Origin of the sequence: Pseudomonas sp. GM24, from assembly GCF_000282235.1 — a bacterium.
In the GTDB taxonomy this organism is placed as follows: Bacteria; Pseudomonadota; Gammaproteobacteria; order Pseudomonadales; family Pseudomonadaceae; genus Aquipseudomonas.
In genome coordinates this window covers 1-89,313 of sequence record NZ_AKJR01000014.1, presented here as the reverse complement: position 1 = coordinate 89,313, position 89,313 = coordinate 1, and the positions used below count along the sequence as shown (strand labels likewise).

The 89,313-nt window shown below is 58.9% G+C and carries 78 protein-coding genes and 1 tRNA gene; 38 read left to right on the top strand and 41 right to left on the bottom strand.

Translation table 11 applies throughout. The annotated features are described in order from the left end of the window. The first annotated feature begins 87 nt into the window (after nt 1–87). The 9 genes from bioF to PMI23_RS01665 all read left to right on the top strand — a co-directional run bounded on the left by bioF (nt 88) and on the right by PMI23_RS01665 (nt 11,297). Nucleotides 88–1,266, top strand: a complete 1,179-nt coding sequence (gene bioF, locus PMI23_RS01705) for an 8-amino-7-oxononanoate synthase (protein WP_007910033.1) — start codon at nt 88–90, stop codon at nt 1,264–1,266. Then, nucleotides 1,259–1,990, top strand: coding sequence for an alpha/beta fold hydrolase (locus PMI23_RS01700; protein WP_007910035.1), 732 nt, complete (start codon nt 1,259–1,261; stop codon nt 1,988–1,990). Before bioF ends, PMI23_RS01700 begins: the two co-directional genes overlap by 8 nt. Then, nucleotides 1,983–2,792 (top strand): malonyl-ACP O-methyltransferase BioC, encoded by an 810-nt coding sequence (gene bioC, locus PMI23_RS01695; RefSeq protein ID WP_007910042.1) that lies wholly within the window; start codon nt 1,983–1,985, stop codon nt 2,790–2,792. The genes PMI23_RS01700 and bioC overlap by 8 nt, the downstream gene beginning before the upstream one ends. Further along, nucleotides 2,789–3,469 (top strand): dethiobiotin synthase, encoded by a 681-nt coding sequence (gene bioD, locus PMI23_RS01690; RefSeq protein WP_007910044.1) that lies wholly within the window; start codon nt 2,789–2,791, stop codon nt 3,467–3,469. Before bioC ends, bioD begins: the two co-directional genes overlap by 4 nt. A 107-nt stretch (nt 3,470–3,576) precedes the next feature. Next, nucleotides 3,577–3,873 carry a hypothetical protein gene (locus tag PMI23_RS01685; protein WP_007910046.1) on the top strand — a complete coding sequence of 99 codons (297 nt, stop codon included), beginning with the start codon at nt 3,577–3,579 and terminating at the stop codon, nt 3,871–3,873. A 275-nt stretch (nt 3,874–4,148) separates the two neighbouring features. Continuing rightward, on the top strand, nt 4,149–5,954 hold the full coding sequence (locus PMI23_RS01680; RefSeq protein WP_007910048.1) for a phenylacyl-CoA dehydrogenase: 1,806 nt from the start codon (nt 4,149–4,151) through the stop codon (nt 5,952–5,954). A 191-nt stretch (nt 5,955–6,145) separates the two neighbouring features. Next, nucleotides 6,146–7,435 carry a GGDEF domain-containing protein gene (locus tag PMI23_RS01675; protein WP_007910051.1) on the top strand — a complete coding sequence of 430 codons (1,290 nt, stop codon included), beginning with the start codon at nt 6,146–6,148 and terminating at the stop codon, nt 7,433–7,435. A 90-nt stretch (nt 7,436–7,525) separates the two neighbouring features. Then, entirely contained in the window at nt 7,526–9,322 is a 1,797-nt protein-coding gene (locus PMI23_RS01670; RefSeq protein ID WP_007910053.1) for an acyl-CoA dehydrogenase C-terminal domain-containing protein, read from the top strand. A gap of 196 nt (nt 9,323–9,518) precedes the next feature. Next, on the top strand, nt 9,519–11,297 hold the full coding sequence (locus PMI23_RS01665; RefSeq protein ID WP_007910055.1) for an acyl-CoA dehydrogenase C-terminal domain-containing protein: 1,779 nt from the start codon (nt 9,519–9,521) through the stop codon (nt 11,295–11,297). Nucleotides 11,298–11,524: 227 nt separating this feature from the next. Here PMI23_RS01665 and PMI23_RS01660 read toward each other — a convergent pair whose 3' ends face one another. Next, a complete protein-coding gene (locus tag PMI23_RS01660) occupies nt 11,525–12,439 on the bottom strand; it encodes a LysR family transcriptional regulator (RefSeq protein WP_007910057.1) in 915 nt (304 codons plus the stop codon). 169 nt (nt 12,440–12,608) lie between these two features. Between PMI23_RS01660 and PMI23_RS01655 the strand changes: the two genes are divergently transcribed. The 4 genes from PMI23_RS01655 (at nt 12,609) to PMI23_RS29125 (ending at nt 15,083) form a co-directional block, all read left to right on the top strand. Further along, nucleotides 12,609–13,892, top strand: coding sequence for an aspartate aminotransferase family protein (locus PMI23_RS01655; RefSeq protein WP_007910059.1), 1,284 nt, complete (start codon nt 12,609–12,611; stop codon nt 13,890–13,892). A gap of 253 nt (nt 13,893–14,145) precedes the next feature. Next, nucleotides 14,146–14,502 carry a type II toxin-antitoxin system RelE/ParE family toxin gene (locus tag PMI23_RS01650; RefSeq protein ID WP_007910060.1) on the top strand — a complete coding sequence of 119 codons (357 nt, stop codon included), beginning with the start codon at nt 14,146–14,148 and terminating at the stop codon, nt 14,500–14,502. Continuing rightward, complete coding sequence (locus tag PMI23_RS01645; RefSeq protein WP_007910062.1) at nt 14,495–14,815, top strand: helix-turn-helix domain-containing protein; 321 nt, start codon at nt 14,495–14,497, stop codon at nt 14,813–14,815. Before PMI23_RS01650 ends, PMI23_RS01645 begins: the two co-directional genes overlap by 8 nt. Before the next feature lie 109 nt (nt 14,816–14,924). After that, nucleotides 14,925–15,083 (top strand): YqaE/Pmp3 family membrane protein, encoded by a 159-nt coding sequence (locus tag PMI23_RS29125; RefSeq protein ID WP_003228885.1) that lies wholly within the window; start codon nt 14,925–14,927, stop codon nt 15,081–15,083. Nucleotides 15,084–15,194: 111 nt separating this feature from the next. Here the strand turns inward: PMI23_RS29125 and PMI23_RS01635 are convergent, their stop codons facing one another. The 17 genes from PMI23_RS01635 to rpsU form a co-directional block, all read right to left on the bottom strand. Then, nucleotides 15,195–17,006 (bottom strand): S9 family peptidase, encoded by a 1,812-nt coding sequence (locus tag PMI23_RS01635; protein WP_007910065.1) that lies wholly within the window; start codon nt 17,004–17,006, stop codon nt 15,195–15,197. Next, nucleotides 16,972–18,132 carry a pyrroloquinoline quinone biosynthesis protein PqqE gene (pqqE, locus tag PMI23_RS01630; protein WP_007910066.1) on the bottom strand — a complete coding sequence of 387 codons (1,161 nt, stop codon included), beginning with the start codon at nt 18,130–18,132 and terminating at the stop codon, nt 16,972–16,974. The genes PMI23_RS01635 and pqqE overlap by 35 nt, the downstream gene beginning before the upstream one ends. Beyond that, nucleotides 18,104–18,379, bottom strand: coding sequence for a pyrroloquinoline quinone biosynthesis peptide chaperone PqqD (pqqD, locus tag PMI23_RS01625; RefSeq protein WP_007910068.1), 276 nt, complete (start codon nt 18,377–18,379; stop codon nt 18,104–18,106). Before pqqD ends, pqqE begins: the two co-directional genes overlap by 29 nt. Then, nucleotides 18,376–19,128, bottom strand: coding sequence for a pyrroloquinoline-quinone synthase PqqC (gene pqqC / locus PMI23_RS01620; RefSeq protein ID WP_007949605.1), 753 nt, complete (start codon nt 19,126–19,128; stop codon nt 18,376–18,378). Before pqqC ends, pqqD begins: the two co-directional genes overlap by 4 nt. A gap of 134 nt (nt 19,129–19,262) precedes the next feature. After that, the gene (gene pqqB, locus PMI23_RS01615) at nt 19,263–20,174 is read right to left on the bottom strand and encodes a pyrroloquinoline quinone biosynthesis protein PqqB (protein ID WP_007910076.1); all 912 of its coding nucleotides are present in this window, start codon (nt 20,172–20,174) and stop codon (nt 19,263–19,265) included. Nucleotides 20,175–20,255: 81 nt separating this feature from the next. Further along, nucleotides 20,256–20,330 carry a pyrroloquinoline quinone precursor peptide PqqA gene (gene pqqA, locus PMI23_RS29120; protein WP_003422658.1) on the bottom strand — a complete coding sequence of 25 codons (75 nt, stop codon included), beginning with the start codon at nt 20,328–20,330 and terminating at the stop codon, nt 20,256–20,258. Between the two features lie 156 nt (nt 20,331–20,486). Then, entirely contained in the window at nt 20,487–22,898 is a 2,412-nt protein-coding gene (pqqF, locus tag PMI23_RS01610; RefSeq protein ID WP_007910079.1) for a pyrroloquinoline quinone biosynthesis protein PqqF, read from the bottom strand. A 38-nt stretch (nt 22,899–22,936) separates the two neighbouring features. Beyond that, nucleotides 22,937–23,731: a carbon-nitrogen hydrolase family protein gene (locus PMI23_RS01605; protein WP_007910081.1), complete on the bottom strand. Its 795-nt coding sequence runs from the start codon at nt 23,729–23,731 to the stop codon at nt 22,937–22,939. A gap of 12 nt (nt 23,732–23,743) precedes the next feature. Then, a complete protein-coding gene (locus tag PMI23_RS01600; RefSeq protein WP_007910083.1) occupies nt 23,744–25,426 on the bottom strand; it encodes a flavin monoamine oxidase family protein in 1,683 nt (560 codons plus the stop codon). A gap of 223 nt (nt 25,427–25,649) precedes the next feature. Then, a complete protein-coding gene (locus PMI23_RS01595) occupies nt 25,650–26,111 on the bottom strand; it encodes an Lrp/AsnC family transcriptional regulator (protein ID WP_007910086.1) in 462 nt (153 codons plus the stop codon). A gap of 145 nt (nt 26,112–26,256) precedes the next feature. Beyond that, on the bottom strand, nt 26,257–27,351 hold the full coding sequence (gene ptaA, locus PMI23_RS01590) for a pyoverdine biosynthesis transaminase PtaA (RefSeq protein WP_007910087.1): 1,095 nt from the start codon (nt 27,349–27,351) through the stop codon (nt 26,257–26,259). A 176-nt stretch (nt 27,352–27,527) separates the two neighbouring features. Further along, nucleotides 27,528–28,871, bottom strand: coding sequence for an acyltransferase family protein (locus tag PMI23_RS01585; RefSeq protein ID WP_238539503.1), 1,344 nt, complete (start codon nt 28,869–28,871; stop codon nt 27,528–27,530). Then, a tRNA-Ile gene (locus PMI23_RS01580) sits at nt 28,860–28,936 on the bottom strand. Before PMI23_RS01580 ends, PMI23_RS01585 begins: the two co-directional genes overlap by 12 nt. 15 nt (nt 28,937–28,951) lie before the next feature. Continuing rightward, nucleotides 28,952–32,698, bottom strand: a complete 3,747-nt coding sequence (locus PMI23_RS01575) for a bifunctional diguanylate cyclase/phosphodiesterase (RefSeq protein WP_007910089.1) — start codon at nt 32,696–32,698, stop codon at nt 28,952–28,954. A 126-nt stretch (nt 32,699–32,824) separates the two neighbouring features. After that, nucleotides 32,825–34,669, bottom strand: a complete 1,845-nt coding sequence (gene rpoD, locus PMI23_RS01570) for an RNA polymerase sigma factor RpoD (protein ID WP_007949604.1) — start codon at nt 34,667–34,669, stop codon at nt 32,825–32,827. A 67-nt stretch (nt 34,670–34,736) separates the two neighbouring features. Then, entirely contained in the window at nt 34,737–36,701 is a 1,965-nt protein-coding gene (gene dnaG, locus PMI23_RS01565; RefSeq protein ID WP_007910094.1) for a DNA primase, read from the bottom strand. Nucleotides 36,702–37,186: 485 nt separating this feature from the next. Next, complete coding sequence (gene rpsU, locus PMI23_RS01560) at nt 37,187–37,402, bottom strand: 30S ribosomal protein S21 (protein ID WP_002551877.1); 216 nt, start codon at nt 37,400–37,402, stop codon at nt 37,187–37,189. Between the two features lie 199 nt (nt 37,403–37,601). On the opposite strand from rpsU, the gene tsaD reads away from it, so the two are divergent. Beyond that, nucleotides 37,602–38,627, top strand: coding sequence for a tRNA (adenosine(37)-N6)-threonylcarbamoyltransferase complex transferase subunit TsaD (gene tsaD, locus PMI23_RS01555; protein ID WP_007910097.1), 1,026 nt, complete (start codon nt 37,602–37,604; stop codon nt 38,625–38,627). 23 nt (nt 38,628–38,650) lie between these two features. Here tsaD and plsY read toward each other — a convergent pair whose 3' ends face one another. Continuing rightward, nucleotides 38,651–39,220, bottom strand: coding sequence for a glycerol-3-phosphate 1-O-acyltransferase PlsY (gene plsY, locus PMI23_RS01550; protein WP_007910103.1), 570 nt, complete (start codon nt 39,218–39,220; stop codon nt 38,651–38,653). A gap of 74 nt (nt 39,221–39,294) precedes the next feature. Here plsY and folB point away from each other — a divergent pair, with 74 nt between their 5' ends. Then, nucleotides 39,295–39,651: a dihydroneopterin aldolase gene (gene folB / locus PMI23_RS01545; RefSeq protein ID WP_007910104.1), complete on the top strand. Its 357-nt coding sequence runs from the start codon at nt 39,295–39,297 to the stop codon at nt 39,649–39,651. After that, a complete protein-coding gene (folK, locus tag PMI23_RS01540) occupies nt 39,642–40,157 on the top strand; it encodes a 2-amino-4-hydroxy-6-hydroxymethyldihydropteridine diphosphokinase (protein ID WP_007910111.1) in 516 nt (171 codons plus the stop codon). The genes folB and folK overlap by 10 nt, the downstream gene beginning before the upstream one ends. Before the next feature lie 89 nt (nt 40,158–40,246). On the opposite strand, the gene PMI23_RS01535 is transcribed toward folK, so the two are convergent. The 11 genes from PMI23_RS01535 to PMI23_RS01485 form a co-directional block, all read right to left on the bottom strand. Continuing rightward, entirely contained in the window at nt 40,247–41,470 is a 1,224-nt protein-coding gene (locus PMI23_RS01535) for a multifunctional CCA addition/repair protein (protein ID WP_007910112.1), read from the bottom strand. A 63-nt stretch (nt 41,471–41,533) separates the two neighbouring features. Further along, on the bottom strand, nt 41,534–43,096 hold the full coding sequence (locus PMI23_RS01530; RefSeq protein ID WP_007910113.1) for a SpoVR family protein: 1,563 nt from the start codon (nt 43,094–43,096) through the stop codon (nt 41,534–41,536). After that, the gene (locus PMI23_RS01525; protein WP_007910114.1) at nt 43,093–44,364 is read right to left on the bottom strand and encodes a YeaH/YhbH family protein; all 1,272 of its coding nucleotides are present in this window, start codon (nt 44,362–44,364) and stop codon (nt 43,093–43,095) included. Before PMI23_RS01525 ends, PMI23_RS01530 begins: the two co-directional genes overlap by 4 nt. Nucleotides 44,365–44,485: 121 nt before the next feature. Further along, nucleotides 44,486–46,408, bottom strand: a complete 1,923-nt coding sequence (locus tag PMI23_RS01520; protein ID WP_007910115.1) for a PrkA family serine protein kinase — start codon at nt 46,406–46,408, stop codon at nt 44,486–44,488. A 297-nt stretch (nt 46,409–46,705) separates the two neighbouring features. Then, on the bottom strand, nt 46,706–47,035 hold the full coding sequence (glpE, locus tag PMI23_RS01515) for a thiosulfate sulfurtransferase GlpE (RefSeq protein ID WP_007910117.1): 330 nt from the start codon (nt 47,033–47,035) through the stop codon (nt 46,706–46,708). A gap of 33 nt (nt 47,036–47,068) precedes the next feature. After that, a complete protein-coding gene (locus tag PMI23_RS01510; RefSeq protein WP_007910125.1) occupies nt 47,069–47,950 on the bottom strand; it encodes a symmetrical bis(5'-nucleosyl)-tetraphosphatase in 882 nt (293 codons plus the stop codon). Further along, a complete protein-coding gene (gene apaG, locus PMI23_RS01505) occupies nt 47,950–48,330 on the bottom strand; it encodes a Co2+/Mg2+ efflux protein ApaG (RefSeq protein WP_007910127.1) in 381 nt (126 codons plus the stop codon). The genes PMI23_RS01510 and apaG overlap by 1 nt, the downstream gene beginning before the upstream one ends. A 113-nt stretch (nt 48,331–48,443) precedes the next feature. Next, nucleotides 48,444–49,262, bottom strand: a complete 819-nt coding sequence (gene rsmA / locus PMI23_RS01500) for a 16S rRNA (adenine(1518)-N(6)/adenine(1519)-N(6))-dimethyltransferase RsmA (RefSeq protein WP_007910128.1) — start codon at nt 49,260–49,262, stop codon at nt 48,444–48,446. Next, a complete protein-coding gene (gene pdxA, locus PMI23_RS01495) occupies nt 49,259–50,248 on the bottom strand; it encodes a 4-hydroxythreonine-4-phosphate dehydrogenase PdxA (protein ID WP_007910129.1) in 990 nt (329 codons plus the stop codon). The genes rsmA and pdxA overlap by 4 nt, the downstream gene beginning before the upstream one ends. Next, nucleotides 50,245–51,561, bottom strand: coding sequence for a peptidylprolyl isomerase SurA (gene surA, locus PMI23_RS01490; protein WP_045121567.1), 1,317 nt, complete (start codon nt 51,559–51,561; stop codon nt 50,245–50,247). The genes pdxA and surA overlap by 4 nt, the downstream gene beginning before the upstream one ends. Beyond that, complete coding sequence (locus tag PMI23_RS01485) at nt 51,542–54,337, bottom strand: LPS-assembly protein LptD (protein ID WP_007910133.1); 2,796 nt, start codon at nt 54,335–54,337, stop codon at nt 51,542–51,544. Before PMI23_RS01485 ends, surA begins: the two co-directional genes overlap by 20 nt. A 130-nt stretch (nt 54,338–54,467) precedes the next feature. Between PMI23_RS01485 and PMI23_RS01480 the strand changes: the two genes are divergently transcribed. From PMI23_RS01480 to PMI23_RS01470, 3 genes are read left to right on the top strand one after another with little or no spacing between them, the layout of a single operon-like run. After that, the gene (locus PMI23_RS01480) at nt 54,468–55,487 is read left to right on the top strand and encodes an aminoglycoside phosphotransferase family protein (RefSeq protein ID WP_007910135.1); all 1,020 of its coding nucleotides are present in this window, start codon (nt 54,468–54,470) and stop codon (nt 55,485–55,487) included. After that, the gene (murU, locus tag PMI23_RS01475) at nt 55,484–56,155 is read left to right on the top strand and encodes an N-acetylmuramate alpha-1-phosphate uridylyltransferase MurU (protein WP_007910138.1); all 672 of its coding nucleotides are present in this window, start codon (nt 55,484–55,486) and stop codon (nt 56,153–56,155) included. Before PMI23_RS01480 ends, murU begins: the two co-directional genes overlap by 4 nt. A gap of 1 nt (nt 56,156) precedes the next feature. After that, nucleotides 56,157–56,924, top strand: coding sequence for a TerB family tellurite resistance protein (locus PMI23_RS01470; protein WP_007910140.1), 768 nt, complete (start codon nt 56,157–56,159; stop codon nt 56,922–56,924). A gap of 122 nt (nt 56,925–57,046) precedes the next feature. Here the strand turns inward: PMI23_RS01470 and PMI23_RS01465 are convergent, their stop codons facing one another. Next, nucleotides 57,047–58,036: an alpha/beta hydrolase family protein gene (locus PMI23_RS01465; RefSeq protein WP_007910142.1), complete on the bottom strand. Its 990-nt coding sequence runs from the start codon at nt 58,034–58,036 to the stop codon at nt 57,047–57,049. A gap of 73 nt (nt 58,037–58,109) precedes the next feature. Between PMI23_RS01465 and PMI23_RS01460 the strand changes: the two genes are divergently transcribed. From PMI23_RS01460 to trpE, 10 genes are all read left to right on the top strand, one after another. After that, on the top strand, nt 58,110–60,506 hold the full coding sequence (locus tag PMI23_RS01460) for a PAS domain-containing sensor histidine kinase (RefSeq protein WP_007910147.1): 2,397 nt from the start codon (nt 58,110–58,112) through the stop codon (nt 60,504–60,506). An 84-nt stretch (nt 60,507–60,590) separates the two neighbouring features. Beyond that, nucleotides 60,591–61,220: a response regulator gene (locus PMI23_RS01455; RefSeq protein WP_007910149.1), complete on the top strand. Its 630-nt coding sequence runs from the start codon at nt 60,591–60,593 to the stop codon at nt 61,218–61,220. A gap of 348 nt (nt 61,221–61,568) precedes the next feature. Next, complete coding sequence (locus tag PMI23_RS01450) at nt 61,569–62,693, top strand: ABC transporter ATP-binding protein (RefSeq protein ID WP_007910151.1); 1,125 nt, start codon at nt 61,569–61,571, stop codon at nt 62,691–62,693. A 48-nt stretch (nt 62,694–62,741) separates the two neighbouring features. Beyond that, the gene (locus PMI23_RS01445; protein WP_007910153.1) at nt 62,742–63,785 is read left to right on the top strand and encodes an ABC transporter substrate-binding protein; all 1,044 of its coding nucleotides are present in this window, start codon (nt 62,742–62,744) and stop codon (nt 63,783–63,785) included. Nucleotides 63,786–63,985: 200 nt separating this feature from the next. Next, nucleotides 63,986–65,233, top strand: a complete 1,248-nt coding sequence (locus PMI23_RS01440; protein ID WP_007910155.1) for an ABC transporter permease — start codon at nt 63,986–63,988, stop codon at nt 65,231–65,233. A 12-nt stretch (nt 65,234–65,245) separates the two neighbouring features. Continuing rightward, nucleotides 65,246–66,070 carry an ABC transporter permease gene (locus tag PMI23_RS01435; protein WP_007910157.1) on the top strand — a complete coding sequence of 275 codons (825 nt, stop codon included), beginning with the start codon at nt 65,246–65,248 and terminating at the stop codon, nt 66,068–66,070. 289 nt (nt 66,071–66,359) lie between these two features. Then, a complete protein-coding gene (locus PMI23_RS01430) occupies nt 66,360–67,508 on the top strand; it encodes an iron-containing alcohol dehydrogenase (RefSeq protein WP_007918817.1) in 1,149 nt (382 codons plus the stop codon). 114 nt (nt 67,509–67,622) lie between these two features. Beyond that, the gene (gene rpe / locus PMI23_RS01425) at nt 67,623–68,297 is read left to right on the top strand and encodes a ribulose-phosphate 3-epimerase (RefSeq protein ID WP_007918813.1); all 675 of its coding nucleotides are present in this window, start codon (nt 67,623–67,625) and stop codon (nt 68,295–68,297) included. Continuing rightward, on the top strand, nt 68,294–69,112 hold the full coding sequence (locus PMI23_RS01420; protein WP_007918811.1) for a phosphoglycolate phosphatase: 819 nt from the start codon (nt 68,294–68,296) through the stop codon (nt 69,110–69,112). The genes rpe and PMI23_RS01420 overlap by 4 nt, the downstream gene beginning before the upstream one ends. A gap of 71 nt (nt 69,113–69,183) precedes the next feature. Continuing rightward, nucleotides 69,184–70,665, top strand: a complete 1,482-nt coding sequence (gene trpE / locus PMI23_RS01415) for an anthranilate synthase component I (protein ID WP_007918809.1) — start codon at nt 69,184–69,186, stop codon at nt 70,663–70,665. Between the two features lie 173 nt (nt 70,666–70,838). Here the strand turns inward: trpE and estP are convergent, their stop codons facing one another. After that, nucleotides 70,839–72,746: an esterase EstP gene (gene estP / locus PMI23_RS01410; protein WP_007918807.1), complete on the bottom strand. Its 1,908-nt coding sequence runs from the start codon at nt 72,744–72,746 to the stop codon at nt 70,839–70,841. A gap of 408 nt (nt 72,747–73,154) precedes the next feature. On the opposite strand from estP, the gene PMI23_RS01405 reads away from it, so the two are divergent. The 4 genes from PMI23_RS01405 to PMI23_RS01390 all read left to right on the top strand — a co-directional run bounded on the left by PMI23_RS01405 (nt 73,155) and on the right by PMI23_RS01390 (nt 76,477). Continuing rightward, nucleotides 73,155–73,748: an aminodeoxychorismate/anthranilate synthase component II gene (locus PMI23_RS01405; protein ID WP_007918806.1), complete on the top strand. Its 594-nt coding sequence runs from the start codon at nt 73,155–73,157 to the stop codon at nt 73,746–73,748. Between the two features lie 9 nt (nt 73,749–73,757). Next, nucleotides 73,758–74,807 (top strand): anthranilate phosphoribosyltransferase, encoded by a 1,050-nt coding sequence (gene trpD / locus PMI23_RS01400; protein WP_007918805.1) that lies wholly within the window; start codon nt 73,758–73,760, stop codon nt 74,805–74,807. Next, nucleotides 74,804–75,640 carry an indole-3-glycerol phosphate synthase TrpC gene (gene trpC / locus PMI23_RS01395; RefSeq protein ID WP_007918803.1) on the top strand — a complete coding sequence of 279 codons (837 nt, stop codon included), beginning with the start codon at nt 74,804–74,806 and terminating at the stop codon, nt 75,638–75,640. Before trpD ends, trpC begins: the two co-directional genes overlap by 4 nt. A gap of 135 nt (nt 75,641–75,775) precedes the next feature. Next, on the top strand, nt 75,776–76,477 hold the full coding sequence (locus PMI23_RS01390) for a lipoate--protein ligase family protein (RefSeq protein WP_007918880.1): 702 nt from the start codon (nt 75,776–75,778) through the stop codon (nt 76,475–76,477). 9 nt (nt 76,478–76,486) lie between these two features. Here PMI23_RS01390 and crp read toward each other — a convergent pair whose 3' ends face one another. Beyond that, the gene (gene crp, locus PMI23_RS01385) at nt 76,487–77,131 is read right to left on the bottom strand and encodes a cAMP-activated global transcriptional regulator CRP (protein WP_007918881.1); all 645 of its coding nucleotides are present in this window, start codon (nt 77,129–77,131) and stop codon (nt 76,487–76,489) included. A gap of 236 nt (nt 77,132–77,367) precedes the next feature. On the opposite strand from crp, the gene PMI23_RS01380 reads away from it, so the two are divergent. Both PMI23_RS01380 and speD read left to right on the top strand, forming a co-directional pair. Then, a complete protein-coding gene (locus PMI23_RS01380) occupies nt 77,368–77,790 on the top strand; it encodes an OsmC family protein (protein WP_007918882.1) in 423 nt (140 codons plus the stop codon). Between the two features lie 237 nt (nt 77,791–78,027). Beyond that, complete coding sequence (gene speD, locus PMI23_RS01375) at nt 78,028–78,822, top strand: adenosylmethionine decarboxylase (RefSeq protein ID WP_007918883.1); 795 nt, start codon at nt 78,028–78,030, stop codon at nt 78,820–78,822. Between the two features lie 110 nt (nt 78,823–78,932). On the opposite strand, the gene coq7 is transcribed toward speD, so the two are convergent. The 6 genes from coq7 to hemJ all read right to left on the bottom strand — a co-directional run bounded on the left by coq7 (nt 78,933) and on the right by hemJ (nt 83,510). After that, nucleotides 78,933–79,580, bottom strand: a complete 648-nt coding sequence (coq7, locus tag PMI23_RS01370) for a 2-polyprenyl-3-methyl-6-methoxy-1,4-benzoquinone monooxygenase (protein WP_007918889.1) — start codon at nt 79,578–79,580, stop codon at nt 78,933–78,935. A 200-nt stretch (nt 79,581–79,780) separates the two neighbouring features. Beyond that, nucleotides 79,781–80,119 (bottom strand): histidine triad nucleotide-binding protein, encoded by a 339-nt coding sequence (locus PMI23_RS01365; protein ID WP_003228789.1) that lies wholly within the window; start codon nt 80,117–80,119, stop codon nt 79,781–79,783. An 81-nt stretch (nt 80,120–80,200) separates the two neighbouring features. Next, on the bottom strand, nt 80,201–80,989 hold the full coding sequence (locus tag PMI23_RS01360) for an SDR family NAD(P)-dependent oxidoreductase (RefSeq protein WP_042704868.1): 789 nt from the start codon (nt 80,987–80,989) through the stop codon (nt 80,201–80,203). A gap of 61 nt (nt 80,990–81,050) precedes the next feature. Beyond that, nucleotides 81,051–82,001: a DUF805 domain-containing protein gene (locus tag PMI23_RS01355; protein ID WP_007918894.1), complete on the bottom strand. Its 951-nt coding sequence runs from the start codon at nt 81,999–82,001 to the stop codon at nt 81,051–81,053. Nucleotides 82,002–82,079: 78 nt separating this feature from the next. Beyond that, entirely contained in the window at nt 82,080–83,048 is a 969-nt protein-coding gene (locus PMI23_RS01350; protein WP_007918896.1) for an NAD(P)H-dependent flavin oxidoreductase, read from the bottom strand. 33 nt (nt 83,049–83,081) lie between these two features. Beyond that, nucleotides 83,082–83,510 carry a protoporphyrinogen oxidase HemJ gene (gene hemJ / locus PMI23_RS01345; RefSeq protein ID WP_007918898.1) on the bottom strand — a complete coding sequence of 143 codons (429 nt, stop codon included), beginning with the start codon at nt 83,508–83,510 and terminating at the stop codon, nt 83,082–83,084. A 133-nt stretch (nt 83,511–83,643) separates the two neighbouring features. Between hemJ and argC the strand changes: the two genes are divergently transcribed. Then, nucleotides 83,644–84,678, top strand: coding sequence for an N-acetyl-gamma-glutamyl-phosphate reductase (gene argC, locus PMI23_RS01340; RefSeq protein WP_007918900.1), 1,035 nt, complete (start codon nt 83,644–83,646; stop codon nt 84,676–84,678). Between the two features lie 168 nt (nt 84,679–84,846). Then, on the top strand, nt 84,847–85,197 hold the full coding sequence (gene erpA, locus PMI23_RS01335; RefSeq protein ID WP_007918905.1) for an iron-sulfur cluster insertion protein ErpA: 351 nt from the start codon (nt 84,847–84,849) through the stop codon (nt 85,195–85,197). 73 nt (nt 85,198–85,270) lie between these two features. Here erpA and PMI23_RS01330 read toward each other — a convergent pair whose 3' ends face one another. Together PMI23_RS01330 and PMI23_RS01325 are read right to left on the bottom strand one after the other, a co-directional pair. Next, a complete protein-coding gene (locus tag PMI23_RS01330) occupies nt 85,271–86,362 on the bottom strand; it encodes an anhydro-N-acetylmuramic acid kinase (RefSeq protein ID WP_007918907.1) in 1,092 nt (363 codons plus the stop codon). 3 nt (nt 86,363–86,365) lie between these two features. Then, complete coding sequence (locus PMI23_RS01325; protein WP_007918908.1) at nt 86,366–87,784, bottom strand: peptidoglycan DD-metalloendopeptidase family protein; 1,419 nt, start codon at nt 87,782–87,784, stop codon at nt 86,366–86,368. 212 nt (nt 87,785–87,996) lie between these two features. Between PMI23_RS01325 and tyrS the strand changes: the two genes are divergently transcribed. Beyond that, nucleotides 87,997–89,196, top strand: a complete 1,200-nt coding sequence (gene tyrS, locus PMI23_RS01320; RefSeq protein WP_007918909.1) for a tyrosine--tRNA ligase — start codon at nt 87,997–87,999, stop codon at nt 89,194–89,196. Nucleotides 89,197–89,313 lie beyond the last annotated feature (117 nt).

Sequence of the window (89,313 nt, the reverse complement as noted above, 5' to 3'; positions counted from 1 at the left end):
TTTTGATCTTGTCTTTTAAAAAACAACATCAAAAGATCGCAGCCTTCGGCAGCTCCTACACAGTCATTTTTCAGATGTGAGGCCTGCATGTCTTTCGATCTCGCCGCACGCCTTGCTGCCCGTCGTGCCGAAAACCTCTATCGCCAGCGTCCGCTGCTCGAGTCCCCGCAGGGGCCGCAAGTGGTGGTCGACGGCAAACCGCTGCTTGCCTTTTGCAACAACGACTACCTCGGTCTGGCCAATCACCCGCAAGTGATCGAAGCCTGGCGCGCCGGCGCTGAACGTTGGGGTGTCGGTGGTGGCGCCTCGCATCTGGTGATCGGCCACAGCGGGCCGCATCACGCACTGGAAGAAGCGTTGGCCGATCTCACCGGGCGTCCGCGTGCGCTGTTGTTCACCACCGGCTACATGGCCAATCTCGGCGCCGTCACGGCGCTGGTCGGGCAGGGCGATACGGTGCTGGAGGATCGGCTCAATCACGCCTCGTTACTGGATGCGGGTCTGTTGTCCGGCGCGCGTTTCAATCGCTATCTGCACAACGACGCGGTGAGCCTGGCCAAACGTCTGGAGAAAGCTACCGGCAATACGTTGGTCGTCACCGATGGCGTGTTCAGCATGGACGGCGACCTCGCTGATCTGCCGGCATTGGCCCGCGAAGCCAAGGCCAAAGGCGCGTGGCTGATGGTCGATGACGCTCATGGTTTCGGGCCGCTGGGTGCAAATGGCGGCGGGATTGTCGAGCATTTCGGTTTGAGTCAGGAGGACGTGCCGGTGCTGGTCGGCACCCTCGGTAAAGCGTTCGGCACCGCTGGCGCGTTCGTCGCGGGCAGCGAAGAGCTTATCGAAAGCCTGATCCAGTTCGCCCGTCCGTATATCTACACCACCAGTCAGCCACCGGCGCTGGCCTGCGCAACGCTGAAAAGTCTGGAGCTACTGCGCACTGAGCATTGGCGTCGAGAACATCTACAAACGCTGATCCGTCAGTTCCGCCATGGCGCCGAGCAGATTGGCCTGGAGTTGATGGACAGCTTCACGCCGATTCAGCCGATCATGATTGGCGATGCCGGGCGCGCCGTGCGGCTGTCGCAGATGTTGCGCGCGCGCGGCCTGATGGTCACGGCGATCCGCCCACCGACCGTGCCCGCCGGCAGCGCTCGCTTGCGCGTGACCCTGACCGCTGCCCACAGCGAGGCGCAGGTGCAGCTATTGTTAGAGGGACTGGCCGATTGCTTTGCCCAATTGTCGTCGGAGCCAAGCCATGCGTGATCGCCTGATTCTGCTGCCCGGCTGGGGCCTCGGTGTGTCGCCGATGGAGCCTCTGGCTGCGGCGTTGCAGGGGCTCGATGAACATCTGAAAGTCGACATCGAGCCGCTGCCGGAGCTGGATTCCAGCGATCTGCAAGACTGGCTCGAGGAACTCGATGAAAACATTCCTCAAGACGTCTGGCTCGGTGGCTGGTCGCTGGGCGGCATGCTTGCGTCCGAACTGGCGGCGCGCCGCGGCGAGCGTTGCTGCGGGTTGCTGACGCTAGCGAGTAATCCTTCTTTTGTTGCCCATGAACAATGGCCGAACGCGATGCCGGGCGAAACGTTCGATGCGTTTCTCGCCGGTTGCCAGGCCGATCCGCGGATGACCCTCAAACGGTTTTCGCTGCTCTGTGCTCAGGGGACGCAGGATCCGCGCGGCCTGTCGCGATTGATGTTGGGCGGCGCACCGCACACTGCGCCGACTGCATTGATGGCGGGACTGGAATTGCTCGCGCAGATGGACACACGCGAAGCCCTGCAAGCATTTCGCGGTCCGCAATTTCATCTGTTCGCGGGACAGGATGCCCTGGTCCCGGCGGAAGCGGCGGGGGCGTTGTTCGCCCTGTTGCCGGATATCGAAATAGGTCTGATCGAACAGGCCTGTCATGCGTTTCTTCTGGAAGACCCCCACGGACTGGCGGGCGCTATCCAGGCTTTTCTACACGAGTGCGGTGATGACTGATTTGTCTCTTGTGCTGCCTGGCGGCTTGCCTGACAAGCGTCAGGTCGCAGCCTCTTTTTCTCGCGCGGCGGCCAGTTACGACAGCGTCGCCGAGTTGCAACGTGATGTCGGTACACAATTGCTGCAGCGCTTGCCGGTGGATTTCGTACCAGCGCGCTGGCTGGATCTGGGCTGCGGCACGGGGTATTTCACCCGGGCGCTGGCCTCGCGTTTTGTTGAAGGCCATGGTCTGGCGCTGGATATCGCCGAAGGCATGCTTGAGCATGCGCGGCCACTGGGCGGTGCCGAGCATTTCATTGCTGGCGACGCGGAGCGGCTGCCGCTGCAGGAGTCGACCTGCGACCTGATTTTCTCCAGCCTCGCGGTGCAGTGGTGTGCGGATTTCGATGCAGTGCTCAGCGAAGCTTTTCGCGTGCTGAAACCGGGTGGGATTTTTGCGTTTGCTAGTCTTTGTGTAGGGACGCTGTTTGAGTTGCGCGACAGCTGGCGGCAAGTCGACGGGCTGGTGCACGTCAACCGCTTCCGCGAGTTCGCCCGTTATCAGCAATTGTGTGCGGCCAGTGGCTTGCGCACGCTGAGTCTGGAGAATCAACCACACGTGCTGCATTACCCGGATGTGCGCAGCCTGACCCATGAATTGAAAGCCTTGGGCGCGCACAATCTGAACCCGGGGCGGCCGGGCGGTTTGACCGGACGGGCGCGGATTCTCGGTTTGGTTGAAGCTTACGAGCAGTTCCGTGAGGCGTCGGGGTTGCCGGCGACTTATCAGGTGGTCTACGCCGTGTTGGAGAAACCCGTATGAGCGCAGCCTATTTCATCACCGGAACGGATACCGATGTCGGCAAGACCACCGTTGCCGCCGGGTTGCTGCATGCAGCTCGTTCGGCGGGCTTGAGTACGGCGGCGGGCAAACCGGTGGCGTCCGGGTGCGAAGTGACGCCCAAGGGGCTGCGCAATTCCGATGCGTTGGCGCTGTTGGCCGAATGTTCGCTGCCGCTGACTTATCAACAGGTCAATCCGGTAGCGTTCGAGCCGGCGATTGCTCCGCATCTGGCAGCGCGCGAGGCCGGTGTAGCGTTGACCGTGCAATCGTTGCTGGCGCCGATGCGTGAGATTCTGGCAATGAATGCCGATTTCACCTTGATCGAAGGCGCGGGCGGCTGGCGAGTGCCGCTGGCGGATCAGGATAATTTGTCGGATCTGGCGATTGCCTTGAAACTGCCGGTGATCCTGGTGGTAGGCGTGCGGCTGGGTTGCATCAGTCATGCCTTGCTGACGGCGGAAGCGATTGCCCGTGATGGGCTGCAGTTGGCCGGGTGGGTGGCGAATATCATCGATGCGAAGACTTCGCGGCTGGAAGAAAACCTCGCGACGTTGGCCGAGCGGATTCCGGCGCCGTGCCTGGGGCGCGTGCCGAAACTCAAGGCCTTGAGTGCAGAGGCGGTGGCCGATCATTTGCAACTGGATCTGCTCGACTAAGCTTTTCTCTATGGGCAGGCACTGTGCCATTAGTGTTTTTGACGGGTGTTTTTCTGACGCCTCTGCTTCAATGGCGCCATTGATCCTTCCCAAGGATGAGAACCGTTATGGAAATCTCCGGTAACACAGCTTTTTATGCAGGTCTGAGCTCGATTCAGAGCGGGCAGAACCGCGTCGATCAGGCGGCCAGCCAGATTGCCAATAATACGATTGAACGCTCGGTGACCAGCCAGTCGTCCGAAGTGCAGGTTGACCGTCTACGCGGTGTCGATCGTGCCCAGCAATCGGATCTGGCCAGCAATATGGTCGAGATGTCTCAGGGCAAGATCCAGGCGGAGCTGGGTGTGAAGGTCGCCAAAGCCTCCGACGAAGTGCTCGGTACGATCATCGACACCTTCGCCTGATTTTTCTGTCTTCTGCACGCTGAACGCCGCGACCTGTCGCGGCGTTTTTCATGGTAAGTCCTTCTCCCTCAACTAATCTTTTTTCAGCACCCGTGACTCGTGCGAGCTCATGGCGGTTTGCTGTGCCCTGCGTTTGAAAATTCTGATGACGAACGGCAAAAGATCGATGCTTGACAAGATTTCGGCGTAAACGTATGTTTCAAACAACTGTTTGACCGTCACAACAAATCAACACGGTCGTTCATTCCCGGTTACATCAGCAGAGGTTTATCGCTATGCCTGACTACAAGGCCCCCTTGCGTGATATTCGCTTCGTTCGTGACGAACTGCTCGGCTACGAAGCGCACTATCAGAGCCTTCCGGCTTGCGCAGACGCAACTCCGGACATGGTTGACGCCATTCTCGAAGAAGGCGCCAAGTTTTGTGAGCAGGTACTGGCACCGCTGAACCGCGTGGGCGACCTCGAAGGTTGCACCTGGAGCGAGTCCGGCGTGAAAACCCCGACTGGCTTCAAAGAGGCTTACAAGCAATTCGTCGAAGGCGGCTGGCCAAGCCTGGCTCACGACGTTGAGCACGGCGGCCAAGGCCTGCCGGAGTCGCTGGGTCTGGCCGTGAGCGAAATGGTTGGCGAAGCCAACTGGTCGTGGGGCATGTACCCAGGCCTGTCGCACGGCGCGATGAACACCATCTCCGAGCACGGCACTCCAGAGCAGCAAGAAGCCTATCTGACCAAACTGGTTTCCGGCGAATGGACCGGCACCATGTGCCTGACCGAACCGCACTGCGGCACCGACCTGGGCATGCTGCGCACCAAGGCCGAACCTCAGGCCGACGGCTCCTACAAAGTTTCCGGCACCAAGATCTTCATCTCGGCCGGTGAACACGATATGGCCGACAACATCGTCCATATCGTACTGGCCCGCCTGCCGGACGCACCGGCTGGCACCAAAGGCATCTCGTTGTTCATCGTTCCGAAATTCATGCCGAATGCTGATGGCACCGTCGGTGCACGCAACGCAGTGAGCTGCGGTTCGCTGGAACACAAGATGGGCATCCACGGCAACGCTACCTGCGTGATGAACTTCGACGGCGCCACCGGTTACCTGATCGGCCCGGCGAACAAAGGCCTGAACTGCATGTTCACCTTTATGAACACCGCACGACTGGGTACCGCGCTGCAAGGTCTGGCCCACGCCGAAATCGGTTTCCAGGGCGGTTTGAAATACGCTCGCGATCGTCTGCAAATGCGCTCCCTGACTGGCCCGAAAGCGCCGGACAAAGCTGCTGACCCGATCATCGTGCACCCGGATGTACGCCGCATGCTGTTGACCATGAAGGCGTTCGCCGAAGGCAACCGTGCGATGGTGTACTTCACCGCCAAACAGGTCGACATCGTCAAATACGGCGTCGATGAAGAAGAGAAAAAGAAAGCTGACGCACTGCTGGCCTTCATGACTCCGATCGCCAAAGCGTTCATGACCGAAGTCGGTTTCGAATCCGCCAACCACGGCGTACAAATCTACGGCGGCCACGGCTTCATCGCCGAGTGGGGCATGGAACAGAACGTTCGCGACAGCCGCATTTCGATGCTGTACGAAGGCACCACCGGTATCCAGGCACTCGACCTGCTGGGCCGTAAAGTGCTGATGACTCAAGGCGAAGCCCTGAAAGGCTTCACCAAGATCGTCCACAAGTTCTGCCAGAACAACGAAGGCAACGAAGCCGTTGCAGAATTCGTCGCACCGCTGGCCGCGATCAACAAGGAATGGGGCGAGCTGACCATGAAGGTCGGTATGGCCGCCATGAAAGATCGCGAAGAAGTCGGTGCGGCTTCCGTGGACTACCTGATGTACTCCGGTTATGCCTGCCTGGCTTACTTCTGGGCCGACATGGCGCGTCTGGCTGCTGAAAAGCTGGCCGAAGGCAGCGGCGACGCGGCGTTCTACACCGCCAAGCTGCAAACCGCGCGCTTCTACTTCCAGCGCATTCTGCCGCGTACCCGTACCCACGTGGCCACCATGCTGTCGGGCGCCAACAACCTGATGGACATGAAAGAAGAAGACTTCGCACTGGGCTACTAAGTCTTAGCGCGGTCTTTTGAAAACCGCTGCTCCTGTTAGGGGGCGGCGGTTTTTTGTTAGTGAATCGCTCAGATAGTCGGGCTTCCGGCCGTTAAAGAGACAGTGTGTGATCTGGGTCACATTGTGTGGGCTTGGCCGCACTTTGCAGGCACAATGCCATCTCTTTGATATGACGGGTCGGAGCTTTACCCTTGCCGCGTTCTTCCGCTGTACGTTTCAGCCATTTCCTACCTTCACTGCTGTTGTTACTTGCGGGGTTGGCGGCTGCGTACGTCAAAGACCTCAGCGTGTTCTTCACGTCGCTGTTCAACGTGTTGCCGACTTTGGTGCTGTTGCTGGGCGGCGCTTATTGCGCGGTTTACCGGCGTCAGCGCGAACTGTTTCTGATGCTCACGGTGTACATCGCCTACTTTTTGCTCGACACCCAGACCGACTACTACCGCGACAACGGCAAGGTCCGCGAAGACGCTGCGGTGGTCTTCCATCTCGTCTGTTTATTGCTGCCGTTGTTGTTTGGGCTGTTTGCGGCGTGGCAGGAGCGCACGCATCTGTTTCAGGACATGGTCGCGCGCTTCGCCGTTTTGCTGGCCTTCGGCAGCGTGGCGTTGGGACTTGAACAAAGTTATCCCCAGGCGCTGCTGATCTGGCTGTCGGAGATCCGTTGGCCGGCGCTGCACGGCGCGTGGATGAGTCTGATTCAGCTGTCCTATCCGGTGTTTATTTCGGCGTTCCTGCTACTGGCCTGGCAATACTGGCGCAATCCGCGTCCGCTGCATGCGGCGCAATTGGTTGGCCTGCTCGGCGTGTTCTGGATGCTGCCGAAAACCTTCATCCTGCCGTTCACCCTGAACATCATGTGCAGCCAAGTGATGTTGATGATCGCCGCAGCGGTTGCGCACGAGGCTTATCAAATGGCCTTCCGCGACGAACTCACCGGTCTGCCGGGCCGTCGCGCGCTCAACGAACGCATGCAACGCCTTGGTCGCAACTACGTATTGGCGATGAGTGACGTCGATCACTTCAAAAAATTCAACGACACCCACGGCCACGATGTCGGTGACCAGGTGCTGCGATTAGTCGCCAGCAAACTGTCGAAAATCAGCGGTGGCGGTAGGGCGTATCGCTATGGCGGTGAGGAATTCGCCTTGGTGTTTGCAGGCAAAACCCTTGAGGAGTGTATGCCGCACCTTGAGGTGATCCGCGAGTCGATTGCGTCCTACAACATTCAGCTGCGCAATCAGGAAAACCGCCCGCAGGATGATCAGCAAGGTCGTCAGCGCCGCGCCGGCTCGGGTGCCTCCAGTGTGTCGGTGACGGTTAGCATCGGCGTCGCTGAACGAGTGGAGCAACGCAACCCGGAACAAGTGCTCAAGTCTGCCGACGAGGCACTCTACGCCGCTAAAGGCGCGGGGCGTAATTGCGTGATGGCCTACGGACAAAACCGCCGTGGCGCGGTGCGCATGGACGCTGCCGCAGGTTGAGTGATGACGGCGCATTCAGCGTCTGCACAGTGATTGTGGGGTGTGGGGGCCGGCAGTAGGTTGGAGAAAACTGCTGACGGAGAAGCCACCATGCCTGAGTACAAAGCTCCCCTGCGCGACATGCGCTTTCTGATCGACCACGTCTTCGACTTTCACAGCAACTACGCCGCCCTCGGCGCCCACGACGCCAGCCCGGACATGATCAACGCGATCCTTGAAGAAGGCGCGAAGTTCTGCGAGAACGTTCTGGCGCCGCTCAATCGCAGCGGTGACGAAGAGGGCTGCCATTTCGACAACGGTGTGGTGACAACGCCTACAGGCTTCAAGCAAGCCTTCGCACAATATGTCGAGGGCGGCTGGCACGGTCTGGCGGCGGATCCGACTTATGGCGGGCAGGGCTTGCCGAGTTCGCTGGGGCTGGTGATCAGCGAAATGGTCGGCTCCAGCAATACCTCTTGGGGCATGTACCCGGGCTTGACCCACGGCGCGATGTCGGCGATCCACGCCCACGGCAGCGCTGAGCAAAAAGACACCTACCTGAGCAAACTCACCGCCGGCCAGTGGACCGGCACCATGTGCCTGACCGAAGCCCACTGCGGCACCGACCTGGGCATCATCAAGACCCGCGCCGTGCCTCAGGCTGACGGCAGTTATGCGGTCACCGGCAGCAAGATTTTCATCTCCGCCGGCGAGCACGACATGAGCGATAACATCATCCATCTGGTGTTGGCCAAGTTGCCGGATGCGCCGGCCGGGACCAAAGGGATTTCGCTGTTTATCGTGCCGAAATTCTTGCCGAATGCGGCGGGTGAGGCAGGCGAGCGCAACGGCGTGTCCTGCGGTTCGATCGAACACAAGATGGGCATCAAGGCCTCGGCCACTTGCGTGCTCAACTTCGACGGCGCCAAGGGTTACCTGATCGGCGAGCCGAACAAGGGCCTGAACTGCATGTTCACCATGATGAACCACGCACGGCTCGGCACCGGGATGCAGGGTTTGTGTTTGGGTGAAGCGAGTTTCCAGGGCGCCATCAAATACGCCAACGACCGCTTGCAGATGCGTTCACTGACGGGCGCCAAAGCCCCGGACAAAGCCGCCGACCCAATCATCGTCCACCCGGACGTGCGGCGCATGTTGTTGACCATGAAAGCCTTTAACGAAGGCAATCGGGCGCTGACCTACTTCACCGCGCAGTTGCTCGATGTCGCGCATCTGAGCACTGATGCCGAAGCACGGCAGGAGGCCGAGGATTTGTTGGCGTTCCTCACGCCGATCTGCAAAGCGTTCATGACCGACACCGGCCTGGAAGTGACCAACCACGGCATGCAGGTATTCGGTGGCCACGGCTTCATTCGTGAATGGGGCATGGAACAGTTGGTTCGCGACTGTCGGATCGCGCCGATCTACGAGGGCACCAACGGTATTCAGGCGCTGGACCTGCTCGGGCGCAAGGTGTTGGGCAGTCAGGGTAAGTTGCTGCGCGGTTTCACCAAAATCGTCCATAAGTTCTGCGCGGCCAACGCTGAGCACCCGCAGCTGGGCAGTTTCGTTGCGCAGCTCAATGAGCTGAACCAGCAGTGGGGCGACCTGACCATGAAGGTCGGCATGGCGGCCATGAAGAACGCGGATGAAGTGGGCGCGGCGTCGGTGGATTACCTGATGTACAGCGGTTACATCATTCTCGGTTATCTGTGGTTGCGCATGGCGTTGGTGGCGCAGGCGCAGCTGGAGTCGGGCGAGTGTGAGGCGGATTACCTGCGCGGGAAATTGGCGACGTGCGAGTTCTACTTCAAGCGTTTGTTGCCGCGTACGGCGGCGCATCGGGCGGCGATCGAGGCGGGGAGTGATTGCCTGATGAAACTGTCTGGGGAGTTGTTTGCACTTTAGAGAAGATAAAAAGATCGCAGCCTTCGGCAGTTCCTACAGGGAATCGGGCGTTGTCGAGGCTGCGATTTTTTGTGGTGACTAAAAATAACAAATCAGTCACCGGTTGACCCTATGTGTCGCAAAAGTTGTTGAGGTACACTCGGGCTCAGAAAACATCATTCCACGAATCACCTGTTTAGATCTTGCGAGGTTTGCCATGGCTGACTACAAAGCGCCGCTGCGCGATATGCGCTTCGTCCTCAATGAAGTGTTCGAAGTCGCCAAACTCTGGGCCGAACTGCCGGCGCTGGCTGAGACTGTCGACGCCGAAACCGTTGAAGCCATTCTCGAAGAGGCCGGCAAGGTCACCAGCAAAAGCATCGCGCCGCTGAGCCGTGCCGCTGACGAAGAAGGCTGTCACTGGGCTGACGGCGCCGTCACCACTCCAGCCGGTTTTCCACAGGCTTATCAGACTTACGCCGAGGGCGGCTGGGTTGGCGTCGGTGGCGATCCGCAATACGGCGGCATGGGCATGCCCAAAGCCGTATCGGCGCAGGTTGAAGAAATGGTCAACTCCGCCAGCCTGTCGTTCGGTCTGTACCCGATGCTGACCGCTGGCGCCTGCCTGTCGATCAACGCCCATGCCAGCGAAGAGCTGAAAGCCGCGTACCTGCCGAACATGTATGCCGGCGTCTGGGCCGGCTCCATGTGCCTGACCGAGCCGCACGCCGGCACCGACCTGGGGATTATTCGGACAAAAGCCGAGCCTCAGGCCGACGGTTCCTACAAAGTCAGCGGCACCAAAATCTTCATTACCGGTGGCGAACACGATCTCACCGAAAACATCATTCATCTGGTGTTGGCGAAACTGCCGGACGCCCCGGCGGGTCCGAAAGGCATTTCGCTGTTCCTGGTGCCGAAGTTCATGGTCAATGCCGACGGCAGTCTGGGCGCACGCAATCCGGCGAACTGCGGTTCGATCGAACACAAGATGGGCATTCAGGCGTCCGCGACCTGCGTGATGAACTTCGACGAAGCCGTGGGTTATCTGGTTGGCGAGCCGAACAAAGGCCTGGCCGCGATGTTCACCATGATGAACTACGAGCGCCTCGGCGTCGGCATCCAAGGCCTGGCCACCGGCGAGCGTTCGTATCAGAACGCCGTTGAATACGCCCGCGACCGTCTGCAAAGCCGTTCGCCGACCGGCGCGCAGAACAAAGACAAAGTCGCTGACCCGATCATCGTCCACCCGGATGTGCGGCGCATGCTGCTGACCATGAAAGCCTCGAACGAAGGCGGCCGTGCGTTCTCCACCTACGTGGCGATGCAACTCGACACCGCCAAGTTCAGCGAAGACGCCACCACCCGCAAGCGTGCAGAAGATCTGGTCGCGTTGCTGACGCCGGTAGCCAAGGCATTCCTCACCGACCTGGGTCTGGAAACCACCGTGCACGGCCAGCAGATTTTCGGCGGCCACGGCTACATCCGCGAATGGGGCCAGGAGCAACTGGTGCGCGACGTGCGTATCACTCAGATCTACGAAGGCACCAACGGCATTCAGGCGCTGGACCTGGTCGGTCGCAAGATCGTCGGCAGCGGCGGCGCGTTCTACAAGCTGTTCGCCGACGAGATCCGCCATTTCACCGCGACAGCCAGTGCCGATCTGGGCGAATTCACCAAACCGCTGAACGATGCCGTCGACACGCTCGACGAGCTGACCTCGTGGTTGCTGGATCGGGCAAAAAACAACCCGAACGAAATTGGCGCGGCTTCGGTCGAATATTTGCAAGCATTCGGATACACGGCGTATGCCTACATGTGGGCATTGATGGCCAAAGCTTCGCTGGGCAAAGAAGCGCAGGACGATTTCTATGCCAGCAAACTGGGCACTGCGCGCTTCTATTTCGCCCGCTTGCTCCCGCGGATTCACTCGTTGAGTGCGTCAGTAAAGGCCGGTAGCGAGTCGCTGTTCCTGCTGGATGCAGCGCAATTCTGATGCGATGACGTCATGTAAGCATTCTCTTACATGACGTGCTGCTGTTCTCCCATAGGCGAAGATTGGATCCACAGCTAATCTACATTTCATGGACGTCGCGCAGGAAGCGCAAAGCAACAACACGGACACGTAGGATTCTGCCAGGGTGGCGGAGTGAAATGGATGTCAGGGAAACAGTCTGCAAAGCCCCGCTTCGGCGGGGTTTTCTTTTGCCTGAAGAAAAGTGCTCAGACCAAAGGATCGAGCGGCGGCTTTACTTCTCGCTCCATCACTTCTTCCAGCAACGTCCGCAACAGCGCCAAAGAGGCCTGCTGGCGCTGCACATCGCGACACACCAGGCCAACCTTCAGCGGCACGCGCGGTTCGCTCAGCGGTTTCCACAACAGATCCTGATCGTCGTATTCCTTCTGCGAACGCCCCGGCAGCACTGTCGCCAGTTTGGTGTGTGGAAGGCTGTCGAGAATACCCACCATATTGTTCAACTCGGCTTGTACCTGCGGACGGCGCCCGAGGGCGGTCAGTTGCGCCTGCCATATCTGGCGGATCTGGAACTCTTCGCCCAGCAGCAACATCGGCAATTCGGCAGCCTGACGCATCGAGACTTTCTTGAATTCACGCAATGGATGATCCGCCGGGATGACCAGCGTCAGCTCATCTTCGTAAAGCATCACACCGTGCAGGCCCGGTTGGCGCGGCGGCAGGTAACTGATGCCGATGTCCAAAGAACCGTTGAGCAGCCGCCGTTCGATCTCAAGTCCGGTCAATTCATAGATCTGCACCACCAGATGTGGCTGTGCCTTGCGCACCCGCTCAAGCATTTGCGGGACCAGACTGGTGTGCACCGTTTGCAGCACGCCGATCGCCAGCGTGCGCAAGGCCTGGCCCTTGAAGTTGCCCAGCGCCTCGCGCGCCCGTTGCAAGCCATCGAGCAGCGGCAACGCATGGTTGTACAACGTGTGCGCGGCGAGGGTCGGCAGCAGGCGCTTGCTGCTGCGCTCGAACAAGGTGACGTCGAGGTTCTGTTCGAGCTGGCGGATCTGCTGCGACAGCGCCGGTTGCGAGATCGACAGGCGCTCGGCGGCGCGGCCAACATGACCTTCTTCGTAGACCGCGACGAAATAACGCAGTTGCTTGAAATCCATAAGTAATGCTTATCAAAAATGCTGGTAAATCGAAATGGCCCGAAGCCGTCAGTGCGCCTAGTCTAACCGCATTCACAAGGCTTACAGGGCCAGAAAGTGCGATGAATAGCGATCGCTTCGACAGTGTTTGCATAGGCAGTTCAAAAAACCTCGAACGAGGGTTTTTTCAATGAATCTGTTCAGTTTGCGGCGCCAGACGCCTAGTCTTGATGACCTCGCTTTCGAGGCCAACCCTTCAGACATCAGCGAAAGTCTCAGCGCCGAGCGCCTGATGCCTAGCGTCGAACGGCCGCAACAGGTGTTTGTCCGTGGTCAGGGGTCGTGGCTGTGGGGCAGTAACGACCGCGCGTATCTCGACTTTTCTCAGGCCGGCGGCGCCAACAGCCTCGGCCACAGCCCGTCGGCGCTGGTCAAAGCCATCAGCAGTCAGGCGCAGGCGCTGATCAATCCCGGCTTCAATCTGCACAATCGGGGCATGCTCAGCCTTGCCGAGCGTCTGTGCGCCGCTACCTCCAGCGATCAGGCCTACCTGCTCAACAGCGGCAGCGAAGCCTGTGAAGCGGCGATCAAACTCGCGCGCAAATGGGGGCAGCTGCATCGCGGCGGCGCCTCGCGGATCATTGTCGCGAAGCAGGGTTGTCACGGTCGCAGCCTGGCGACGATTTCCGCCTCGGACAGCTGCAACCTGCACAACCGTTTTGCGCCACTGCTGCCGGGTTTCGATCTGGTGCCGTTCAACGACTTGCCGGCCCTGCACGCTGCGGTCGATGCGCAAACCGTCGCAATCATGCTGGAACCGATTCAAAGCGATGCCGGCGTTATTCCGGCCACCGAACATTACCTCAAAGGTGTCGAACGACTTTGTCGTGAACTGGGCATTCTCTTGATCCTCGACGAAGTACAAACCGGTATCGGCCGCTGCGGCGCTCTGCTCGCGGAACAGTCCTACGGCGTGCGCGCCGATATCGTCGTGCTCGGCAAAGGACTTGGCGGCGGTGTGCCATTGGCGGCGCTGCTGGCGCGGGGCAAAGCGTGCTGTTTCGAGGCCGGCGAACTGGGCGGCACCCATCACGGCAATGCATTGATGACGGCGGCCGGTCTGGTAGTGCTCGACAGCGTGCACGACCGCAGTTTCCTCCAGCAGGTCAACGACAACGGCCAGTACCTGCGCGAAGGCCTGGTCCGATTGGCACACCGCTATTACCACGGCGAACTGCGCGGTCAAGGCCTCTTCTTCGGACTGACCCTGTCAGACGATTCCGCAGAGGCCGTGGTCCACGCCGCCCTGCACGAAGGCCTGCTGCTCAATGCGCCGCAAGCCAACTGCCTGCGTTTCACCCCGGCCCTCACCGTCAGCAAAACCAACATCGATGAAATGCTCCTGCGCCTAGGCCGCTCCTTCTCGCGAGTGCGCACCGCGCAACTGCAATGCCGCAAAGGGATTGCCGTCTGAGCTGAAGTTTCCCACCCGATTTCCAGAACCGTCTCGCGGTATAACGCACGCCCCACGCCTGATTCTTTTGGCGTGGGGCGTTTTTTTTGTGGCCGGGTTTTGCAGATGGCGTTTAGTGCTTGAGAGTTCGTTGTGCGAATGGTTTTTTAGAAAGTCCCTGCAGGGAATGCGGGGGCAGACCGATCGATATTTTCGAGACGGATGGCTTTGTAATCTATACCACTGGGTGGTATGTTTTTTGGAAGGGATACCGATGTCATTCAGGCTGTTCAAAACCAAGGGTTTTGCGATACGAGCCGGCAAGGCTTGGATCAGCGACGCGGAGCTCCGGGAAGCATTTTGCGAGATGCTTGAAGGTCAGGCTGACGATCTTGGTGGTGGCGTCTGGAAGAAGCGGTTGAGCGCCAACCGTCATCGTTCGATTGTTTTGGCTAAGGGCGGGCGTTACTGGATCTATCAAGTGCTGTTCGCCAAGAAAGATCAGAGCAACATCACAACATCCGAATTGAAGGATTTACGAAAGTTAGCCAAAACCTATGCTCAACTGACCGAGGAGCAGATCCGGGATTTGTTGGCAATGAAGGAGTTTGTGGAGATATTTCATGAGTAAGAAATTCAAAAGTGAAGTTTTTGAATCGATACACGAATCAGCCAGCGCTCTACTGGCTGTCGGAGCAATCAGCAAGGCAACAATGCGGGAGTTTGATGAGTCGTGTCTGGCAACGGTTCCTGAAGCGATCCCGGCGGAACAGATCAAGGCTCTGCGCGAACGCAATAACGTCAGCCAGCCGGTATTCGCTCGCTACTTGAACACTAGCGCGTCGACAGTCAAACAATGGGAGTCGGGAGACAAACACCCCAGTGGAATGGCGCTGAAGTTACTGAGCATCGTGCAGAAGCACGGACTGCAAATTCTTAGCTGAGCTATCAGTTTGATACCGACACTGTGATTAGCACTGAACCCTGACGAACGGCGCGGGTCGATTAGCTTGTATGGCTCAAATGAGCCAACCCCCATACAGGAGCTGCCCCATGGATTTCATTCGCATCATCATCGCTATTCTGTTGCCACCACTGGGCGTGTTTCTGCAGGTCGGATTTGGCGGGGCGTTCTGGTTGAACATTCTGCTGACGTTGTGCGGGTATATTCCGGGGATCGTGCATGCGGTTTACATCATCGCCAAGCGCTGAGTCAGCGGCATAAACCTGTAGGTGCTGCGGCACGCTGCGATCTTTTGATTTTAATTCGAGGATCAGGATCAAAAGATCGCAGCGTGCCGCAGCTCCTACAGGAAGAGGGTTTCAGTCTGTAAATCCCATTACCCGCCGATAGAACTTCCACTCCTGCTCCAGCGCATGCGCCTGATTGGCGGCGCGACGGAAGCCGTGGCGTTCGTCGGGGTAGTAATGCGCTTCGACCGGGACGCCGTTTTGCTCCAGCGCCGTGACCATGTCGCGGGTCTGTTGCGGGACAACGACGGCGTCCAGTTCACCTTGAAAGAAGATCACCGGTACGCGGATGTTGTTTGCGTGCAACAACGGCGTGCGGGCGGCGTAGCGTTCGGCGTCTTGCTCGGGATCGCCGATCAGCCAGTCCAGATAATCACCCTCGAATTTGTGCGTTGCCCGAGCCAATGCAACCGGGTCGCTAACGCCGTACAAACTCGCTCCGGCGCGGAAGACGTGTTTGAACGCCAGCGCACATAACGTGGTGTAGCCGCCTGCGCTGCCACCTCGAATGAATGCGCGTTCACCGTCGATCAAACCCTGTTCGGCGAGATAACTCACCGCCGCACAAGCATCCTCGACATCCACCTCGCCCCAGCTCAGATGCAGTGCCTGTCGATATTCCCGGCCATATCCACTGCTGCCGCGATAGTTGAGATCGGCGACGGCGAAGCCGCGTTGCGTCCAGTATTGAATGCGCGGGTCGAGCATCGGATAGCAGGCTGACGTCGGGCCACCGTGGATGAATACTACCAACGGCGGTTTCGTCTCACCGCTCATGGCAGGGTAGAAAAAACCGTGAGCCTCACCCGATCCACTCGGGTAACGCAGGGTTTGCGGGCGACTGATGCGTTCGGCAGGCAGGGGCGCTACGCCACCGGCCAACACCTTCACTTCGCGTGTGGTTCGATCAATGGCGATGACCGCAGAAGGACTGATCGGCGAGGCGGCGATGCAGTAGATAAATTGCGCATCCAAAGCCAAATGCCGGAAACGACTGTAGTCACCGGTGAAGTCGTCATCGCCTAATGTCAGACGGCCGAAACCGCCTTCACTCCAACTGGCTAAAACCGAATTTTCAACAGGCAACCAAGTGCAGCCGCCCAGTTGCCAAGGCGCCGGAGCGTGATCGGCTTGCGCAGCGGGTAATGGCGCCAAACCGTCGGAAGTCTCAGCCCATGGCTGCCAGAATCCACCACGATCGGTCAGGCAACAAAGGCGATTGTCGGCACCGAATCGAGGTTGTTGGATCGACTCTTCAAGCTCGACACCAGCGACACATTGCGGCGAACCAAATGCACCGTCAGTCAAACGCTCTGCCACCATCAACCGAGTCGACGTCCACGGCTGATGGGGCCGACTCCACTCGATCCAGGCCAAACGCTGGCCATCCACACTGAGGATTGGCGCCGCATAAAAATCCGCGCCTTCAGCCAATAAATGCCGCGTTCCGTCAGCCAGACCGATTGCTACCAGCCGATGCTGATCTTGCTGTTCTTCGACCGCCAGCACCTGGCCGGAAGCAAAATGCAGATCGCCATAACGGCACTCGCCCGACGTCAATGCTTCAGGCTCGCCATCGAGATTTTGGCGATACAACTGCTGATCCGCCTCAGCAACGAAAACCACCCCGTTCGGCGTCAGACAAAACGCACCACCGCCATATTCGTACACCCGACTGCGCACGCTGAAACCGTCTGGCGTAAGACAATTCGCCATGCCATCGCGCCAATGCCAGATCCGGCACGCGGCATCCTCCGGTCGATATTCATTCCAGAACAACCCGTTGGCGCCGAGCTGCAACTCGGCGAAGTCCATGCCGGCAGCGACGGCTTGCGAGGCGCTGAAAGGCTCAGCCCTTGGCGATGAGGCGCGAGTTTCGTTCATTGCGGAAGGCCAGTTGTTCGATGGTTTGGGTGGCGGTCTCGGCTTCTTCGCGGGCCTTGAGAATCACACCGTGATGTTCGGACTTGCTGCACACCGGGTCGGCATTGCTCGCATCGCCGGTGAGCATGAACGCCTGGCAGCGGCAGCCGCCGAAGTCTTTTTCTTTCTCGTCACAAGAGCGGCACGGCTCGGGCATCCAGTCGTAACCACGGAAGCGGTTGAAGCCGAACGAGTCGTACCAGATGTGTTGCATGCTGTGATCGCGCACATTGGGAAACTGCACCGGCAGCTGTCGGGCGCCGTGGCAGGGCAGGGCGGTGCCGTCCGGGGTGACCGTCAGAAAGATACTGCCCCAGCCGTTCATGCAGGCTTTCGGGCGTTCTTCGTAGTAATCCGGGGTGACGAAAATCAGTTTGCACGGATGCCCTTCGGCTTCCAGCTTGGCGCGGTATTCGTTGGTGATGCGTTCGGCGCGCACCAGTTGTTCCTTGGTCGGCAACAGGCCGACACGATTGAGCTGCGCCCAACCGTAAAACTGGCAGGTGGCGAGTTCGACAAAGTCGGCTTCGAGCGCTATGCACAGTTCGATGATGCGGTCGATCTTGTCGATGTTGTGCCGATGGGTGACGAAGTTCAGCACCATCGGATAGCCGTGGGCCTTCACTGCGCGGGCCATTTCCAGCTTCTGCGCGAAAGCCTTTTTCGAACCGGCGAGCAGGTTGTTCACTTGCTCGTCGCTGGCTTGGAAACTGATCTGGATATGATCGAGGCCGGCCTTCTTGAAGTCGCTGATTTTCTGCTCGGTCAGGCCGATGCCGGAGGTGATCAGGTTGGTGTAGAAACCCAACTGCCGCGCTTCATGAATCAGCTCGGCGAGATCCTGACGCACCAGCGGCTCGCCGCCGGAAAAACCCAGTTGCGCCGCGCCCATCTCCCGCGCCTCGCGGAACACCTTGATCCATTGTTCTGTGGTCAGTTCTTTGCCCTGCTCGGCGAAATCCAGCGGATTGGAGCAGTACGGGCATTGCAGCGGGCAGCGGTAGGTCAGCTCGGCGAGCAGCCACAGCGGCAGGCCGATTTCAGGCTTGGCCGGCAGATCAGGCAAGTTCGATCCAGTGCTGCGCACGGGCAACCTCCATGAATTGCTCGATGTCATCACCGAGCTCAGGCACGCCGGGGAACTGCTCGTCGAGTTTGGCGATGATCGCCGCGACATCGCGTTCACCGTCGATCAGCCCACCGATCAGCGCGGCGCTGTCGTTGAGTTTGATCATGCCTTCGGGGTAGAGCAGCACGTGACCTTTCTGCGCCGGTTCGTACTGGAAGCGGTAGCCGGGACGCCAGGTCGGGACTTTGCTGCGGTCGAAACTCATAAGGTGATTCCTTTATGCCAGACGCGTTGTTCGGTGACGCTGTGATACGGCGGGCGGTTCAGTTCGTAGGCCATGCTCATGGCATCGAGCATGCTCCAAAGAATGTCCAGTTTGAACTGGAGAATTTCCAGCATGCGCTCCTGGCCTTCACGCGTCTTGTAGTGCTCAAGCGTGATCGCCAGACCGTGCTCGACATCACGCCGTGCCTGACCGAGGCGGGTGCGGAAGTATTCGTAACCGGCCGGGTCGATCCACGGGTAATGCTGCGGCCAGCTGTCGAGGCGCGACTGGTGGATCTGCGGTGCAAACAGTTCGGTCAACGAGCTGCTGGCGGCTTCCTGCCAACTGGCGCGGCGGGCGAAGTTGACGTAGGCGTCGACGGCAAAGCGTACGCCGGGCAATACCAGTTCTTGGGAGCGCAGTTGATCCGGATCGAGACCTACCGCTTGACCGAGGCGCAGCCAGGCTTCGATACCGCCGTCTTCACCGGGAGCGCCGTCGTGGTCGAGCAGGCGCTGAATCCATTCGCGGCGGATTTCCCGATCGGGGCAGTTGGCGAGGATCGCCGCGTCCTTCAGGGGGATGTTCACCTGATAGTAGAAGCGGTTGGCGACCCAGCCCTGAATCTGTTCGCGAGTTGCTCGGCCTTGGTACATCGCCACGTGGTAGGGGTGGTGGATGTGGTAGTAGGCGCCTTTGGCGCGCAGGGCCGCTTCGAATTCGGTGGGGGACATTGGCGTGTCAGTCATGTCTGTTCTCCGGGAACAACCGTTGGATTCTGTGGTGTCTGTCAGGACGTCATCGCTGGCAAGCCAGCTCCCACAGGTTTTGTGTACACCACAGAACCTTGTGGGAGCTGGCTTGCCAGCGATGGGGCCATCCGCTACAGCACAATACTCATGCCGTCATACGCCACTTCAACATCACGCCGCGCCAACTCGGCACGCTCCGGCGAATCCTCATCGAGAATCGGATTGGTGTTGTTGATGTGGATAAGCACCTTGCGCTGCTCTGGCAGTTGTTCCAGCACTTCGAGCATGCCGCCAGGCCCGTTCTGTGCCAGGTGACCCATCTCGCGACCGGTGCGCGTGCCGACGCCACGGCGCTGCATTTCATCGTCGTCCCACATCGTGCCGTCGACCAACAGGCAATCACTGCCCGCCATGATCTCCAGTAACGGTGAGTCGACCTTGCCCAGCCCCGGCGCGTAGAACAGCTTGCCGCCGGTGTTCAGGTCTTCAACGATCAAACCGATGTTATCGCCCGGATGCGGATCGAAGCGGTGTGGCGAATACGGCGGCGCCGCGCTGCGCAACGGCAGCGGAGTGAAGCGCAGGCTCGGGCACGCGGCCACGGTGAAACTTTGGTCAAGTTCGATGCGGTTCCAGTCCAGTCCACCGTTCCAGTGGGTGAGCATCTTGAACAGCGGAAAACCGGTGCTCAGATCTTCATGAACCATGTCCGTGCACCAGACCTGATGCGGGCAGCCTTCGCGCAGGCTGAGCAGGCCGGTGGTGTGGTCGATCTGGCTGTCCATCAGGATGATCGCGCTGATGCCGGTGTCGCGCAGGGCCCGGCCCGGTTGCATCGGGGCGAAGCTTTGCAGTTGCGCGCGGATGTCCGGCGAGGCGTTGCACAACACCCAGTTCACGCCGTCGTCGGAAATCGCGATGGACGATTGGGTGCGGGCCTTGGCATTCAGGCTGCCGTCGCGAAAGCCTGCGCAATTGACGCAGTTGCAGTTCCACTGCGGAAAACCGCCGCCAGCGGCCGAACCCAGAATCTGGACGAACATGAACACTCCATCATTTCAACGCGGAAAATAAAACGCCTCGGCGAGCCGAGGCGTTGCACTGCAATTCTACGTAAGCAGAACTCAGCGGCTGGCGAAGTACATGGTGACTTCGAAGCCGATACGCAGGTCGGTGTAAGCCGGTTTTGTCCAGGACATGGTGTGTCTCCTCAGGGTGGGTGGGATAGCGCTGTCCATAGTTATAGTCCACGGCAGCGCAAAGATGTTCCAAATAGTTAGGCTGCTATGTTACTCAAAATTTCCGGGTAAATGCCCGTGAATCTTTGAGAAAGCTCCTTGCAGCCTTGGTAATGATCAATTTGCTGCTTGCCATGAGGTCTCGGGTGCCGGATCGCTGGCGAGGCAGAGCCAGCCGCCTTCGGCGTTGCTCAAGCGCTGCGCAGCGCTGAGCAATGTCTGGCGATCCAGTTGGCCGATGGCGGCGATCAATTGCTCAAGATAATCCGACGAGTGACCTGCAAGCCTGGCCTGCCAAAGCAGTTCGGCGGCGTCTTTGCTGGACAGGTTGGCGTCGTCGAATTGATCAGCGAGGCTCTGGCGTTGTTGCTCGAAGCTCGACTCATCATTCTTTTCGACCAGCATTGGCAGGCTTTCGAAGAACTGCCGAATGTGGCCGAGCAGTTCCACGGGTGGGGTGTTCGGGGATTGCACGCCGAACAGCATGGCCGTCTGGCCGTGAATCTGGCGCAGTGCGCTGAAAACTGCATAACCCAATTGCAATTCGACCCGCAGGCGCTGGTAGAAAGGTGTCTGGCACAACTGCGCCAACAGCCGCCACGCGGCTTCGTCGGCGAGGCTGCGGCTGGCAGTCGGGCAGAACAGCAGCAAGGCGTATTCGCTGGAGGCGGTATCGATATGTCGCCAGTGTTTTTGCGCGGTGATCGTCGTCGGCGCTGGCAACTGATTGTCCGCAATCCCGGGAATCCGGCTCAGGGCCAGGCCCATGGCAGATTGAGTCTGTTGATTCAGGCCCAGGGCGAGGCCGTCCCAGCGTGAAGTTGTCCACAGGTGTTGGGCGTCGCCGGTTTTGGCTGATTCCAGCGTCTGTTCCGGCAACGTTTTCAACAGTTGGCGGATGGGGTTCAACGGCGCTTGCGGCTCACCGCGCGGCGAATCGGCGTCAACTTGCGTCAGAGATTTCAGCGCATGTTCAAGGACGCTGGGCATTGGCTCTTGCAGCCCGGTGAGCTTCAGCAGCCATTGATTGCCAGAGGCGCTGAAAGACAGGTCGACGCCGGCTTCTCGGGCGTCTTGCTGCGTTTGCCGAAGACTACGCTGCAACCTCGATTGCAGATCAGCGCTGGCTGCAACTTCCACCTGCCAGCGCAGATAAACTGCGCCTTCATCCGTGTTGTCCGGCAACGCCTGACTGAACTGCATCGGCGAGCGTTCACGACGGCCGCGCGAACGATCCTGAGCGAACGTGCGCAGCCCTCGGTGGGCACTGGTCTGGCCGCGAATCAGCCCGGCGTTGGCCAAGGGTTCGCTGGCTCTCAGAAAAGGATTGGCAGCAGGCAGGCTCCAGTGATCGCTGAAGTTATCCACAGTGCCGATTTCGCTGAGAATCTGTGTAAGGGCTTTAACGCCGGAATCAGACAACCCGACTTCCAACGCTTCACTATCGAGCCGCGCCAGTTGCAGCGCGCCGCTGACTTGTTGCTGACGCTGAAGCAGCGCCGCGTATTCTTTTTGCAGTGGCGCCCAATCTTGTTGAGCAAAGAAACTCATCCAATCCAGCACCCGCTCGGCAATGGCGTTTAACGATTCGGACGCTGCGCTGAACTCCAGATGCAGCAACGCTTGGCTGGCAAAGTGATAGACCGGCGCAGCTTTTAATCCATCAGCCAGATTCTGCTGCTGCAAATGCGCCAGCAAGCCTCCGGGTTTGGCGCTGTTCAACCAATGGCAAAGGAATGCCAAAGCCTCGCCAGACGACTCAGGCAAGGCATCGAACGCAAACATCAGGTTGCCGCGTCGCTCAGCCACCTGTTGATAACTTTTTACCGCCAGCGGTATGGATGCCGCCTGCGCAACTTTATCCCCAGCTGGCAAATCCGCTGCAAATTGTTCAGCCAGTGCTTTCAGTTCCTCAAGACTCTGCGGTCCGACCAGACTCAGCGTCATCTGCCCAGTTCGATAAAACTGCTGGTGGAAGGCTTTCAACGCCTGTTGAAACGCAGATTGTTCGACTGGCAGGCTGTCGCGATTCCCCGCATGAAATCCGCGCAACGGATGATCTGCCGGTAAACCTTCGTACAAGGAAAACTGCTGCTGCGCCGCAGAATCCTGCGTCCATGCGACAAATTCTGCCTGCAACACTTCCCGTTCCCGCAACTGATCGTCCAGATTCATACGCGGCTGAGCGAGCATGTCTGACAGACGCTCCAGCCCGTCGCTGAATGAGCGCGTCGGCAATTCAAAGAAAAAGTCAGTAGTACGTTCGCGTGTGCTGGCATTCACTTGCCCACCGTGACGCTGTACGTAGGCCATCAGCCCATCGCCGGCAGGAAAACGCTCGGTGCCGAGAAACAGCAAGTGTTCAAGAAAGTGCGCCAGTCCCGGCCATGCCAGCGGCACATCATGGCTACCGACAGCCACGCGCAACGCAGCGGCACAGCGCTTCAGCCAGGGCACATGACGCAGGGTCACGCGCAAGCCGTTGGCCAGGGTTTCAGAGTGGAGGCGGGGGTGAGTCGGCGCAGGCATGGGCACTTCCAGAACAGTGAAGTGCCAATGCTAGCGGATTAGCGCTGGTTGAGCGCGTCGTAAAGTTCGGGGCGACGGTCGCTGAGGTAGCGATTGGCGGCGCGGGAGTCGAGCATCAACTGTCGATCGAGCTTGCCGATGATCAGCGCTTCGTCGAGTCCGGCCTGAGCGATGCGGCTGCCATCCGGTGCGGCGATGCTGCTTTGCCCGCAGTAATGGATGTCACCTTCGTGGCCGCAGTAGTTGGCGTAAGCCACGTAGCATTGGTTTTCGAAGGCGCGTGAACGCACGGTGACGTCAGCGACAAAATCAAACGGGATCATGTTCGCCGTCGGCACCAGAATCAATTCGGCGCCGGCGAGCGCCAGACGTCGGGTGTTTTCCGGAAACTCCAGGTCGTAACAAATCAGGAAACCGAGCTTCCAGCCGTTGAGTTCGACGATGGGAAAATCATCATTGCCGGGGCTGAACATCGAGCGATCCAGATCACCGAACAGATGCGTCTTGCGGTAATTGCACAGGCGCTCACCGCTCGAATCGATCAACTGCACCGCGTTGTAAATCTGCCCGTCGGCGGTGCGCTCCGGATAACCGTAAGCAATCGCCAGACCCGCAGCCTTGGCGATCCGGCCGATCTGCTGCGCCCATTCACCGTTGTAGACCTCGGCCAAGGTGCTGACCGCTTCGGCGCCGATGTTGTAGCCGGTCATGAACATCTCCGGCAGCACCAACAGGTCGGCACCCTTGGCCTCCATCGCCAGTTGATGCAGGCGTTGCAGGTTGGCGGCGGGCTCCAGTGGCAGCGGTGGACATTGGTAAAGGGCTACACGCATCAGGAATTCCTCTTACTCGGGCAGGGCGATAGGGCCGATGTCTTTGAACACATCACCCGGGCCCGGGTTCGCTTTATGTGTCGAACCGCCGAAATGCTTCATGATCCCCCACACCGCGTTGAGCGACGTCTGCACTGCGCCTTCGACCCATGCCGGCGTCCACGAAACATCGTCGCCAGCGATAAAAATCCCGCGCTGCTCGGCTGGCATTTCGTCCTGTATGAAGTGCGCGTACATGCGCTGGTTGTAGCGATAGTGGCCGGGCAGGGCGCCTTTGAACGCACCGAGGAAATGCGGGTCGGCTTCCCACGACACGGTGATCGGATCGCCGATGATCCGCGCAGCGATGTCGACTTTCGGGTAGATCTTTTTCAACGCATTCAACGCAAGCTCAACGCGTTTTTCCACCGGATGCGGCAGCATCTTCAGCGCGTCGCTCATCCACGAATAAGACAGGCAGATCACGCCCGGTTTGTCGTCGCCATTGTCGAACAGGTAAGTGCCACGGGTCAGGCGATCGGTGAGGGTCATGCTCATCAGGTCGCGGCCGGTTTCAGGGTCCTTGTCCTTCCAGAACGGCCGGTCGACCATCACGAAAGTCTTCGACGATTGCATGTAGCGGGTGCGGTCGAGGGCCATCCACATTTTCTGCGAGAACAGGCTTTCGTCGCATTCGATCTGGGTGGTCAACAGCCAGCTCTGACAAGTGGTCAGCACGGCGGCGTATTCGCGGGTGTCGCCATTATTGTCGGTGACCGCGAAACGACCATCCGCCGCGTGGGCAATTTTCTTCACGCCGGAGCGCGGCGCACCACGGTGCAGGGATTTCAGGCTGGTACCTTCAGGCCAATGCACGCAACGCTCCGGCACATGACGCCAGATGCCCTGCGGTACTTGTTCGACGCCGCCGACCACCAGATGCTGATGATCGTCGCAGTTGGTCATCACCACGCGGAAGATTTCCAGCATCGAGTTAGGAAAGTCCGAATCCCAGCCGCCGGTGCCGAATCCGACTTGGCCGAACACTTCGCGATGATGGAACGACAGTTTGGCGAAGGCTTCCGAGGTGGCGACGAAGTCATAAAACGTGCGGTCGTCCCACAGCGGCACCAAGGTATTCCACAGCTCTTTCAGGCGCGGCACATCGCGGTCGCGGATGGCTTGCTGGATATCGGCGAACTGCGAGCCGGCCTCCAGCGCATCCGCCCAGGCGTCAGCCACTTCCTGAAACAGTGCAGGAAGATCCGCCAGTTTTTGTGCGTAATGAGTTTTGCCTTCCAGGTCGATCACCGTGCTGCCGGAGGCAGGCGTCAGCGGGTTCGGGAAGGGTTTGGTCTCAAGGCCGAGCTTGTCGACATAGTGATAGAACGCGGTGGACGATACCGGGAAGCGCATGCCGCCCAGTTCAGCGACGATGCCGTCAGTGCCGTTGAAGGCCTGCGAACGCAGACGGCCACCGAGTTTTGATGCTTCGTAAACCACGGGTTTCAAGCCGAGCTTCATCAACTCGTAAGCGGCCACCAGGCCGGCGATGCCTGCGCCGACGATCGCCACTTCAGCGCCATGATGGTGTTCAGGAATAGTGCCGAGACCGGCCGGGTGTTCGATCCAGTCGTCAAACGCGAACGGAAAGTCCGGGCCGAAAATGGTGACTGGTTTCTTACCGTCTGCAGGATGGCGATTGTTCTTGTTCATGGCTGACCTTGCTGGCGACCCGACGCGGGATGCGCGTCTGAGTATAGGAAAAGATGCCAGCCATTCTAGGGAGCGTAGAACACGTTAATAAGACGCAAAGTGTCGTCGTTTTGCCAGATTAGCGATCAATATGACGAGCAGTGGCTACACACCGACCAAAATTTGCGAGAGAGCCTGCTCGCGAAGAAGCTCTGAAATCCACCCGAGAAGCCCGATCAAAATCTTAAACCGGCTGCCCCCGATCAATCTTGCTACTCAAAATGATCGAAGTCGTGGTCTTCTCCACCCCGTCCACGCTGCCAATCTGATCGAGTAACTGATCCAGTTGCTCCGGCGAGTCCGTACGCAACCACGCCACATAATCAAACTCGCCACTCACGGCACACAGTTGCTGCACCTGTGCCATCGCACTCAACCGGCGCAACACCTCTTTGCCTGAGCGCGGCTGCACCTTGATCCCGACATACGCCTGCAACCCGCCATCGACCACCCGCTGACCCAGGCGTACGCCATAGCCGGTGATCACTTTGGCTTTTTCCAGGCGCGCCAGACGCGACGTCACGGTGGTGCGCGCAATGCCCAATTGTCGGGCAAGCATGGCCACGCTCTCACGAGCATTGATCTGCAGGGCAGCGATCAACTGACGATCGATTTCATCAAGCACGGGCGGGCGGATGTCTGGCAAGGGGCGGCTCCATTGGCGCGGATCGGTGGTTGGCGCATGTTACAGGCTCAATTGCCGGGACGCTTGCAGGCGATGATTGGGTTTCATCCGCATGTCGACGCTATTGTCCTGCTGAAACCAGACCATTGATTCGAGCCCGTGTTTCTTACGCCAGTACCTTGGCAAATGCCTCCCGGAATCGGCGCATGTCATCGTCCGTGCCGACGCTCACTCGAACCCAAGTCGGCCATTCTTTCCATACGCGACCGACATGAACGTGGCGCTCGGCCAATGCCTTTACCACGGCAGCCGCAGGGCGTCTGACATCAATCATGAAGCAATTGGCCTGGGACGCTGTGCAACGAAAGCCTCGCGCACTCAGCCAGGCGATGGTTTCCTCTCGCAGACGCGTGTTGTTCTGTTTCCTTTGCGCCAGCAACGAAGCGTCCTCAAGGCTGGCGATTGCTCCCAGCAAAGACGAAGCGGCCGGGACGTTGTAGTTGCCGAACACTTCCAATTGTTCCAACAGCGCAGGGTTACCTACTGCGATGCCGAGCCTTGCACCCGCCATGCCGTAGATTTTCGAAAAGGTACGCAGCACCAGCAGGTCGGGGTGATCCTTGACCAGTGGGATGCAGGTGATGGCCTGCGAGAAATCGATGTAAGCCTCATCCACCAACAGAATCGAGCCTTTGGGTTTGTCCTTCAACGCGCGTTCAATATCGCTGCGGGCAGTGAGGGTGCCGGTCGGATTATTCGGATTGCAGATGTAGATCAACCCCGGCTGATGATCGGCAGCCAGCATGCGCGGCAGGTCGTGAGCATGCTCAGCGTTCAGCGGTACTTCGTGGACGGCGACATTTCTACCGCGCGCAGCCTGGACGGGATCTTCATAGGACGGTGCGGCAACCACCAGACTTCCCTGTTGCGTGAAGGCATGCACGGCGTGCTGCAGGGCCTGCTTGGAGCCGCTGTAGGTCTGCACGAAATCTTCGGGAATGCCTTGCTGGCGGGCAAACAGTGCATTGAGCCGGTACTGGATCTTGTAGGGATAACGTCCCGACAGGGCGATACCTTCCTGCATCGCTTGTCGAGCAGCCGTCGAGGGTCCCCAAGGGCTTTCGTTGAAGTTGATCAGCACCTCGTCAGAAGTTGCCGCTACAGAGGCTGTTTCAATTTGAGCCTGAGCCCAAGGATTGTGCGCCAGCAGTGGCAGCGTCGCGGCAAATCCAACGAATGAGCGTCGAGTGACATCAACCATGAGAACTCCCTTTTCGGATCATCAGATGCGCCACTGCTGTGTGGCCCCTTTAATGAAGTAACGAAATGGTTAATGGTTGATTTACCGTTGAGGCACTGTGAAAAGCGATGACACACTCAGTCCTGAAATAGATCTATGCAGTTTTCTGGATACAAGGCGTTTGCCATCTGCACTCTTCAGAGGGTGTTTGCGTTTTCTAGTGATCGTGGCAAAGGCCTTCTGGCTCGACGAGATACCTGCATTACGCGGCGCTCGACAAGTTGGTAACTGATGAATGAAACGAGAATGACCGCACTATAAGAAATGGTCCAGAAAAGTATGGCGCTCCACAGCCCACCGTTGGAGTAACCGAGCATGCTCCAAATGCGGCCGCAGACACTTAATGTGAGGATGTGCGACAGATACATTGAATAGGAAATGTCGCCGATAAATGCTAACAGGCGGGGAGCGTGTTTTTTGCTTATGACTTCTTGCAAGGCACAAGCCAATAACAATAGAGCGTAGCCACCGCCGACCAGGAATGCCCTTTTCAGTGATATCGCCTGAATAACATCAGCATTGCCCACTGTTTTATCGAAAAACGCGTAGAGCAGACTGCTCATCCCCACCGCTGCAAGTAACACGGGGGGTATCGTTTTCAGGCCGCGTTGCGCAAGCTTCAGATAAGCGACGCCCGACAGCGCGCCGAGTATGAATTCGATTGAAAATTCGTGGGTGATAATCCGCAGATAAGGAGCGCCCGTTGTGGTCATGAAAAAAGAAGCGAAGACAATTGCAAGCAACCACACGAGCAAGGCAGCCGAAACGTACTGTACTGGCAGCTTCAATATTAAGGCGAAGACCAGGTAAAACCATATTTCATGCGTGAGTGACCACGCAACCATCACCAGGGGAGCTGACTCTTCAGGTAGTAATAGAAAGGACGAAAGGATATTTGAATGGCCGCTCTGAGAGTTGTTTACCAGTTCTGGCCTGATGATGAAGACCAATAGGACTGCCAGAAAATAAACCCAGTAGGTCGGGTAGATTCGAAGAAAGCGGCCCTTGAGAAAGTTTAATGTCTCGCCGCGCAGCCCAAATTTTTTGCGAAAGGCGATGATCATTACGAAGCCACTGAGTGCGAAGAACAGGTCGACGCCTGTTTGTCCGAATACAAACAGCTCGGGAATGATCAACTCACTCTGTAGGTATTTTGTATTGATAAAAATAGAATGGAACGCAACAACCAGAAGAGCCGCCAGGCCTCTAGCAGCTTGTAGCGAGGTAAGTTTATGCACCTGATTTCGTCCTTCGAACTGGCTAGACATCCTGTGTTGGCAGTTTGAAAGTAACGCATCTTTGACGCAAGGGCGAAGCGCGGAAACTGCCATTTGCCATACGGCAATCGATTTCAAAAAATTGCAACGTTGCGGCGGGTGTTGAGTGAGGCGGATGCCGTTTTGCTTCGACACTTGGCCCGCTCTCGCGCCAGAAACGCGAAAGCCGCGCATTTGCGCGGCTTTCAGGTTTGGTGGGCCCACACGGACTTGAACCGTGGACCAAAGGATTATGAGTCCTCTGCTCTAACCAACTGAGCTATAGGCCCTCAGTAGGTCGCGGATTATAGCGACGGTTTCTCGGCTGTGCTATCCGAATAATCCGATACGGTTACACGAAGAAACGTTGCCGCGAATTCTTCCGGTGGTAGCGGCAGGCTGACGATGTAGCCCTGGATCTGTTCGCAGCCTTCGGCGGCGAGAAATTGTTGTTGTGCCTGGGTTTCCACGCCCTCGGCGATGACCGTGAATTGCATGCTCCGCCCGAGTGCGATGATGGCCCGGACAATCGCCGCATCGTGGGGGTCGTCGGGCAGTCCGCGAACGAATGACTGGTCGATCTTGAGGATGTCCAGCGGCAGGCGTTTGAGGTAACTGAGCGAAGAGTATCCGGTGCCAAAGTCATCGATCGCCAGTTGCACGCCGAGGTGTTTGAGCTGGTGCAACACCGCCAGCGCCTCTTCGGCCTGACTCATGATGAAATTCTCGGTAATTTCCAGTTGCAGTAAGTCTGGCTGGAGGCGGTTGTCCTTGAGCAGTTGTTCGATGCGTCCGAGCAGATTCGGCTGACGCAGCTGTGCGCCGGCGAGGTTCACCGACAGCGGGCCGAGGCTGTCGTAGATCTGATTCCATTCGAACATTTGCCGGCACGCGGTCTCGAGCACCCAATCACCGATCTGCAGGATCATGCCGTTTTCTTCGGCCAGCGGAATGAAGTGCTCTGGCGGTACGTCGCCGAAAGTCGGGTGACGCCAACGGATCAACGCTTCGGCACCGACCAGACGATGGTCATCGAGGCTTATTTTCGGTTGGTAGTAGAGGAACAGTTCGTCACGCTCAATGGCGCGGCGCAATTCGTGTTCCAGCGCTATGCGCTCGCTGGCCTGGGCCGTGAGGTCGCGGGTGTAGCTTTCGACACGATTGCGGCCCTTGGCCTTGGAGCGGTACATCGCCGCGTCGGCGTTTTTCACCAGTGTGGCGACGTCGTTGCCGTCCCGAGGATAGAGACTGGTGCCGATGCTGGCGCTGATGAAAAACTCATGCTCGCCCGCCTGGAACGGTGCACCGAAGCAGTTGAGCAGTTTGGTGGCGATGTTATCCGCGTCGCTGGCCTGTTGCAGGCCGGGTAACAGAATGATGAATTCGTCGCCGCCCAGGCGCGCCACGGTATCGATGTCGCGCAGTTGCTCTTTCAGGCGCACGGCGATGCCCTTGAGCAGCAGGTCGCCGACCGGATGGCCGAGGCTGTCGTTGATATGTTTGAAACGATCGAGATCGAGAAACAGCACGGCACCCTGTCCGCCGTTTTCCTGCTGACTGTTCAACGCCATCAACAAACGGTTTTCGAACAGCGTGCGGTTCGGCAGACCGGTAAGTGGGTCGTGGTGCGCCTGATAGTCGAGCTTGGCTTGTGCATGCTTGAGGCTGGAAATGTCGGCAAACACCGCGACAAAGTGAGTAATGAACTTGTCGCGATTGCGTACGGCACTGATGGTCAGCCAGCTCGGGTACAACTCGCCGTTCTTGCGCCGGTTGGAGATCTCGCCTTGCCAGTGTCCTTCGTCGGTCAATTGGTGCCACATTGCCGCGTAGAACGCGCTGTCGTGCAGGCCGGAGGCAAGCAGGCGTGGTGTATGCCCGAGCGCTTCGCTTTCGCTGTAGCCGGTGATTTCGGTGAAGGCGCGGTTGACTGCGCTGATGTGCTGTTGGGTGTCGGTGATCAGCACGCCCTCGGCGGTGCTTTCGAACACGGTGGCGGCCTGTTGCAGTTTTTCCTGCATCAGATGGCGCTCGGTGATGTCGCGGGCGATGGTCAGCATGCAGTCTTCTTCACCGATCGGCAGCGGACGGCTGGACACTTCGCAGAGGCGAATCTGCCCGTCACTGCGACGGATATGGCAGGTGAAGTCACGCACGAAGCCATCGCGATGCAACAGGTCGAGCATCTGTTTGCGCTCGTTGAGGTTCACCCAGATGCCCAAATCCAGCGCCGAGCGATCCACCGACATGGCGCTATTGAAACCGGTGATGCGGCTGAAACCTTCGTTGACCTCCAGCAGCAGGCCATCGCTCTGGCGTGACAACAACAAACCATCCGGCGAGGCATGGAAGGCTTTGGCGAACTTCTCTTCGGAGGTTTGCAGTTGCTGCTGGGTTTCCTTGAGCTGAGTGATATCACGCACGACGACGACCAGGGCTGGCGTTGTGTCCAGATCGAAGGGTTCGGCGGAAATCAGACCAGTGAACAGTTGGCCGTTGTTGCGGCGAAAAGGCATCTCCAGATTGCGAATACTGCCCGCCTGCAAACGTTGCAGCAGTCCCGGACCGACGCCGGGAATTCCCCAGATATTCAAGTCGGTGGCCGTTTGCCCAAGCACTTCCTCGGCTTTCAGCCCGATCTGTTCTTCAAATGCTTCATTGACCTCCAGCAGGCAGCCATCGGACAGCCGTGCAATGACCAGGATGTCCGGGCACTGCTGGAAGACCGAAGCGAATTTTTGCTCCGAGAGCCGCAGCGCCTCTTCTGTGCGCTTGATTTCGCTGATGTCGATCATCAAACCACGCATCACCGGCTCGTGACCATGTTCGATCAGACTGACGATGTCGCGTACCCACAAACAGCGGCCATCCGCGGTGATCACGCGATAATCGACGATGTGATCGCGACCCTCGCGCAGTGCTTCTTTGCAGTAACTCTGCGTACGGGTCAGATCGGCCGGGTGAATGATGTTGTGCCAGAAACCGGGGATCAGCCAGTGCGATTGTGGATAGCCGAGCAAGTCTTCGGCGTGGGGCGAGACATAGCTGTAGGTGAAGTCGCTCATCCGCGCTTCCCAGGCGATGGCCGACAGGCTCTCGACCAGGCCGCGGTAGTGATACTCGCTGCTGCGCAGTTCCTGTTCGAGGTCGATGCGTCGGGCGATTTCCGAGCTCAGGCGTCGGTTGATGCGGATCACCACGGCGAGGATCGTCACCAGCAGCAACAGCCCGGGCAAGCCGTAGATCAGCAGGTCCGACCAGAATGTCCGATGATCAAGGACGTTGCCGACCCAATGCTCCTGAATGCTGCTGATTTCATCAGGGCTCATGTCCGCGAGGACTTTGTCGAGAATCCCCACCAATACCTTGTTGTCGCGGGGTACGGCCATCGCCAGTTGGTAGCGATATGGGGTTTCGCCGCTGACGTACAGGCCGTCGAGCTTGAGCTGGCGCAGGCTCCAGACGCTGGACGCGAGGTCACCGACAACGGCGTCCACTTCGTCGGTCGCCAGCGCCTGCAATGCCGAGCTGACATTGGGCATGGCGACCAGATTCAGATCGGGGTGGTGAGTGCGCAGCAGTTCGTGGGGCGCGTAGTTCTCCACTACGGCGATCTTCAAACCGTACAGGTCGTCGAGCTTGCGTGGTTGCGCGCCGCCGATATGGGCAAGGATGACAATCGGGAAATCAAGATAAGGGCGGGTGAACGACAGGTAGGTCTGGCGCTCCGGGGTGGACATGATGCCGGGCAGGAGGTCGATCTTGCCCGATTTGACCTGTTCGAGCACCACCGTCCAGCTCACCGGTTCGATGGGCGTCAATTTGATCGCCAAGCGTTGGCGAATCACGTCGATATAGTCCGCCGCCAGGCCCTGATAACGGTTCTGGTCATCGCGAAATTCAAAGGGCGGCCACGACGCATCGACACCCAGGCGCAAGTCCGGGTGAGCCGCCAGCCAGCTACGTTCTTCATCGGTCAGAGTCAGCGCGTCAGCCGTTGCGGTCCAGATCATCAGTGACAGCAAAAAAAGCACGGACGCCAATCTGGGCATAACGCTCTCGTTATGGCTCGGGGATGATTGTTTCGAGTGTAGACGGGGTATGCGGGGGAGGGGCGTTGCGAAGGATTTAATCTGCCATATAAACAAAACCCCCGGCCTGGGCCGGGGGTTCTGGTATCACTCGTCGAGGAAGGAGCGCAGATGCTCGCTTCGCGTCGGGTGGCGCAGCTTGCGCAGCGCCTTGGCTTCGATCTGACGGATCCGCTCACGCGTTACGTCAAACTGTTTGCCCACTTCTTCGAGTGTATGGTCGGTGTTCATGTCGATACCGAAACGCATGCGCAGTACTTTGGCTTCACGGGCAGTGAGGCCGGACAGCACTTCGCGAGTCGCTTCTTTCAGGCTCTCAACTGTGGCGACATCGATTGGCGACTGCATCGTCGAGTCTTCGATGAAGTCACCCAGATGGGAGTCTTCGTCATCACCGATCGGGGTTTCCATGGAGATCGGCTCTTTAGCGATCTTCAATACCTTACGGATCTTGTCCTCAGGCATTTCCATGCGTTCGCCCAGCTCTTCCGGGGTCGGTTCGCGACCCATTTCCTGCAACATCTGCCGGGAAATGCGGTTGAGCTTGTTGATCGTCTCGATCATGTGCACCGGAATACGGATGGTGCGGGCCTGGTCGGCGATCGAGCGAGTGATCGCCTGACGGATCCACCAGGTGGCATAAGTCGAGAACTTGTAACCACGACGGTATTCGAACTTGTCCACCGCTTTCATCAGACCGATGTTGCCTTCCTGGATCAGATCGAGGAATTGCAGGCCGCGGTTGGTGTACTTCTTGGCGATCGAGATCACCAGACGCAGGTTGGCTTCAACCATCTCTTTCTTCGCGCGGCGGGCCTTGGCCTCACCAATCGACATGCGACGGTTGATGTCCTTGATTTCTGCGATGGTCAGACCGGTTTCGGTTTCCAGCGCGATCAGTTTCTGCTGGCAACGAATGATATCCGGCTGCACGCGACCTATGGCTTCGGCGTACTTGCTCTTGCCTTTGGCCAGGGCGTCGGACCAGCTTTCGTCGACTTCGTTGCCGGGGAACTGACGCAGGAAATCAGCGCGTGGCATACGTGCATCACGTACGCACAGTTGCATGATCGCGCGCTCTTGCTGACGCAGACGATCCAGGGCACCACGAACACGCTCGACCAGGCCTTCGAATTGCTTCGGTACCAGTTTGATCGGCATGAACAGCTCGGCCAGTGCCAGCAACTCGGCAATCGCTGCCTTGTTGTTGCGACCGTGCTTTTTCAGCGCCTTGCGGGTGATTTCCATCTGGTCAGCCACGGCGCCAAAGCGCTGGGCAGCGATGACCGGATCCGGACCGCTTTCGGCTTCTTCTTCGTCATCGGAAGATTCGGCTTCATCGTCATCGGTTTCGTCGTCGGCCTTCGCCGCTTTCGCTTCGACCGGTGGCGGCACCTCGGCAGGCGGCGCAATGCCGTCGTCCGGGTCGATATAACCGCTCAGGACGTCGGACAGGCGACCACCTTCGGTGGTGACGCGAGTGTACTCGGAGAGAATGTGGTCAACCGTGCCAGGGAAGTGCGCGATTGCGCTCATCACTTCACGGATGCCCTCTTCGATACGCTTGGCGATTTCGATTTCGCCTTCACGAGTCAGAAGCTCGACCGTACCCATTTCACGCATGTACATGCGCACTGGGTCAGTGGTGCGACCGATATCGGTCTCCACCGCGGCCAACGCAGCCGCTGCTTCTTCCGCAGCGGCCTCGTCGGTATCGGCGTCGGCCAACATAAGGGCGTCCGCATCCGGAGCACTCTCGTGTACGGGGATCCCCATGTCGTTAATCATGCGGATGATGTCTTCCACCTGCTCTGGATCTGAAATATCCTCGGGCAGGTGGTCGTTGACCTCGGCGTAAGTCAGATACTTCTGCTCACGACCCAGTTTGATCAACTCAATAATACGAGACTGCTGTTGCGCTTTTCCGGACATAACACCCTATCCACTGAAGGTCTTGGCGGGCAAAAAACAAGCCGAGGATTATACCTGAGCTATGACCTCACGCGCCAGTTGAGGTCGGGTTTGATGCGGAAACATTGCGACTTAAAAGGTCGCGCAGTTGATTTTTCTCTTCAACGCTCAGTTCGCTTTGACGCGCTTTCCTGAGCAACTGTTCCAGATTTCGCTCGCGTTGGCGGGCTGACAAGCTAGTAATGGTGTCGAAAAACTGTTGTTCAAGGTTATCTCCGTCAATCAGCCATTCCTTTTCTGCCAGTGCCTTGAGCAAGCGTCCCTGTTCAGTGCCGTGCCATCGCGCGATCAACTGAAATGAGTTTAGCTTGGGATTCTTCTGTACAGCTTCGAGCAGCGCCACAAGTAACTGGGCGTTGGTCTGATTCTCGTCCGCTATGTGCCCGGCATCTTCGACGCGCTCGGCCAATTGCGGGTGATGGAGCAGTGTGCGCAGGGCGGTCAGGGTCGGCGACTCGACGCCAATCGGCGTGCGCGGGCGTTGCTGATCGCGATCACCGCCACGCTTGCCGTTTTTGTCCCAGGGCTTCTTGTCCCACTTTTTGCCGCCAGCGCCGGGTTTCTTCGGCGTCCACTCCTGCTGCGGCACATACATGTCCTGTGCCTGCGGCTGATGGTAGTCGCTGTAGTCCGGCATTGCGTCGTAATCGATGCCCGGATCGTAGGCGGGCGGCGCTTCCTGCGGCGCACTTTGTGCGAGTTGGCTGACGGTTTCACTGCTCAGGCCGGTAATTTCGCTCAGGCGTTGACGCATCAGGATGCGCAGGTTGGCGCCCGGCACTTTGTCGATCAACGGTGCGGCAAGGGTGGCCATATGGGCCTTGCCTTCGAGCGAACGCGGATCGGCTTCTTCAGTCAGTTGCTGGAAAAAATAGTCCGCCAGCGGTTGAGCATGCTGATTGATCCGTGCTTTGAACGCGTCAGTGCCTTCGGCGCGCACCAGGGTGTCCGGGTCTTCGCCTTCGGGCAGAAACAGGAATCGCGCCCGGCGCCCGTCTTGCAGGCTCGATAGCGTTGCTTCCAGGGCTCGCCACGCAGCGTTGCGGCCGGCTTGGTCACCGTCGAAGCAGAAGAGTACGTTCGGCACTACCCGGAACAGGCGCTTCAAGTGTTCTTCGCTGGTCGCAGTGCCCAGCGTCGCGACGGCATTTTTCAACCCCTGCTGGGCGAGAGCAATGACGTCCATATAGCCTTCGACGACGATGATTTCGTCGAGGTTGCGGTTGTTCTTGCGTGCTTCATAGAGGCCGTAGAGTTCCTGGCCTTTATGAAAAACCGGGGTTTCCGGTGAGTTCAGGTATTTCGGCTTGTCGTCGCCGAGTACGCGGCCGCCGAAAGCGATGATGCGCCCACGGGTATCGCGGATCGGGAACATCACGCGATCGCGGAAGCGGTCATAGCGTTTGCCGGTTTCAGCGTTCTCGATCAGCAGGCCGGCGTCGATCATGGCCTTCTGCTGCAGGGTGTCGCTGCTCAAGTGCTTGAACAGGTTGTCCCAGCCGGGCGGCGCAAAGCCGAGCCCGAAATCCCGGGCGATCTCGCCAGTCAGTCCGCGGCCCTTGAGGTAATCCACTGCGGCTTTGCGCGAAGGATGGCTCTTGAGCGCCTGACGATAAAAATCGGCGGCAGCGCTGAGCAGCGGATACAACGGCGAATCGGTCGGCTGGCGCGGTTTGTGCGGGCGACCGCTTTCTTCGCGGGGGATTTCCATGCCGGCGGCTTTCGCCAGATCTTCAACGGCCTGGGGGAAATCCAGGTTGTCGTGATCCATGAGAAAGCCGAGGGCGTTACCGCCGGCACCGCAGCCGAAGCAATAGTAGAACTGCTTGTCGGGGCTGACGCTGAAAGACGGGGTTTTCTCTTTGTGGAACGGGCAACAGGCGGTGTAGTTCTTGCCGGCCTTCTTCAATTGCACGCGCGAACTGACCACGTCGACAATGTCGGTGCGGTTCAGCAGGTCGTCAATGAAGCTCTGGGGAATCAGCCCGGCCATGGCGTTCTCGTCGTCTGCGCTGTAAAAAGTCCGATGCGTAAGGCTGGCGGACGCGGGTCATTGTTTGAAGCGCGCAAAATATGCGGCTCGACCGGTGTCGTCTGCGTAATCGCTGTCGGGAATTGTATCTGCCGAAAATCCACTGACGTTAGTACTCATCAGCCTTCGACTATTTGAAAGTGTTGCGCTGAATCCGCTGACGGCCGGTTAAGGGCCTCGGATAGCTCAATAAAGCGGGCACGCATGCAGGTGCCTTGGGCTGATCGTCGTGAGAGGAATCAGTGGGTGTGCTCGTCAGTAGCCTTGAAAGGCTCGTCAGAAAAGACGTGCACCGCTGGCAAAAGAGCCAGGTCTGACGCGTGAAGCAGATTTGTCTCGGTCGCGTGCGCGGCTTCGACGGTGAAGCATCAAGCGTTTTACGCAAATGCCATTAGCCCGGCTGAGAGCCGGGCTTAGGCAAGAAGCTTGCTACGAACGTCTGTGTATTAGTACAGACGAACGGCGCGGCGCTGTTCGCGCTGAACTTTCTTGGCGTGACGCTTAACAGCGGCTGCTGCTTTGCGCTTACGCTCAGAAGTTGGCTTCTCGTAAAATTCGCGGCTACGAACTTCAGCCAGTACACCGGCTTTTTCGCAGGAGCGCTTGAAACGACGCAGAGCTACGTCGAAGGGTTCGTTCTCTTTAACTTTGACGGCTGGCATCCAGAGCTACCTTCATTCATTACCGGGGTCAACATCCTCGCGGCAAAAGAGCACTTGAAGACGTCGGTTTTTAAGGGTTGCGGATGTTAACCCCTCATCGCTCGGAATGCAAAGCCTCTGATCGAAAACCGCTGGTCGGGGCATCACGCGGCGACTATTATGCGCGCCTTCGAATTCAGCCTAAACAAGGCGCAAACCCATGCTAGTACTGGGATTAGAAACCTCCTGCGACGAAACCGGCGTCGCATTATATGACAGTGAACGCGGCTTGCTGGCCGATGCATTGTTCAGCCAGATCGACCTGCACCGCGCCTATGGCGGCGTGGTGCCGGAGCTCGCCTCGCGTGACCACGTCAAACGCATGCTGCCCTTGATTCGTCAGGTGTTGGCCGAGGCTGACTGTGTGCCGACCGAGATCGATGCGATCGCCTATACCGCGGGTCCCGGGCTGGTTGGCGCGTTGCTGGTCGGTGCTTCCTGCGCTCAGGCGCTGGCCTTTGCCTGGGGCATTCCGGCACTCGGAGTGCACCACATGGAAGGGCATTTGCTGGCGCCGATGCTGGAGCCAAAACCGCCGGAGTTCCCGTTCGTCGCTTTGTTGGTCTCCGGAGGTCACACGCAACTGGTTCAGGTCGATGGCATCGGTCAATACAGCCTGCTTGGCGAGACGCTCGACGATGCCGCTGGCGAAGCGTTCGACAAGACTGCAAAGATGATGGGCCTCAATTATCCGGGCGGACCGGAAATCGCCAAGTTGGCGGAGAAGGGCGTCGCCGGACGTTTCACCTTTCCGCGTCCGATGTGTGATCGCCCGGGTCTGCAATTCAGCTTCAGTGGCCTGAAAACCTCTGCACTCAACGCCTGGCAGCAGTGCGTCAGCGCCGGAGACGACAACGAGCAAGCCCGTTGCGACATCGCGCTGGCGTTCCAGCAGGCCGTGGTGGAGACTTTGACCATCAAGTGCAAGCGAGCCCTGAAACAGGCGGGCATGAAGCGTCTGGTGATCGCTGGCGGCGTCAGTGCCAACAAGGCCTTGCGTGTTTCGCTGGAGAAGATGCTCGGCGACATGAAGGGCGATGTGTTTTACGCCCGCCCGGAGTTCTGCACCGACAATGGCGCAATGATCGCGTTCGCCGGTTGCCAGCGCTTGCAGGCCGGTCAGCAGGAAAGTCTGGCGATCAGCGTGCAGGCGCGCTGGCCGATGGAGCAATTGTCGCCGCTGTGATGAGAGGCGCTCACGGGCGCCATTTAAAAATGCCGTTCGCGCCCGGCAAACAGGTCGCGTAAATTGCCGCGGTGGCGCCAGACGATCAGCAAGGTCAATGCGCTCATCGGCAACAACGCCTCCGGCTCCTGCCAGGCCAACAACGGCAGGGTCAAAGGCGTGGCGATCAGCGCTGCGAGCGAACTGGTGCGGGTCAGGTAAAACGTCAGCAACCAGGTGCATACTGCCAGCAGCGCGGCGGGGGGATACAGGCCGAGCAGCATGCCGGCGGCGGTGGCGACGCCCTTGCCGCCACGAAAGCGAAAGTACAGCGGGAACAGGTGACCGATCACGGCGCACACGCCGATCCATGCCTGATCCTGCAGCGAAAGGCCTGCAGCCGAGGCGATCAGCACCGGCACCAGGCCTTTGCACAAATCACCCAGCAGGGTCAGGATCGCGAGTTTGCGGCCGGCCAGGCGCAGCATGTTGGTGGCACCGGCATTGCCCGAGCCACTCATTCGCGGATCCGGATTTCCGGTCAGGCGGCTGAGCAAAATGGCGAAGGACAGCGAGCCGAGCAGGTAGGCGAAAGTCGCCAGTAACCAAAACATGCTAACTATTCCGGGCGAGGACGCCCTGATTCTAACGGCGCATTGCGCCCTTGTCGTGCAGCGGAGAGAAGTGCTTGGACAGAGTGTTTATCGAGGGCCTGGAAGTCGACACCGTGATCGGTGCCTACGACTGGGAGCGCGGCATCCGACAGTGCCTGCGACTTGATCTGAGCTTCGCTTGGGACAATCGCCCGGCCGCCGCCGGTGATGACCTGACCCTGGCGCTTGACTACGCCAGCGTGTCCAGCCGAATTCAGGCGTTTGCCGAGCAGGCGCAGTTCCAGCTGGTCGAAACGTTCGCCGAGCGCCTTGTCGAGGTGCTGATGAATGAATTCAAGATTACTTGGGTTCGCCTGAAGTTGACCAAGCCAGGCGCCGTACCGGCTGCCAAAGGTGGCGTGGGTGTGGAGATCGAGCGCGGATGTCGCTGACTCAGGTCTACCTCGGGCTCGGTAGCAATATCGAGCGCGAAACCCATTTGCGCGCCGGGCTCGATGCTTTGGCGACGTTTCTGGTGGATATCCGCTGTTCGGCGGTGTTCGAGAGCGCACCTGTGGGAATCAAGAGCGGGCCGTTCTTCAACTTCGTGGTGTCGGCGTATACCGATCTGCCGTTGATGGAGCTGGACCGACGCTTGAAATTCATCGAGGCGGATAATGGCCGTTACGCGCCGGATCGCAAGGGGTTGCCGCTGGATATCGACGTGCTGCTGTATGGCGATCTGGTGGGGAATTTCGACGGTCTGGTTTTGCCGCGGGCCGAGATTCTGAAAAACGCGTTTGTGCTGTGGCCGTTGTCGCTGATTGCACCGGATCGCGTGCATCCCGGTGTGGGAAAAAGCTTCGCGACGTTGTGGGCTGAGGCGCAGATTGATCAGGTGCTGGCGCCGGTGGCGTTCGAATGGCGGGGTGAGCAACTCACGCCTGAGAACCTTTAAAGCAAAAGATCGCAGCCTGCGGCAGCTCCTACAGGAGAAACATAATCCCGTGTAGGAGCTGCCGCAGGCTGCGATTTTTTGATCTTGCTTCAAGCGTTCTCTTTGTAGGCTTTCAGCGCTTTTAGCCGTTCACGCTTGAGCGCTTCGCCCAGTTCCGGCCCTTTGAATCCCTTCTCCAGCAACGGTTGCACCGCAACTTCCCGCGCTGCCTTTGCCGCACCGCGCAAGTAATCCGCCTGTGGGTAACTTCTCTGCTCCAGCCCTTTACGGCCTCGGGCGTCCATTTCGCATGCGGCGATAAATTCTTCAAAGCGCTGCGGCCGGCGATACACGTCAAAACTCTGCAACAACTCCAGTAACGTCGAAGCCTTCAGCTCCAGGGCGCGGTGCCCGTGGGTGTGGTACTTGCCAACCAGCAACGCCAATTCCTGGCAATCCTTCGGCGCCTTGAAGCGCTCGTTGACCGCTTTGATCAGCTTCAACCCCGTGTGCTCATGGGCGATATGTCGTGGCCATTGATCTTCCGGGGTCAAGCCTTTGCCAAGGTCGTGCAAGAGGCAAGCCCAACGAACCGTCAGCGGTTGTTTGTGCAGCGCCGATTGCTCCAAAACGCTCAGCGTGTGCAGGCCGGTATCGATTTCCGGGTGATGCGCTTCCGGCTGTGGCACACCAAAAAGTGCGTCGACTTCCGGCATCAATACCCTCAACGCGCCACAGTCGCGAAGCACCTGAATGAACACCTGCGGCTGTTCTTCCAACAGTGCACGGGAGATTTCTTTCCAGCTGCGTTCGGCGGTCAGCGCCTCCAGTTCTCCGGATTCGCTGAGCTGTCGCATCAGTTCGAGCGTTTCGGGTGCCACGGTGAAACCGAGTCCGGCATAACGCGCAGCGAATCGGGCTACGCGCAAGACACGGAGGGGATCCTCGGCGAACGCCGGAGATACATGGCGCAGAATTCGGGCTTGAAGATCGCGCTGGCCATGGTACGGATCAGTCAGATTGTGCTGATCGTCCTCGGCCATGGCATTGATGGTCAGGTCACGGCGAATCAGGTCTTCTTCGAGCGTCACTTCAGGGCTGGCGTGAAAGGTGAAGCCGCCATAGCCACGCCCGCTCTTGCGTTCAGTGCGGGCGAGGGCATATTCCTCGCCGCTTTTTGGGTGAAGAAACACCGGAAAATCTGCGCCGACCGGGCGGTATCCCTGGGCGAGCATTTCTTCCGTGGTAGCGCCGACCACCACCCAATCGATGTCAGTAACCGGTTTGCCCAGCAAGCGATCACGTACTGCGCCGCCAACCTTGAAAATCTGCATAAAAAACCTCCGTTAGCCCGACAGGATAACCCTTGCGTCGGACTTTCGGAGGCCGGAAGCGGATCAAAGATGAATGACGGCCAGATCCAGTCGACCGTAATCCCCTTCGCTGTGTTCGCTGCGTGGCGGAACGTGATGGGTTTTCATGATCTGGTCGCCTTGCAGGGTTTCCAGATGAATGTCGAAGCCCCACAGGCGATGCAAGTGTTTGAGCACTTCTTCGGTGGAGTCGCCCAATGGTTTGCGGTCGTGCTGTTGGTGACGCAAGGTCAGTGAGCGATCACCGCGTCGATCGATGCTGTAGATCTGCACGTTCGGCTCACGATTGCCGAGGTTGTACTGCGCAGCAAGGGTTTCGCGAATGATCCGGTAGCCGGGTTCGTCATGAATCGCAGGTACCAACAAGTCGTCCTTCTGATCGTCATCCATGATGCTGAACAGTTTCAGGTCACGGATCACCTTTGGCGACAGATACTGCAGGATGAAACTCTCATCCTTGAAGCTGCTCATGGCGAATTTGATGGTCGACAGCCAGTCGCTCCCGGCAATTTCCGGGAACCAGTGACGATCTTCTTCGGTAGGTTCTTCACACATGCGCCGGATGTCCCGATACATCGCGAAGCCCAGCGCGTAGGGGTTGATCCCGTTGTAGTAGGGGCTGTCGAAACCCGGTTGAAACACCACGCTGGTGTGCGACGTCAGGAACTCCATCATGAAGCCATCGGTGACCAGCCCTTCATCGTAGAGGTCGTTCATCAGCGTGTAGTGCCAGAACGTCGCCCAGCCTTCGTTCATCACCTGGGTCTGACGTTGTGGATAGAAATACTGAGCGATCTTGCGCACGATCCGCACGATTTCACGCTGCCACGGCTCCAGCAACGGCGCATGTTTCTCGATGAAATACAGGATGTTTTCCTGCGGCTCGGCCGGGAAACGCGCGTTGTCCCTGTCGCTGTACTTGTCTGCGCCTTTGGGAATGGTGCGCCACAGATCGTTGATCTGTTTCTGCAGGTGTTCTTCGCGATCTTTCTGCCGCCGGCGCTCCTCTTCGGCGGAAATTGGATACGGACGTTTGTAGCGATCGACGCCGTAGTTCATCAACGCATGGCAGGAGTCGAGCAGGTCTTCCACCGCATCGATGCCATGGCGCTCTTCGCACTGCATGATGTACTGCTTGGCGAACACCAGGTAATCGATGATCGAACTCGCGTCGGTCCAGGTGCGAAACAGGTAGTTGCCCTTGAAGAAGCTGTTGTGGCCGTAGCACGCGTGCGCCACCACCAGCGCCTGCATGCAGATGGTGTTTTCCTCCATCAGATAGGCAATGCACGGATCGGAGTTGATCACGATTTCGTAGGCCAGGCCCATCTGCCCACGGCTGTAGGATTTTTCGGTGCTGAGAAAATGTTTACCGTAAGACCAGTGGTGATAGCCCAGCGGCATGCCCACCGAGGCGTACGCGTCCATCATCTGCTCGGCGGTGATCACTTCGATCTGGTTGGGGTAGGTATCCAGCGCATAGCGGGCCGCGATCCGGGCAATTTCGCGGTCGTAGGTCTGGATCAGCTCGAACGTCCATTCGGAGCCGGTGGAAATGGGTTGGCGCTTCTGCTCTTTGGCGGTCATGTCACTAACCTGCGCTGGAAGAGTTCACGGAAGACCGGATAGATATCCCCGGCCGAGACCAGTTGTTGTTGGGCAAAAGTGTCAGAAAAGGCTTCGGCGATGCGTTCGTACTCGTACCACAAGGCCTGATGTTCGCGCGGGGTGATCTCCACGTAAGTGTAGTACTGCACAAACGGCATGATCTGGTTGATCAGAATGTCACGGCAGATCGGCGAATCATCGTTCCAGTTGTCGCCATCGGAAGCCTGAGCCGCGTAGATGTTCCATTCATTGCTCGGATAGCGCTCGGCCATGATCTCTTGCATCAGCTTCAGGGCACTGGAAACGATGGTGCCGCCGGTTTCCCGCGAGTAGAAAAACTCTTCTTCATCGACTTCCCGGGCACTGGTGTGGTGGCGGATGAACACCACGTCGATCTTGTCGTAGTTTCGTTTCAGGAACAGGTACAAGAGGATGAAAAAGCGTTTGGCAATGTCCTTGGTCGCCTGGGTCATGGAGCCGGAGACGTCCATCAGGCAGAACATCACCGCTTTAGAGCTGGGGTTGGGCTGTTTGATCAGCAGGTTGTACTTCAAGTCGAATGTATCGAGAAACGGTACGCGATGAATGCGCGCGCTGAGTTTTTCGATTTCCGCCTCGAGTTCCTGAATATCGCCGAAGTTGTCCGGCTCTTCGCGTCTCAGCCGTTCAAGTTCTTCTTTGACTTCGCGCAGTTTCGCCCGGCTGCTGCCGGACAGAGCGATACGCCGTGCGTGCGCCGAGCGCAAGGTGCGAATGATGTTGATGCGTGACGGGTTGCCCTCGTTGCTGATCCCGGCGCGCACGGTTTTAAAGGTGTCGGTACCGCTGAGGTTGCGCTTGACCAGGTTCGGCAGCTCAAGGTCTTCGAACATGAATTCGAGAAATTCTTCCTGGGTGATCTGGAAGACAAACTCGTCCATGCCCTCGCCGGAATTGCCGGCCTTGCCCGGGCCGCGTCCGCCGCCACCTCCCGGCGGGCGGGCGATATGTTCGCCAGCGGTGAATTCCTTGTTGCCGGGATGAACCACGGTCTGCTTACCGCCACGGCCGTGGTGAAGCACCGGTTCGTCGATATCGCGACCGGGAATGCTGATCTGTTCGCCGTGTTCCATATCGGTAATGGAACGCCGGCTGACCGCCTCTTCGACGGCCTTCTTGATGTGGTCACGGTAGCGCCGCAGGAAACGCTGGCGGTTTACCGTGCTCTTGTTCTTGCCATTGAGACGTCGGTCGATCACATAACTCATAGGAAGCCCTCCGGGCAGCTTCAAGTTGTGAGCTTCAAGCTGCAAGTAAAAGCAGGTTCCCGGGCATCAGTGGGTTACGCGCTTTGTTCTTGCAGCTTGTAGCTAGAAGCTTGCAGCTGCTTCACTGCGACTTCCGTACCCGCAGGTACCATTCGGAAAGAAGCCGTACCTGTTTGTCGGTGTAGCCGCGTTCGACCATTCGAGTGACGAAGTCGTTGTGCTTTTGCTGATCCTCTTTGCTGGCCTTGGCATTGAAGCTGATGACTGGCAGCAGATCTTCGGTGTTCGAGAACATTTTCTTCTCGATGACCACCCGCAGTTTTTCGTAGCTGAGCCAGGTCGGATTCTTGCCGTTGTTGTTGGCCCGCGCGCGCAGGACGAAGTTGACGATTTCATTGCGGAAATCCTTCGGATTGCTGATGCCGGCCGGTTTTTCGATTTTCTCGAGTTCTTCGTTCAGGGCGACGCGGTTGAGGATCTCGCCGGTTTCCGGATCGCGGTATTCCTGATCCTGAATCCAGAAGTCCGCGTAGAGCACGTAGCGGTCGAAGATGTTCTGGCCGTACTCGCTGTAAGACTCGAGGTAGGCGGTCTGGATCTCCTTGCCGATGAATTCGATATAACGCGGTGCCAGGTATTCCTTCAGATAGCGCAGATAGCGCTCGCGGGTTTCGGCCTGGAATTGTTCCTGTTCGATCTGTTGCTCAAGTACGTAGAGCAGGTGCACCGGGTTGGCGGCGATTTCATGCGGATCGAAGTTGAACACCTTGGAGAGAATCTTGAAGGCGAAGCGGGTCGACAGACCGTTCATGCCTTCATCGACACCGGCTGAGTCGCGGTATTCCTGAATCGACTTGGCCTTCGGATCGGTGTCTTTGAGGTTTTCGCCGTCGTAGACGCGCATTTTCGAATAGATGTTGGAGTTTTCCGGTTCCTTGAGGCGTGACAGGACGGTGAACTGGGCCAGCATCTTCAAGGTGTCGGGCGCGCAATGCGCTTTGGCCAAAGAACTGTTGAACAGCAATTTGTCGTAGATCTTCACCTCGTCACTGACGCGCAGGCAGTACGGCACTTTGACGATGTAGATCCGGTCGATGAACGCTTCGTTATTCTTGTTGTTGCGGAAGGTGTGCCATTCCGATTCGTTGGAGTGGGCAAGCAGGATCCCGGTGAACGGAATCGCGCCGAGACCTTCGGTACTGTTGTAGTTGCCTTCCTGGGTCGCGGTCAGCAACGGATGCAGCACCTTGATCGGTGCCTTGAACATTTCGACGAATTCCATCAGGCCCTGGTTGGCCCGGCACAGCGCACCGGAGTAGCTGTAGGCGTCGGCGTCGTTCTGTGGGTATTCCTCGAGTTTGCGGATGTCGACCTTACCGACCAGGGCCGAGATGTCCTGGTTGTTCTCGTCACCCGGTTCGGTTTTGGCCACGGCGATCTGGTTGAGGATCGACGGGTACAGCTTGACCACGCGGAACTGGCTGATATCGCCGCCGAACTCGGCCAGGCGTTTGGTGGCCCATGGCGACATGATGGTGTTCAGGTAGCGCCGTGGAATGCCGAAGTCTTCCTCGAGGATCGCGCCATCTTCGGTGGCGTTGAACAGACCCAGTGGCGATTCGAATACCGGCGAGCCCTTGATCGCATAGAAGGGCACTTTTTCAATCAGTTGTTTCAGCTTCTCGGCCAGCGACGATTTACCACCGCCGACAGGGCCGAGCAGATAGAGGATTTGTTTCTTCTCTTCCAGGCCTTGGGCGGCATGGCGGAAATACGAGACGATCTGGTCGATGCATTCTTCCATCCCGTGGAAGTCTTCAAAGGCCGGATAGCGGCGGATCACCTTGTTGGAGAAGATGCGTGACAGCCTCGAATTGGTCGAGGTGTCGAGCAGTTCCGGTTCGCCGATGGCCAGCAATAGACGCTCGGCAGCGGAAACGTAGGCGCTACGGTCTTTCTTGCACAGCTCCAGGTACTCTTGCAGCGAGAGTTCTTCCTGGCGTGTGGACTCGAAGCGTTGTTGGAAGTGGCTAAAGATACTCATGACGTCACCTCGCTCGATACGTGGAGCCGACGCCGGATCACTCAGTCGATGCTGGCAAGCAGCCGCAGTAGCAGCCGATTGTTTACCCCCCAGAACACTTTCACGATCGACAATCGTGAAAGTCACTCCCGATGACCCGTGCGCCGGTGTACCGGCTCTCCCCTGTTTTGGATGGCCTGGGCTTAAGGATAGTTGGGAATTCGGGAGGTAAAGGCGAGATACGTAATTATGTGTGGCAAGACCGTTCGTCTGCCCGCGCAGGCCCACGGCAGCCGGGGCCTGCGCGTTGCAAAAAAATTATTCGGCGGTGCCTTGGGCAGTTTCCGCAGGAAACGTCGTACGCCACAACTCAAAGCCACCGTCCATGCTGTAGACGTCGGAGAAGCCTTGGCTGATCAGGTACGCCGCTGCGCCCTGGCTGGAATTGCCGTGATAGCAGACGACCACGGTCGGTGCATCAAGGTCGGCGCCTTGAATAAAGGCGTGCAGCGAATGATTGTCCAGATGCTTCGAGCCGCTGATGTGCAGGGCGGCAAAAGTCGCCGGGTCGCGCACGTCGACCACGACAGCACCTTGTTCACGCAGGGCCTGGGCCTGTTCCGGGGGGATTCGTTTGAATTCGCTCATGGCGGGTTCCTGTTGCTCGGCTGAAAGCGCAGTCTAACGCGGGACGCTGACTGGCGAAGTTTCGGAGATAAGTGGTGCGACGGTCGGGGCGAGGCCGCCATGTTCATCGCATTTGCACGACAGGCGTTCACCGCTGTCGACGTTCATCAGGGTCAGGCTGCCGCCCCAGACACAACCGGTATCCAGCGCCGAAATACCCGGTTCATGGATATTGCCCTCGAGTGCCGCCCAGTGGCCGAAGATGATGCGCAAGCCTTTGGTCTTGCGGTCCCGGTGCTGGAACCACGGTTTGTAGCCGGGCGGGGCGGTGTCGAGGCCTTCCTTGCTCTTGAGGTCGAGCTTGCCTTCGGCGGTGCAGAAGCGCATCCGCGTGAAATAGTTGGTGATGACGCGCAGACGGGCTACGCCCTTGAGGTCGTTGTCCCACTTCGCCGGCTCGTTGCCGTACATGCCGTCGAGGTAGGCAGGCAACATGTTGTCGTCACGCAGGGCGGTCTCGACTTCGTCTGCGCACTTCAAGGCCCGGCGCAGCGACCACTGGGGTGGAATGCCAGCGTGGACCATGGCGACATCGCGCTGCTCGTCGTAGTGCATGAGCTTTTGTTGCCGCACCCACTCCAGCAGTTCGGCGCTGTCCGGCGCTTCGAGAATCTCGCGCAGGGTATCGGACTTCTTCAGGCGCTCGATGTTTCTAGCCGCAGCCAGCAGGTGCAGGTCGTGATTGCCCAGAACGCAGACCAGCGACTCGCGCATGCCATATAGAAAGCGCAGGGTTTCCAGCGATTGCGGGCCACGGTTGACCAGATCGCCGACCAGCCACAGACGATCGAGTGTCGGGTCGAATGCCACTTGCTTGAGCAGGCACTTGAGCGGTTCGAGGCAGCCTTGCAGGTCGCCGACGGCATACGTCGTCATCAGTGCAAGGCTCCGGGCACCGCCAGACGGAAAGGTTTGATGATGGCGTCGAAATGTTTGCCATCGTCGGCAACCATTTCGTAGGTGCCCTGCATGGTGCCGACCTTGGTGGTCATCACTGTGCCGCTGCTGTAAGTGTGGCTCTGGCCGGCATCAATCAACGGTTGCTGACCGACCACGCCTGCACCGCGCACTTCTTCGACATGGCCGTCACCGTCGGTGATTACCCAATGCCGCGACATCAGGCGTGCGGGTTGCTCGCCATTGTTCTGCACGGTGATGGTGTAGGCGAAGGCGAAGCGGTCGTGCTCGGGTTGCGATTGGTCTGCCAGATAGCGGGTAACGACGCTGACATCGACCTGGTAACGGGAATCGGACATGCAAGAGGCCTTAAACGAAGCGGAACGCGGGGCGTAGCTGATGGGGAGTCAGTCTAGGCAAGTATCGGGCAGTAAACCAGAGTGGCGTCCTGCCCGATAGCGTTCATCGTTTATCAGTCAGCGGCGGGGGAGGCCGGAACCTGAATGGCGAGCTGGTCGGCGAGGCGTACGAACGCGGCCAGATCCAGTTGCTCCGGACGCAGGCTGCCATCGACGCCGGCGGCTTCGATTTCAGCGTTGCTGAGCAATTGCTTGAGGGTGTTGCGCAAGGTTTTGCGGCGTTGGTTGAACGCTTCGCGCACCACGCGCTCCAGCAGCTTGTGATCCTTGGCCGGGTGCGGCAGTACGGCGTGAGGCACCAGACGGACGATCGCCGAGTCGACTTTCGGCGGAGGATTGAACGCGCCCGGGCCAACGTTGAACAGGTGCTCTACACGGCAGTGGTACTGAACCATGATCGACAGGCGACCCCAGTCACCGCCACCCGGGCCTGCGGCCAGACGCTCGACCACTTCTTTCTGCAGCATGAAGTGCATGTCGCGAATGATGCCAGCGTTGTTCAGCAGGTGAAAAATCAGCGGCGTGGAAATGTTGTACGGCAGGTTGCCGACCACTCGCAGGCTGTTCGGCGCCGCATTGAGCGTGTTGAAGTCGAACTTCAGCGCATCGCCCTGATGCAGGTTGAAATTGCTCTTGCCGGCAAACTGCTGGTTGAGGATCGGGATCAGGTCCTTGTCCAGTTCCACCACGTCGAGTTGCGCGCCGGAACTGAGCAGGCCGGCGGTCAATGCGCCTTGGCCCGGGCCGATTTCCAGCAGGCGATCTTCAGACTTGGCGCTGATGGAGCGCAGGATGCGGTCAATAACGCCGGCATCGTGCAGGAAGTTCTGGCCAAAGCGTTTGCGCGCCTTGTGTTGGTATTGCTCGGTCATAAACGGGTCTCGGCCATCTGGTAGGCGGTTTCCAGGGCGACTTGCAGGCTGCCGGTGTCGATCTTGCCGCTGCCGGCCAGATCCAGGGCGGTGCCGTGGTCGACCGACGTGCGGATGATCGGCAGACCCAGGGTCACGTTGACGGCAGCGCCGAAGCCTTTGTACTTGAGCACAGGCAGGCCCTGGTCGTGGTACATCGCCAGCACTGCGTCGCAGTGCTCCAGATATTTGGGGGTAAACAGAGTGTCGGCAGGCAGCGGGCCACGAAGGTCCATGCCCTCGCCGCGCAGGCGCTCTAATGTCGGTTCAATGATGTCGATTTCTTCATGGCCCAGGTGGCCGCCTTCACCGGCGTGCGGGTTGAGCCCGCAGACCAGGATGCGTGGCTGGGCGATGCCGAATTTGTGTTGCAGGTCGCTGTACAGAATCCGCGTCACGCGCTCCAGCCGTTCTGGTGTGATCGCGTCGGCAATCTCGCGCAGGGGCAGGTGAGTGGTGACCAGTGCCACGCGCAAACCACGCGTGGCGAGCATCATCACCACTTGTGCGGTATGAGTCAGGTCGGCGAGGAATTCCGTGTGCCCGGAAAAGGCGATGCCTGACTCGTTGATCACGCCCTTGTGCACAGGGGCGGTGATCATCCCGGCGAAGTCGCCGTTGAGGCAACCGTTGCCGGCGCGGGTCAGGGTTTCGAGGACGAACGCAGCGTTGGCCTTGTCCAGTTGCCCGGCAACCACGGGGGCGCTGAGCGGCGTATCCCAGACATACAGGCTGTTGGCGGGCGCCGGAGCGTCCGGCCAGTGATCAGGCGCAACATCCAGCAAAGTGACAGCCAGCCCCAGCTGCGCGGCCCGCTCAAGGAGCAAGTCGCGGCTGGTGATGGCAATCAGGGGATGTGGCTGGGCTTGCGAGGCGAGCAGCAGGCACAGGTCGGGACCGATGCCGGCTGGTTCGCCGGGTGTCAGCGCGAAACGCTGGGGTTTCACTGCGCTGCCTGGTCTGCACCAGGGAGTTTGATCTCTACGTACGCTTCGTCACGGATCTGACGCAGCCAGGTTTGCAGCTCTTCGTCGTATTTGCGGTTACGCAGTACGGTCATGGCTTGCTGCTCACGGGCCTGTTCAGTGCTGTCGGTGGCGCGACGGCCAAGGACTTCGAGAACGTGCCAGCCATATTGGGTCTGGAACGGCTTGGACAGCTGACCTTGTGGGGTCTTGGCCATCACTTCGCGGAATTCCGGAACCAGTGCGTTCGGGTCGATCCAGTTCAGGTCGCCGCCGTTAAGCGCCGAGCCTGGGTCTTCGGAGTAACTTTTGGCCAGAGTGGCGAAATCTTCGCCGGCCAGAATGCGCTCGTACAAGGATTGAACCAGCGCCTTGGTCTTCGCTTCATCGCGAATCGGGCTCGGCTTGACCAGAATGTGACGTACATGCACTTCATCGCGCATCTGCGCTTCGCCACCGCGTTTTGCCAGCAGCTTGAGGATGATGAAGCCACCCGGTGTGCGGGCAGGTTGAGTGATGTCGCCGACGGCCATGCTGCTCAACTCGCGGTCGAACGGCGGTGGCAGTTGCGCGGCTTTACGCCAGCCCATGTCGCCGCCTTCCAGCGCGTTGTCGCTGCCGGATTTGGCAACGGCCATCTGGCCGAAGTCAGCGCCTTGCTTGAGCTGCTGGTAAACCTCCATGGCCTGACGGGCTGCACTTTGAATGGCTTCAGAGTTGGCGCTTTCCGGCGTCGGGATCAGGATGTTGGCCAGGTGCAGTTCTTCGGACAGTTGCATTTTGCCCAGGTCGGAGGCGAGGAAGTTTTTCACTTCCTGTTCGGAAACCTGAATGCGTTCTGCCACGCGACGCTGACGCACACGGCTGATGACCATCTCGCGCTTGATCTGCTCACGGGCGTCGTCATAGTTCAGACCGTCGCGAGCCAGGGCGGAGCGGAACTGCTCAACAGTCATGTTGTTGCGCTGAGCAATGGTGCCGACCGCCTGGTTCAGCTCTTCGTCAGTGATGCGGATGCCAGAGCGTTCGCCGATCTGCAGTTGCAGGTTTTCGACGATCAGGCGCTCGAGCACCTGTTGATCCAGTACGCCAGGAGGTGGCAGGCCACCGCCACGCTTGGCGATGGTCTGCTGAACTTCGTGGACACGTTGGTCCAGTTGGCTCTGCATGACCACGTCGTTGTCGACGATCGCTACCACTTTGTCGATGGATTGAACTGCGGCGTTAGCCGCAGTACCCAGGAACAGCGCGCCCAGCATCAGCGGGCGCAGACAATCAGAAAGCTTGGTCTTCACGTTCACGATAACCTTGAATGCCTTTGTCGAGGAAGCTCTCTACCTTGGCGCCGGTGAGGCCGCCGAGTCCCTTCAGAACAATTTGGAGGAAGACGCCATGGTCGCCTTTTTCGTTTTGCGGAGCATCCTGGCTGAACTCGTCATAGGAAACCCAGTAACGGTTGATCAGGCGCAACTTCCAGCAGCAGTTGTCGTACTCGAAACCACCGAAGGCTTCCAGGGTACGGTTGCGGTTGTAGTCGTACTGCCAGCGGCTGATCGCGTTCCACTGCGGAACGATCGGCCAGATGACCGAGAAGTCATGCTGCTGGATCTTGTAGTAGTCCTTCACATAGCCAGCTGTGCCAGGTGTGCCGTAGTCGCCACCCATCTGCCACTTGCCCGTTGTCTGGTCGTAGCGGATCTGGTCGTTGCGATAGCGATAGCCGGCATTGATAACCTTGTTCGGGTTGTCTTCAGGCTGATAGTGGAACATCGCACTGCCGGAACGCGGGCTGCGGCTGTCCGGATCCCAGTTGTAGTCGGCAGTGGTGCGCCAGTCGCGGTTCCAGCGGTATTCGTATTCAAGCGCATACGGAGACACATTGGAGTGCGCGTCGTCGCGGGTTTTCGCGTCGATACCTGGCAGTTGAACTTCACGATCCTTGAAGTACAGGGCCTGGCCGACACTGATGCGTTGACGCTCGAACCCGTCGTCTTCGATCCAGCGGCTGGTCACGCCCAGCGACAGTTTGTTCTCGTCGCCGACACGGTCGGAGCCTGCGAAGCGGTTATCACGGAACAGCGACGCATAGTTGAAGGTGTATTCGCTGGTGTCGAACACCGGGATATCGTTCTGGTCTTTCTCGGGTACATAGAGATAGAACAGGCGCGGTTCCAGGGTCTGGCGATAGTTCTTGCCGAAGAACGACGTGTTGCGGTCGAAGTACAGGCCGCTGTCGATACTGGCGATCGGGACGCCACGGTTTTGCGAGCTGCTGTACTTCTCACCCAGCGCCGAAGCGCCGTTGCGGTTAGTCACCAGGTCGTCTTTACCTTGTCCGTCGAGATCCAGATCGTACTGGGTGTACTGATACTTGAGCGATGGCTTCAGGAAGCCATAGGTCCAGTTCATCGGCAGGCTGACACCCGGTTTCAGGTTCAAACGATCGCCGTTGGCGCGAGCCAGGCCTGCTACGTTGGTATCAAGGCGCGATGATGAATTGCCATTTTCATCGATGAAATTGCCGGTTTTCAGATCACGATCAAACCGCACCAACTCGGTCTCGTAATCGAAGTCCAGGCCTTGCGGATGATACGGCAGCTGACCATTGAAGGTGATCTGCGGCAGGCGGCCATACGGCGTGATGCTCGCAACGGTCGCCAATTGGTACTGCTGGGCATTCAAGCGAGCGGTGTAGCTGTCACCCCGATAGCTGATCGAACCTTGCTGGTTCACGAAGTCGCTGGACTTCACGCCAATCTGATCGGTCTGCAGATCCTGGAAGTAATACGGATCGCTGATCTTGGTGTAGTCGACTTCAGTGAACACACGGGAGTCGAGACCGCCCTTGTGCTGCCAGTTGTACATGTAGCGGGTTTTTTCGTAGTCGGTCTGCTTGCTGCGCTCGGTATCGTCATCGTTCAGATACGCGGCACCGAACTGACCTTCACTCGACTTGGTCAGGTAACGGAATTCGCCTTCCACCAGCATGCCGCGCTTGCTCATGTAGCGCGGGTACAACGTGGCGTCGTAGTTCGGCGCCAGGTTGAAGTAGTACGGCGTGACCAGCATGAAGCCGGTGTCGCTGCCGCTGCCGATGGTCGGCGGCAGGAAGCCCGACTGACGACGGTCGTCGATCGGGAAATAGATGTACGGCGTGTACAGAATCGGAATGTCTTTAACGCGCAACGTCACGTTGGTCGCGGTACCGAAACCGGTGGCCGGGTTCAAGGTGATGTTGTTGCCCTTGAGCTGCCAGGCATTGCTGTTCGGTTCGCACGTGGTGTACGTGCCGTCCTTCAAGCGAATGATCGCGTTCTCGGCACGTTTGGCGTACAGCGCATTACCGCGGATACGCGATTTGTGCATCACGTATTCGGCGTTGTCGACTTTCGCTTCACCGGTGTCGAGCTGCACGTCGGCGTGGTCGCCGACGATCAGCGCACCGTTGTCGCGGATGCGTACATCGCCATTGAGTTCGGCGCGGCTCTCGGCCTGATACAGGCTGGCCTCGTCGGATTCGACCTGCATGCTGCCCTGACGCAGAACGACATCGCCGGCCAGCGTACCGACTTGATCATCGGTGTTATAGCGCGAGGCTTTTGCGCCGATAAAGGTCGGTGCATCGCTTTTATTCGTCTTGTCATTCATGCCAGGACGAATCGGTTCGATATAGGCACCAGAGCAGTAAGGCCCGGTCTCGGCCAATTGGGCGGCGGTGAGCTTCTCGCGCGGAACCCAGTCGAGGTGACTGAAGTCTTCGCTACGGGATTTCAGACCGCGGCCCTTGGCTTCGGTGACCAGCGCCGTTTTAGGGGCTGTGTCGGCAACCGAACCGTTCTCGGTCGCGGCTTCGCCGGTAGCGCTGACGGCACTGCCGTCATGCACTGGGCGCGGCGGCAACGCAGCAGCGGTTGATTTGGGCGCACAGGCCCAACCACCCGAAGCCGAGACGGAGCAGTCATACTGCTCGGCGGCAACAACGAATTGACTGGCCAGAGGTTGCATAGCCAGCAGACTGCCGGTTACCAACAACGGAAATTTTTTACGAAACGCGGGGGATTTCAATGCCATCTTATTAGTCCGGGCTTCCTGCGTGCCATCTGCCCGCGGTGTGGGCCGCACGCCTCTCGATGGTCTGAAAAAGATGCTGGATAATAAAGCATGACCCGCTTGACGGCTAGCGCCGTCGGAGACCCTTGCAATGCCTGACCAAGATGTACGCTTGCAACACCTGAAAGTTTGGCTCGATGAGCAGTTGGCAATCCTGTTTGCAGATCAGGGCTGGGGCACCGTGCCCCCGGCCACGTTGACCGCGGCCAGCAGCGACGCGAGTTTCCGCCGCTACTTCCGCTGGGAAGGCGAGGGTCGCAGCTTCGTCGTGATGGACGCGCCGCCGCCCCAGGAAAACTGCAAACCGTTCGTGGATATCGCTTTTTTGCTGGCGAAATCCGGAATAAATGTGCCGAAAATTTATGCCGAGGACCTTGAGCGTGGATTTCTTTTGCTCAATGACCTGGGTAACAAGACCTATCTCGACGTGATCGATGGCGAAAATGCCGACGCATTATTCAGTGATGCCCTGCAAGCGCTGCTGGCTTTTCAGCAATTGTTGATGGTCGCACCGTTGCCGAGCTACGACGTTGCCTTGCTGCGCCGAGAGCTGGAACTGTTCCCCGAGTGGTACGTGAAGCGTGAACTCGGTGTCGAATTCGACGCGACCCAGCAACAGCAGTGGCAGCAGGTCAGCGATCTGCTGATCGACAGCGCACTCGCGCAGCCCAAAGTGCTGGTGCACCGCGACTACATGCCGCGCAACCTGATGCTCAGCGAGCCGAACCCCGGTGTGCTGGATTTCCAGGATGCGGTCTACGGCCCGGTGACCTACGACGTGACCTGTCTGTTCAAGGATGCCTTTCTCAGCTGGCCTGAAGAGCGTGTGCGCGGCTGGCTGGAAAGCTACTGGCAGCAAGCCTCGGCACTGAATATCCCGGTGCAGCCGGACTTCGAAGACTTCCTGCGCGCCAGTGACCTGATGGGCGTACAGCGCCACCTGAAGGTCATCGGCATCTTCGCGCGCATTTGTCATCGTGATGGCAAGCCGCGTTATCTGGCCGACGTACCGCGTTTCTTCTCTTATATAGAGGCGGTGATTGCGCGTCGTCCTGAATTGGCAGAACTGCAAGCGCTGTTCACCAGCCTGCGGGGTGGAGCAACAGCATGAAGGCAATGATTCTGGCGGCAGGCAAAGGCGAGCGCATGCGCCCGCTGACCCTGACTACGCCGAAACCACTGGTGCGTGCCGGCGGTGTCCCACTGATCGAATATCACCTGCGGGCTCTCGCTGCCGCAGGGTTCAACGAGATCGTGATCAATCACGCCTGGCTCGGTCAGCAGATCGAAGATTATCTGGGCGACGGCTCGCAATTTGGCGTGAGCATTCAGTATTCGCCGGAAGGTGAGCCACTGGAAACCGGCGGCGGGATTTTCCGTGCGCTGCCGTTGCTCGGCGATGATGCGTTTCTGGTGGTGAACGGCGATATCTGGACCGATTACGACTTCAGCGTCCTGCACCAGCCGATCAACGGGCTCGCTCATCTGGTACTGGCGGACAATCCGGCGCACCACCCGCGCGGTGATTTCACACTGGTCGACGGCGAAGTGCACGACGGTCAGCCGGACGCTGCGACCCTGACTTACAGCGGCATCGCCGTATTGCATCCGCAACTGTTCGACGGCTGTACCGACGGTGCCTTCAAACTGGCGCCGCTGTTGCGTAACGCCATGGCGGCTGGCGAAGTCACGGGCGAACGTCTGAAAGGTCACTGGGTGGACGTCGGCACGCACGAGCGTCTGGCCGAAGCTGAAGCATTGATAGAAGCGAGTCGCTGACATGTTGTGGCCAGGGACTCTGATTGGAGCCGGAGCGGGTTTTGCGATTGCCAGCATTCCGGGGGCCATGCTTGGGGCATTGTTGGGGCAGGCGCTGGATCGGCGCCTGCACTTGCAAAGCTGGGGGCATTTGCGCGAAAAACTCGGCGGTCGGCCGATGTTGCGCAATGACGAACTGTTGTTTGTGCTGCTCGGGCGTCTGGCCAAAAGTGACGGTCGGGTCACTGACGGGCATATCCAGCAGGCGCGTAACGAAATGCGGGCGCTGGAAATGAGCGAGCCGGCTACGCGTCGGGCGATTGCCGCGTTCAATCGCGGCAAGTCCGGCAGCGACAATCTGCGCGGTTATCTACGGCGCCTGAGTGCGCAGCCGCATGCCGCCGAAGGTGTGTTGCGCGCCTGTTGGCGGATGGTCTGGGCCGATGGTCGCGCGGGTGTCAGTGAGCGTGAACTGCTGGCGCAATGGGGCAAGTGGCTGGGCTGGACGACGCATCAGGTGCAGGCACTGGCCAATGATTACGAACCGGGCAAACGACCGATCGTCAGCGCTGCTGTGAGTTATCAGGAGGCGATGCGTTTATTGGGCGTGTCGGCGTCCAGTGAACCGGCGCAGATCAAGCGCGCCTATCGGCGCCTGCTCAGTCGTCATCATCCGGACAAGATTGCCGGGTCGGGGGCGACGCCAGTGCAGGTGCGTGAAGCCACCGAAAAAACCCGTGAGCTGCACAATGCCTACACGTTGATTCGTGAGCGGCGGGATTTTCGCTAACCGTTAGATGTGTAGCGACTGCGCTGGCCTCTTCGCGAGCAGGCTCGCTCCCACCATGGACTGTGTACGCAGATCCATGTGGGAGCGAGCCTGCTCGCGAAGGGGGCGACTCGGTCTTTCTGTCAGTCCGTGTTCTGCGGGTTCAGCCAGCCACGCACCCGGCGGAACAACTGTTCCTGTTCAGCCTTGTTGTCCGGCAAAGCCTTGAGCGCGACCTGGCTGAACGCCGAGGTTTTCAAACGCTTGCTCGCCTGCATGCGCTCCAGCGCCGCATTGCGATCCAGCGGCTTGTCCATGTAGAAAATATCGGCGGTTGGCAGCTTCAGTGTCGGCGTCACTTCGGCCAGTGGCGGTTTGGCCTTGGCTGGCATCTGCGCATCGACCATGACGAACTTTTCTACCTGCGCCGTTTGTTTCTCGCTCAGGTATCGCGCGGCCCAATAGGCGCCAGTGCCGTGCCCAAGCACGACAATGCTGCGTGCGCTCTGCTGCTCGGCGTAAGCAATCGCGGCGTCGATGCGCGCGAAGATGCGTTCGGCGTCGGCCTTGGATTGCTCTTCAGTGGTTTCGGCGACCACCTGATCCGCCACTTCTGCTTCACCGCCAGCGGCTTGCTCGATCGGCTGCGCGGTGGTGGAGTCCTTGCTGCCGGACTCCGGGGCTTTCGGCACAGCGGGTGCCTCGACCACGCGCGGTGCAAAGGCGTCGCTTTGCAAGTCGGGCAGCGTAATACTCAGGCTGCTCCATTTTGCATCCGGCAGTTTGTGCCGCAACGGGCCGATTGCCTGCGGCCAGTCAGCGGTTTCGCCGGTGCCGGGGACGATGATCACTGCGCCTTTCGGTTCGGCAGTGTTGGCCGGTTTCCACAGGGCGAGGAAGGTGTCGGTACCGGCCTGCAACTGTTGCTGTTCTTGCGCCGGGACTTTACGTTCCAGTGCGGCGGCCTCTTCCTGACTACGCTCAAGCAGTGGCTGGCGTTCGGCCGGTTTTTCTTCGGCCGGTTTTTCCGCTGTGGCGGCGGGTGCCGGATCGGCGGCTTCGACGGAAAACGCACAAGGCAGGAGCAGCGACAGGCACAATGCTGGCATTGCCAGGCGGTAGACAGAGGGCATCGGTTATTCCAGGCCAGAAAGTATCCCGGCAGCCTAATGGGTTGGTCAGAATTTGTCAGTGTATGAGACTTCAATGAAGCGATTTTGCTGCCTGTGGGTTATCGGCTGTTTGTGGTTTCCCTTGATGGGCTGGGCGGCGCCTGCGCCGCCTTCTCATCTCGCACAGTTGTCGGCGAGCCAGCAGCAATGGCTGGCGCAACACAATGAATTGCGCGTCGGCCTGGTGTTGCAAGCCCCGTATGCGCAATACGACCGGCGCTTGCAACGGCTGTCGGGGGCCAACGTCGAGCTGATGAAGTTGCTGGCCAAGGTGCTCAATGTCGAACTGAGCTGGCGCAATTTTCAGGATCTCGCGCAATTGGACGCCGCCATGCGCGAGGGCGAGATCGATATCGCTCCGGGCCTGAGCCAGACCCCGAGTGCCCTGCGTCTGTGGCAGTTCTCTGATCCGTACATGCGCGTGCCGCAACTGGTGGTCAGCGACCAGAAGGCCAGTGGTGTGGTCGATCTGGAGAAGCTCGACAGCCAGATCCGCGTCGCCGTGCGCATGCCCAGCAGCACGGCTGATTACCTGCGCGGCAACTACCCCCATCTGAATCTGCAAGGTGTACCACTGGAGCGTCAGGCGTTGCAGTTGCTGTTGAGTCAGCAGGCCGCCTACGCCGTGGTCGATGAGGCGCAACTCGGGCGCTTGTCGGTAGAGCCTGAGTTCGCCGGGCTGGTGGTGGTCGGCGATATCGGCCTGCCACAACTGCTGCGCGTCGGCTCGCGCCGCGATTGGCCAGAGTTGGCCGGCATCCTTCAAAGTGCGCTGCGTGCCATCCCGGCCAAGGATCTGGAGCAGTTACACAACCAGTGGCTGCAACCGAAATATCCGCGACTCTCGGAGTCGCCGGGGTTCTGGCAAAACCTCAGCTTGTTGTTTGCAGTGATGCTGCTCAGTTGTGTCGCGATCGTGTTCTGGCAGCGTCGCCAACAGCACAGCCTCGAACAGCGATTGCTGGCCGCCCGGGAAGACATCGCCTTGCGCGCGGCCAACGAAGAAGCGCTGCGGTTGACGCAGTTCTCCATCGACCAAAGCACCGTCGGCATCCTTTGGGTCAACTGGGACAGCCATGTGCGCTACGCCAATCGCGCGGCGGAAATCATGCTCGGTTATCCCTCGGGCGGACTGATCGAACGGCCATTGATCGACTTCGAACCGGGTCTGCACATGGACCGCTGGCTCAATCTGTGGAAGCGCGCGCGGGCCAGTGAAGAAGGTCCGCTGAGTTTCGAAACCAGTTGCGTGCGGGCTGACGGCAGTATTTTGCCGGCGGATGTTTCGCTGAGTTTCCTGCGCTTTCGCGACAGTGAATACCTGGTGGTGTACCTCACCGACGTCACCGAGCGCCGTCGCGCCCTCGCCGCGTTGCAGGAAAGCGAGGCGCGTCTGCAAGGCATCGCCGCCAACGTGCCGGGATTGGTGTTTCGTCTGGAGCGCGCGCCGGTGACCGGGCAGATCGACTTTGCCTACATCAGCGAGGGCAGCGAAAGCCTGGTCGGTTACGCCCCGGCCACCATAGCCCATCGCGACATGGGTCTGCGCAGCCTGGTGCATCCCGACGATAAGGCGAGTTATCACCGCACTCAGGATCAGGCTCTGGACACCGACAGTGACTGGTCGTGGCAGGGTCGGATCCTCACGCGTCAAGGCCAGCAGCGCTGGGCCGAGATCAAGGCGATCACCCGGCAACTGGAGGATGGCGCCTATGTCTGGGACGGCATCGTCTGGGACATCACCGAGAGCAAGCGTATCGAGCTGGAACTGGCGGCCTCCCGTGAGCAACTGCGCGAACTGTCGGCGCACCTTGAGAGCGTGCGTGAAGAAGAGAAGGCGCGCATTGCCCGCGAGGTTCACGATGAACTGGGGCAGATGTTGACCGTGCTGAAGCTGGAAACATCGATGTGCGAGTTAGCCTACGCGCAACTCGATCCGGGGTTGAACGAGCGGTTGAACAGCATGAAACGCCTGATCGCTCAGTTGTTCCAGTTGGTGCGCGACGTGGCCACGGCGCTGCGACCGCCGATTCTCGATGCCGGGATTGCCTCGGCGATCGAGTGGCAGGCGCGGCGCTTCGAGGCGCGTACGCTGATCCCGTGTCTGGTGCAGGTACCGGATAATCTGCCGGTACTCAGTGATGCCAAGGCAATTGGCTTGTTCCGGATCTTGCAGGAGGCGCTGACCAATGTGATGCGCCATGCTCAGGCGCATACTGTGGAACTGACGTTGGCGCTGGAAGGCGATGAGTTATGTCTGACGGTCAGTGATGATGGCGTAGGATTTGTTCCCGCCAGCGGTCGACCGACTTCGTTTGGCCTGGTCGGCATGCGTGAGCGGGTGCTGATCATGGGCGGGCGGTTGGTGCTGGAGAGTGAGCCGGGGGAGGGCACCAGTCTGAATGTTTGGGTGCCGGTGAGTGAGGTTTGAAGATATGTGGTGTTTGGGCTGACGCTTTCGCGAGCAGGCTCGCTCCCACAGGGATTGCTGTGTACCTGAAATCTGGAGAAAAACGTGATCCGTGTACTGGTAGCCGAAGACCACACCATCGTCCGCGAAGGCATCAAGCAATTGATTGGCCTGGCCAAGGATCTGCAAGTAGTGGGCGAGGCGAGCAATGGCGAGCAATTGCTTGAGGCCCTGCGCAGCGTGCCATGCGAAGTGGTGCTGCTGGACATCTCCATGCCCGGGGTCAATGGCCTGGAGGCGATCCCGCGAATCCGTGCGCTGAACAATCCACCGGCGATCCTGGTGCTATCTATGCACGACGAAGCGCAGATGGCTGCGCGGGCGCTGAAGGTCGGCGCCGCCGGGTATGCGACCAAGGACAGTGACCCGGCGCTGTTGCTCACCGCCATTCGCAAAGTCGCGGCGGGTGGGCGATACATTGATCCGGATCTGGCGGATCGCATGGTGTTTGAAGTCGGCCTGACCGATGCACGGCCGCTGCATTCGTTGCTGTCCGAACGCGAGTTCTCGGTGTTCGAACGCCTGGCCCAGGGCGCCAACGTCAACGACATCGCCCAGCAACTGGCGCTGAGCAGCAAAACCATCAGCACCCACAAGGCGCGGCTGATGCAGAAGCTCAACATCACCTCGCTGGCCGAACTGGTCAAATACGCGATGGAACACAAACTCCTCTAAATGCACCACAAAACTCTGTGGGAGCTGGCTTGCCAGCGATGAGGGCATGTCAATCACATCAATGTCGGCTGATCCACCGCTATCGCTGGCAAGCCAGCTCCCACAGGTTTCGTTGTTTAACCCTGGATTGTGAGCATATCTGTTAGCGACAGGCGCTTTTGCTTGTTCTTGCAGCTTGCAGCTCAACCCTCGCCACTGCCTTATCCATTAGCGCCATCCTTGTAGGGCAATCCCTACCCCCAACCTTCCATCCGGCTGAGGCGATTCTCTCCTGCGCCCCGATTTGCGTGGCTGTCAGCAGCCACTAGGCTTAACCCACAAGCAGTCATCAACAACAAAGGTGTGGGTATGAGCCAGGTCGATACAAACGCAGGGGCCAGTGATGTGCTGGTCAGCTTTCGTGGAGTGCAGAAGAGCTACGACGGCGAGAACCTGATCGTCAAAGACCTCAACCTGGACATTCGCAAAGGCGAATTTCTCACCCTGCTCGGGCCGTCCGGTTCCGGCAAGACCACCAGCCTGATGATGCTCGCCGGTTTCGAAACGCCGACCGCTGGCGAGATCCTGCTGGCCGGGCGTTCGATCAACAACGTGCCGCCACACAAGCGTGATATCGGCATGGTGTTCCAGAACTACGCGCTGTTCCCGCACATGACCGTCGCCGAAAACCTTGCGTTTCCGCTGAGCGTGCGTGGCCTGAATAAGAGCGACGTCAACGACAAGGTCAAGAAAGTCCTCAGCATGGTCCAGCTCGATGCGTTTGCCTCGCGCTACCCGGCGCAGTTGTCCGGTGGTCAGCAGCAGCGTGTGGCGCTGGCCCGCGCGCTGGTGTTCGAACCGCAACTGGTGCTGATGGACGAACCCCTCGGTGCCCTCGACAAGCAACTGCGTGAACACATGCAGATGGAAATCAAACACCTGCACCAGCGCCTCGGCGTAACCGTGGTCTACGTGACCCACGATCAGGGCGAAGCGCTGACCATGTCCGATCGCGTTGCGGTATTCCATCAGGGCGAAATCCAGCAGATCGCCCCGCCGCGCACACTTTACGAAGAACCGAAAAATACCTTTGTTGCCAACTTCATCGGTGAAAACAACCGCCTTAACGGTCGCCTGTTGAGCCAGAACGGCGAGCGTTGCGTGGTCGAGTTGGGCCGTGGCGAAAAGGTCGAGGCGCTGGCGGTCAACGTCGGCCAGACCGGCGAACCGGTGACTTTGTCGATCCGTCCGGAGCGCATCAGTCTCAACGGTTCCAGTGATCAATGCGTTAACCGCTTCTCAGGGAGGGTGGCGGAATTCATCTATCTGGGCGACCACGTCCGGGTGCGCCTGGAAGTCTGCGGCAAGACCGACTTCTTCGTGAAACAGCCGATTGCCGAGCTCGATCCAGCGCTCGCGGTCGGTGACGTGGTTCCGCTTGGCTGGCAGGTCGAGCACGTACGCGCACTCGATCCTCTTCTAGAGGCGAACTGATCGCCCCGGCAATACCAACACCAACCCTGCACGTGGAGAGAACAATAAATGTTGAGATCCCTTAAGTTCACCGCCCTGACCCTGGGCCTGATGGGTGCGGCCAGCGCGATGGCCGCCGGCCCGGATTTGACCGTGGTGTCATTTGGCGGGGCGAACAAGGCCGCGCAAGTCAAAGCCTTCTATGCACCGTGGGAAGCGGCGGGCAACGGCAAGATCGTCGCTGGCGAGTACAACGGCGAAATGGCCAAGGTCAAAGCCATGGTCGACACCAAGAGCGTGTCGTGGGACTTGGTCGAAGTTGAATCGCCAGAGCTGTCCCGTGGCTGCGACGAAGACATGTTCGAACAACTCGACCCGGCGCTGTTCGGCAAGACTGAAGATTACGTCAAAGGCGCGATTCAGCCGTGCGGCGTGGGCTTCTTCGTTTGGTCGACCGTGTTGGCTTACAACGCCGACAAGCTGAAAACCGCCCCGACCAGTTGGGCGGATTTCTGGGACACCAAGAAATTCCCGGGTAAACGTGGCCTGCGCAAAGGCGCCAAATACACCCTCGAATTCGCTTTGATGGCCGATGGCGTAGCGCCGAAAGACGTCTACAAAGAGCTGGCGAGCAAGGGCGGCCAGGATCGCGCGTTCAAGAAGCTTGATGAGCTGAAGCCAAGCATTCAGTGGTGGGAAGCCGGCGCGCAACCGCCGCAATACCTCGCTTCCGGTGACGTGGTGATGAGCTCGGCCTACAACGGTCGCATCGCTGCCGTGCAAAAAGAATCCAATCTGAAAGTGGTGTGGAACGGCGGCATCTACGACTTCGACGCCTGGGCCATCCCGAAAGGTCTGGACGCCAAACGCGCGGAAGCGGCGAAGAAATTCATGGCCTTCTCGGTACAGCCGCAGCAGCAGAAGACCTACTCGGAAAACATCGCCTATGGCCCGGCTAACACCCAAGCCGTACCGCTGCTGGCCAAGGACGTCCTCAAAGACATGCCGACCACCCCGGAAAACATCGCCAACCAGGTGCAGATCGACGTCAGCTTCTGGGCTGACAACGGCGAGCAACTGGAGCAGCGCTTCAACTCCTGGGCTGCGAAGTAACCCGAGCATACGGGCCGACGGCTTTCCGGATGATCGTTCCCACGCTCTGCGTGGGAACGCCGCCCGGGACGCTCCGCGTCCCCGTGTGACGCAGAGCGTCACTGGATTCATTCCCACGCAGAGCGTGGGAACGATCAGTAGCAAAAGTTCGAGGTGGTATTCACCACCTCTGTAACGATCAAAGATTTGCGGAGTACGTCATGGCCATCGCCGTTCCCCTGAACGAGGGCAACAGCCCCACCTTGAAGCAGAAGCTCAAGCGCGCCGAGCGGGTCAACCGCTGGAAGGCTCAAGCGCTGATTGCGCCGCTGGTGCTGTTTCTGTTGCTGGTGTTTCTGGTGCCGATCGTGGCGCTGCTCTACAAAAGCGTCGGCAACCCCGAAGTGGTCGGCGGCATGCCGCGCACCGTGGCGGCCATCGCCAGTTGGGACGGCCGCGGCCTGCCCGCTGAACCGGTCTACAAAGCCGCCGGCGAAGACCTCGCCGAAGCGCGCAAAAACCAGACGCTGGGCGATCTGTCCAAGCGCTTGAACATGGAGTTGGCCGGCTATCGCAGCCTGTTGACCAAAACCGCCCGGGCGCTGCCATTCGCCAGCGAACCGGCCTCTTATAAAGAAGCGCTGGAAGCACTCGACGAACGTTGGGGCGACCCGGCCTACTGGCAAGCGGTCAAACGCAACACCAGCAGCATCACCCCGTATTACCTGCTGGCGGCAGTCGATCACCGCATCGACGACCTCGGCGAAATCGCCCCGGCCACGCCGGATCAGGCGATCTATCTCGACATCTTCGCCCGCACGTTCTGGATGGGCCTGGTCATCACCGTGATCTGTCTGGTGCTCGCGTATCCACTGGCCTACCTGTTGGCGAACCTGCCATCGCGGCAAAGCAACCTGCTGATGATTCTGGTGCTGCTGCCGTTCTGGACCTCGATCCTGGTGCGCGTCGCCGCGTGGATCGTGCTTCTGCAATCCGGCGGGCTGATCAACAGCGGCCTGATGGCCATGGGCATCATCGATAAACCACTGGAACTGGTGTTCAACCGCACCGGCGTGTACATCTCGATGGTGCACATCCTGCTGCCGTTCATGATTCTGCCGATCTACAGCGTGATGAAAGGCATCTCGCCGACCTACATGCGCGCGGCGATTTCCCTCGGCTGCCATCCGTTCGCCAGTTTCTGGCGGGTGTACTTCCCGCAGACCTACGCCGGTGTTGGCGCCGGTTGCCTGTTGGTGTTCATCCTCGCCATCGGTTACTACATCACCCCGGCGCTGCTCGGCAGCCCGAACGATCAAATGGTCAGCTACTTCGTCGCCTTTTACACCAACACCAGCATCAACTGGGGCATGGCTACTGCGCTGGGCGGGCTGTTGCTGCTGGCGACTGTGGTGCTTTATCTGATTTACAGCTGGCTGGTCGGCGCCAGTCGCCTGCGCCTGAGCTAAGGGGAATTCGAAATGCTGAGTCCTTACATGTCGCCCATTGAACGGGTGTGGTTCTACAGCCTGCGGATTCTCTGCGGCTTGATTCTGTTGTTCCTGATTCTGCCGGTGCTGGTGATCATTCCGCTGTCGTTCAACTCGGGGAGTTTTCTGGTCTATCCGCTGCAGGGTTTCTCGCTGCAGTGGTACCACGACTTCTTCGCCTCGGCGGAATGGATGCGCGCACTGAAGAACAGCATCATTGTTGCCCCGGCGGCGACGGTACTGGCAATGGTCTTCGGTACGCTGGCGGCGATCGGTCTTACTCGCGGTGACTTCCCCGGTAAAGCGCTGGTGATGGCGCTGGTGATTTCGCCGATGGTGGTGCCGGTGGTGATCATCGGTGTGGCGAGTTATCTGTTCTTCGCGCCGTTGGGGTTGGGCAACAGCTTCTTCTCGCTGATCGTGGTGCACGCGGTGTTGGGTGTGCCGTTTGTGATCATCACCGTGTCGGCGACGTTGCAGGGGTTTAACCATAATCTGGTGCGGGCTGCCGCGAGTCTGGGCGCATCGCCGTTGACTGCGTTCCGTCGGGTGACCTTGCCGTTGATTGCGCCGGGGGTGATTTCCGGGGCGCTGTTTGCGTTTGCGACTTCGTTTGATGAGGTGGTGGTGACGTTGTTTCTTGCCGGGCCTGAGCAGGCGACGTTGCCTCGGCAGATGTTTAGCGGGATTCGGGAGAACCTCAGCCCGACCATCGCCGCTGCCGCGACCTTGCTGATCGCTTTCTCGGTGATTCTGCTGCTGACCCTGGAATGGTTGCGTGGGCGCAGCGAGAAACTGCGCACTGCTCAGGTTTAAGGGCCAGATCAAAAGCTTACCCCCTCACCCCAGCCCTCTCCCCCAGGGGGGGCGAGGGGGGAAGGGAGCAGATCTTCATGGCTTTCGAGGCCTGAGTTCGACTCGGTATTTCAGGTCGGTGTACTTCGAGAGTACAACGCGGTCAGTCCCCTCTCCCTCCGGGAGAGGGTTAGGGTGAGGGGCTCTTGCTCTTGCCCTTAACGGGTCATTCACCAGATGAATAGCAGACAACCCCAATTCCCCAGCTAATCTTGTGCCCAGCTCCCACATCTATAAGAGGCTGCGCACGATGAGTCTGTCCCAGTTCAAAATCGCTCATAAACTGATCACCGGCGCCGCCGCCATCGAACAACTGGCCGCCGAACTCACACGCCTCGACATCGACAACCCATTGATCGTCACCGATGCCGCGCTGGTCAAATCCGGCACGGTAGAGCTGGCGCTGGTGCAACTCGGTGGTCGCGACTACGAGATTTTTGACCGCGTTTTGCCAGACCCGGAAATTGCCATCGTCGAAGACTGCATGCGTGTTTACCGCGAAGGCGGGCATGACGGCTTGATCGGTCTCGGTGGTGGCAGTGCCATCGACATCGCCAAAAGCGTCGCCGCCTACGCCGGTTACCACGGCGCGCTGGAGGACCTGTTCGGCGTCGACCAGGTGCCGCGCAAAGGCCCGCCGCTGATCGCCATCCCGACCACCGCCGGCACCGGTTCCGAAGTTACCAACGTCGCGATCCTCTCGGACAAAGTCGCGCAGTTGAAGAAAGGCATCGTCAGCGACTTTCTATTACCGGACGTGGCGCTGGTCAGCCCGCAGATGACCCTGACCTGCCCGCGCAGCGTCACCGCCGCCAGTGGTGTCGACGCGCTGGTGCACGCCATCGAATCCTATCTGTCGGTGAATGCCTCGCCGATCACCGACTCGCTGGCCATCGGCGCCATCAAGCTGATCGCCAACGCGTTGCCCAAGGCCTACGCCAACGGCACCAACCTGCAAGCCCGCGAAGACATGGCCACCGCCAGCCTGATGGCCGGCATGGCGTTCGGCAATGCCGGGGTCGGCGCGGTGCATGCGCTGGCGTATCCGCTGGGCGGGCGTTTCAACATTGCCCATGGCGTCAGCAATGCCTTGCTGCTGCCGTATGTCATGACCTGGAACAAGATGGCCTGCGTCGAACGCATGCAGGATATTGCCGAAGCCATGGGGGTGAAGACTGCTCATCTGAGTGCCGCCGAAGCAGCGGATAAAGCCGTGCAGGCAATGAGCGATCTGTGCGCAGCCGTGGAAATTCCGGCCGGGCTGCGCAGTTTCGGTGTGCCGGAAGAGGCAATCCCGGCGATGGCCGTGGAAGCGGCGGGCATTGAGCGGCTGATGCGCAACAATCCGCGCAAACTCAGCGCTGGGGACATCGAGAAGATCTACCGCGCGGCGTATTGAGTCAGCGCCGGTCCTCCGTCATGGCACAACCCAATCATCGCGGTCACGGTGCGCGCTTGGAAACTTGAGGTATACAATGCGCGCCATCGTGATTTAGCTCAGAAAAGGTGCGTCATGCAGCCCTTCGTAATTGCTCCGTCGATTCTCTCCGCCGACTTCGCCCGCCTCGGCGAGGAAGTAGACAACGTTCTTGCCGCTGGCGCCGACTTCGTCCACTTCGACGTCATGGACAATCACTACGTGCCAAACCTGACCATCGGTCCGATGGTCTGCGCGGCATTGCGCAAGTACGGCGTCACCGCGCCGATCGATGCGCACCTGATGGTCAGCCCGGTGGATCGTATCGTTGGCGACTTCATCGAAGCCGGCGCCACCTACATCACCTTCCACCCGGAAGCCACGCTGCACGTTGATCGTTCGCTGCAACTGATCCGTGAAGGCGGCTGCAAATCCGGTCTGGTGTTCAACCCGGCGACGCCGCTGGACGTGCTCAAGTACGTGATCGACAAGGTCGATATGGTCTTGCTGATGAGCGTCAACCCAGGCTTCGGCGGGCAGAAATTCATTCCCGGCACCCTCGACAAACTGCGCGAAGCGCGAGCGATCATCGATGCCTCTGGCCGTGACATCCGTCTGGAAATCGACGGCGGCGTCAACGTCAACAACATCCGCGAAATCGCCGCTGCGGGCGCTGACACCTTTGTTGCCGGCTCGGCGATCTTCAATGCGCCGAACTATCAGGAAGTCATCGACAAGATGCGTTCCGAACTGGCGCTGGCGCGCCCATGAGCGGGTTTGAGCAGCTGTTCCCGGGGAAACTGCCACGGCTGGTGATGTTCGATCTGGATGGCACACTGATCGACTCGGTTCCAGACCTGGCAGCGGCGGTGGACACCATGCTGCTCTCACTTGGCCGCCAACCTGCGGGCATCGAATCGGTGCGCGAGTGGGTGGGCAACGGCGCGCCGGTCCTGGTGCGCCGCGCCTTGGCCGGTGGCATCGATCATTCGGCGGTGGATGACGTTGAGGCCGAGCATGCACTGGAAGTGTTCATGCAAGCCTACGGCGCCAGCCATGAGCTGACCGTGGTCTATCCCGGCGTGCGCGACACTCTCAAGTGGCTGCACAAGCAGGGCGTGGCCATGGCGCTGATCACCAACAAGCCGGAGCGCTTCGTCGCGCCGTTGCTGGATCAGATGAAAATCGGCCGCTACTTCAAGTGGATCATTGGCGGCGATACCTTGCCGCAGAAGAAACCGGATCCAGCCGCGCTGTTTTTTGTAATGAAAATGGCCAACATTCCGGCCTCGCAATCGTTGTTCGTCGGCGACTCGCGCAGCGATGTGCTGGCGGCGAAAGCGGCGGGGGTCAAATGCGTAGCGCTGAGTTATGGCTACAACCATGGCCGACCGATTGCCGAAGAATCACCGGCGCTGGTCATCGACGATCTGCGCAAGCTAATTCCCGGTTGCCTAGGTTCCGCCGCTGAGATAACGTTGCCCGACGCTGCTCAATCCCGTTCTGGAAACGCCATCGTGGTGGTCACTCGCAAACTCTGGATGAAAGTCATCAAGGCCCTGGCCCGCTGGCGTTGGCGCGCCTGACTTGTTCCTGGCCGGCCTGCCGGCGCGTTTGCATACCTGACTGATTTGCCCCTCACACCACGAGGCACCTTATGATCCGCGAAGAATTCCTGCGCTTGGCCGCTGACGGCTACAACCGCATTCCGTTGGCCTGCGAAACCCTGGCTGACTTCGACACGCCGCTGTCGATCTACCTGAAACTGGCCGACCAGCCCAACTCCTACCTGCTTGAATCGGTGCAGGGCGGCGAGAAGTGGGGCCGTTACTCGATCATTGGTCTGCCGTGCCGCACCGTGCTGCGGGTTCACGACCATCACGTCAGCATCACCGTTGATGGCGTTGAAACCGAAAGCCACGATGTTGAAGACCCGCTGGCCTTCGTTGAAACCTTCAAAGCGCGCTATAACGTACCGACCATTGCCGGTCTGCCGCGTTTCAACGGCGGCCTGGTCGGTTACTTCGGTTACGACTGCGTGCGTTATGTCGAGAAGCGCTTGGGCAAGTGCCCGAACCCGGATCCGCTGGGCGTGCCGGATATTTTGCTGATGGTTTCTGACGCCGTTGTGGTGTTCGACAACCTCGCCGGCAAGATGCACGCGATCGTGCTGGCCGACCCCGCGCAGGCGGATGCCTTCGAACAAGGTCAGGCGCAATTGCAGGCGTTGCTCGAGAAACTGCGCCAGCCGATCACTCCGCGCCGAGGCTTGGATTTCAGCAAGCAGCAATCCGCTGATCCAGTATTCCGCTCCAGTTTCACTCAGGACGATTACGAAAAAGCCGTCGACACCATCAAGGAATACATCCTTGCCGGTGACTGCATGCAGGTCGTGCCGTCGCAGCGCATGTCGATCGACTTCAAGGCTGCGCCGATCGATCTGTACCGCGCCCTGCGTTGCTTCAATCCGACGCCGTACATGTACTTCTTCAACTTCGGCGACTTCCACGTCGTCGGCAGTTCGCCGGAAGTGCTGGTGCGGGTTGAAGACAATCTGATCACCGTGCGCCCGATTGCCGGTACTCGCCCACGTGGCGCCACCGAAGAAGCAGATGTGGCGCTGGAAGAAGATCTGCTGTCGGACGACAAAGAGATCGCCGAGCACTTGATGCTGATCGATCTGGGCCGTAACGATACCGGTCGTGTTTCGGAAATCGGCTCGGTGAAGCTCACCGAGAAAATGGTCATCGAACGTTATTCCAATGTGATGCACATCGTCTCCAACGTTACCGGCCAGTTGAAGGCCGGGTTGACGGCGATGGACGCACTGCGGGCGATTCTGCCGGCGGGCACCTTGTCGGGTGCGCCGAAGATTCGCGCGATGGAAATCATCGACGAACTGGAGCCGGTCAAGCGTGGTGTGTACGGTGGCGCGGTCGGTTATTTCGCCTGGAACGGCAACATGGACACTGCAATCGCGATTCGCACGGCAGTGATCAAGAACGGCGAGCTGCACGTGCAGGCCGGTGGCGGCATCGTTGCCGACTCGGTGCCGGCGCTGGAATGGGAAGAAACCCTGAACAAACGCCGCGCGATGTTCCGTGCCGTGGCGCTGGCCGAGCAAACCCCGGAAGCCTGAGTCCACACAAAACCCTCGTAGGAGTGAGCCTGCTCGCGATAGCGGATTAACATTCAACGGATTTGTTGAGTGAATCACCGCAATCGCTAGCAGGTTCACTCCTGCATTTTGATCTGTGTTCGGCAATAAAAAAGCGGCGCCTGCGAGGGCGCCGCTTTTTTTGTGCCAGGGGTTTAAAAGTCCAGAACTACCCCGACGTTAACGCCCTGCTGGGTAAAATCATCATCCTTGCGCAACGAATAACCGCCACGCAGCGCCAGATCCGCCGTGAGTTTGTGGCTCACACCCAGACTCAAGCGGTTCAAATGACTTTGCGGCGTATAGCCCTCAAGTGTGAAGTCGTTGGCCGGCAAGGTATTGAGCGCGATGTTGACCTTTTGTACGTCATCTTCGTATTCACGCTCGTGGGCGTATTCGCCGAACACCTGGGTTTGCGGAGTAATGTTGTACTTGCCCTGCAAGCCCAGCCCCAGGCGTTTCGAGTCGCGGGTCTGATCATCGAAGGTCAGCGCCGTGGCGCGATTGCTCTTCTCGGAGTAGCCATCGACATCAACGCTGGCGTAATCGGCGCTGACGAATGGCGACAGGTGCCACTCGCTGCCCGGCTGGGCAATGTCGTAACCGACACGCGCGCTGAAGGCCCAGAGGCTGCCGTCAGTGTCGCCTTTCTCCGCACCTTCGCTGGCGCCCAGATCAAACTTGCGCTTGAGGTTGTCGTAGTCGAGTTTGCCACCGGTCAACGCCGCGTCAGCCCACCAGCGGTTTTGCTGGTACTGGGCAAATGCCGTGGCCATGTAGCTGTTGAGTTTGTAGTCCGAATCGTTATGACCGGCCTCCAGATTCTGCCGGTAGAAACCGCCCGCCACACCGACGCGCCAGGCTTCATTCAAGCGATAGCTGCCACCGACGTTGAGGTTGTATCCGCTGCCATCAGCGCTGGCGCCGCTGCTTTGGCTGTCGACATCCAGATGCTGGCCGCCCGCCGAGACAATGGCGCGCCATTGACCGACCGCTTGCCAATTCTCCCAATCCGCCTGCCATTGGTTGCGCAGTTCATCCTGATGCGCGCGCACTGTGGCGTGGGCCATTTCTGGTAGCAGCGTCAGTTCCCACGGCGCGGCGAGCAGGGAGTAGGCGTAATCGGAGATCAGTTTTTGTCCGGCCTCGGTTGGATGCACGCCGTCGTTGTAGATCAGCTTGCTCGGATCGGGTGTCGCGCTGTTGATCCCGTAACGGGCGTTCTCGGTGCAGCTATTGCCGCTGAAGCAGGTCGCGGTCAGGTTCTGATCGGTCGCGAGGCCAAAGCGCCCAGGATCGGCGAACACTTCCGAGAGCAGTACCGGAATGTTCAGCGGAATGATTTCGGCGTTGATGCCTTGCAGGCGTGTGACCAACTGACTGTTGAACTGGGTGGCGAGTTGACTGCTGAAGGTTTGCAGTGGCGTACCGTTGATCGCTGGCGTCAGGCCAACATCAGGCAACAGCCAGACCATCACGTATTTGGCACCGGCGGTTTGCAGGGTTTGCACGCTGTCGGCCAGCCGATCGGCGGCGGCGTTGGCTTGCGGCAGGCTGAGAATTCGTCCTTGCAGGAAGTCGTTACCGCCGCCGGAAATGTAATACAGCGCATTCGGGTCGGCGCGGAAGCCGTTTGAGGGCAGGTAACCGGCACGGGTGCGTTCACCGGTGGCGGATTGCGTCGTGATCGAGTCGAGGATCTGGTCGGTGCGATAACCGCCAACCGCCCAGTTGTTGCCGTCCGGCTGGCCGTTTTCGGCGCGCACGGCGGAACTGGAAGAGGCTGTCTGGTCTGGCGAAAAGCCAAGGCGTCCGCCGAGCAACTGCGTGGAGTTCAATGAATACAGTTCCCCGCTGCCATCCTGATACACCGGCCCGGTCCGGTTGGTGTAACGCTCGGTGGAGCCGGCCGGTCCGCCAGTGTCGGTGAAGGTACCGGCATCATTGAGGCTGTCGCCAAACACAATGAAACTGGAATAAGGATTGGGCGCTGCGTTGGCCTGGGCGCAGGCCAGTGCGAGCAGGCAGCCGGCCAGCGGTACAAACAACGTCTGTTTGATCATGAGCAAGTCCGTTTATTTATTGTTGTAGGTGAACGAAACGACAGTACCAAAAACTCCCGGCGTTTTGCCATCGGTCGCGAATCCTCCCCTGGATTTATTCCCCAAAGCCCCGGCCATATTGCACGCCCCGCCCAGCTAAGTTACTGTGCTGGAACGTATGAACGAGACCTTCCCCGTGTTGATCACCAGCAAACTTCTGGATCAAGTCATCAAGGCACACGCCCGCTGGCGTTGGCGCGCCTGAATCTTTTCTGCCGGCCCCGCCGGATCTGTATCGCTTTGCCTTCCTTGCCTGTTTGAAATGCCGCTGTGCCGCCGCGTCTATCTGCGTCCGACATCGTGCAGCGCCCTGCGGGCAAGTGATCTGAAGGCTGTTTTCAAATCAGAATTCAAGAGGTTCGAAACGCCATGTTGCTGATGATCGACAACTACGACTCCTTTACTTACAACGTTGTGCAATACCTTGGCGAATTGGGTGCCGACGTCAAAGTCGTGCGCAACGACGAATTGACCGTCGCCGAAATCGAAGCACTCAAGCCTGAGCGCATCGTGGTGTCCCCAGGCCCGTGCACGCCGACCGAGGCCGGTATCTCCATCGAAGCCATCAAGCACTTTGCCGGCAAACTGCCAATCCTCGGCGTCTGCCTGGGTCACCAGTCCATCGGCCAGGCTTTTGGCGGCGATGTAGTGCGCGCGCGTCAGGTAATGCACGGTAAGACTAGTCCGGTATTCCACGAGGACAAGGGCGTTTTCGCTGGCCTGAACCATCCGCTGACGGTCACCCGTTACCACTCGCTGATCGTCAAGCACGACACGTTGCCCGATTGCCTGGAACTGACCGCATGGACCCAGCACGATGACGGTTCGGTCGACGAAATCATGGGCCTGCGTCACAAGACCCTGAACATTGAGGGCGTACAGTTCCACCCCGAGTCGATCCTGACCGAGCAGGGTCATGAACTGTTTGCCAACTTCCTCAAACAAACCGGCGGCACGCGCTAAGGACTTCCCATGAATATCAAGACAGCCCTGAGCCGTATCGTCGATCACCTCGACCTCAGCACCGATGAGATGCGCGATGTGATGCGCGAAATCATGACCGGCCAATGCACTGACGCGCAGATCGGCGCGTTCATGATGGCCATGCGCATGAAGAGCGAGAGCATCGACGAGATCGTCGGCGCGGTGTCGGTGATGCGTGAGCTGGCCGATCAGGTTGAACTGAAGACCCTCGACGGCGTGGTCGATGTGGTCGGTACCGGCGGTGACGGTGCCAATATCTTCAACGTGTCGACGGCTTCTTCGTTTGTTGTTGCCGCTGCCGGTTGCACTGTCGCCAAGCACGGCAACCGCGCAGTCTCGGGCAAGAGCGGCAGCGCCGACTTGCTCGAAGCTGCCGGCATCTATCTGAACCTGACGCCGGTTCAGGTAGCGCGTTGCATCGACAACGTCGGTATCGGTTTCATGTTCGCCCAGACTCACCACAAAGCCATGAAGTACGCCGCTGGCCCGCGCCGCGATCTCGGCTTGCGCACACTGTTCAACATGCTCGGCCCGCTTACGAATCCGGCCGGGGTGAAACATCAGGTGGTGGGCGTGTTCACCCAGGCACTGTGCCGGCCATTGGCCGAAGTCTTGCAACGCTTGGGCAGCAAGCATGTGCTGGTGGTGCATTCGAAGGACGGCCTGGACGAGTTCAGTCTCGCCGCACCAACCTTTGTGGCGGAACTGAAGAACAACGAAATCACCGAGTATTGGGTCGAGCCAGAAGATCTCGGCATGAAGAGCCAGAGCCTGCACGGTCTGTCGGTCGAAGGCCCGGAGGCGTCGCTGGCACTGATCCGCGATGCTCTCGGCAAGCGCAAGACCGAAAACGGTCAGAAAGCCGCCGAAATGATTGTGCTCAACGCCGGTGCCGCGCTGTACGCCGCCGACGTGGCGAGTAGTTTGAAACAGGGCGTCGAGCTTGCGCACGACGCCTTGCACACCGGTCTCGCTCGGGAAAAACTTGAGGAGCTGGGTGCCTTTACCGCGGTATTCAGAGTGGAGAATGAGGGATGAGTGTACCGACGGTTCTGGAAAACATTCTGGCGCGTAAAGTCCAGGAAGTCGCCGAGCGTAGCGCTCGCGTCAGCCTGAGCGAGCTGGAAAGTCTGGCCAAGGCGGCCGATGCACCCCGTGGTTTCGCCCAGGCATTGCTGGCGCAGGCGAAGAAGAAGCAGCCTGCGGTGATTGCCGAAATCAAAAAGGCCTCGCCGAGCAAAGGCGTGATTCGCGAGGACTTCGTTCCCGCCGATATCGCCAAAAGCTACGAGAAGGGTGGGGCGACCTGTCTTTCCGTACTGACCGATATCGATTACTTCCAGGGCGCCGATGCGTACCTGCAACAGGCTCGTGCCGCGTGCAGCCTGCCGGTGATCCGCAAGGACTTCATGATTGATCCTTACCAGATCGTTGAAGCCCGTGCGCTGGGCGCCGACTGTGTGCTGTTGATCGTCTCCGCACTGGATGACGTGAAAATGGCCGAGCTGGCCGCCGTCGCCAAAAGCGTCGGTCTCGATGTGCTGGTCGAAGTACACGATGGCGATGAGCTGGAGCGCGCGTTGAAAACCCTCGACACACCACTGGTCGGGGTCAACAACCGCAATCTGCACACCTTCGACGTCAGCCTGGAAACCACCCTCGACCTGCTGCCGCGCATTCCGCGCGATCGTCTGGTCATTACCGAGAGCGGTATTCTCAATCGCGCCGATGTCGAATTGATGGAAATCAGCGACGTCTATTCGTTCCTCGTCGGTGAAGCGTTCATGCGCGCGGAAAATCCTGGCACTGAACTGCAGCGACTGTTCTTCCCGGAGCGTGGCACTTCCATCAGCGGTTCGACCCTCGACTGATTCGCTCCAGACCGAGTCGACGCCATCGCGAGCAGGCTCACTCCTACAGGGGAACGCGTTCCAATTGTAGGAGTGAGCCTGCTCGCGATGAGGTATTAGAAATCCCCAAAAATTCCAGATCTGCCGGAGCCTTCCATGTCGCTGCCAACCCCCCTGACCATCGAAGCCGGCCTGCAAGCCGAACAGGATTTGCTGGCCTCGGTCTGCGCCGGCGACTCTGAATTCGGCCTGCTGTTCTGGCAACCCAGCGATCGCGCCCTGGTCATGCCGCGCCGCCTCAATCGTCTTCCCGGTTTCGACCGTGCCTGCGAAGTCTCTGCCGCCGCTGGCTGGCCGGTGCTCTTGCGCGAAACTGGCGGCGAGCCCGTCCCGCAATCGGCCGCCACAATCAATATCGCACTCGTCTATGCGCCACCGCGCAGCGAAGGCGATCTGAACCGCATCGAAACCGGCTACCACCGTCTCTGCGATCCGATCTGCCAGTTGCTCGACGAGTTGGGTGGCGCATCATCATTGGGCGAAATCGATGGCGCATTCTGCGACGGTCGCTTCAACGTCAACCTCGATGGCCGCAAAATGGTCGGCACGGCCCAGCGCTGGCGCCAAAGCCAGGGCGGACAGCGTCCGGTCGGTCTGGTACACGGTGCGATGCTGATGGATAACGAGCGCGAGTCGATGGTTGCGGCGGTCAATCGCTTCAACGAAGCATGCGGCCTGGAGCAACGGGTGCGGGCTGAAAGCCACATTGCCCTGCATGAGAAATTCAACGCGCCACAGGCCTTGGCGCGTCTCGATGAGTTGTTTCGTCTGATGCTGGCGCAGATATACAGCGCCTGATATTCGGGCTTACCGCGTACCGTAGACCACCATGGTCTTGCCTTTCACATCGACCAGGTTGCGTTCCTCAAGATCCTTGAGCACGCGACCGACCATCTCCCGCGAACAACCGACAATCCGGCCGATTTCCTGACGGGTCACCTTGATCTGCATGCCGTCCGGGTGCGTCATCGCGTCCGGCTGCTTGCACAACTCCAATAGGCAGCGGGCTACACGACCGGTCACGTCGAAGAACGCCAAGTCGCCAACCTTGCGCGTGGTGTTGCGCAGGCGTTGTGCGATTTGTCCGCTAAGCACGTAAAGAATGTCCGGGTCTTGCTGCGACAATTCGCGGAACTTGGCGTAGCTGATTTCTGCTGTTTCGCATTCAACCTTGGCCCGCACCCAGGCGCTGCGTTCCTGTTCCTGTCCCGCCTGCTCGAACAGGCCCAATTCGCCAAAGAAATCCCCGGCATTAAGGTAAGCGATGATCATCTCGCGGCCGTCGTCATCCTCGATCAGGATTGTCACCGAGCCCTTGATGATGAAGTACAGCGTGTCCGAGCGATCGCCCGCACAGATGATATTGCTTTTGGCCGCATGGCGACGGCGCTGACAATGCATCAACAGCTTGTCGAGGTTCTTGATTTTGGGTGTGGGGGTAATAGCAACCATGGTTGTATCCCGAAAAGACTGCACGGTGATGTTTGATTTTTTTATGAGGCGCTGAAGGCGGTCGCTACACAGCCGGCATGGGCGCCAGCGAATTGGCGCCAGCTTAACAGACACTTCGTCGCAAATTCGAGAAATTACCTACAGGGCAGAAGCATCTGTCCTAGGAACGTGGCTCGCTGTCCGGGCAAAGCCCTGTGCTAAGCTGGCGACCCTTTTTTTACAGTGGAGTCTGGGCGATGAAGGCACGCATCCAATGGGCTGGCGAAGCCATGTTCCTCGGCGAATCCGGTAGCGGTCATGTCGTGGTGATGGACGGTCCGCCGGACGCCGGTGGTCGTAATCTGGGTGTTCGCCCGATGGAAATGCTCCTGCTGGGCGTGGGCGGTTGCAGTAACTTCGACGTGGTCAGCATTCTGAAGAAGTCCCGCCAGGCTGTTGAAGGCTGCGAAGCCTTTCTCGAAGCAGAGCGCGCGACCGAAGATCCGAAGGTGTTTACCAAGATCCACATGCATTTCGTGGTCAAGGGTCGTGGTCTGAAAGAAGCCCAGGTCAAACGCGCGATCGAACTGTCCGCCGAGAAGTATTGCTCGGCCTCGATCATGCTCGGCGCCGCTGGCGTGGCAATCACTCACGATTACGAAATCGTCGAACTCGGTTGAACCGACATTCAACTATCATAAAAGCAGTGCAGACTCTGGCGATCCCTCGCTGACGTCTGCATAATGCGCCACTTTTTTCAGGGCAGTGATCGGTCAGCCGACGGATCAGCCGCCTGAACAGATAACCAAAATCGCCATCGCGAAGAGGTGTTAACCGTCCTACGCAGGTGCGTTGTTCGCACTTGACGGGCATGCTTGATCACGCGGCCGGGCCGCATACATAGAGAGTTTTTAACGGTGAAAAGCAAACTCAAGCTCCACGGGTTCAATAACCTGACAAAGACCTTGAGCTTCAACATCTATGACATCTGCTACGCGGAAACCCCGCAAGACCAGCAGGCTTACGTTGAGTACATCAATCAAGAGTACAACGCGAAACGCCTGACGCAGATTCTCACAGAAGTTGTCGAGATCATTGGTGCCAACATCCTGAATATTGCCAGTCAGGACTATGAACCTCAGGGCGCCAGCGTCACGATTCTGATTTCTGAAGAGCCGGTAACCCCGACTGAAAGCCAGATCGAAGAATCGCCGGGCCCGTTGCCCGAAATTATCCTGGCCCACCTCGACAAGAGTCATATCACGGTGCACACCTACCCGGAAATCCATCCGGACGACGGTATTGCAACTTTCCGTGTGGACATCGATGTGTCGACTTGTGGTGTCATTTCACCGCTGAAAGCGCTCAATTTCCTCATTCACCAGTTCGATTCGGACATCGTGACTGTGGATTACCGTGTGCGCGGCTTCACCCGTGACGTTGAAGGCAACAAGCACTTCATCGACCACGAGATCAATTCGATCCAGAACTACTTGTCCGAAGACACTCGCGACGCGTACCAGATGACCGACGTGAACGTGTACCAGGAAAACCTGTTCCACACCAAAATGCTGCTGAAGAACTTCGAACTGGATAACTACCTGTTTGGCGACGCCACCAGCAACCTGTCTGCGGAGCAACGCGCTCAGGTGACCGACCGGGTGAAACACGAAATGCTCGAAATCTTCTACGCGCGCAACATGCCGACCTAAGATTCCCGGGCACAAAAAAGGCGACCTTTCGGTCGCCTTTTTCATTCCTGGCACGAACCCCTGTGGGAGCGAGCCTGCTCACGAAGGTGCCCTCTGCAGCAATACCGTTCTCAGATCCGATAAGTACTCTTGGTCATCACCTTGGCCAGAATACTCATCCCGAATTTCACCGGTGCCGGAAAACGGAACCCACCAGCCTCCAAAGCACTTTCGGCATGATGTTCTTCATCAATGCGCATCTGCTCGAGAATCGCCCGGGATTTCTCGTCCTCGGCCGGCAGTTGTTCCAGATGTTCATTCAGATGTTTGCACACCTGATGCTCGGTCGCCGCGACAAACCCGAGGCTGACCTTGTCGCTGATCAACCCGGCTACCGCGCCAATACCGAACGACATACCGTAAAACAGTGGATTCAAAACGCTGGTATGGCTGCCCAACTGATGAATGCGCTGTTCGCACCACACCAGGTGATCAATCTCTTCTTCGGCCGCGTGCTCCATGGCTGCGCGCACCTGCGGTAGCTTGGCGGTCAGCGCCTGCCCCTGATACAGCGCCTGGGCGCAGACTTCACCGGTATGGTTGATGCGCATCAGACCGGCGACGTGGCGGGTGTCTTCGTCGCTCATTTGCGTATCCGGCTGCAGAATGGCTGGCGACGGACGGTACGGCTGGCCGCTGAAGGGCAGCAGGGTACGCATCGCGGCATCGGCTTGCAGCAGAAGACGGTCAATCGGCGAGTAGTGACGTTGGGTAGTCATGCTGACCTCCGGGAAGAATCTCGGCGACCAGTTTAACCGAATCGGCCGAGGAAGGTTTGCGCTGGGTCATCAGTCACACTGGATGTGCTTTTTGCTTTATGTAGGAGCCGCCGAAGGCTGCGATCTTTTGATCTTGTTTTTGATACTCGAAGATCAAAAGATCGCAGCCTTCGGCAGCTCCTACACAGGTTTGCTGGATATTAGCCCGGTGGCCAGTTCATCTGACGCTGACCGAGGACGTGCATATGAATGTGGTAGACCGTCTGGCCACCCTTCTCGTTGCAGTTCATCACCACGCGGAAACCTTCTTCGCAACCCAGCTCCAGCGCCAGACGCTGTGCAGTGAACAGAATATGCCCGGCCAGTGCCTTGTCGTCTTCGGTCAGGTCATTGAGGGTGCGCACCGGTTTCTTCGGGATCACCAGGAAATGCACCGGTGCCTGAGGGGCGATGTCGTGAAACGCCAGAACCTGGTCGTCTTCGTAAATGATCTTGGCCGGGATCTCCCGGTTGATGATCTTGGTGAACAGAGTATCCACTGCTGTTTTCTCCGTTGTTTGGGCTGGTCTGAGTGTACGCAGGGCGGCTTATCCCGCCCAGTGTTTTACCTGTAGGGCATTTCAGCGCGGGCAGTAAGCCTTGTTGACCATGCCGACAATGGTGCGATTGAGCCAGCGCGAACCGAGTCGCGGCAAAAAGGCGAACCAGCGGTTGCGGCGCCCCGGGATGATGATCGCCCGGTTCTTGTCGAGGGCGCGCACGGTGTACAGCGCAACTTCCTCCGGGCTCATCAGCAATTTGCTGTCTTTGATTTTGTCGCTGTTGAGTTGCGCCGTGCGGAAAAATGCCGTGCGCGTCGGGCCGGGGCAAAGCACCGAAACCTTCACAGCACTTTGCTTGAGTTCTACTCGCAAGGCTTCGGAGAAGTGCAGAACATAGGCTTTGCTGGCGTAATAAGTGCTCATCCACGGGCCGGGATTGAACGCGGCCACCGAAGCAACGTTGAGAATCTGCCCGCCACCCTGCAGCGCCATGCTGTTGCCGATCGCGTGGCACAGGCGGGTGAGGGCGAGGATGTTCACTTCGATCAGGTCCTGCTCGGTCATCCAGTCCTGCGCGAGAAACGGGCCGCAGGTGCCAATGCCTGCACAGTTCACCAGCAAGTCGATCTGCCGGTCGCCTTCTTCCAACTCCAGCAAGAAACCGGACAAGCGCAGCGGCTCGCCCAGATCGCAGGCGCGGAACAGCACCTCGACGCCAAAACGCTGGGTCAGTTCGATCGCAATGCTTTCCAGCTGATCACGCTGTCGGGCCACCAGAATCAGGCTGCGGCCGCGCCGGGCCAGCGCTTCGGCCATGGCCAAGCCAATGCCGCTGGAAGCGCCGGTGATCAGTGCGTAACGGGTCATGCAATTCTCCATCGCAACAGCTCCGCGCCAGCGACGCGGGTGTCACGGCGGGGAGCGCTGTTCATTCTTTCGCAGAGTCTACAGGGGCCTGCGCCGCTTCGGCTGCTTCGTCGGCGGAATCCACGGGTGATTCGACTTCTACTTCGACTTCATCGGTGGTCACCGAGCCACTTTCGTAGCTGCTTTCCAGGTTGCTTTCGTATTCCTGCTGGATCGCCGAGATCCCGCCCAGCATTCCACCCGCAAAAATCAGCGCGAAGAACACAATCCACAGGGAGCACAGCACTTTTACTGCGGTACTGTTTGCCGGAGGGGGAGGGCCATAGCGATTGGCGCCGGTGTTGCCCGGTACGACCATGATCACCAGCGGGAAGAAGCTGCCCACAAAGGGTACAAGGTTCAATAGCCAGAGCCAGCCCGACCAGCCGATATCGTGCAGACGCTGAACGCTGAACAGAATGCTGACAATCAGGAAAGCGATAAACAGGAAAAACGCGAAGATCCCGCCGATGATCAGGCCGGTAGTGGAATCACCGCTGACCAGCCCCAGAGCCAACAGGGCGAACACGCCGACAATGGGCAATGTCACCAGACTCAGCACCATTGTCCAGGCCAGAAAACGCAGGCGTCCGATCCGCCCTTCGACGCTGAACGGCTTGAGCGTGGCGAACTCCGGCAGATTTTCACCGACGTTGGCGCGAGGTGCCGCGTAAGGCGAGTCAGGTTCGGCAACAACCTGAGCCTGCTCATGGACATCGGCCAGATTCAGCTCAATGGCTGTTTCCGTTTCGATTCGCGCAGCAATCCCGGTTTTGTTCAGTGCCTGCAGGTACGTTTGAGCATCACTGTGGGAGAGTTCGCGCTTGAGTGCGACGACGCTGCCGTTAAAAAGGCGCTCAATCGCGGTCACATCGCTTTTGAACAGATCCGCCAGATTGAGTTTGGCAGTGGTGATATCGACACCGGGCTGTAGAGCACCGTCGAACACGATCTTGTAACGGGGTTCGCTCATGGCCGAGGCATCCTTGTCGCGAATGAATTGAAAGGTCAGCAGTGTAAGGCCAGTCCATTGGGGCCGGCCTGGTTTTTCTTAGCGTGGCCAGCGTTTCGGCAATTGTGCCGCGCGTTCCTGTGCCTGGCGATACTCGGCATCCAGTCGTGCGATCAAATCATCCACGCTCGGCAGATCATCGATCTGCCCTACGCCTTGACCGGCAGACCACACGGTTTTCCAGGCTTTGGCTTCATCACTGATCGGCTTGAGCTTGTCACCAAAATTCACTTCGCCTTTACCTTGCAGAGCCGCCATATCGAAGCCGGCCGCCTCCAGACTCTGGCGCATAAAACTCGCCGGTACCCCCGACACCGCTGGAGTATGGATGATGTCTGCAGCCTTGGCTGTCAGCAGCATCTCCTTGTAGGCGTCAGGCGCATGACTTTCGGTGGTGCCGATAAATCGCGTACCGAAGTAGGCCAAATCCGCGCCGAGCAGTTGCGCGGCGAGAATCTCATGACCGTGGTTAAGACATCCTGCAAGCAACAGGGTTTTATCGAAGATCTGGCGGATCTCCGCGATCAGCGCGAATGGGCTCCAGGTCCCGGCATGGCCCCCGGCGCCCGCAGCAACGGCGATCAAGCCGTCGACACCGGCCTCGGCCGCTTTCTCTGCATGCCGGCGAGTGGTGACGTCATGGAAGACCAGACCGCCGTAGCTGTGTACCGCATCGACCAATTCCTTTACCGCGCCGAGGCTGGTGATGACGATCGGCACTTTATGTTCGACGCAGATATTCAGGTCCGCCTGCAAGCGCGGGTTGCTGTTGTGCACGATAAGGTTCACTGCATAGGGGGCCGGATTCTCAAGTGTCGCCAGTCCCGCTTCGATCTGTTCCAGCCAGGCCTTGAACCCGCTACTTTCACGCTGGTTCAGCGCCGGGAAGCTGCCAACGACGCCATTACGGCAGCAGGCGAGTACCAGTTCCGGGTTGGAAATCAGAAACATCGGCGCGGCCACCACGGGCAGACGCAGACGTTGTTCGAGCAAAGCGGGCAGCGACATTATGGATACCCCAAAGATCTGTAGTTGTTGAAGTTAGAACGGCTTGACCACGACCAGAATTACGATAGCCAGCAATATCAGAACCGGTACTTCATTGAACCAGCGATAAAAGACATGGCTGCGGGTGTTCTCGCCACGGGCAAAACGTTTTACCTGCGCGCCGCACATGTGGTGGTAGCCGATCAGCAAGACGACAAGGGTCAGCTTGGCGTGAATCCAGCCGCCCATGCTGAAGAGGCTCGGGTTCAGATAGATCAGCCAGCCGCCGAAGATCAGCGTGGCGATCATCGCCGGGCCCATGATGCCGCGATACAGCTTGCGCTCCATGACACTGAAGCGCTCTTTGCTGATCGTGTCTTCGCTTTGCGCGTGATACACGAACAGACGCGGCAAGTAGAACAGCCCGGCAAACCAGCAAACGACGCTGACAATGTGAAACGCTTTTACCCACAGATAGAGCATTTTTAGTTATTCCTAATTCACGGTAAGCCGGATAGTAGAGGCTTGAGCGTCCGCACGTCACCTTGACGGTTGTCGCAGGCGTGCGCGGCCCCTATTATCGACGGCTTTCCAGTGGGTTCTTTGAGGGCAGGTTATGGTCAAGGTCGGTATTGTCGGCGGCACGGGGTACACCGGTGTCGAACTGCTGCGTCTGTTGGCGCAGCATCCGCAAGCAGAAGTGGTTGTGATCACTTCCCGATCCGAGGCCGGGCTGGCCGTGGCTGACATGTACCCGAACCTGCGCGGTCACTACGACGGCCTGGCCTTCAGCGTGCCGGACATCAAGACCCTCGGCGCTTGCGACGTGGTGTTCTTCGCCACGCCGCACGGTGTGGCTCACGCATTGGCCGGTGAATTGCTGGCGGCGGGCACCAAGGTCATCGACCTGTCGGCAGACTTCCGTCTGCAAGACGCTGAAGAGTGGGCCAAATGGTACGGCCAGCCGCACGGCGCGCCTGAATTGCTGGACGAGGCGGTTTATGGCCTGCCGGAAGTCAATCGCGAGCAGATCAAGAAAGCTCGCCTGATCGCTGTGCCAGGTTGCTATCCAACCGCGACGCAGCTGGGTTTCCTGCCGCTGCTTGAAGCTGGACTGGCCGATACTTCGCGTCTGATCGCCGACTGCAAATCCGGTGTCAGTGGTGCCGGTCGTGGTGCGGCTGTAGGCTCGTTGTACTCCGAGACCTCGGAAAGCATGAAGGCCTATGCGGTAAAGGGTCACCGTCACTTGCCGGAAATTCGCCAGGGTCTGCGTCGCGCAGCGAGTAAGGACGTTGGTCTGACCTTCGTTCCGCACCTGACCCCGATGATCCGTGGCATTCACTCGACGCTCTACGCGACCGTGGTTGATCGCTCGGTGGATCTGCAGGCGCTGTTCGAAAAGCGTTATGCCAACGAACCGTTCGTCGATGTAATGCCTGCCGGCAGCCATCCGGAAACCCGTAGCGTGCGTGGTGCCAACGTTTGCCGTATCGCCGTTCACCGTCCGCAGGATGGCGATCTTGTGGTCGTACTGTCGGTGATCGACAACTTGGTCAAAGGCGCGTCGGGTCAGGCGGTGCAGAACATGAACATTCTGTTCGGGCTGGACGAGCGTTTCGGCCTGTCCCACGCCGGTATGCTGCCGTAACACTTTAAGCCGCACAGCGAAAAGGCCCGTCAAGCGGGCCTTTTTGCATTGTGAACAGCTCGTCGGCTTTATTGATATACCGTAACAATAGTTGACCGATTTTCTAGGACAAGCGGATAATGCGCGTCATCACGCATTATGGCGGCGTAACGCCGGGAGATAGTCAGCATGAGCGTCGAATCCTTCACCCCCACGGCTTTGCAATTCACTCAAGGTGCTGCGCACAAGGTGAAGAGCCTGGTCGATGAAGAGGGGAATGATCGCTTGAAGCTGCGCGTATTCGTTACGGGCGGCGGTTGTTCAGGGTTTCAATATGGTTTCACCTTCGATGAAGACGTGGCCGATGACGACACGATCGTTGAGCGCGAAGGCGTGAGTCTGGTGGTTGATCCGATGAGCTTCCAGTACCTGGCCGGTGCTGAAGTGGATTACCAGGAAGGTCTGGAAGGTTCGCGCTTCGTGATCAAGAACCCGAATGCCACCACAACCTGTGGTTGCGGGTCTTCGTTCTCGATCTGATCGCTCTTCGTTACAGACAACAAAACGCCGCAGAGCCTTACGGTTCTGCGGCGTTTTGCTGTGTGCGAGTTGATCAGGCTGGATAGATGGCGCCGAGTATCCGCAGACCGCGTGCGCCGGTGACGCTTGGGCGGTTGGCGGCGATCCCTTCGAGGCAGCAATGGGCCAGCCATGCGAAAGCCATCGCTTCTACCCAGTCCGGATCAACGCCGTGAGTCTGGGTGCTGGCTACCGTCGTGTTGGGTAGCAGTTCGGCCAAGCGTTTCATCAGTGTGCTGTTGTGTGCGCCGCCGCCGCAGACCAACAACTCTTGGGTGTCGGATTGAGCGCTGTGCAGCGACTCGACGATGGTCAGCGCAGTCAGCTCAAGCAACGTGGCCTGCACGTTTTCCGCAGCGAAGGCTGGGAGCCGTGACAGATGCTGCTCCAGCCATGGCAGGTTGAATACTTCGCGGCCGGTACTTTTTGGGCCCTTGGTAATAAAGAACGGATCGCTGAGCAGTGCTTCCAGCAACATCGGTTCTACCGTACCGGTTTTTGCCCATTCGCCATTACGATCATAGTTTTCACCACGCTGCTGCTGAATCCAGGCGTCCATCAGCACATTCCCAGGGCCGCAGTCGAAACCGGCTACAGGCTTGGTCGGCTCTATCAGACTCAAATTGCTGAAACCGCCGACATTCAAGACGGCCTGATTGCCGGTACGCTCTTCGAACAAAGCTTCATGGAATGCAGGAACCAACGGAGCACCTTGGCCGCCAGCTGCGACATCGCGGCTGCGGAAGTCGCTGACGACAGTGATATCGGTCAGTTCGGTCAGCAGGGCCGGGTTGCCGATCTGCACGGTGAAGCCGCGCGCCGGTTCGTGGCGAATGGTCTGGCCGTGGCTGCCAATCGCTCGAATGTCTTGGGGTTTGAGTTGTTGCTGAGCTAGGAGGGTGTGAATGCCCTGCGCAGCGAGCTTCACCCAGTTCTGTTGGGCAATCGCCGAGCGGGCGATTTCGTCAGGGCCGCTGGCGCACAAGCCGAGCAGCTCGGCGCGCAGGGATTCAGGCATGGGAACGTAGTGCGTGGCGATCAAATTGATCGCCGAGGACTGTTCGATCAGGGCAATGTCCAGACCGTCGAGGCTGGTTCCGGACATTACGCCGATATACAGGGCCATGACTTAACGCTTGCTCGAAGCCAGCATGGTGGCCTTCTCTTGATCCATGCGTGCCATGAGCGGTTGGCTCTGTGCGAGGAAGCGAGCGCGTTCGGCTTTGGCGATCGGATCGGCCATTGGCAGTTTCTGGCCCAGTGGATCGACGTGAACGCCATTGACCTGGAATTCGTAATGCAAGTGCGGGCCGGTGGACAGGCCGGTAGTGCCGATGTAACCGATCACTTGGCCTTGCTTGACGGTACCGCCGGTTTTCACGCCTTTGGCGAAGCCTTGCATGTGGCCGTAGAGGGTACGGTAAGTGTTGCCGTGCTGAATGATCACGGTGTTGCCGTAACCGCCACGGCGGCCGGCCAGCAGTACTTTACCGTCGCCGGCAGCCTTGATCGGCGTGCCGCGTGGCGCTGCGTAGTCGACACCTTTGTGGGCGCGGATCTTGTTGAGGATCGGGTGCTTGCGGCCCATGGAGAACTTCGAGCTGATGCGGGCGAAGTCCACCGGCGTACGGATGAACGCCTTGCGCATGCTGTTGCCATCAGCGGTGTAGTAGCTGCTGTTGCCTTGCTTGTTGGTGTAACGCACGGCGGTGTAAGTCTTGCCGCGGTTGGTGAAGCGTGCGGACAGGATGGGGCCAGTGCCGACGGCTTTGCCGTTGACCACTTTCTGCTCGTAGATCACGTCGAATTCGTCACCCTGACGGATGTCCTGAGCGAAGTCGACGTCGTAGCCGAAGACACTGGCCATATCCATGGTCAGGCTGTGCGAGAGGCCGGCACGGGCCGCTGATTGCGAGAGTGAGCTATTGATGACGCCGTGCACGTAAGCGGTACGAACGGTTGGTTTTGTGGTAACCCGGTTGAAGGCATAACCCTTGTCATTCTTGGTCAGGGTAATGGTTTCGACGTCGCTGACCTTGCTGTGCAAGCTGGTCAGCTGTCCTTCAGGGTTCAATTCGAATTCGAGTTTTTGGCCGTGTTTAAGCTGGCTGAATTGTTTGGCTTGCTTGTCGCTGGCCAGGACTTCGTGAACGGAGGCGGCAGGCAGGCCGACCTTTTCGAACAGAGTCGACAGCGTATCGCCCTTGGCAACGATGACTTCACGGTGGCCAGGTGACTTTGGCTTTTCGGCGGCTGGCGCAGGTGCTGCTTCGGCGGTTTGCGGGGTGTTTTCGTTACTGTTTTCGATTTGAGCAAACGGCGAAGTTACTGGCTCATTTGTGGCTTGAGTCGCATCAGCTGCGTCTTGATCTTGTGTCAGTTGTTCAGCAGGACTTTCCAGTTCAAGGCTCAGGGTCGTCTTTTTGGCTTCTACATCACTGGAAGGAAATACCAGGAGAGCCAGGCTGAGAAGGGCGGCGATTCCACTTGCGGCGAGCAGGTGGGTCTTCGGGTAAAGCGGAGGCGCTTTAGACGGTTCTGTGGTCATGGGTAATTTTGACTTTGAAAAATGATGAATTGGAAAAGATGAATGACATGATGAAGATGAAATAACTGTATAAAATATAACCAAATCATCTCTGAAGCAAGTCTACAGACAGCACGTCTGTGGATTGGTGTCCGTGCGCCGGGCAAAACTTGTAATTGGTGCGCGATCTTGTATGGTTGGTTCCCTTTGAATCTGAGCCTTGCGGGTCTGTTATGAAGTCGGTTGAAGAGCAGCTAGCGCTGATTAAACGTGGTGCGGAAGAACTGTTGGTCGAGTCCGAGCTGATCGAGAAGCTCAAGCGCGGCCAGCCGCTGCGGATCAAGGCTGGTTTTGACCCGACCGCTCCGGATCTGCACCTGGGTCATACCGTGCTTATTAATAAGCTGCGCCAGTTCCAGGAGCTGGGGCATCAGGTAATCTTCCTTATAGGTGACTTCACCGGGATGATCGGTGATCCGAGCGGCAAGAGCGCCACTCGTCCTCCGCTGACTCGTGAGCAGGTTCTGGAAAACGCCGAGACCTACAAGACTCAGGTGTTCAAGATTCTTGATCCGGCGAAAACTGAAGTTGCATTCAACTCCACCTGGATGGATCAGATGGGGCCGGCGGACTTCATTCGTCTGACTTCACAGTACACCGTCGCGCGCATGCTTGAGCGTGATGACTTCGACAAGCGCTACACGACTAACCAGCCAATCGCGATTCACGAGTTTCTCTATCCGCTGGTTCAGGGTTACGACTCGGTGGCCCTGCGCGCGGATGTGGAGTTGGGTGGCACTGATCAGAAGTTCAACTTGCTGATGGGGCGCGAGCTGCAGCGCGGTTATGGTCAAGAGGCTCAATGCATTCTGACCATGCCGCTGCTTGAGGGGCTGGATGGCGTGAAGAAGATGTCCAAGTCATTGGGCAACTACGTCGGCATTCAGGAAGCGCCGGGCGTCATGTACAGCAAGCTGGTTTCGATTCCGGATGCGTTGATGTGGCGTTACTTCGAGCTGCTCAGCTTCCGCTCGATGGATGAGATCAATGCGTTACGTGCCGATGTAGAGGCGGGCGCCAATCCGCGCGACGTCAAAATCAAGCTGGCTGAAGAGATCGTTGCGCGCTTCCATGGTGAAGAGGCAGCGGCCAACGCTCATCGTGCGGCGGGTAACCGTATGAAGGATGGTGAGTTGCCGGATGATCTGCCGGAGGTCGAACTGGCTTCTACTGAAGATATGCCGATCGCGGCTGTCCTTAATAAGGCAGGCCTGGTGAAGAACTCGGCGGCGGCGCGCGATCTGCTGGCGTCTGGTGGGGTGCGCATCGATGGTGAAGTGGTTGATCGCTCCTTTATATATGTACTGGGCGCGACCCACGTTTGCCAGGCAGGCAAGAAGGCATTTGCACGCATCACTCTGAAATCTGAGTGATTCTGAAAATAAGTGTTGACGGCGAATTTTAGATGTCTATAATTCGCCCCACTTCCGGCGCAGACGAAACGGAAAACTCCTTGAGATTCAATGAGTTATGTAGGTTTCGGCGGCGAG

What these genes read in the sequence shown, in the direction of transcription:
- bioF (WP_007910033.1), top strand. Translation starts at nt 88, where the DNA reads ATGTCTTTCGATCTCGCCGCACGCCTTGCTGCCCGTCGTGCCGAAAAC.
- PMI23_RS01700 (WP_007910035.1), top strand. Translation starts at nt 1,259, where the DNA reads ATGCGTGATCGCCTGATTCTGCTGCCCGGCTGGGGCCTCGGTGTGTCG.
- bioC (WP_007910042.1), top strand. Translation starts at nt 1,983, where the DNA reads ATGACTGATTTGTCTCTTGTGCTGCCTGGCGGCTTGCCTGACAAGCGT.
- bioD (WP_007910044.1), top strand. Translation starts at nt 2,789, where the DNA reads ATGAGCGCAGCCTATTTCATCACCGGAACGGATACCGATGTCGGCAAG.
- PMI23_RS01685 (WP_007910046.1), top strand. Translation starts at nt 3,577, where the DNA reads ATGGAAATCTCCGGTAACACAGCTTTTTATGCAGGTCTGAGCTCGATT.
- PMI23_RS01680 (WP_007910048.1), top strand. Translation starts at nt 4,149, where the DNA reads ATGCCTGACTACAAGGCCCCCTTGCGTGATATTCGCTTCGTTCGTGAC.
- PMI23_RS01670 (WP_007910053.1), top strand. Translation starts at nt 7,526, where the DNA reads ATGCCTGAGTACAAAGCTCCCCTGCGCGACATGCGCTTTCTGATCGAC.
- PMI23_RS01665 (WP_007910055.1), top strand. Translation starts at nt 9,519, where the DNA reads ATGGCTGACTACAAAGCGCCGCTGCGCGATATGCGCTTCGTCCTCAAT.
- PMI23_RS01660 (WP_007910057.1), bottom strand. Translation starts at nt 12,439, where the DNA reads ATGGATTTCAAGCAACTGCGTTATTTCGTCGCGGTCTACGAAGAAGGT.
- PMI23_RS01655 (WP_007910059.1), top strand. Translation starts at nt 12,609, where the DNA reads ATGAATCTGTTCAGTTTGCGGCGCCAGACGCCTAGTCTTGATGACCTC.
- PMI23_RS01650 (WP_007910060.1), top strand. Translation starts at nt 14,146, where the DNA reads ATGTCATTCAGGCTGTTCAAAACCAAGGGTTTTGCGATACGAGCCGGC.
- PMI23_RS01645 (WP_007910062.1), top strand. Translation starts at nt 14,495, where the DNA reads ATGAGTAAGAAATTCAAAAGTGAAGTTTTTGAATCGATACACGAATCA.
- PMI23_RS29125 (WP_003228885.1), top strand. Translation starts at nt 14,925, where the DNA reads ATGGATTTCATTCGCATCATCATCGCTATTCTGTTGCCACCACTGGGC.
- PMI23_RS01635 (WP_007910065.1), bottom strand. Translation starts at nt 17,006, where the DNA reads ATGAACGAAACTCGCGCCTCATCGCCAAGGGCTGAGCCTTTCAGCGCC.
- pqqD (WP_007910068.1), bottom strand. Translation starts at nt 18,379, where the DNA reads ATGAGTTTCGACCGCAGCAAAGTCCCGACCTGGCGTCCCGGCTACCGC.
- pqqC (WP_007949605.1), bottom strand. Translation starts at nt 19,128, where the DNA reads ATGACTGACACGCCAATGTCCCCCACCGAATTCGAAGCGGCCCTGCGC.
- pqqB (WP_007910076.1), bottom strand. Translation starts at nt 20,174, where the DNA reads ATGTTCGTCCAGATTCTGGGTTCGGCCGCTGGCGGCGGTTTTCCGCAG.
- pqqF (WP_007910079.1), bottom strand. Translation starts at nt 22,898, where the DNA reads ATGCCTGCGCCGACTCACCCCCGCCTCCACTCTGAAACCCTGGCCAAC.
- PMI23_RS01605 (WP_007910081.1), bottom strand. Translation starts at nt 23,731, where the DNA reads ATGCGTGTAGCCCTTTACCAATGTCCACCGCTGCCACTGGAGCCCGCC.
- PMI23_RS01600 (WP_007910083.1), bottom strand. Translation starts at nt 25,426, where the DNA reads ATGAACAAGAACAATCGCCATCCTGCAGACGGTAAGAAACCAGTCACC.
- ptaA (WP_007910087.1), bottom strand. Translation starts at nt 27,351, where the DNA reads ATGGTTGATGTCACTCGACGCTCATTCGTTGGATTTGCCGCGACGCTG.
- PMI23_RS01575 (WP_007910089.1), bottom strand. Translation starts at nt 32,698, where the DNA reads ATGCCCAGATTGGCGTCCGTGCTTTTTTTGCTGTCACTGATGATCTGG.
- rpoD (WP_007949604.1), bottom strand. Translation starts at nt 34,669, where the DNA reads ATGTCCGGAAAAGCGCAACAGCAGTCTCGTATTATTGAGTTGATCAAA.
- dnaG (WP_007910094.1), bottom strand. Translation starts at nt 36,701, where the DNA reads ATGGCCGGGCTGATTCCCCAGAGCTTCATTGACGACCTGCTGAACCGC.
- rpsU (WP_002551877.1), bottom strand. Translation starts at nt 37,402, where the DNA reads ATGCCAGCCGTCAAAGTTAAAGAGAACGAACCCTTCGACGTAGCTCTG.
- tsaD (WP_007910097.1), top strand. Translation starts at nt 37,602, where the DNA reads ATGCTAGTACTGGGATTAGAAACCTCCTGCGACGAAACCGGCGTCGCA.
- plsY (WP_007910103.1), bottom strand. Translation starts at nt 39,220, where the DNA reads ATGTTTTGGTTACTGGCGACTTTCGCCTACCTGCTCGGCTCGCTGTCC.
- folK (WP_007910111.1), top strand. Translation starts at nt 39,642, where the DNA reads ATGTCGCTGACTCAGGTCTACCTCGGGCTCGGTAGCAATATCGAGCGC.
- PMI23_RS01535 (WP_007910112.1), bottom strand. Translation starts at nt 41,470, where the DNA reads ATGCAGATTTTCAAGGTTGGCGGCGCAGTACGTGATCGCTTGCTGGGC.
- PMI23_RS01530 (WP_007910113.1), bottom strand. Translation starts at nt 43,096, where the DNA reads ATGACCGCCAAAGAGCAGAAGCGCCAACCCATTTCCACCGGCTCCGAA.
- PMI23_RS01525 (WP_007910114.1), bottom strand. Translation starts at nt 44,364, where the DNA reads ATGAGTTATGTGATCGACCGACGTCTCAATGGCAAGAACAAGAGCACG.
- PMI23_RS01520 (WP_007910115.1), bottom strand. Translation starts at nt 46,408, where the DNA reads ATGAGTATCTTTAGCCACTTCCAACAACGCTTCGAGTCCACACGCCAG.
- glpE (WP_007910117.1), bottom strand. Translation starts at nt 47,035, where the DNA reads ATGAGCGAATTCAAACGAATCCCCCCGGAACAGGCCCAGGCCCTGCGT.
- PMI23_RS01510 (WP_007910125.1), bottom strand. Translation starts at nt 47,950, where the DNA reads ATGACGACGTATGCCGTCGGCGACCTGCAAGGCTGCCTCGAACCGCTC.
- apaG (WP_007910127.1), bottom strand. Translation starts at nt 48,330, where the DNA reads ATGTCCGATTCCCGTTACCAGGTCGATGTCAGCGTCGTTACCCGCTAT.
- rsmA (WP_007910128.1), bottom strand. Translation starts at nt 49,262, where the DNA reads ATGACCGAGCAATACCAACACAAGGCGCGCAAACGCTTTGGCCAGAAC.
- PMI23_RS01485 (WP_007910133.1), bottom strand. Translation starts at nt 54,337, where the DNA reads ATGGCATTGAAATCCCCCGCGTTTCGTAAAAAATTTCCGTTGTTGGTA.
- PMI23_RS01480 (WP_007910135.1), top strand. Translation starts at nt 54,468, where the DNA reads ATGCCTGACCAAGATGTACGCTTGCAACACCTGAAAGTTTGGCTCGAT.
- murU (WP_007910138.1), top strand. Translation starts at nt 55,484, where the DNA reads ATGAAGGCAATGATTCTGGCGGCAGGCAAAGGCGAGCGCATGCGCCCG.
- PMI23_RS01470 (WP_007910140.1), top strand. Translation starts at nt 56,157, where the DNA reads ATGTTGTGGCCAGGGACTCTGATTGGAGCCGGAGCGGGTTTTGCGATT.
- PMI23_RS01465 (WP_007910142.1), bottom strand. Translation starts at nt 58,036, where the DNA reads ATGCCCTCTGTCTACCGCCTGGCAATGCCAGCATTGTGCCTGTCGCTG.
- PMI23_RS01460 (WP_007910147.1), top strand. Translation starts at nt 58,110, where the DNA reads ATGAAGCGATTTTGCTGCCTGTGGGTTATCGGCTGTTTGTGGTTTCCC.
- PMI23_RS01450 (WP_007910151.1), top strand. Translation starts at nt 61,569, where the DNA reads ATGAGCCAGGTCGATACAAACGCAGGGGCCAGTGATGTGCTGGTCAGC.
- PMI23_RS01445 (WP_007910153.1), top strand. Translation starts at nt 62,742, where the DNA reads ATGTTGAGATCCCTTAAGTTCACCGCCCTGACCCTGGGCCTGATGGGT.
- PMI23_RS01440 (WP_007910155.1), top strand. Translation starts at nt 63,986, where the DNA reads ATGGCCATCGCCGTTCCCCTGAACGAGGGCAACAGCCCCACCTTGAAG.
- PMI23_RS01435 (WP_007910157.1), top strand. Translation starts at nt 65,246, where the DNA reads ATGCTGAGTCCTTACATGTCGCCCATTGAACGGGTGTGGTTCTACAGC.
- PMI23_RS01430 (WP_007918817.1), top strand. Translation starts at nt 66,360, where the DNA reads ATGAGTCTGTCCCAGTTCAAAATCGCTCATAAACTGATCACCGGCGCC.
- rpe (WP_007918813.1), top strand. Translation starts at nt 67,623, where the DNA reads ATGCAGCCCTTCGTAATTGCTCCGTCGATTCTCTCCGCCGACTTCGCC.
- PMI23_RS01420 (WP_007918811.1), top strand. Translation starts at nt 68,294, where the DNA reads ATGAGCGGGTTTGAGCAGCTGTTCCCGGGGAAACTGCCACGGCTGGTG.
- trpE (WP_007918809.1), top strand. Translation starts at nt 69,184, where the DNA reads ATGATCCGCGAAGAATTCCTGCGCTTGGCCGCTGACGGCTACAACCGC.
- estP (WP_007918807.1), bottom strand. Translation starts at nt 72,746, where the DNA reads ATGATCAAACAGACGTTGTTTGTACCGCTGGCCGGCTGCCTGCTCGCA.
- PMI23_RS01405 (WP_007918806.1), top strand. Translation starts at nt 73,155, where the DNA reads ATGTTGCTGATGATCGACAACTACGACTCCTTTACTTACAACGTTGTG.
- trpD (WP_007918805.1), top strand. Translation starts at nt 73,758, where the DNA reads ATGAATATCAAGACAGCCCTGAGCCGTATCGTCGATCACCTCGACCTC.
- trpC (WP_007918803.1), top strand. Translation starts at nt 74,804, where the DNA reads ATGAGTGTACCGACGGTTCTGGAAAACATTCTGGCGCGTAAAGTCCAG.
- PMI23_RS01390 (WP_007918880.1), top strand. Translation starts at nt 75,776, where the DNA reads ATGTCGCTGCCAACCCCCCTGACCATCGAAGCCGGCCTGCAAGCCGAA.
- crp (WP_007918881.1), bottom strand. Translation starts at nt 77,131, where the DNA reads ATGGTTGCTATTACCCCCACACCCAAAATCAAGAACCTCGACAAGCTG.
- PMI23_RS01380 (WP_007918882.1), top strand. Translation starts at nt 77,368, where the DNA reads ATGAAGGCACGCATCCAATGGGCTGGCGAAGCCATGTTCCTCGGCGAA.
- coq7 (WP_007918889.1), bottom strand. Translation starts at nt 79,580, where the DNA reads ATGACTACCCAACGTCACTACTCGCCGATTGACCGTCTTCTGCTGCAA.
- PMI23_RS01360 (WP_042704868.1), bottom strand. Translation starts at nt 80,989, where the DNA reads ATGACCCGTTACGCACTGATCACCGGCGCTTCCAGCGGCATTGGCTTG.
- PMI23_RS01355 (WP_007918894.1), bottom strand. Translation starts at nt 82,001, where the DNA reads ATGAGCGAACCCCGTTACAAGATCGTGTTCGACGGTGCTCTACAGCCC.
- PMI23_RS01350 (WP_007918896.1), bottom strand. Translation starts at nt 83,048, where the DNA reads ATGTCGCTGCCCGCTTTGCTCGAACAACGTCTGCGTCTGCCCGTGGTG.
- hemJ (WP_007918898.1), bottom strand. Translation starts at nt 83,510, where the DNA reads ATGCTCTATCTGTGGGTAAAAGCGTTTCACATTGTCAGCGTCGTTTGC.
- argC (WP_007918900.1), top strand. Translation starts at nt 83,644, where the DNA reads ATGGTCAAGGTCGGTATTGTCGGCGGCACGGGGTACACCGGTGTCGAA.
- erpA (WP_007918905.1), top strand. Translation starts at nt 84,847, where the DNA reads ATGAGCGTCGAATCCTTCACCCCCACGGCTTTGCAATTCACTCAAGGT.
- PMI23_RS01330 (WP_007918907.1), bottom strand. Translation starts at nt 86,362, where the DNA reads ATGGCCCTGTATATCGGCGTAATGTCCGGAACCAGCCTCGACGGTCTG.
- PMI23_RS01325 (WP_007918908.1), bottom strand. Translation starts at nt 87,784, where the DNA reads ATGACCACAGAACCGTCTAAAGCGCCTCCGCTTTACCCGAAGACCCAC.
- tyrS (WP_007918909.1), top strand. Translation starts at nt 87,997, where the DNA reads ATGAAGTCGGTTGAAGAGCAGCTAGCGCTGATTAAACGTGGTGCGGAA.